Source organism: Ramlibacter monticola, assembly GCF_016722785.1.
Classification (GTDB): domain Bacteria; phylum Pseudomonadota; class Gammaproteobacteria; order Burkholderiales; family Burkholderiaceae_C; genus Ramlibacter; species Ramlibacter monticola.
This window is the reverse complement of record NZ_JAEQNE010000004.1, coordinates 167866-277954: the sequence shown is the minus strand read 5'-3', so window position 1 is coordinate 277954 and position 110089 is coordinate 167866. Positions and strand designations below refer to the sequence as shown.

The following is a 110089-nucleotide window of genomic DNA, read 5'->3' as shown; positions in this document are numbered from 1 at the left end:
CGCGACGCTGGCGCGCGTGCAGGGCGAAAGGCTGATCCAGCGGGTGAACCTGCACCTGGCGCTGGGGGGTGGTTTCGAGCCCTGAAAGGGCCCGGTCGCCGCCGGTAGCGCGGCGATCTTCATGCGTCCGCGACGCGCCGGGCCAGGTGGGCCAGAGCCTCTTCGACCTGGTCGACCAGCACCAGGCAGAGGTCGCCGGGCCCCAGGCGGGCGAGCGCCGCATCGATCGCGACGAACTCGCCGCGGATCTCCTCGACGTGCGTGGTGCGGCTCGCTCCCTTGAGCCCCTCGCGCAGCAGCGCCATCACCTCGCCGTCGGCGCGCCCGCGCTGGGCCGCATCCTGGTACAGCAGCACGTCGTCGAAGGCGGCGCCCAGGATGACGGTCTGGTCGCGGATGTCCTCGTCGCGCCGGTCGCCGGCGGCGCTGATCACCACCGAGCGGCGCTTCGCCGGCATCGCATCGACCGCCGCCACCAGCGCGCGCATCGCGTCGGGGTTGTGGCCGTAGTCGGCGATCACCGTCGCGCCCTTGTAGTCCATCACGTTGAAGCGGCCGGGCGCGTTGTGCGCGTCGTTGACGAACGATCCCAGCCCGTTGCGGATAGCCTCGAACGGCAGGCCCGCGCCCCACGCAGCGGCGACCGCCGCCATGACGTTCTCGACCTGGAAGGCAATCGCGCCGTTGCGGGTGATCGGAATGTCCGCCAGAGGGATGTGCGCGCGCTGGTTCCCTTCCGCCGCGACCACCGAGCCGCCGTCCAGCGTCGGGTCGACGTAGACCTTGCGCCCGCCCTGCGCGCGGTGCGCCGCCAGGACAGCGTGGTGGCGGTCCGCGGCGAAGAAGATCACCTTGCCGGGGCAGGTGTCGGCCATCGCGGCAACGATGGGGTCGGCCGCGTTCAGCACCGCATACCCTGTCTTCGGCGTCACGTTCTGCACGATCACGCGCTTGAGGACCGCCAGGTCCTCGACGGTGGTGATGTAGTTCAGCCCCAGGTGGTCGCCGGCGCCGACATTGGTGACCACCGCGACCTGGCAGTGGTCGAAAGCGAGGCCTTCGCGCAGGAGGCCGCCGCGCGCGGTCTCGAACACCGCCGCCTCGACGTCGGGATGCATCAGCACGCTGCGCGCGCTCTTCGGGCCGCTGCAGTCGCCCGAGTCGATCTGCCGGCCGTCGACGTAGACGCCGTCGGTGTTGGTCATGCCCACCTTCAGCCCGCTGCTGGCGAACAGGTGCGCGATCAGGCGCGCGGTGGTCGTCTTGCCGTTGGTGCCGGTGACCGTGACCACCGGGATGCGGCCGTCGTGGCCGGGTTCGAACAGGTGGTTGACGATGGCCTCGCCGACATTGCGCGGCTTGCCGTAGGACGGCGACAGGTGCATGCGCAGCCCCGGCGCGGCATTGACTTCGACGATGCCGCCGCCCTGCTCCTCCAGGGGCTTGAGGACGCCCTCGCACACCATGTCGACGCCGCACACGTGCAGCCCCACCATCTGCGCCGCGGCGATCGCGCGTTCGGCGACCTCCGGGTGCACGTCGTCGGTGACGTCGGTAGCGGTGCCGCCGGTCGACAGGTTCGCGTTGTGGCGCATCCGCACGCGCTGGCCTCGCGCCGGCACGCTGCCGGTCGTGAGGCCTTGCTCGGCGAGCAGCGCGATGGCGATGTCGTCGATGCGGATCTTGGTCAGCGAGGTGGCATGGCCGTCGCCGCGGCGCGGGTCGGCGTTGACCTTGGCGACCAGCTCGGCCACCGTCAGCTCGCCGTCGCCCACCACCAGCGGCGGTTCGCGCCGCGCGGCGGCGACCAATTGGTCGCCGACCACCAGCAGGCGGTAGTCGCAGCCGGGCAGGAACTTCTCGACCATCACGTCGCCGATCTCGGCCGCGGCCTTGTAGGCCAGCGTCATGGCATCGCGGGTGGAGAGGTTGACGGTGATGCCCTTGCCCTGGTTGCCGTCCCGCGGCTTGACCACCACCGGCAGGCCCACCTCGAGCGCGGCGGCCCAGGCGTCGGCCTCGTCGGCCACCGGGCGGCCGATGGGCACCGGGACGCCGGCGGCGTGCAGCAACTGCTTGGACAGTTCCTTGTCCTGCGCGATCGACTCCGACACCGCGCTGGTCTGGTCGACCTCGGCGGCCCAGATGCGGTGCTGGTGCTTGCCCCAGCCGAACTGCACCAGGCTGCCGTCGGTCAGGCGGCGCCACGGGATGCCCCGGGCCGCCGCGGCCTGCACGATGGAGCCCGTGCTGGGCCCCAGGCGCACGTCCTCGTCGGTCTCGCGCAGGCGGGCGATCGCGGCGTCGATGTCGAAGCCAGCCTCGGGATCCAGCGTGGCCGCGATCAGCTGCTGCGCGAGTTCGAAGGCCAGGCGGCCGACCGCCTCCTCGCTGTATTCGACGACGACCTGGTAGATGCGCGGCTCGATCGTGGCCTGGGTGCGGCTGAAGGTGACCGGGCAGCCGGCTTCTTCCTGCAGCGAGAGCGCCACGGCCTCGAGCACGTGGGCCAGCGACACCGGGCCGCCGGCGCGCAAGGCGCCGACGGCCGGAAAGAGCTTGCGCAGCCGGGCCTCGAAGCCGGGGCGGCCGGTGACCGCGGTTTCATCGTCCGAGCAGGACACGACGGCCTCGATGGCCGTGTGCCGGCTCCACAGGTTGGGCCCGCGCAGGGCGCGGATGCGGGAGATTTCCATGGCGGTCGAAAATTCAGGCGGGCTGCGCGGAAGCGGCGTTGTGGGCGTCGAAGGTCTCGATGCCGGCGATGATCAGGTCGGGCGGGACGTCCAGCGCCCAGGCGGTGGCGATCACGGCGAGCAGGGATTCGTCGGCCATGCCGCCGCGCGCCGCTGGCGACAGCGGGGCCAGCCGCGTCTCGGCGCTGCCGGAGGCCAGCACCGGGCGGCGGTCGTGCAGGAAGACGGCGCGGCCGCGCGCGCCGCCGCCGCGGTGCGCCAACAGCGCTGGCGTCTGCGGATCGGCCGCGTAGAGCATGACCTCGCCGTCGCAAAAGGCCCCCAACGCGGCGACGCGCTCGTCGGCCGCGTTCAGCACCGCCACGCCGTCGCCCAGCACCACGTCGACCTGGGTGCGGAGCACCTTGGGCATCTGGTCGGGCGACTGGATGTCGAGCTCGGCCAGCGTCTCGGAACCATCGCAGTCGGTCACCACGCCGACCGTGCAGCGGTCGTAGGCCAGGCCGTCCCGCAGCACCGTGCAGGCATCGTTCTCGAACACCGCGGCCTGCACGTTGCGGTTGACCAGCAAGCGGTGCGACACGTCCCAGCGGCGCGCGTCGCCGGACGCCAGGCGGCGGCGGTCGAGGTACAGGCCGTCGGCGCACGCCAGGCCCACGCGCTGGCCGCGCAACTGGGCGAGCCAGGCGACCATCCGCGCGATGCGGGTGCTGTCGCGCGTGCCGGCGATGCCGACGATGGGGATGCGGCCGGCGTGCGCGTGGCCGTTGTCCTCGGGGAACAGCGTGTCGATGATGGCGCGGCCCACCGGACGCGGCTTGCCGATCGCGGGCTTCAGGTGCGCCAGCAGCCCGGGGCCGGCGTTGACTTCGACGATGGCGCCGCCCTGTTCGTGCAGCGGGCGGCCGATGTCCTGGGCCACGAGGTCGACACCGGCGATGTCCAGGCCGACGATGCGTGCGGCCAGGGCGACCACGTGTTCGACCTCGGGATGGACCTGGTCGGTGCAGTCGATCGCGACGTTGCCATTGCGCTGGATCAGCACCTTGCGTCCGGCCTCGGGCACGGTCGCGGGCGCCAGGCCCTGCCGTGCCAGTTCGGCCAGGATGGCTCCGTCGTCCTCGATCCCCAGGCGGTTCAGGGGGTGGTCCTCGGTGGTGCCGCGGCGCGGGTCGGTGTTGATCTGCGCGTCGACCAGCTGGCTCACGGTCGAACGGCCGTCGCCGGTGACCCAGGCGGTCTCGCCGCGCGCCGCCGCCGCCACCTTGCCGCCGATGACCAGCAGCCGGTGCTCGTCGCCGGCGATGCAGCGCTCCACCAGCACCTCGCTGCCATGGCGGGCGGCGACCTCGAAGGCGGCTTCGACGTCGGCCTGGGTGCGCAGGTCCAGCATGACGCCGCGGCCGTGGTTGCCGTCGCTGGGCTTGAGGACCACGGGCAGGCCGATGTCCTGTGCGGCTTCCCAGGCCTCGGCCGGCGTCTTTACGGCGCGGCCGTCCGGCACCGGTACGCCGCAGCCGGCGATCAGGCGCTTGGTCAGGTCCTTGTCGCGTGCGATGCCCTGGGCGATGGCGCTGGTGCGGTCGGTCTCGGCGGTCCAGATCCGGCGCTGGCGCGCGCCGTACCCCAGCTGCACCAGGTTGCCGTCGTTCAGGCGGATGTGCGGGATGCGCCGGTCGGTCGCCGCCGCGACGATGGCCGCGGTGCTGGGGCCGAGGTACGAGTCGTCGACCTGCTCGCGCACCTCTGCGACCGCTGCAGCGACATCGAAGGGCTCGTCGTTGATCGCCGCCATCAGCAGCCGATGGCCCTGCCTAAGCGCACTGCGCGCAACCTGCTCGTCGCGGGCGCGGAACACCATGCGGTAGACGCCGCGCTGCGAGGTGCTGCGCGTCTGGCCGAAGCCCGTGGGCATGCCGGCCAGGTTCAGCAGCTCGATCACCACGTGCTCCAGCACGTGGCCGGCCCAGGTGCCCTCCTGCAGGCGCTGCAGGAAGCCGCCGCGCTCACCGACGCCGCAGTGATGCTCGATCAGCGCCGGCAGCAGCGTGGTCAGCCGGTCGTTGAAACCGGGCAGTCGGTGCGACGGCCAGTCTTCCAGCTCGCCGAGGTCCAGCCAGACCTCGAGCACCGGCCGGTAGGTCCAGAGGTTGGGACCGCGCAGGTAGTTGATGCGCAGCAGTTGGATGTCGTTCTTCTTGCTCATGATCGGGCGCGGTGGGTGGAAAGCGCGGGCGGGTGATCAGCCAGGGCTCCATTGTCCGCCTGATCAGGTCGGCCCGGCTTTCGGCGAAAATCCGCGGTTCAGCCAGGGCATGACGCCCAGGGCTTTCTCACGACGTCGAATGCAATCCACCTCCTCCGTCGCGGCCATGCCGGGCTTGCCGCCAGACTGGCGCAAGGCGCTCGCCACCAGGCTCGCCAGCCATGAGAACGTGCTGGCCACGCTCGAGGTTGACATGGACCCGGCCATGTGTTTCGGGGCGGGCGGCTTGGCCCTGACCGATCGCCGCTTGCTGAGCTGGGTCGACGGCAGCTGGTCGGATTGGCGCCTGGCCGATGGCCTGCTGCTGCGCCACGGCGACCACGCCGGCGTCGGCACGCTGGAACTGATGGACGGCGAGCGGCGGCTCGCCCTGTGGCGTTTCACGCTGGCCCAGCAGCGTGCAGTGCTGGCCTTCGTCGCCCGTTTCGAGCGCCTTCAGTCGGGCGAGCCCGCCCTGGTGGAGGAAGCCACCGACGAAGACGAAGCCGACGAGGACACCCGCCCCCCCTCGACCTGGGTGCTGCTGCGCCTGGGCCGCTTCGCGCGCCCCTACCGCACGCAGCTCGCCATCGGCTTCGGATTGACGCTCGCGTCCACCGCTGCGACGCTCGTGCCGCCCTATCTGACCATTCCGCTGATGGACCGGGTGCTGATCCCGTTCCAGAACGGGCAGCGCATCGATCCGGGCTACGTGCTGCTGCTGCTGTCGGGCCTGCTGGGTTCGGCGCTGCTGGCCTGGGGCCTGGGCTGGGCTCGCACCTGGCTGCTGGCCCTGGTGTCGGAGCGCATCGCGGCCGACCTGCGCACCACGGCCTTCGAGCACCTGCTGCAACTCTCGCTGGACTACTTCGGCGGCAAGCGCACCGGAGACCTGGTCTCGCGCATCGGCTCGGAAACCGACCGCATCTCGGTCTTCCTGTCGCTGCACGCGCTCGACTTCGCCACCGATGTCCTGATGTTCGCCATGACCGCGGTGATCCTGTTCTCGATCAACCCCTGGCTGGCGCTGGTGACGCTGCTGCCGCTGCCTTTCATCGCGTGGATGATCCACGCCGTGCGCGACCGGCTGCGCACCGGCTTCGAAAAGATCGACCGGGTCTGGGGCGACGTGACCAGCGTGCTGGCCGACACCATTCCCGGCATCCGCGTGGTCAAGGCCTTCGCGCAGGAGCAGCGCGAGGCGCAGCGCTTCCGCGAGGCCAACCAGGCCAACCTGCTCGTGAACGACAGGCTCAACAAGACCTGGAGCCTGTTCTCGCCCACGGTCTCGCTGCTGACCGACGTGGGCCTGCTGGTGGTCTGGGCCTTCGGCATCTGGCTGGTCAGCCGCGGCGAGATCACGGTGGGCGTGCTGACGGCATTCATCGCCTACATCGGGCGCTTCTACACGCGGCTGGATTCCATGAGCCGCATCGTGTCGGTCACGCAGAAGGCGGCCTCCGGCGCCAAGCGGATCTTCGACATCCTCGACCACGTCTCCAACGTGCCCGAGCCGGCGCACCCGGTGAAGATCGATTCCCTGGAAGGCTCCATCGCCATGCAGGGCCTGGGCTTCCGCTACGGCAACCGCAGCGTGATCCGCGACCTGGACCTGACGATCCACCCGGGCGAGATGATCGGCCTGGTGGGCCACAGCGGCTCGGGCAAGAGCACGCTGGTCAACCTGATCTGCCGCTTCTACGACGTGAGCGAGGGCGCGATCAAGGTCGACGGCATCGACATCCGGCGCTTCGGCGTGGCCGACTACCGGCGCCACATCGGCCTGGTGCTGCAGGAGCCGTTCCTGTTCTTCGGCACCATCGCCGAGAACATCGCCTACGGGCGGCCGGACGCGACGCGGGCCGAAATCGTGGCGGCGGCGCGCGCCGCGCACGCGCACGAGTTCATCCTGCGCCTGCCGCTGGGCTACGACTCCATGGTCGGCGAACGCGGCCAGGGCCTGTCCGGCGGCGAGCGCCAGCGCATCTCGATCGCCCGCGCGCTGCTGATCGACCCGCGCATCCTGATCCTCGACGAGGCCACTTCCAGCGTCGACACCGAGACCGAGACGGAGATCCAGAAGGCGCTGGACAACCTGGTGCAGGGACGGACCACCATCGCCGTCGCGCACCGGCTGTCGACACTGCGCAAGGCCGACCGGCTGGTCGTGATGGACCGGGGCCGGGTGGTCGAGGTCGGGCCGCACGACGAGCTGATGGCCAGGCAGGGATCCTATTGGCGGCTTTACGAGGCCCAGGCGCGCCGGGTCGAGGACGACGGCAGCGGCGGCGACGACCTCCAATTGCCGGCGCCGGCGCATGCGGCCCATCCCGCGGGGCAATGACGATGTTCCAGCTCGAACGCAATCCCTTCGGCCGCCTGGTGCTGACGCTGCCCGACGGCACGGTGCACGAGGGCGTGGTGCCGGTGCGGGCCTTCCCGCTGGCCGCCCCCGCGGAGGGCGTGTCGCTGGTCAGCACCGAGGGGCGCGAGCTCGCGTGGGTGCCCCACCTGGGCGCGCTGCAGCGCGAGGCCCACGCGCTGATCGAACAGGAACTGGCGGGCCGCGAGTTCGTGCCGACGGTGCAGCGCATCGAGTCGGTCTCCAGCTTCTCGACCCCCAGCACCTGGCACGTGACGACGGACCGCGGGCCGACCCGCTTCGTGCTCAAGGGGGAGGAGGACATCCGTCGCCTGGGCGAGGGTGCCCTGCTGATCGCCAGCGCCGAGGGGATCAACTTCCGCATCGCCGACCGGCTGGCGCTGGACCGCCATTCGCGCGGGCTGCTCGAACGCTTCCTGTGAGCGTGGGAACAAGATCCGTCTTCCAGCCCCGGGACGGGACGGCCGCCCCATCGCGCCCCGGCACCTATTCGATCACCACCCGCGGGAAGTAGTACGACACCACCCAGTGGGGCACGTCGACGATGGAGCTGATCCGAAGGTCGGCGCAGACGCTGCACAGCATGTACGCGTCGACCGGCTGGTAGCCGTAGCGCTTGCTGAGAAGATCGATCATCTCGGACACGGCCACGCGCGCCCCTTCCATCAGGTCCGGGCCGATGCCCGTCGTCACTTCGTAGCCCTTGCGGTCGAAATGGTTCGTCACCGGGCCGGGCACCACGTAGCGCGGCATGCGCAGCCGCGCGCCCTTCACCAGCTCGAACTTCAGCACGACGTCGATGGGGCTTTCGATCGCGGTGCCGCAGACCTCGCCGTCGCCTTGCGCCGCATGCGTGTCGCCCACCGAGAAAAGCGCGCCCGGCACCTCGATCGGCAGGTACAGCTCGGCGCCTTCGGCGATATCGCGCGCATCCATGTTGCCGCCCACGTTGCGCGGCGGAATGATGCTGTGCAGGCCCGGCGCCGCGGGCGCCACGCCGATCGTTCCGGTGAACGGCCGCAGCGGCACGCGGCCGCCGGGCCCGTACATCGCCGGCGCGAGCCCGGGGTCGTAGTTCCAGTGATGCAGGCGGGCCTGCGGGAACTGGCTGCTCAGCAATCCGAAGCCCGGAATGTTGCCGGTCCAGCCCCAGCCCGAAGGCCGCAGCGACAGCACGGTCACCTTCAGCGCGTCGCCCGGCTCGGCGCCGTCGATGTAGACCGGGCCGGTGACCGGGTTGACGCGCGCGAGGTCGAGCCGCTCGAGATCGGCGGCCGTCGACTCGTGCGTCAGCTGCCCGGAGGACGCATCGACCGTCTGGAACTCGATGGTCTCGCCGGGCGCGATGCGCAGGCAGGGCGCGAATGCGTTGTTCCAGCCGTGATGGATGTGGTCCTTGTGGATCGTGTGACCGGCCAGTGCAGCCATGGCTTGCTCCTTCAGACGGCGACGGTGAGCGCGCCGTCGATCACCAGGTTGGCGCCGGAGATGCGGCTGGCGGCGGGGCTGGCGAGGAACACCACGCCGTTGGCCACCTCCTGTGCGGTGCCGAACTTGTGCGTCGGGTTGGCCTCGACCGTCGACGCGAACAGGTCCGGCATGTTCTTCTCGATGTTCTGCCAGATGCCGCCTTCGAAGTAGGTGTTGCCCGGCGACACGCAGTTGACGCGGATGCCCTGGCCGACGAGCTTGCGGCTCAGGCCCTTGGCGTAGTGGATCAGCGCCGCCTTGGTCGCGCCATACGAGCCCGCGGCGAAGTCGACCTCGAAGCCCGAGACGCTGGAGATCAGGACGATGGCACCGCCGCCCGATTTTTCGAGGAAGGGAACCGCGGCCGCCACCGCGTTGACCGTGTGCATCATGTCGGTGGCGAAGGACTTCGCCCACGTGTCGGGCGAGTCGCCGACGGCCAGGGCGCTGACGTTGCAGACCAGCACGTCGACGCCGCCCAGCGCCTCGGCGCTGGCATCGATCCAACCCTTCAGGGCACCGGCATCGGTGACGTCGATCGCGCGACCGAAGGCCGGCACGCCCTTCTTCTTCAGCGCGGCCACCGCGGTTTCGACATCGCCGGGGTTGCGCGCGCAGAGCGAGACGCCGGCTCCTTCATCGGCGAAGGTCTCGGCGATCGCCCGGCCGATGCCCTTGCTGCCGCCCGTGACGAGTGCCCGCTTGCCTTTGAGTCCGAGGTCCATCGCGTGTCTCCTTTGCTGCTGGCTCAGATCCTGGGGTCCTCGGCGGCGCGATCCGGCGGCCGGATGCCCCAGCGCTGCATGCGCCGGTACACCGTCATTCGCGCCACGCCGAGCTGGTGCGCGACCGCGCTCACGCTCCAGCCTGCCGCGCGCAGGTACTGCAGCAGCAGTTGCGCCTCCGGCGGCATCGACGACGCGGCCGAGGCCGGCGCGGCCGCAGCCGCGTCGCCGCCGATCAGCGCATCGGGCAGTTCGGACAGTCCGATGACGCCGTCCTTCCCGGCCATCGCGCAGGCATAGGCCATGACGTTCTTCAGTTCGCGCAGGTTGCCCGGCCAGGCATAGGCACGCAGCCACGCCTCCGCCTCCGGGCTGAGCCTCGGCAGCGACGGATGCTCGCCGAGCATCTTGTGCGCGAGCCAGGGAAGGTCGCGGCGCTGGCGCAGCGGCGGCAAGGCGAGCTGCGCGCCGGCCAGGCGGTAGTACAGGTCGTCGCGAAAACGCCCTTCCCGCACGCGCGCGGCGAGGTCGGCGTGGGTGGCCGAGATCACCCGCACGTCCACCTTGTGCGCACGCGCGCCGCCGAGGGGCATGACCTCGCGCTCGGCCAGCACGCGCAGCAGCCTCGGCTGCAGCGCGAGCGGCATGTCGCCGATCTCGTCGAGGAACAGCGTGCCGCCGTCGGCCTCCTGGATCAGCCCGCGCTTGCCTTTGGTCGCGGCGCCGCTGAAGCTGCCGGGCAGGTAGCCGAACAGCTCGCTCTCGATCAGGGTCTCGGGGATGGCCGCGCAATTCACGGCGACGAAAGGCTTGCCGCGGCGCAGGCTGGCCTGGTGCATGGCCTTGGCGAAGTATTCCTTGCCGCTGCCGGTTTCGCCGGTGATCAGCACGCTCATCGTCGTGTCGACCAGGCGTGCCGCACGCTGGATCTGCCGGTCGAGCGCCGGGTCCCCGCCCGACAAGCGCGCCAGCGGAACGGGCACGCCCGCATCCGGCAGCGACGCCACCGTGGCGGCCGGCGCCGTGCTCCATCGCACGGGCGGCGGCACCGCATGCAGGAACAGCACGCGGCCGCTGCGCGCCAGCGTCACGGCACGCTGGTCACCCGAGAGCATGGCGCGCAGGTAGCGCCCCAGCTCCTCGAAGCGTGCATCGAACAACTGGTCGAACGGCAGGCCGAGCACCGGGCTGCCGGCCTCGGCTTCGAGCAGCAGTTGCGCGGCACGGTTGTGGCCGACGATGCGCCCGCCGGCGTCCAGCGCCAGCAGGTGGTCCGGGCTGATCTCGACGAACTCCGGCGAGGGATGCAGCTTCAGGACCCAGTGCTTGCGGAACCAGCGCAGGAAGTTGGCGTTCTCGACGCGCTGCGCGAACACCTTCACCAGCTGCAGCGCGAGCTGCTGGCTGCTCTTGGCCTGCGGCGACGTGAGGGCCGAGATGTCGAGCACCGCCTTCAGGCCGCCCAGCGGGTCGTACACCGGTGCCGCGGTGCAGGTGAGCGGGATGTGGGTGACGTCGAAATGGTCGCCCTGGTGCACGGTGAGCGCCTGCCCGGTCGCGATGGCGGTGCCGACGCCGCAGGTGCCGGCATGCTGCTCGTTCCAGTCGCTGCCGAGGTACAGGCCCGCATGGCGCAGCGACACATCCAGCTGCAGGTCGCCGATGAAGTCGACCGTCACGCCGCGCGCATCGGTGAGCAGCACGCAATAGCCGAGGCCGGCCACCTGCTGGTAGAGCGCTTCGAGGCCGTGGCGGGCGATGTGCAGCAGTTCCTCGAGGCGTTCCTGGTGCTCCCGCACCACGTGCGACGGCAGGATGATCGCCTCCTGCATGCGCGTCGGATCGAGGTGGTGCTCGTGCACGCAGCGCGTCCAGCTCTCGCGGATGACGGGATCCGGCGCAGGCGCGTCCGCCAGGGGCATGCCTTCCCCGGCCAGCCGCATGACGGCATGGATGTGTTCGCGCTGCAGCGTTTCCATGCGGAACCTCCGACGCGCTCAAGGGGCCGACAATGTACACCCCCTCAGCCGGGGTGCGAAGGGGCTTGTCCGAACCGGGCCGCGACGGCAAGCAGGGCGCGACGCGCCACCTGCGGGTCTCCCGCCTCGATGGCCACGCTGGTGAGCGCATCGGCGCGGTAGCGCGTGTCGCTGCCGAGCGCCGCCTCGAAGGCGTTGGCCTGCGCGGTCAGCCGCTCGGGGGCGGCATCGACCACGATCACCGCATGCGCCAGCACCACCGGCCGCCCCGCCAGGCGGCGCCAGGCCTGCGCGGTGCCGACCAGCTTGCGTGCATTGACGGCGAGGTTGTAGCGGCCGTCGCAGAACGAGCCCGTCACCGGCTGCGGCGTGGCCACGATGCCCAGCTGCGCGAAGGCCGCCGCCAGCTCAGCGCACAGCGCGAGATACACGCCGGAGGTATCGACGGGCGCCGAACTCGGCGCGGACCACACGAGGCTCAGGTTCCAGACCCCGGGACCCTGCGGCACCAGCCCCCCGCCGGAGGAGCGCACCTGGAGTTCACCGGCAGCCGCGTCGCGCGCCGCCGCCCAGCCCGGGAGCAGCGTGTAGCGACGCGGCACGACGAGCCCCACCGGGGCCTGCCACAGATGCGCCGCCGCACTCCCGGTCGCTGCGCAGCGCTCCATCCAGTCGGATTCGCACGCCACGCCGCCTGCGAGCGGCTGCTCGTGGATGGTCACGGACTCGAAGACTGGGAGGTTCACGACTTCGCGCCAAGGCCCGCGGCTCACGCCCCGATGTGCCGCTTCAGCAGCGCGTTCACCTCGCTCGCCTTCTCCATCATCGCCATGTGCCCTGCCCCTTCCAGCACCTGCACCGTCGCCCACGGCGGCGCATTGCCAGCATGCGCCGCCGGGATGACACGGTCCTGCGCCCCCCACACCACCAACAGCGGAAGGCCACGTTCGGCCAATCGCAGTGCCGGCAGGTCGGCCTGTCGGCCCGCTGCGAAGAGCGCGCCTTGCAAGGCATCGAGCAGCTCGCCCACGCCGTCCACCCGCTTGTACTTCAGCAGGTCGTCGACCATCTGGCGGCTGGCCATCGCAGGGGTGGCAAACAGCTGTTCGACCACCGGCTTGAGCTCGCGGCGCGAACTCGCGCGCGCAAAGCCCCGCGTGTAGTCGCCGTTGATCTCGGGCCCCAGGCCGGCCGGGTTGATCAAGGCGAGCGATGCCACCCGCTCCGGATGATCGAGCGCCAGTTGCGCGCCTATGGCGCCCCCCATCGAGTGGCCGACCAGGTGCACGCGATCGACGCCGATCTTCGCCAGGAACGCGGCGACGAAGGCGGAGAGATCCGCCAGCGAGGTGCCCGGCAACCTGGCATCCGACTGCCCGTGCCCCGGCAGGTCGAGCGCGATCACGGGAGCCGCGGCCGACAGCGCATCGAGGTTGAACAGCCAGTTGCCCAGGTCGCCGCCGTAGCCGTGCAGGAACAGCACCGGCACGCCGGTGTCCGGGCCGCGCCGCGCATAGCGCACGCGGATGCCATCCACCTCGGCCCAGTCGTAGGCGGGGCCCGCCTCCCCGGCTTCGTCACCGGCCGCCGGCACCTCGTAGGCCGCGATGTAGGCGTCGATTTCGGCATCGGGCACTTCGGCCTCGGCCAGCACGCCGAGCAGCGCCTTGACGGGCCGCCGCTCGCCGTTCTTCGCGACCTGCCGCCGCAGCAGGCCGGGGTCGGGCGCTTCCACCGCATTCGAGATCTTGTCGGTCTCGACATCGATGACGGGCGTGCCGACCTCGATGCGCGTGCCCTCCCCGACCAGCCAGCCGGCGACCGTCCCCTCCCGCATCTCGAGGCCCCACTTCGGCATCACGAGCGGCGTGATCTGCCCGGCCATCAGTGCCTTCCCCCCTGCATCGTGCGGTGCACCGCCGCCACGATCTGCGCCGCGCCCGGCAGGTACAGGTCTTCCAGCGCGGGCGAGAACGGCACCGGCGCATGCGGCGGCGTCACCATCTCGATCGGGCCCTTGAGCGCCGCGAACGCCTGCTGCGCCACCTGCGCCGAGACGTCCGCCGCGATGCTGCAGCGCGGGTTGGCCTCGTCGACGCACACCAGGCGCCCGGTCGCCTCGACGCTCTCCAGCACGGTGTCGATGTCGAGCGGACTCAGAGTGCGCAGGTCGATCACCTCCGCCTCGACGCGGTCCTTGGCCAGTGCGGCGGCGGCATCGAGCGCACGGTGCACCATCAGGCCGTAGGTCACGATGGTGACGTCCCTGCCTTCGCGCACGACGTTGGCCTCGCCGAACGGAATCGTGTAGCTGGCCTCCGGCACTTCGCCTTCGAAGCCATAGAGATTCTTGTGCTCGCAGAAGATCACCGGGTCGTTGTCGCGGATCGCCTGGATGAGCAGGCCCTTGGTGTCGTAGGGAGTGCTCGGGCACACCACCTTCAGCCCGGGGATGTGGGTGAACAGCGGCGTGAGCATCTGCGAGTGCTGCGCGGCAGCGCGGAAGCCCGCGCCGACCATCGTGCGGATCACCACCGGCGTCTGCGCCTTGCCGCCGAACATGTACCTGAACTTGGCGGCCTGGTTGTAGATCTGGTCGAAGCACACGCCCATGAAGTCGATGAACATCAGCTCGGCGACCGGGCGCATGCCGCAGGCGGCGGCGCCGATGGCCGCGCCCACATAAGCCGATTCCGACAACGGCGTGTCGAGCAGCCGGTCGCCATGCTTGGCGTAGAGCCCCTTGGTGACGCCGAGCACGCCGCCCCAGGCGTCACGCTCTCCGTTGCCGCCGGCGCCGCCGACGATGTCCTCGCCCATCAGGACGACGGTCGGGTCGCGGGTCATCTCCTGGTCCAGCGCCTCGTTGATCGCCTGCTTCATGCTGATCTTGCGTGCCATGTCGTTCTCCTCGAAGCTCAATACGCGACGTACACGTCGGTGGTGAGGTCGGCCGCGGTGGGCAAGGGTGCGGCCTTGGCTTCCACGACGGCGTTCTCGATGAGGCCCAGCACCTCGTGGTCGATCGCCGTCAGCTCCTCGCCCGTGATGACGCCGGAGGCCGTGACGGCCGCGGCGAACTTCTTCAGGCAGTCGTGGTCGGCGCGGATCTGCTCCACTTCGCCTGCACCGCGGTAGGTCTGCGCATCGCCCTCGAAGTGGCCGTAGAAGCGGACCATCTTGCATTCCAGCAGCGCGGGGCCGCCGCCCTTGCGGGCGCGGGCGATGATCTCGCCGGCTGCCTCGTGCACCGCGAAGAAGTCGGTGCCGTCCACGGTGACGCCCGGCAAGCCGAAGCCCGCGGCGCGATCGACGTAGCTGTCCACCGCCACGCCGTAATCGCGCGAGGTGCTCTCGGCATAGCCGTTGTTCTCGACGACGAAGAGGGCCGGCAGGTTCCACACCGCCGCCAGGTTCAGGCTTTCGAGGAAGGTCCCCTGGTTGCTGGCGCCGTCGCCCACGAAGCTGACCGCCACTTCGCCCTTGCCGCGGTACTTCGCGGCGAGCGCGGCGCCGCATACGAGGGGCGCGCCGGCACCGAGGATGCCGTTGGCGCCCATCATGCCCTTGTCGAGATCGGCGATGTGCATCGAGCCGCCCTTGCCTTCGCAGGCGCCGCCCTTGCGGCCGTAGATCTCCTTCATCATCGAGCGCACGTCCACGCCCTTGGCGATGCAGTGGCCGTGGCCGCGGTGGGTGCTCGCGATACGGTCGCCGTCCCCCAGGTGCATCATGATCCCCGTGCCTGCCGCCTCCTCGCCGGCATACAGGTGCACGAAGCCCGGGATGTCGCCGCGGCCGAAGTCCACGTGCAGCCGCTCCTCGAATTCCCGGATCGTGCGCATGGTCCGATAGGCCTGCAGGAGTTGCTCCTTCGGGAGCGGTAACGGATGGACTGCCATGGCGTGTCTCCTCGTCGTCAGGGGTTGGGAATGCGGGTCGTCAGCAGCCCGTCGCGCGCGGCTGCAGCCATGCAGCGCTTCACGTCGAGCGTGTGGAAGGCGTCTTCGCGCAACGTCATCGTCACGCGTTCGCCGGGATCGAAGGTGAGTTCGCGTTCGCCGTCGAGCGCGACGCTGCCGGCCTCGGCGCTCACGGCCTGCGGCTCATCGGCCACCATGCGCTGCCAGCTCGCCACGGCCACGGGGCGCACGAGACCCGGCGCGATCGGCGCGTTCAGGTGCAGCAGCGCATGGCGCGCGTCGGTTGCCAGTTGCACGGAGAGCCCCCCCGGGTCGCGGCGACCCACCGGCTGCAGCAGCCCGCCGATGGACGACAGCCCGATCGCCTCGGGCTCGGCGAATGCGAAGTAGGCGGCCGCCAGCGATTGCGGCTTCCACAGCGCGCGGGCGCCGACCGTCCTGTCCTGCGTGACCACCGCATCGACGATGGCGATGTCCCGCCGCGGCGCCCCCGCGCCATTCAGGATGCTCACCTCGATGAGCTTGTTCGGCAGCAACGCCTCGCCGGCGTCGAGCCGGCCCATCGCGTAGAGGCCGGCCGCCAGGCCCGTGATCGTGGGCTCGCGCATTTCGGGAAAGGCGTTGTTGGTGCCGGTCGACAAGCCGGCGATCGGCAGCGCGGAAAGGGTGGCATCGGCTCCGGCAACCAGCTCGCGCACCACGGCCCGATGCGTGCCGTCGCCGCCCAGCACGATGATGGCCGCCACGCCGGCGCGCTGCAGCAGGCGCGTCGCCGCGAAGGTGTCTTCCACCGTCGAAGTCGGCTCCATGTCGAGCAGCTCGAGCTCCGGCAACTCCGTGTCGCCGCGCTTCAGGTGGCGATCGAGCAAGGCCCGGATGCCGGAGCGATCGGGCATCAGCAGCACGCGTTGAACTCCGGCAGCGCGCGCGGCCTGCAGCACGCGGATGACGATGTTCACCCGCTCGCTGATCTGCAGGTTGCCGGCATGCGCGACGACGCGGCGGATGTCGCGCGCGGAAACGGGGTTCGCGATGATGCCGAGCGTGGGCGTTGACATGGGGTCGCATCGGCGCAAGAGCCATGCCAAACGGGACCCCTGCGGGCACGGCGCCGAAATCATTCGTAGTACGTGCGGGAGTCGACGAACGGTCCCGCATCCCACGGCGTCACGCTGAGACGCGGCTGTCACGGGGGATGTGACTGGCAGTCGTCGCGGACGGATCGACTCCGGGCTCTTGCACCCGCGCGCGAACTGCCGAGCTGGTACGTTTTGGGACCTCCTTTACCGTGACTTGCGTCAAGGAAAAGCCCAGCACCCCCTACTACTTTACACACCCCTGTTTACGAGTTTTCTTCTCGGCCGGCGCGAGGGCGGTCGATGGTTCGCAGGGCTTACCCCAGGCAGTTACCCCACTTCGAGGAGGTGATCATGTGTGAACGGCATGAGGGAATCTGGCGTCTTTCAACCACGGTCAGTCCGCCTAAGTTGCGACGCTGGAAACGCACTGCGCATGCGTTCGCACTGACCGGCCTGGCGGCGCTGGCAGCGGCGATGGCGCCCGATGCGCAGGCGGCCATCACCTGCCAGCGGCAGGTGACCGCGAACGTCGTCGCATTCGACAAGCCCTTGATGTACAACCGGCTCGGCGCCGGCAACGTCAACGGCATGATGTTCGCGCTCAAGCGCGACGTCATCAACACCAGCACCCAGTCGCCGCTGACGGTGACGGGCGCCGCAACCCCGGGCAAGCTGGACCTGCGTCCAGACAAGCGGCACCGGCCGCTGGTGCTGCGCGTGCGCGTGGGCGATTGCCTCACGGTGAACCTGCAGAACCTGCTGACTGCCGCGGCGAACCCGCTCAACGTGCCGCTGACCGAACCTTCGGGACAGAAGCACACGGTGTTCCTCGACGAGCAGGTCAGGGGCCGTTTCGTCGGCTTCCATGCATCGGGCATGGAGCTCGTCGACAGCATCGCTGACGACGGAAGCAACACCGGCGCCAACGTAAGCAGTCTTGTCGCGCCCGGTGCAAGCAAGAGCTACCGCTTGTATGCCAGCAAGGAAGGCGTCTTCAACGTCACCAGCGGCGGCGCAGTGGTCGGCTCCGACGGCAACCAGGGCAATTCCTCCAATGGCTTGTTCGGCCAGCTGATCGTCGAGCCCACCGACGCGAAGATCTACCGCGGCCAGGTGTTCGAGGAAGAAATGCGCCTGTCGGCGGACGTCAACGGCGACGGCATCCTGAGCGCCGCCGAACTGACGCCCGACGGGCAGCCCCGCATCCGCTACGAAGCGACCTACCCTGCAGGCAACCCGTGGACGGCGGAAGGCAAGGCCGGCCTGCCGATCCTGAACATGATGAAGTGCGCCACCGCCACGGCGTGCGAGATCGTGCATTCGGAAATCAACGCGGTGATCGCCGGCCCCAATGGCGGCGCCTTCCCGCCCAGCACCTACCCGCTGGAGTCGGTCGGCAAGCGCAATCCCACGGTGCCGAACCGGCTGGAGCCGTTCCGCGACTTCGCCTCGGTGTTCCATGACGAGACCGCCAACGGCCAGGCGTTCCCCGGGTTCTACAAGAACGACCCGGTGTTCCGCTACGTGCTCGAGGGCGTCAAGGACGCCTTCATGATCAACTACGGATCGGGCGGCATCGGCTCCGAGATCATCGCCAACCGCCTGGGGGTCGGCCCCACCAGCGACTGCGCGGACTGTGCGTACGAGGAGTTCTTCCTGACCTCGCACGCGCTGAACGACCCGGCGCTGACCGTCGACATTCCCGCCAACGTCGGCCTCGAAAGCCTGCTGCCCGGCCAGGTTCCGCCACCCGGCACCCAGGGGCCCAAGGCGAACTACGTGATCGGCGCGGAAGACGCGGCCAACGTGCATCACAGCTACATCAACGACTTCGTGAAGTTCCGCAATACCCACATCGGGAAGGAACAGCACGTCTTCCACCTGCACAACCACCAGTGGCTGTTCAACCCGAACGACGACAACGCGAACTACCTCGATGCGCAAGGCATCGGCCCGGGGGCCGGCTACACGTACGAGATCAACTTCGGCGGCTCGGGCAACCGCAACAAGTCCGCCGGTGACGCGATCTTCCACTGCCACTTCTACCCTCACTTCGCGCAGGGCATGTGGTACCACTGGCGCAACAACGACACGTTCAGCACCGGCACCAGGCTGGCCGCGTCGGGGACGGGCTACCACACGACGGTCTGGGCACTGGGCAACACGACGCCGGCCGCCGGCGCGCGCGCCTATCCCGATGGCGAGATCGTCGCCGGCACGCCGATCCCGGCCCTCGTGCCGCTGCCAGGCAAGGGACTCGCGCCCATGCCGGCGCAGGTCACGGTGGTGACCAATCCGCTGGCTTCCACCTTCAACGGCAAGCCGCTGGGCTCGCTGGCCAAGGTGGTCGACCGCAGCAAGAACCCGGGGTACCCGTTCTGGGTTGCCGGCATGGAGGACACGATCGGCCACCGGCCGCCCACTCCGCCGCTGGACATGCTCACCAAGGCCAAGGCGCAGGAGCTCAAGGCTTCGGGCAAGGCGCTCTGGTCGCAACTGCAGCCGGCCCAGGCCGACGGATTCGACGGTGGCCTGCCGCGCCATGCGATGAAGGGGTACGCCGCCGGCGCCGCCACCAACACCGTGACCGCGCGGCTCGACTTCTCGAAGGAATTCGTGAAGGCCGTGCCGGTGTACTTCCCCGAGGAAGGCACCGACCTCGAGCAGGTCGCGATGGCGTTCCACGCCGTGCGTGAACATGCCACCTACAAGCTGGACATGAACGGCGTTGCCACGCAGGCGACGTTCGTGACCAACGGCAGCGGTGGTCCGGTGGTGGGCGCGCCCTTCCACAACCCCTGCATCGACGACACGGGTGTCGTGCTGAAGCCCGGCGTGGTCGGCTCGTTCTTCTCCGGTGACAGCCTCACCGGGATGAACACGCACGGGTCGAGCATCTTCAACTCGGACTCGCCGCGGATCTACAAGGGCACCAACATGCAGTTCGACGCGGTGCTGAACAAGACCGGCTACCACTTCCCGCAGCAGCGCATCGTCGCGCTGTGGCAGGACGTGGCTCCGATCATCACCAAGACGAAGCCGCCCGAGCCGCTCGTCTTCCGCGCCAACACGTTCGATTGCACGGTCTACCACCACAGCAACCTGGTGCCCGGCGTGTACGAGATCGACGACTACCAGGTGCGCACGCCGACCGACATCATCGGCCAGCACATCCACCTGCCCAAGTGGGACCTGACCACCACCGACGGCGCGGCCAACGGCTGGAACTTCGAGGATGGCACGATGGCCGCCAGCGTGATCCGCGAGCGCATCCTTGCGATCCGCAGGTTCAACGCCTGTACCGGCGTCGAGTCCGGCGACCCGCGTGACGGCACCGGCGCCTGCCCGGTGGCGAAGGACCACCCGTACTGGGGCAAGGTTGCCGCGCAACTCGGCGGCCGCTTCCCCGAGGAATGGAGGGGCGCGCGCACGACGATGGAACGCTGGTTCACCGACCCGGTGGTCAACACCGAGGGCGTGGACCGCGGCCTGGGCATCGTGTTCACGCACGACCACTACGGTCCCTCGACGCACCAGCAGATCGGCCTGTATTCGACGCTGCTCGCCGAGCCCGCCGGCTCGCGCTGGGTGATGAACGAAACCGGCCAGCAACTGGGGTACGACCCCGTCAGCGGCGCCCCGGCGCGCACCGACACCAACACGGACGGCTCGCAGTTCAGCGACGGCGGCCCGACGAGTTGGCAGGCGGCGATCCTGACGCCCGCCACCGCCACCGGCGGCAGCACCGTCAAGAGCGAAGCGCTCACGCCCTACCGCGAGTTCTACTTCGAGTTCAGCGACTTCCAGCACGCCTATGAGGCCGGCGTGTACATGGGCGCGGGGCAGGACGGCCTGCCGCTCGTGGGCACCGGAGCGGGCCTGCCGCCGGTGGTCCTGAACGCGGGCAACGCGCAGTTCGACGGCAACACGGCGAATGCATTCCGGTTCGCCATCAACCCGCCGGCACGCCAGCAGATCACCCCGGTATTCCCGGACCTCGTGCTCGAAGTGCAGAACACGGCCAACAACGCGCTCAACAACTTCTGTCCGTCGCGACCCTGCCCGCAGGCGATCGACGTGCAGGACCCGGGCGTGCTGGTGGTGAACTACCGCATGGAGCCGGTCGCGCTGCGCGTGTTCGATCCGAACAAGATCGGGCCGGACGGCAAGCCGGGCATGCAGGCCGCCGGAAAGCCGGGCGACCTCGCCTTCGCGCTGCAGTCGCGCACCGACCGCGTGATTCCGCAACTGAACGTCATGCCGAACGGCAGCACCGTGATCAACGGCACGAAGTTCCCGCCGCACATCAACGCGGCCGGCTTCACCGGCGGCGACCCCTTCACGCCCATGATGCGCACCTATCAGGGTGACGTCGTGCGGGTGAAGATCCAGGCCGGCGGCCACGAGGAGGAGCACAACGCGACCATCCACGGCGTCAAGTGGCTGCAGAGTGGCTCGGGCCACGGCACGTCGCCGAACTCCGGCTGGCGCAATGCGCAGGCGGCGGGCATCTCCGAGCAGTTCACGCTGCGCAGCCCGATCCTGCCGGTGGACGCCGCGCGCGGCCCGCTGGCGGACTACGCCTACTCGATGGACTCGGGCAACGACGGCTGGTGGAGCGGCATGTGGGGCGTGATGCGCTCCTACGAGCAGCTGCGCGCGGACCTGTTCAAGCTGCCCGGCCCCAACACCGGACCGGTGGCCTTCGGCAACCAGCAGAACTTCAACGGGGTCTGCCCGAAGTCGGCGCCGGTACGCGCGTATGACATCACGGCGGTGCTGGCCAATGTGGCCCTGGACAACACGCTCGGCGTCACCGTGGCCCCCGCGGGCCCGGTCGGCACCATGCATGTCGGCGCACCCCTGAATCCGGCCGGCGGCACGCTGGTTTACAACCATCGCAACACCACGGTGGCAGGCAACTTCGTCACCGACAACGGCGTGGTGGTCAACCTGACGCACCAGGGCCCGCTGCATGATCCGACCGCGATCGTGTACGTGCGCACTGCCGATCTCGTCGCAGGCAAGCTCAAGCCGGGCGTGCCGCTCGAACCGGTGGTGATCCGTGCCGCGGCAGGCGACTGCTTGCAGGTCCAGCTGAACAACAACCTGCCCGCGCTGGTGCCCGACCTGGCCACCTACAGCACGCTGCAGGGCGTTGCCAAGCGCAACCGCCTCGGTGCCGAGGGTTCGACGAGGTTCGACCAGAACCTGATCCGTCCGTCGAGTTTTGTCGGTATCCACCCGCAACTGGTGGCCATCGACGTCACGCAGGACGACGGCCGCCTGGTAGGTGCCAACCCGGAACGCCGTCAGCTGGCGGTCCCCGGTGGCGGCACGTTCTACCGCTGGTACGTGGGTGACCTCAATGGCACGCCCCTGAACGGACAGGTGACCGTGACGGCGACGCCGATCGAGTTCGGCGGCTTCAACCTGCAGCCTGCGGATGTCATCAAGCAAGGCGCCAAGTCGCTGGTCGGCACCATGGTGGTCCACCCGACGGGCTCCACCTGGGTGGAAGACACGCTGGTGTTCAACCACCAGAACGGAGTCGGAACGCGGGCAACCCGCGGCCAGGCGACCGTCACGGCCGGTGCCAACACCTTCCGCGACTTCTCCTTGGTGCTGACCAAGGGCAACACGCACTACTACCGCGATGGCTCGCCCGTCGAGCACATGAACGGTGAAGGCGTGGGCATCCCCGAAGACAGCCAGGAGGCCAGCGGCATGCTGCTGAACTACGGCACCGAACCCCTGTGGTTCCGCTTCGGCATCCTGCCGCAGGCGCCGTTCGGCCACTGCGCGGTGGGACAGACCGGGTGCTACGGCGACATCGCCAATCCCGAACTGGCCTACAGCAATGCGCTGGCGGGTGTCGGTGGCGATCCGGTGACGCCGGTGTTCCAGGCCAACCGCAACCAGCAGACGCGGGTGCACATCACCAACCCGCACGGCACGACGCGGGGCTCCACCCTGGCCCTGCACGGGCACGTGTGGCAGCGTGATCCCTACATCTGCCCGGGCGAAGCGCGCAATACGCTGACAGGTTCCTGCCTGATGACGTCGGTCGGCTCCCGCGCACTCGGCGTGAATCCGCAAGGCTTCGCGACCGGCGGCCAGGAAAGCTGGACCCCGTCGAGCCACTTCGATGTCTTCCTGCCCAGCGCAGGCGGTGGCAACGGCGTGATCGGCGACTACCTGATGCGTGACCAGGCGGCGTTCGGCAATGCCAGCGGCGTGTGGGGAATCATGCGCGTGAAGTAGCAAGCAAGCAGCAGTAAGCAGCCCGCCGGCGGCGCAAGCCGCCGGCGGGATCTCGCCGGAAGTTGTGCCCGCAACGGGCAACAGGGGTTCTCGATGAAGCTGCAGCAAGGGGCCAAGGCCCTCCCGATCGGCGCAATGCTCGCGCTCGTTCTTCGTCTCGGGGCGGCAGCGGATGCGCCGGCGACGCCGGCGGATACGGACAGCGACCACCGCCTCGCGCGCAATGGCGTGGTGGTGCAGTTTTCGGCCCAGCCCGTGGAAAAACCGGGCGCGGGCGTGATGGAAGGCGACATCGCCGACGTGCGCTTCAAGATCAGCGACGAAGCGAGTGGCCAGCCGATGCGGGGCGTGGTCCCCGGCGCCTGGATGGACATGGCGTTCCATATCCAGGGACAGGCCGGCAGCGACCAGAAATCCTGCAAGGACAAGGTCGCGCTCTACCTCAAGGGCGCCGTCGGCATGCGGCCGATGCTGGACCTGAACAGCTATTTCGTCGTGTTGATGAACAACGACGCCAGCATTTCGGTGGTGGACCCGCTGGTGACCATGGCCGGCGTGACCAGCACCTTCGCCACCACCTTGTTGAAGCGGCCCGGCGCCGACTGGGCCCGGCACGACAACTCGCGCCGCCTGTTCGTGAGCATGCCCAAGGCGGGCGAGGTGGCGGTGATCGAAACCGACAACTTCAAGGTCACGGGCAACGTCGCGGCGGGCAAGGACCCGATGCGCGTCGTGCTGCAGCCGGACCAGCGCTACCTGTGGGTCGGCAACAACGCGGCGGAGGCGAAGGACAGCGGCGCGACGGCGATCGACACCGCCAGCCTCAAGCCGGCCGGATTCATTGCCACCGGTGCGGGCCATCACGAGTTCGCGTTCACCGCGGACAGCAGGTACGCCTTCGTCTCCAACCGCAACGACGGCACCGTGAGCGTGATCGACGTCGCCCGGCGCACCAAGGTCAAGGACATCAGGACGGGGACCATGCCGCTGGCCCTCGACTACTCCGCCCTCTCGCGCCGGCTCTACGTCGCCGACGGCAAGGAGGGCGTCGTCACCGTGATCGACACCGAGAAGCTCGCCGTGGCGAGCCGCGTTGCGGCCAAGCCGGGGCTCGGTCCGCTGAAGGTGACGCCGGACGGGCGCTTCGCGCTGGTCGTCAACACGGCGGAGAACCGGGTGCACGTGCTGGACACCGCCAGCGACACGCTGGTGCAGGAGGTCCCGATCAAGGCGCAGCCCTACCAGATCACCTTCAGCAAGACCTTCGCGTTCGTCCGCGCCCTCGGGTCGGAGCGCGTCAGCATGATCAACCTTTCCACCCTGGGCAAGGGCAAGACCGCCACCGTGCAGAGCTTTGCCGCCGGCGAAACGGCGCCCAACCTCGCCGGCAACCTGGTGATCGCCGACTCGGTGGCCGCCGCCGCCAACGAGGGCACGGTGTTCGTGGTGAACCCCGCCGACGGCACCACCTACTACTACATGGAGGGAATGAACTCGCCTTCCAGCAACTACCGGGTCTACGGTTCGAATCCCCGCGCGGTGACGGTGGTGGACCGCAGCCTCAAGGAAGTCGAACCCGGCGTCTACGCCGGCCGCGTGAGGATCCCCGTGTCCGGCAAGTACGACGTGGCCTTCATGCTGGACAGCCCGAAGCTGCTGCACTGCTTCGCGATGGACGCCAAGGCCAATCCGTCGATCGCCAGGACGACGGATCCCCTGCTGGTGGAATTCGACGAGCGCTCGCGCCACGTCACCGCGGGCGGCGCGCTGGCGCTGCGCTTCAAGCTGCTCGACCCGGCCACGCGGCAGGTGAAGGCCGGCATCAAGGATGCGCGCGTCATGTACTTCCTGGCACCGGGACGCGGCCGCAGCGAGGCGCCGGTGAAGGAAGTCGGCAAGGGCGTGTACGAGGTCCAGATGCAGCTGGAGCAGCCCGGTGCCTACTACGTGTACGTCGGCGTTCCTTCGATGGAACTGGCGTATGGAAAGCTGCCCTTCTTCACGCTGATGGCGGCGCCGCCGGCCACCGCGCGCAGCGCGGCGGGCGGCAAGGGTTGACGGCCATGAAGCACACCTTCCTGCGGGGCGCGCTCGCCATGGTCGCGGCGCTGGCGCTCACCACGGTGGCGACCGGAGTCTGCGCCCACGACGGTGCCCACCACGGTGCGCAGGAAGCCCGCGCGCCGAGCACGGTGCGCATCAAGCTGCCCGACAGCCTGGTCGTCGACCAGCACGGCAAGGCGGCACGCTTCAAGTCGGACATCGTGGGCGACCGGCTGGTGCTGGTCACCTTCGTGTACACGACCTGCACCACCGTGTGCCCTCCCCTGTCGGCGCTCTTCGCCGACCTGCAGCAGCGGCTCGGGGACAAGGTCGGCCGCGAGGTGGCGCTGGTCACGATCACGGTCGATCCCGTGCGCGACACGCCGCTGCGGCTCAAGGCGTACGCGGCGCAATACAACGCCGGGCCCGGCTGGAGCTTTCTGACCGGGCGCAAGCAGGCGATCGACGAGGTATTGACCGCGCTCGGTGTGTACACGCCGAATTTCGCGGACCATCCTTCCGTGGTGCTGGTGGGCGATCCCCGCAGCGGCGAATGGACAAGGTTCTTCGGTTTCCCGAGCTCGGACCAGCTGCTGGCCAGGGTCGGGCAGTTGCAGGCGGCGCGCGAGGGCGCGCCGCTGGCGAAGAACAATTAGGAAGGACGGGACCGATGCGAACGAACCTGCTGCTGGCCGCCGTGGCCACGGCGCTGCTGGCATTCCCGGCGCTGGCGCACACCGACCACGCGGGCAGCAATCCGGCCGCCGCCGACCCGGCGGTCCGCGCACCCGTCACCACCGGCACGCGCGACCCGCGCGCCTATTTCACCGATGCCGACCTGGTGGACCAGGACGGACGCAAGGTCCGCTTCTACTCGGATGCGCTCAAGGGCCGCACGGTGGTGCTGAACGTGACGTACACGAACTGCACCGAGGCCTGCCCCCTGATCACCAACCAGCTGCTGCAGGTGCGCGAGGAGCTGGGCGGCGCGTTCGGCAAGCAGGTGTCCTTCGTCACCCTCACCAGCGATCCGGCGCGCGACACCCCCAAGGCGCTCAAGGCCTTCGCGGTGAAGCAGAACGCCAACGTGGCCGGCTGGTCCTTCCTCACCGGCCGCAAGGAAGACGTCGACGTGATCCTCAAGCGCCTGGGCGTCTACTCGGAGAACGCCGAGGAGCACGCCACGGTGCTGTACATCATGGACGTCGACGCCAGGCGCATGCGCCGCATGTTGCCCAACCTGCCGCCCAAGGCCATCGCCGAAGCGGCGCGCCTCGTCGCCACCGGCGGCAAGGCGCCGGGCGCGGCCCCGCCGGCGGGGGCGCACTGATCCAGGAAGCGGCGGTGCCCGAAGCAGTCCTGTCCCGCCTGCGCCGCGTCGCTGCCGTCCTCGCGGTTTCGGTGGCGGCCTGGGCGCCCGCGCTCCAGGCCGGAACGCCGCTGACCCCCGAGCAACAGGCCGGACGCCACCTTTACCTGGAAGGCGAGAGCGCCTTCGGCGATGCGTTCACCGGGCGCATCGGCATGGGGCAGCAGCAGTTGCCGGGCGCCGCGGTGCGCTGCGGCAACTGCCACGGCGGCGACGGGCGCGGGCGGCCCGAAGGGGGCGTGCGCCCGGGCAACATCACGTGGTCGGACCTGACCAAGTCGTACGGGCACGAACATGAGGACGGCCGCCGCCATGCCGCGTTCGACGAAGCCTCGCTGAAGCGCGCGCTCGTCGACGGCGTGGACCCGGCCGGCCATCGGCTCGACGGATCCATGCCGCGCTACCAGATCAGCGCCCGCGACTGGAAGGCGCTGCTGGCCTACATGAAGGTGCTGGAGTTCCAGCAGGACCCGGGCGTCGGCAGCGACACCTTGCGCATCGGCACGCTGCTGCCCGCGACCGGACGCTTCGCGGGACTCGGGCAGGCGGTGAAGGGCATCCTGCAGGCGCACCTGGACGAGATCAATGCCGGCGGCGGCATCCATGGCCGCAAGCTGGAACTGGTCAGCGCCGGCTACGCGAGCGAGGACCGTGACGCCGCCGTGCGCGAGTTGCGCAAGCTGGTGGCGCAAGGCGACGTGTTCGCCCTGCTCTCTCCCTTCGCGGCCGGCATCGAGGACGAGCTGGGCCGCGTGGCGAACGAAGCCGGTGTGCCGGTGCTGGGTCCGCTCTCGCTGTTCGGCGACGACCCGCGCACCAGCAACCAGCAGGTGTTCCATCTGCTGTCCGGCGTCGGCGAGCTGGCCGAAGTGCTGGCGCTGTACGTCGGGCGCGAGCCGAAGATGAAGACGCTGCCCGCCGTGCTGCTGCACGCGCAGGGCGAGGCCGGGGCGGCGCTGGCGGAAACGGTCGAACAGCGGCTGAAAGGGCACGGCTGGGGCCGGCTCGAGCGGCTGGCCTTCCAGCCGGGCGCATCGGACGCCGCCGGACTCGCCAGGGAGCTGAAGGCGCGCGGCGCCGAAGCGGTGTTCCTGCTCGGCCCGGGCGCCGACGTCGCCGCGCTGGCGCGCCAGCTGGCGGACGCCGGACGCGCGCCCTACCTGTTGCTGCCGGGCCCGCTGGCGCCTCGCGCGGTGCTCGAACTGCCGCCGGCTTTCGAAGGCCGCGTCCTGCTCGCGTACCCCACCGTCCCCGCCGACCAGAAGCCCGACGCCTTGCGCCATTACGCCGCCCTGTTCAAGGGCGGCGCACTCGTGCCCGCCCACCAGACCAGCCAGGTGCCGGCGTACAGCAGTGCCGTGCTGCTGGTGGAGACGCTCAAGCAGGTGGGACGCGACCTCACGCGCGAGAAGCTGGTGGCGGCGCTCGAATCGGTCCATGGCTTCGAGCCCGGGCTGGTGCCCGCCGTGAGCTTCACCGCGGGGCGCCGCATCGGTGCGCTGGGTGGCTACGTCGTTGCAGTCGATCTCAAGGGCAGGAACTTCCGGCAGCTCGGTGGCTTCCTGGCCCTGCCTTGAACGGGAAGCAGCAGTCATGCGAAGAATCTTCATCGCTCTCCTGGTGCTGCCGCTGGCGCTGGCACTCACGCCCGCACGCGCGCAGGCCATCCTGGCCGCCCGCGTCAACGGCACGGGCATCTCGCAGGAGCAACTGGAGCGCAACTTCGACGAGGACCTGCGACAGCGCAAGCTCAATCTCCTGCAGATCCGCAATCCCGATCGCATGAAGCAGATGAAGCGGGCCGTGCTGGACCGCCTGATCGAGCAGGAACTGTTCTGGCAGCAGGCGCAGCTTGCCGGCACGCTGGCGAGCCCGCAGGAGGTCGAGCAGGCTGTCGATTCCACGCAGGGGCAGTTCAAGAGCCGGCAGGCGTTCGAGCAGCGCCTGCTGGTCGAGGGATACACGCCCGAGACCTACCGGGTGCTGGTGCGCAAGCAGGTGTCGGCCACCAAGTACGCCAACAGCGTGGGCGCCAAGGCAGCGACGGTCAGCGACGAGGAGGTGCACCAGTTCTACCTGCAGAACCCGGATCGGTTCCGGCGCCCGCAACAGGTCCGTGCCCACGAGATCCTGGTCGCGGTGGCACCGGCCGCCAGCGAGGCGGAACGCGCAGCGGCCCGCGGCCGCGCGGAGCAGGTGCTCCAGGCTGCACGCGCGGGCGAAGACTTCGAGCAGCTCGCGCGCCAGCATTCCCAGGCCCCCACGAAGCAGTGGGGCGGCGCGATGGATCCCTTCGCGCGCGGCCAGCTCGCCAAGCCGCTGGAGGACGCGGCCTTCGCATTGGCGGCAGGGCAGCTGTCCGGGGTCGTGAGCACGCCGGCGGGCTTCCACATCCTCAAGGTCGACGGCATCGACGCCGAGGTGCTCGTGGGCGAGGAGCAGGCGAGCGCGCGCATCCGCGCCTACCTGCAGGAGCGCAAGGCCAGTGAAGCCATCGCCAAGGAGGCCGAGCGGCTGCGTGGCGCCGGCAAGGTCGAGATCCTTCTGCCCCTGTGAGCGGCCCGTGCGCCAGGAAGGATTCAGGGTTGACCTTCGTCAACTGCGGCCCGGGGCCTTGGGTCTACGGTTGCTTGCGCGTCGTGCTCCCTGGAGTTCCTGGTGGCCCGCGTCGCGTGACGAGCGAAGGATGGATCGATGACGGACGTTCTGCCGGCCAACGCTGCCGCTGCTTCGGCCAGCCAGCCGAGCGGCCCACGCGCGCCCGCCATCGACCTGCAGGCGATACGGGAGGCGCGGCAGGTGGCCTCGCGCTCGGGGCTCGGCATCATGACGGAGCTCGAACGGCTCGCGGGCCTGGAGCGGACCGAATTCATCACCCGCCTGGGCCTTGCCCTCGACTACCCCGTGCTCCAGGGCGAGGTGTTCTTCGCCTCGGAAGCCCTGTTGGACCGCGTGCCGCTCACCGAGGCGCTGCAGCGCGGCGCCGTGGCCGTGCGCACGCCCTCCGGCGAGCAATGCGCGGTGTTCGCCGATCCCTTCGACCGCGACCACAAGGCCTGGCTCGACGAGCGCCTGCGCGGCCTCCCGGTGCACCTGACCCACGCGTCCGACCTCGCGGCCTATCTCGGGCGGCTCGAGGAGCAGACCCGCGCGATCGACAGCGTCGGCCGCAGCATGCCGGGCGCCGCGGCGACCGAGGATGCGGTCGAGAACCTGTCGCTCAGCAAGATCAGCGAGAGTTCCAGCGTGGTCGTGCGGCTGGTGAACTCCACGCTGTACGACGCCTACCGCATCCACGCGAGCGACGTGCACCTGGAAACGACGCCGGGCGGCATGGACATCCGCTACCGCATCGACGGCGTGCTCGATCTCGCCGGCGCGATCCAGGGCGCGGAACTGGCCGAGCAGGTGATCTCGCGCATCAAGGTGATGGCGGAACTGGACATCGCGGAACGCCGGGTGCCGCAGGACGGCCGCTTCAAGGTGGGCATAGGCGCGCGCCAGATCGACTTCCGCGTGTCCATCATGCCCAGCATGTTCGGCGAAGACGCGGTGCTGCGCATCCTGGACAAGCAGGAGCTGGCCGAACAGCTGCAGGGCGTGCGCATCAACAACCTCGGCTTCGACGAGCCGACGGTCCGCACGCTGCAGAGGCTCTCGGACGAACCGCACGGCATGCTGCTGGTGACCGGCCCGACGGGAAGCGGCAAGACCACCACGCTGTACGCGATGATCACCGAGGTCAACACGCGGCGCGAGAAGATCGTGACGATCGAGGACCCGGTGGAATACCAGCTGCCGGGCGTGCTGCAGATCCCGGTCAACGAGAAGAAGGGCCTGACCTTCAGCCGCGGCCTGCGCTCCATCCTGCGCCACGACCCGGACAAGATCATGGTCGGCGAAATCCGCGACGCGGAAACCGCGCAGATCGCCGTGCAATCGGCGCTCACCGGCCACCTGGTCTACACCACGATCCACGCCAACAACGTATTCGACGTCATCGGCCGCTTCATGCAGCTGGGGGTGGATCCGTACAACCTGGTCTCGGCGCTCAACGCCATCATCGCGCAGCGCCTGCTGCGCCTTTCGTGCCCGCATTGCGCGACCGAGATCACGCCGGATGCGGAACTGCTCGCAAAGTCGGGCCTGACGGGCGCCGACCTGCGCGACTGGCACCTGATCCGGTGCAAGGGCTGCGAGCATTGCCGCGGCACGGGGTACCGCGGCCGCACCGCGATCGCGGAGATGCTGATCCTGGACGACGAGATCCGCCAGCTGATCATCGAGCGCCAGCCGGTCAGCCGCCTCAAGGAAGTGGCATGCGCCAAGGGCACGCGCTTCCTGCGCGACTCCGCGCTGGATCTCGCACGGCAAGGGCGTACGACGCTGCAGGAGGTCAATCGTGTCACGTTTGTGGCCTGAGCGGACCTGCGCGGTGCTGTGCCCGGACCAGCTGCAGGTCGTGCGGACCGGCCCGCGCTGGCGCCGCGGCGCTCCCTTCACCCTGGCCGAAAGCTTCGCCGGCGATGAGGCCACGCCGCCGTGGCAGGCGGCCGTCGACGCCCTGGGGCGCTTCCTCGCCAGCGGGGAAGCGGGCTCGGGCGCGCTCGACGTCGTGCTGTCGAACCACTTCGTCCGCTACCTGCTGATGCCGTGGAACCCGCAGATCGCCAGCGCCGAGGAATTTCGCCATTGCGCGGCGGCGATGTTCGAGGACATCCACGGCGACGTGGCGGCGGAATGGGACGTCACGGTGTCGGCGGAACGCGCGGGCGCGTCGCGCGTGGCCGCGGCGGTCGATCGGTCGCTGCTGGCCGCCATTCGCGCGGCGATGGCCCCGTCGCGCCTGCGGCTGGCGTCGGTGCAGCCTTACCTGATGGCGGCCTACAACCGGGTGGCGCGGGCGCACACCGGCAAGGACTTCGTCTTCATGCTGCTCGAGGCGCGCCGCGCATGCATTCTCGCGGCGCAAGGCGGCAAGTGGTGCTACCTCAGCACGGCGGCCGCGCCCGAGCCTGCGCAGGCGCTTTCGTCTCTGCTCGCACGCGAGCTGCAACTGGCCGACCTGCAGGGGGAGGCGCTGCCGCCCGTCTATGTCCATGCCGCACACAGGCGCGGGCTGGACCTGCCGCCGGTGCATGGGGCGCAACCTCGTGTGCTCGAAGCCAGGCCCCTGGCGGGCCTGCCCCCGTCGAACGTCCTTGCCTGCGAGCTGGCCGCCAGCCTGGCCTGATTCCCATGCGTCCCCTCTTCCTCGACTTCGAACGCAAGGTGCACGGCACGAAGCTGGGATACGGGCTGCTCGTGGCGGGCGTGCTGGTGACGGCGGCCGTGGTCGGTGCGCAGGCGCTGGTGGCCGAGGAGATCGAGCGCCACACGGCGGCGGCGCCTGCAGCGGAGCCGAAACGCGACCCCTGGGTCCTTCCCGCCGGCATCTCCTCGGAGGCCGACGCCATCGCCGGCGCGCGCGCGGTGGTGGGCCATCTGGCCGGCGCCGGCGACCGGCTGTTCGTGAGCCTGGAAGCCATCGACGAACCGGACGTGGCGCTGCTCGCGCTGCGGCCGGACACGAGGAAGCGCACCTTGCGCATCGACGCGGAGGCGAGGAGCGCCGACGCGATGCTGGCCTACCTGCGCGTGCTGGAGCAGAGCCGCGCCTTCACGCAGGTGGTGCTGGTGGAGCACGAGATCCAGGACAGCGATCCCCTGCGCCCGATGCGTTTCAGCGTGACGGCTGCGTGGGGGCCCTGACGCATGGCCGCCCCCCGCTTCGCGCTTTCCGACACGCTGCAACGGCTAGGTCGCCCGGGTGCGCTCGGCATCGCCTTGCTGGTGGTCGGCGCGAGCCTCGCGGCGTCGACCTTGTGGCCCTCGTGGCAGGAGCTCACGCGCCAGCGGGCCAGGCTCGCCGCGGCGCAGGAACGCCAGCGCACGGCGGCCGCGCGGTCGCCGCTGGCGGACGACTCGCCGGCGGGCCAGTTGCAGGCGTTCTACGCGCTCTTCCCGGCCCACAACGACGCCTCCCAGTCGCTTTCGCACATGTTCGCGGCCGCCAAGGAAAGCGGGCTGCAGCTTTCGCGCGGGGAATATGTGATCGTGACGGATCGCCAGACCGGCCTGGTCGCCTACCGCATGACCCTGCCGGTGCGGGGCGCCTACCCGCAGGTGCGCGCGTTCGTGGCCGCCGCGCTCAAGGCCGTGCCGGCGCTGGCGCTGGATGAACTGGCGTTCGAGCGACCCAAGATTTCGGAGACTCAGGTGCAGGCGCGCGTGCGCCTCACGCTGTACCTGCGGCTGGCACCATGAAGAAGAGTGCCCGGTTGCTGTTCCTGCTGGGCTTCTCCGGCATCGGCCTCGCGGCCCTGGATCATTACGCCGCGAGCGATACGGGCGAGCGCCGCAAGGACGGTGCGAGCCGCGCCGTGGCGGCGACGCCGGCCCGCGCGGCGTCTGCCGTGCGCCCGGCGCTGTTGCGCGAACTGGAGGCGCTGAAGGTCGCGCGGGGGCAAGCTCCGGGGGCCGAACTGTTTCCCGCGAAGTCCTGGCAGCCGCCGCCGCCGCCGCCCGCACCGCCGCCTCCACCGCCGCCGCCGCCCGCGCCCGTCGCGCCGGTGGCCCCGCCCCTGCCCTTCGTGTTCATGGGCAGGATGTTCGATGCCGACCCGCCGACGGTCTTCCTGGTCAAGGGCGAACGCGCCTACCTGGTGGCGCAGGGCGAAGTGATCGACGACATCTACCGGCTGGAAAAAGTGGAACCCGGCCAGTTGACGCTGCGGTATCTGCCGCTCGATGCAGTGCAGACGCTGCCGGTAGGAGAAAAACCATGAATCGGAGTGCGGCCATGCGATGGCTTGCGCAGCGCTGCGGCCTCGTCGTCGGGGCCCTCGTCCTGGTCGCCTGTGCCGGCCCCATGTCGGACCGCGACGGCCTGGCGCTGATCGTCGACGGCCAGTACGAGCAGGGCCTGGAGAAGCTGGAGGAAGCCGCGAAGTCGGACCCCAACAACGTGCCCCTGCGGATGCGCCTGTTGACGACGCGCGAGCGCGTCGTGGTGCAGCTCCTGGCCACGGCCGAGAGCGCGCGACTGGCCGGCGACGTGCGCGAGGCCGACGCCCGCTACCGCAGGGTGCTCGCGATTTCGCCGGGCGACACGCGCGCCTCGGAGGGCTTGCGGCTGCTGGAAAAGCGCGACCTGCACGGCGAGATGGTGCGCCAGGCGCAGGCGGCGATGAAGAACGGCGACCTGGAACATGCGGAAAGCCAGGCGTTGAAGATCCTGATGCTGAGCCCGAAGCACCCTGGCGCCACGGAGGTGCTGGCGCAGGTGGAGCGCGTGCGGGCCCTGGACGGCATGGTCCCGCCGCAGCTCAAGTCGCGGCTCACCAAGCCAGTGAGCCTGGAGTTCCGCGACGCCAACATCAAGATGGTCTTCGACGTCCTGTCCCGCATCAGCGGCATCAACTTCCTGCTGGACAAGGACATCAAGAGCGACACCAAGGTCACGATCTACGTGCGCAACGTGGCGGTCGAAGACGCGATCGACCTCACGCTGGTCCAGAGCCAGCTCGAAAAGAAGGTGCTGTCGGACAACTCCGTCCTGATCTACCCGAACACGCCGCAGAAGGTGCGCGAGTACCAGGACCTGGTGGTGCGCGCCTTCTACCTGGTGAACAGCGAGGCCAAGCAGACCGCCGTCGTGCTCAAGAGCATCCTGAAGCTCAAGGACATGCACGTCGACGATCGCCTGAACATGATCCTGGTGCGCGACACCCCCGAAGCGATCCGGCTGGCCGAGAAGGTGATCCGGGTGCAGGACCTGGCCGAGCCCGAAGTGCTGCTGGAAATCGAGGTGCTCGAGATCAACCGCACGCGCGCGCTCGAACTGGGCGTGAGCTGGCCCGACACCTTCACCTGGCTCGTGCCGGACCCGCGCAACATCACGGTGGCCGACCTGCCGTTCAACCAGCACACCACGGCCTCGCGCGTAGGCGTCAACTCCACCGTTCTGGCGAAGCTGAAGGCGGACAGCAGCATCGCCAACACCATCTCGAATCCCCGCATCCGCATCAAGAACCGCGACCGGGCGCGCGTGCTGGTGGGTGACCGCGTGCCGATCATCACGGCGACCATCACGCCCGGCTCCACCAACCCCGTGACCACCGAGTCGATCTCCTACCTGGACGTCGGGCTGAAGCTGGAGGCCGAGCCGGTGGTGCTGCTCGACGACGACGTGCAGGTCAAGGTGGCCCTGGAAGTGAGCACGCTGGGCGAATCGGTGACGACGAATTCGGGCTCCGTGGCCTACCGGGTGGGTACGCGCACCATCAGCACCCTGCTGCGGCTGAAGGACGGCGAGACCCAGGTGCTGATGGGACTGATCCGCGACGAGGAGCGCAGGACGGCCAGTGGCGTGCCGGGCCTGATGGAGATGCCGGTGCTGGGTCGCCTGTTTTCCATCCCCCGCGACGAGCGCCAGAAGACCGAAATCGTCCTGTCGATCACGCCGCGCATCATCCGCAACCTGACGCGGCCCGATGCGCAGGAGATGGAGTTCTGGTCCGGCACCGACGCCAACATGAAGGCCCGGCGGCCGGTGCTGCAAAGCGGGATGGCGACGGGCGCGGTCGCCGTCACCACCGCGGCGGCGGGCACGGGCACGGGCACGGGCACGGGTGCGGCCACGGCCAACGCCGCCGCCCCGGCGCTGCCCGCGCCCCGGCAGGATGCCGCGCTGCCGCCGGTGGCCCGGGCGCCGGAGAGCGCCGCCGCGGTCAGCGCGCCTCCCGTGACGAACACGCCGCCAGCGGCGCTCCAGCCGCTGCAGGTGACCTGGCAGGCGCCGCCGAGCGCGCGCGTGGGCGAGCAGTTCGTCGTGGGCGTGCAGGCGAACGCGCCGTCGCCGCTCGCGGGCGCCGCGGTGTCGCTCCGGTTCGACCCGTCCGCGCTGGAAGTGGTGGGCGTCGAACAGGGCGACCTGCTCAAGCAGGGCAACGTGGAGAACCGCTTCAACCACACGACGGACGCACTCGGCGGACGGCTGGCCGTCAGCGTCGCGCGCCCGGGCGCGGACGGGGTGCAGGGGCAGGGACGGCTGTTCAACGTGACCTTCCGCGTCAAGCGGCCGGCGCCCCAGTCGCAGATCCTGTTGACCAGCATGTCGCCGCTGGCCCCCGACGGAAGCCCGGTCCCGTTCAGCGTGAGCGGGGCCCTGTCGATCGCCTTGCAGCCATGAAGCTGGCGGCGGCGCGCGGATTCACGCTGATCGAACTGATGGTGACGGTGGCCATCGTGGCGCTGCTCGCCAGCGTCGCGCTGCCGGTGGCGGAGCTGGCCGTGCGGCGGCACAAGGAACAGGCCCTGTACTCGGCGCTGCGCGAGATCCGCGCCGCGATCGACGCCTACAAGCTGGCCGTCGACCAGGGCCGCATCCGCAGGAGCGCGGAGCAGTCGGGCTATCCGGAGTCGCTCGACGCGCTGGTGACGGGCGTGGAGGATGCGCGCAGCGCGAAGCAGGAAAAGATCTATTTCCTGCGCCGGCTGCCGCGCGACCCGCTGTTCCCCGAGGCGGACGCCCGCGCCGCCGACACCTGGGGCAAGCGAAGCTACGCGAGCCCGCCGGACGCGCCGCGCGAAGGCGATGACGTCTTCGACGTGTATTCGCTGTCGCCGGGCACCGGCCTGAACGGCGTGGCCTACCGGGACTGGTGACCGATGGCCGCACCCAAGACCCACAGGCGCCGCGCCGGCTTCACGCTGATCGAGCTGCTGGTGGTGATGTGCATCATCGCGCTGCTGCTCGCGGTAGCGGTGCCGCGCTACTTCCACAGCGTGGCGCGGGCGCGGGAGGCGGTGCTGAAGGAAAACCTGACGCTGATCCGCGACGCGCTGGACAAGCACTACTCCGACACGGGGGCCTACCCGCCCAACATGGAGACGCTGGTCACGAAGAAGTACCTGCGCAAGCTGCCGGAGGACCCACTGACGGAGAGCGCCACCACCTGGGTCGTGATCCCCCCGGACAAGTCGGAAAAGGGCGGCGTGTTCGACGTCAGGAGCGGCGCGCCGGGCAATTCCCTGGCCGGCGAACCGTACGCCGCATGGTAGGCGCCGCGCGGCCCGCCCACCGCGCCCCACGGCAGCGCGGCTTCACCTACGTCGCGCTGGTGCTCGCCATCGCGCTGCATGGTGCCGTGATGGCGGCCGCGGGTTCGGTGTGGCACGTGGCGCAGAAGCGCGAGCGCGAGCGCGAGCTGCTGTTCATCGGCGACCAGTTCCGCAGCGCGATCCGCGCCTATGCCCAGAGCGGGCCCGGCACCAAGGGACAGTTGCCGCGGACGCTGGACGACCTGCTGCTGGACCCGCGCTTGCCAGGAACCAGGCGGCACCTGCGAAAGATCTTCGTCGACCCCATGACCTGGAAGGCGGAATGGGGCCTGGTGACGACGCCGGACGGCAGGGGGATTCTCGGCGTCTACAGCCTGTCGGAGGAGGCACCGCTCAAGACGGGCCGGTTCCTGCCGGCCGACCGCGCTTTCGAAGGCGCGGCCCGCTACTCGGAATGGAAGTTCGTGTACAAGCCGCAGTGAGCGGCGGTGCGGCGGCCGCGCGCTATTCGATGCTGCTGGCCAGTTCGAAGATCGGCAGGTACATCAGCATGACGATGATGCCGATGAGCACGCCGATCACCGTCATCAGGATCGGTTCGAACAGCTTGACGAACCAGTCCACCCAGCGCTCCATCTCCTCGTCGTAGAAGTCCGCCGCCTGCTCCAGCATCTCACCCAGTTTTCCGGAGCGCTCGCCCGCGCGCAGCAGCTTCAGGGAAACGACGGTCGTCAACCCGGCCTCCTCCAGCGCACGTGACAGGGGATGGCCTTCGCTGACGCGCGCCGACACTTGCGTCAGGCGTTCGCGCATGTCGCCGGTCAGCAGCCCCTGCACCATGTCCAGCGAAGCCAGGATCGGAATGCCGCCGCGCAGGGTCATGCCCAGGGAACGGTAGAAGCGGGCCAGCTGGTACAGGAACACGCGCTCGCGCACGGCCGGCATGCGCGCCACCACGCGGCCCATCCGGGCGCGCACGTCGGGATGCCGGACGGAAATAACCAGCAGCGCGATCGCCGCGCCTGCGCCGATGGCGAGCGGCACCTGGTGTGCGGCGAGAAACTTGCCCCACAACATCAGCACCTGCGACAGCCACGGCAGCTTGTGGCCGATGCCCTCGTAGACCACGCTGAACCGGGGCACGACGTAACCCAGCAGGAACAGCATGGCCGCCGTCCCCACCGTCAGCAGCAGCGCCGGATAGATTGCCGCGCTCGCGATCTTCTTCTTCACCTGGTCCACCTGCACGTGGTAGCCGATGTAGCGCGACAGGGTCTCTTCCAGCTCGCCCGTGCGCTCGCTGGAACGCACCAACGCGATGAACAGGCCGGGAAAGGCGGAGGGGACAAGGGCCAGTGCCTGGGAAAACGACTGACCTTCGTGCAGCGCGCAGGCGACGCCGTCCAGCACCTTCTTGTGCTGCGGCTGCTGCTCCTTGTCTGCCAGGGTTTCGATGGTGTCGATCAGGGGCAGGCCGGCGCGCAGCAAGGTCATCAGCTCCCGGGTGAAGAGGAGCAGCGGGAAAGCCTGCTCACGCGTGCGCGGTGCCGGGAACCAGTCCGACTGCGAGGTGATGGAAAGGACGCGCAGCCCCTGGACGCGGGCCATCAGCTCCGCCTCGGCCTGCGTCGGCGCCTCCAGCACCGCCTCGACAATGCCGCCCCCCTTGCGACGTGCCTTGAGCTGGAATCGCATGGCGGCTACCCGTTCACCGGCAGTTCGCGCAGCGTGCAGCCGGACGCCGGATGCCGGAGGCTAGGGGCATGTGACGTGGGCTGCATGGCAAGGCCATGCTAGACAGCGCATCGACGCAGGACTTGAGGCAAGTCAACGCCACGCAGGGCCATCGTTGATATCCAGAGAAGTTGGGATCACGCAGCGGAGACGGACCAGGCTGCCGCTGCTGGTGGGCCCATCGTTCGCTCAACCTTGAATGCCATGAGGACCGTCGCTTGCTCCAGAGGAGTCGCCCTGACCGTGCTGGTCAGTATCGGCGGCGGCCTGGGCTCGCTCTTTGTTCCATGCACGGCACGGGCCGACATGTTCATCTATACGGATTCGAGCGGGGCGCAGCATGTCACCAACATCCCGGGCGATGCCCGCTACCAGCTCGTACTGCCCGAGGGCGGCACACAGCCCCAGGCGCCGGCTCCGGTCCCTGCCCCGCAGCGCGAGGCGGGCCGTGAGCGCTATGCGCTGCCGGTGGCGCAGGCGGCAGCGGACACGGGACTTCCGGAAGGCTTGCTCCACGCGGTCATCAAGGCCGAGTCGAACTACGACGCCGACGCCGTGTCGCACAAAGGCGCAGTGGGGCTGATGCAGCTCATGCCGGAAACCGCCCGGCGCTTCGGTGTGCTCGATGCGCGCGATCCGGCCGCCAATGTTCTCGGTGGGGCGCGCTACCTCAAGACCCTGCTCGCGATGTTCGACGCCGACCTTGCGTTGGCACTGGCCGCCTACAACGCCGGCCCTGCCGCAGTGCTGCGTAGCGGACGCGCGGTGCCACCGTATGCCGAGACGCAGCGCTACGTTCCCCGCGTGCTGGACCTCTATGGACGCGAGGGCGGCCACTGAGCGCTGCATTCGCGCTGGAAGCGCGCGATGATGCGATCGGTCAGAGATTTCCCAAGGGGCTCTGCGACTTCGCTTCGGCGACCTGAGGCGATCGCGTGCCAGCATCGAGGTTCATGACCGGTGCCCTCAGACCCGACCACCGCGGCGCGTACAGCAGCAAGACTCCGCCCGCGGCGATGCCCGCCACCCACATGCAAACAAAGGAGAACAGCACTACGCCCAGCGGGTGGATCAGTTGCAGCTTGAGTCCGATCATCAGCATGGCCTGGGGTAATACCAGCTTGGTGAAATCCTCCATGCCACACAACAGCATGGTCCGGCGGCCCAGCGCGCGCAGCAACTGCACGCCTTCGATTGCGCGAGCAATTGCGATGTTGGCGACTACGACCACGATCACTGGCAGTACGCCGAGGCCGGTTGCCGCCAACGCCTGCACTCGCCCCATCGGGAAGCGTTGCAGCGCCGCGAACATGGGCGCCGTGCCGCAAAAATAGAGCCAGACGGCCGCCGCGACCGCGGCGATTCCCACTGCAGGGAACCATGCATGGTGCACCACCCGACGCAACAGCGGAAAGGCAGCGTGGCCGAGGGCGTACCAGAAAACGTAGTACAGAGCGCTGTCCGCATTCAAGGCCCAGGAAGGGGTGGCCAGCGGATTGGCTGTCAAGCCGTGCTGCGATATCAACAGGCAACCCGCCCCGAAAGCGAGTCCGGCGAGTGGATTGCGTGTGAACCGCAGTACCACAGCGTGAGCAATGGCGACGATGAACAGGCACGGGAGGAACCACAGCGAACCAGCAGGAGTCTGATTGCGGATGCCGACCGCAAAGGCCGTGAGAGCGGCCTGTGTCTTTTCCCAAGGCCAGTCATTGAAGAGGACCAGCGTGATCGTGTACAGGAGCGCGAAGAATACGTACGGCGCAAGCAGCCTGCGCGCAAGACGGACGGCGGTCGCCGCGATGCTCTCGTCTGCCCTTGCAAAAAATCCGGCCGCAATGAAAAACAGCGGAACGTGATACAGGAAGACAAACGGGTACAGCTTGCCCCCAACCTGTCCAAAGTGCCCGATGTAGATCGCCAGCATTCCAAGGAAGCGAAGGCTATCCACCCACGCGACTCTGCCGTCCCCGCCGCCTGAGGAGCTCTTCGGGCTTCGCGGCGTCCAGAACAGATGGCGAGGGCGGTCGTGCACAGCGGGAATTTTGCCCGAAGAACGCCCACGTCCTGCGTCGGCTTCAGGTCCGTGCGTAATCCTTGCGTGAGCGTCTACAACGCTCATAGGCGAGCGTGAATAGCCCGCAGCCGCACCTTGCCCTTCACCACGGTGAGGAACTGCTTCCCGGCGAGCTGGCCCATCTTGTTGGCGAAGCTGCAGGAGCCGTAGGCAAGCAGGCTCTCGGTCTCGCTGTAGCCGCCCGGATACAGCAGGATGTCACCCGCGGGGGAATGACTGGTGTGGTTCTCGAATCCCACACCGAGCTCGAAAGTCGCCCAGCGGGATCCACACGGCTTCGCCGCTTCAGCGAACGTGGATCAGCTTCTGCCGTAGGGCAACAGCTTCAGGAAGGCTTCGGTCGTGCGCGGGGGTGTCCGAACCGGTCTCGGCGACGCCCGGCACCTTCCCTCCTGATCGTGAACCTGCTGCCCGAGGAGCGGCCGCGCACACCGCGCTGCGAACGGCCGTTCGCAATCGGCCGATCGCAATCGCTCAGTAGCTGGACTTGGCGTGCTGGTCCCGGTACTCCTTCTTGTCAACCTTCTTGGCATAGTCCTTCTTCTCATCCTTCCTGGCGTACTCCTTCTTGTCATAGCCCTTCTTGTCAGGGTGCAGGTTCGCCTCGTGTCGCTCCTTCGCGGCGTCGAGGTTGGCCTGGTGGCGCTTGTCCGCCAGATCCAGGTTCCTTTCATGCCGGGCGGCCGCAGCCGCGAGATTCTGGTCATGCCGCTTGTCGGCATCCCGCAACGCCTGCTGATGCCGGCGCTCCGCATCGCTCAGTCCGTGATCGTGATCGCGATCGTGATGCCGGTCCGAGTCGTATTCGTTCTTGGCGTGACCAGGCGGCATGCAGCCGTTGTCCTTCTTCATCAATCCCGGCGGACAGCCATGAGGACGCGCCGCGTCGTACCCATGGTCGCGGTCGCCAGCTTGGGCGAGAGGAATGCACGCGAATGCGCCTGCGAGAGCAATTGCTAGAAACTTGGTCATTGGATACTCCTGCACTATGTGGTTTCGCCTCTTGTTCAACGAAACGTCGGCAGGCGCAGGCGTCGGACAAGGTCCGTTCCCGCACGCAGCCCCGAGGCACACGCTTCGTAGGGTAGTTCCTGCTGCTTGCGGGCGAGGCGTGAACCGTCGTGTCCAGCATCCCGCCGCGCGCGTGGCTTACGTCACCTCGAAAGCGACGGCGACAGCCACTTTGTTTCCAAGATTCGATCTCATGGAACCGGGCTCCATTGGGGTCTCCATGAGAGCCAGAGTAAGCCGGGGGAGACGAACGCATGCAGGGGCGAAGGCGCTCCGCTGCGTAGGTTGAAAGCAAGCAAGCGGAGAGCAGCGCGCCTACCCCATGCAACGCCAGCGCCTTGCCAAGCCGTGAATGCAAGAGGCAGTGCGGATCAGCCTCCGCCAGCACACGGAGGCGCTGCGATGACGCCTGAGGCAGCACTTTCGAAAACGCGACGGCTTTCTTGCGAACCGGGCTTCGGGTTTTGACGTAGTCCTCTGTCGCGACAGCGGCCCGGGGAGCGACGAGGGCAGGGATGGATTCAAAGCAGCTGCCATGCTTGTGGCGGTCCGACACGGGTCACCTACTGACAGGCGGGCGGCAGACGTGTCCGGAATGTCGTATGATGATCGTCATGCGAGTTGAAAAGCACTGCGCACGAACGGCTGCCAAGGAGGCCTCCCACGAACGCATCGTGTCCGTGGCCGCGCGGGCGATCCGCCGCAGCGGGTACGACGGGACCGGGGTCGCTGAAATCATGAAGCAGGCCGGCCTCACGCATGGTGCCTTTTACGCGCACTTCCCTTCACGCGAGGCCATGCTGGCGGAAGCGTCGAACCGGGCTTGCGCGGAGTCCGCCGCGGCGGTTGCAAGCGTGGTGGCCAAGGTACCGACGGAGCAGGCCCTGGGTTCCCTGCTTCGCGCCTATCTGTCACGGGAACACCTCGAGAATGTCGAATCGGGCTGCCCCCTGGCCGCGCTTGGCTCCGAGACCGCGCGCCAAGCACCGGAAGTCCGTCGAACGACCACGCAGCACGTCAAGTCGATGATCGACCTGGTCGCTCGCCAAGCGCCTGGCTGCGGGCAGCCCGGCGCCCGCGAACGCGCACTCCTCACCGTCTCCGCCATGGTCGGCACATTGCTCCTGGCTCGCGCAGTCGACGAGCCCGCACTGTCCCGGAGCCTGTGTGAGGCCACATTGAAATTCCTGGCGCCTGCCTGAATACATGGAGACGCGGCGCTATTCGCTCGCCCATTAATATGACGATCATCATACGACGCGACAACGCGCCAAGGAACGAGTCATGAAAGCCCAGGTGCTCCGTCGCTACGGCAAGAAGCGCGCACTCGAATTGGCGGACATGCCGACTCCGGATCTGCGCGATGACGAGGTCCTGGTCCGGGTCCATGCAGCGGGCGTAAACCAGCTCGACTCCAAGCTCCGGGATGGGGAGTTCAAGCTCATCCTGCCCTATCGCCTGCCGCTCATCCTGGGCCACGACGTCGCCGGCGAAGTCGTCAAGGTCGGCGCGCGCGTGCGGCAGTTCAAGCCAGGCGACGAGGTCTATGCGCGAGCGGATGATTTCCGGATCGGCACATTCGCTGAATTCGTGCCCGTCAGGGAAGCGAGCGTGGCGCTCAAGCCCAAGGGGCTGACGATGGAAGAGGCGGCTTCCGTCCCTCTGGTCGCCCTGACGGCGTGGCAGGCACTCGTCGCCAAGGCCAACTTGAAGAAGGGGCAGACAGTCTTCATCCAGGCGGGCTCGGGTGGCGTGGGCACTTTCGCCATCCAGTTGGCCAAACATCTGGGTGCAACCGTGGCCACCACGACGAGCGCGGCCAATGTCGCACTGGTGAAGAGCCTGGGTGCAGACGTGGTCATCGACTACAGGACGCAGGACTTCGAAGAGGTCTTGGCCAACTACGACGTGGTCCTGAACAGCCAGGACAGCACGACGCTCGAAAAGTCCCTGCGCGTGCTCAAGACGGGCGGGCAGCTCATTTCCATCTCCGGGCCGCCGGACCCGGATTTCGGCAAGCAGATCGGTGCACGTGCATTCGTGAGGCTGGTGATCCGATTGCTGAGTGCAGGCATCAGGCGAAGGGCGAAGAGCCGCGGAGTCGCTTACTCGTTCCTCTTCATGAAGGCGAATGGAAGCGAACTGCGCGAGATCACCCGGCTCTTCGAGGCCGGCGTGATCCGCTCCGTGATCGATCGGGTGTATCCGTTCGCGTCCACCAACGAGGCACTTGCGTACGTCGACGCAGGCCGCGCGAAGGGCAAGGTCGTCGTCAAGCTCCTGTGAGCTCGCATCCAGGTTGAATTCGTTCCTCTCCTGTCTGGAGTATCCATGAAGATCAAGAACACCGTCGCGCTCGTCACGGGCGCCAATCGCGGCATCGGGCTGGCATTCGCGCACGAACTGCTCGCCCGGGGTGCCCGCAAGGTCTACGTTGGGGCACGCGACGCGGCGAGCGTCACGCAGTCCGGCGTCCAGGCCTTGCGGCTCGACGTCAACAAGCCGGAGGACGTGGCAGCCGCGGCGGCGCAGGCGTCGGATGTCGCGCTCGTGGTCAACAACGCCGGCATCGCGCAGCCTGGAGGCTTTCTTGCGCCGGACAGCGAAGAAGTCGCACGACGCATCTTCGAGACCAACTTCTTCTCCATGTTGCGCGTGAGCAAGGCCTTCGCGCCCATCCTGAAGGCCAACGGCGGCGGCGCGTTGCTCAACGTGCTGTCGGTCGCCTCCTGGGTCAATGGCGGAGAACTGGCCGCTTATTCGGCAAGCAAGTCCGCGGCCTGGTCCCTCACCAATGCGCTGCGCCACGAACTGGCGGCGCAGAAGACGCAGGTCGTGGCTCTGCACATGGGGTATGTGGACACCGATCTCACGCGCGGGCTGGATGCGCCCAAAAGCAGCCCCGAGGAAATCGTCCGGCGTGCGCTCGACGGGCTGGAGGCTGGCCTTGATGAAGTTCTGGCCGATGAACTCTCGCTGCAGGTCAAGCGCGGGATGACGGCGACTCGGCCGAGTTACCTGCCGCAGCCGTCCTGAACCAGATCCCTGCCGCACGCGCAATCTCTCGCCCGGCCACCCTCATCCAAGGACCCTCATGCTTTTCGAACCTCTCGCGACGCCCTCCCTTCAACTGGCCAATCGCGCCGTCATGGCGCCGATGACGCGCAGTCGTGCCGTCGATGCCAACACGCCCAATGCCCTGATGGCCGACTACTACGGCCAGCGGGCCACGGCGGGCCTGATCATCACCGAGGGCACCTCGCCCTCGCCGAACGGCCTGGGCTACGCGCGCATCCCAGGGCTCTTCAACGATGCCCACGTGCGAGGCTGGAAGCTGGTCACCGACGCGGTGCACGCCAAAGGCGGCAAGATCTTCGTCCAGCTGATGCACACCGGCCGGGTGTCGCATGTCGCGAACCTCCCGCCTGGCGCCGAAGTGCTGGCGCCCACGGCCGATGCGTGCCCCGGCCAAATGTTCACCGACGCGCAGGGGATGCTGCCGCACAGCGTTCCGCGAGCAATGACCGGGTCCGACATCGCCCATGCCATCGGCGAGTTCACGAATTCGGCGCGGCTGGCGCTGCAAGCGGGATTCGACGGGGTCGAACTGCATGCTGCCAACGGCTACCTGATCGAGCAGTTCCTCAACGCCAATGTGAACCGGCGCACCGACGGGTACGGTGGCAGCGTCGAAGGCCGCAATCGCTTCGCGCTGGAAGTCGCCCGCGCGACGGCCGCTGCGATCGGTGGGGATCGTGTCGGGATCCGGCTTTCACCCTATGGCGTGTTCAATGGCACGGGGAGCTTTCCCGAGGTCGAGGCCCAGTACCTGGCGCTCACCCAGGAACTGTCCGGGCTCGGATTGCTGTACCTCCATCTGCTGGACCACTCCGCGCTCGGGGCGCCGCCCGTTCCCGCCGATTTGAAGAACCGGCTCCGCGCTGCATTTCACGGCCGGTTCATCCTGGCCGGGGGCTTCGATGCTGCCACTGCCGAAACAGCGCTCAAGGCAGGCCAGGCAGATCTCATCGCGTTCGCGCGCCCCTTCCTCGCCAACCCCGACCTCGTGCATCGGATGCGAATCGATGCAGCGCTCAATCCCGTCGACATGGCGACGTTCTACACGCCGGGCCCCAAGGGCTACATCGACTATCCGGCCCTTTCCGCCTGAAGGACGACGGTGGCGCTGCCTGGCGAAATCGGCGGGCGCGCTCCAAGGCGCGGACCTGCGCCCCTGAAATGGATCAAGGAGAGTCATGAAATGACTGCAGACGATTTCAACAGCGCAGGCGTTGGCAAGCTGCCGGGCTACCTCGGAATTCGCGTGCTCGCGGTCACCGGTCGCGAGTTGCGGGCAGAGCTGTCCGTTCGGTCGGAGCTGATGGCACCGAACGGGTATCTGCATGCAGGCAGCCTGGTCACGTTGGCTGATACCTGTTGCGGCTACGGCTGCCGCGCCAATCTTCCCGAAGGCGCGAGCGGCTTCACGACGATCGAGCTGAAATCCAATCATCTCGGCACCACGGTCGACGGCACGATCGATTGCCTGGCGACTGCCGTGCACCTCGGGAAGACGACGCAGGTCTGGGACGCCGTGGTCACGCATCGTGAATCGGGCAGGACGCTGGCGCTGTTCCGCTGTACCCAGATGGTCCTGTATTCCAAACAGCCAGATAAACGGGGGATGTAACAAGCCAGGCTGGCAGGCTTTGTCCGTCAGATCTTTATTCCTGCCCGACAGACCTTATAGCCACGCAACAGCTGATGGAAGAAGACATGGTCGTCCGAAGCTTTCCCTGTGAAGTTCGCGCCGCCAAAGTCCGTCGGAGGGCTCCAGATCCATCGCGTCGAACCGGACGGCGATGAGGCACAACATGGAAGTCGACGCGGACGTTCGATAGGCCCTAGCGTCCTCGTCCCAGCGGATTGGTAGACGCATAGGTTCCAGCACAGCGGGCCACGGTGAAGGGCGCATCCTGCCACTGCTGGCGCTGAAGCAGCCGCTGCTGCGGGGCTTGCCCTGCCAAGCGCCAGAGCTGGGCATCTGCAACAGCGCTCACGCGGGTACCCGGCGCGTGGAGATGCGCACTGTTTCCGGGCGGAACACAAAAGCCAGCGCCAGGATGGTGAGGCTGACGCCCGCCCATTGCCACGGCGTGACCACTTCGCCCAAGGCGATCACGCCGGCCGCCAGGCCGATGACCGGAACGCCCAGGCTCAGCGGCGCCACCCGGTTGGCGGGATGGCGCTTCAGCAGGCCCGTCCACATCGCATAGGAGACGATGGTCGCGAACCAGCCCAGGTACAGCACCGCGGCCCAGCTCTGCCAGCCTGCATTGCGCAGGGTGTCGGCGTGCAGTCCAGGGTCCATCAGCAGGCTGAGGATGCAGAACGGAGCTATGGGCACGATGGAGCTCCAAACCACGAAGGCCGTGGCGTCGTTGGCTTGGCCCTTGGGGATGCTTTGCGTCGCCTTGCGCACCACGATGTTGGAGATGGCCCACATGCCCGCGGCCGCCAGGTTGAGGAGCAGGCCGGCCGCCGTCACGCCGCCCGCGGTGTCGCGCAGGACGCCGGTGCCGAAGCAGAACAGCGACAGCGCCGCCAGCCCCAGCCCGATCTGCAGGTTTCGGCCGGGACGCTCGTGCAGGAACAGGAAGCTGAAGAGGACAGTGTAGAAGACCTGCGTCTGCATCAGCACCGAGGCGAGTGCGGCGGTCATGCCGACCTTCAGCGCCATGAACAGCAGGCCGAACTGGCCGACGCCCTGGGACAGCCCGTACAGCAGCAGCCATTTCCAGTGCACCGGGGGCCGGCGCACCAGGAACACCAGCGGAAAGGCGGCGACGACGTAGCGTGCCGCCCCGAGTTGGAACGGGGTCAGCGCCTGCAGGGCGTACTTCATCGCGACGAAATTCAGGCCCCAGATCAGGACGACGCCGAAGGCCGCCCCGTAGTCGATCCAGCCGAAAGAGTTGCGGGAGTTCATCGATTCTTCCTGTGCCTGTCGATCAGCCGCGGGCGCGCAGCCCGCCCATCAGCACGTACTTGGTTTCCATGTAGTCGTCCAGGCCGTAACGCGAGCCTTCGCGGCCGCAACCGGACTCCTTGATGCCGCCGAAGGGCGCCAGTTCGGTGGAGATGAGGCCTTCGTTGACGCCGACCATCCCCACTTCGAGCCGCTCCGCCACCGACCACACGCGGGCCAGGTCGCGGCTGTAGAAATAGGCTGCCAGGCCCACGCTCGTGGCGTTGGCCAGGCGGATCACCTCGTCCTCGGTCTCGAAGCGGTAGCAGGCCGCGACCGGGCCGAAGGTTTCCTCCTGCGCCATCTCCATGCCCGCTTGCGCCTCGGCGATCACGGTCGGCTGGTAGAAGGTGCCGCCCAGCGCGTGCGGCTCGCCGCCGCACAGGACGCGCGCCCCTTTTTCGCGGGCGTCGGCCACGTGCCGGCGCACCTTGGCCAGGGCCGCCTGGTTGATCAGCGGGCCCTGCTCGGCGCCGGGCTCGGTGCCGTGGGCGACCTTCAGCTTGCGCACGGCCTCGGCCAGTCGCGTGGTGAATGCCTGGTACACGCCCTGCTGCACGTAGAAGCGGTTGACGCACACGCAGGTCTGGCCCGTGTTGCGGAACTTCGATGCCATGGCGCCGGCCACGGCCGCATCGATGTCGGCGTCGTCGAAGACGATGAAGGGCGCGTTGCCCCCCAGCTCCAGCGAAACCTTCTTCAGCGTGTCGGCGGCCTGGCGCATCAGCAGCTTGCCGACGCGGGTGGAGCCGGTGAAGGAGACCTTGCGGACCACGTCGCTGCGCATCCAGGCCTCGCCGATCGCCGCGGCGTCGCCGGAGACGACGTTGATCACGCCATCCGGCAGGCCGGCCTGCATCCCCAGCACCGCCAGCGCATGCGCCGACAGCGGAGTTTCCTCGGAGGGCTTGAGCACCACGGTGCAGCCGGCGGCCAGCGCCGGCCCGAGCTTGCGGGTGACCATGGCCAGCGGGAAGTTCCAGGGCGTGATGGCTGCCACCACGCCCACCGGCTCCTTCAGCACCATGATGCGAGCGTCCGCCTTGTGCGAGGGAATCACGTCGCCGTAGGCGCGCTTGCCCTCTTCGGCGAACCATTCCAGGAAGCTCGCGGCGTAGGCGACTTCGCCGCGGGCTTCGGCCAGGGGCTTGCCCTGTTCGGCCGTCAGGATGGCGGCCAGCTGGTCCTGGTGGGCCATCATCAGGGCAGCCCACCGGCTCAGGATGCCGGCTCGGTGCTTTGCCGTGGCGGCGCGCCAGGCAGGCAGGGCGGCGGCGGCGACACGCACGGCGGTATCCGCCAGCTCCGCGTCGGCTCGGACCACCTGAGCCAGTTCCTCGCCGTTGGCGGGGTTGGTGACGGCGTAGCGTTCGCCGGATTCGACCCACGCGCCGGCGATCAGCGCGCCGGTGCGCAGCAGTTCGGAAGAGAGCATGTTCCCCTTCTTCAGGCCATCGCCTGGCCGCCGTTCAGGTCCAGCGAAGCGCCGGTGATGAAGGCGCTATCGTCGCTGGCCAGAAACGCCACCGTCGCGGCGACGTCGTCGACCTCGCAGTAGCGGCGCACGGGGATCGTGGCCAGGACCTGCTCGCGTTCCTCCGCGGTGCGCCGCTCGGACCACAGGCTGGAAGTGCGCTCGGTCATCACCACGCCCGGGCAGATGCTGTTGACGGTGATGCCCATGGGGCCGAACTCCTGCGCCATCTGGCGCGTCATGGAGGCCACCGCGCCCTTTGCCGCCGCGTAGTTGGCGCCGGCGATCAGGCTGCCGTAGCGGCCGGCCTTGGAGCCGAAGTTCACGATGCGCCCGTAGCGCTTGGCAATCATGCCGGGCAGCACCGCCTTGCTGGCCCAGACTGCGCCCATCAGGTTGAGGTCCATCACGCGCTGCCAGTCCGCGTCGCTTTCCTGCATGAACTGGAAAGGGGTGTGCAGCGAGCCGCCCGCGTTGTTGACGAGGATGTCGATGCCGCCGACCGTCACTGACACTTCTTCGATACGCTGCGCTACGTCCCCGGCGTCGGAGGAATCCATTACACAGGAGTGCAGCTGCACGCCGGCCGCCGCGGCGATGCCGACGGCTTCTTCCAAGGCACGCGCGTCCCGGTCGGTGATGCAGACCCTGGCGCCTTCGCCGGCCAGGCGCACGGCGGAGGCGAAGCCGATGCCGCGCGCCGCCCCGGTGAGCAGGGCCACCTTGCCGCCGAAGCGCCGGCAGCCGCGGCCCGTGTCGCCGCCGGCGACCTTCACCGGGCCGCCGTAGTTGATTTCCGCCATCGACTTACTCCGCCTTGATGTTGGCAAACTTGATCACGCGCCCCCAACGCTGCGATTCCTTCGCGATGCGCTCGCCGAAGCTGTCGATCGAGCCGCCGACGGGTTCGGCGCCGGCCTTGGCCAGACGCTCGCGGAATTCAGGCGAGGCCAGGGCCTTGTTCACTTCGGCGTTGATGCGCTCGAGGATGGGGCGCGGGGTGTTGGCGGGGGCCAGCAGGCCGAACCAGCCTTCGGAGTCGAAGCCCTTGATGCCGCTTTCGTCCAGGGTCGGCAGTTCGGGGGCGGCCTGCGAGCGCTTCAGCGTGGTGACGGCCAGGACGTGCACGGTGCCGGCCTTGATTTGGGGCAGTGCGGAGGGCAGCTGGTCGAACAGGATGTCGATCTGGCCGCCGATCAGGTCCTGCATGGCCGGGGCGCTGCCGCGGTAGGGGATGTGCAGGATGTTCGTGCCGGTCATGGACTTCATCAGTTCCGCCGACAGGTGCGGCGTGCTGCCGATGCTGGTGGAACCGTAGGACAGCTTGCCGACCTTGGCCTTGGCCAGGGCCACCAGTTCCGCGGCGTTCTTCACCGGCACCTTGGTGTTGACGAGCAGCACGTTCGGCACGGAGGCCACCACGACGATGGGCGCCAGGTCCTTCTGCGGATTGAAGGGCATGTTGGCGAACAACTGCGGGTTGATGGTCAGCGTCTGGGGCGCGCCCACGACCAGCGTGTAGCCATCGGGCGCCGAGCGCACGGTTTCAGCGACGCCGATGTTGCCGCTGGCGCCCGACTTGTTGTCGACGATGAAGGGCTGGCCCAGGGCGGCCTGCAGGCGCTCGGCCACCAGGCGGCCGACGATGTCGGTGGCACCGCCGGGCGGGAAGGGCACGATCACGCGCACCGGGCGGTTCGGGTAGTTGTTCTGGGCCGAGGCGACGCCACTGAAGGCCAGGGCAAAGGCCGCCAGGGCGGCCGGAATCCAACGGGGGAAATGCATGTCTCTGTTCTGGTGTGAAGTTGCTGAACGGGTTCAGTTCATCCAGGTGCCGCCATTGACGTCCATGGCGTGGCCCGTGATGTAGCGCGCTTCGGCGGAGCACAGGAAGTTCGCCGCGTCGGCGATCTCCTCGGGCAGCCCCAGGCGGCGTAGCGGAATGTGCGCGGCCAGTTCCGGCCAGCGCTCGCGCGGGATCATCGCGCCCTCGATCGAGCCGGGCAGCACGGCGTTGACCCGGATCCCGTCGGCGGCCAATTCGGTGGCCAGCGACTTGACCAGGGACAGCAGCCCCGCCTTGGAGGCGCAGTAGTGCGGCTTGACGCCCTGGCTGGTGGGCACCAGCGCGGCCACGCCGGTGCGCGCGGCGCGCGACGCGATCATGACCATGCTGCCCTGGGCGGCGCGCAGGGCCGGGATGGCCGCCTGCGCCACGATGAAGGCACCGGTGAGGTTGATGTCGATCACGCGCCGCCATTCGTCGAGCGTGATCTGCTCGACCGGCCTGGCGGGCGCGGTGATCGCCGCCGAATGCACCAGCGCCTTCACCGGCCCCAGGGCCTGCGCATGGGCCAGCAGCGCGCGGCAGTCTTCGGGCTGCGTGACATTGGTGGCCAGGAACTGCATGCCGGGCGGCAGCGGCTGTTCCGGGGCCTTGATGTCGGCGATCACCACGAGGTGGCTGACGGCCAGGCGCTGGGCGCAGGCCCAGCCGATGTTGCTGGCGCCGCCGGTGACGATGGCAACGGGCTGCATGGCTTTCCCCACGGTGGATCAGTAGTCGGAGGCCGGGACGTGGCTGGCAGCGGGGTCGACCGAAACGTCGATCACCGTCGGCCGGTCGGAGCGGCGGGCCGCGCCGATGGCGTCGGCCAGGGCATCGGCGCGGTCGACCCGCACGCCGTTGCAACCCATGCCCTGCGCCACCATGGCGAAGTCGATGTCGGAGAAGTCCACGGCGATGCGGCGCTGCTTCATGTTGTCGCGCACCATGCCCAGGCCGCGGTTGTTGCACACGATCACCGTGATGGGCAGCTTCTGCTGCACGCAGGTGGCCAGGGTACTGAGCGTCATCGCGGCGCCGCCGTCGCCGATCAGGCAGATGGAGTTGCGCTCGGGGTAGACCAGCTTGGTGGCCGCGGCCGCCGGCAGGGCCCAGCCCATGCCGCCGATGCCGCCGGGCACCACCAGCTGGCCGGGGGTGCGCAGGCGCAGCATGCTGGTGACCCAGATGCGGTTGTTGCCGGCGTCCAGCGACAGCATGTCGTTGGGCGTCAGGATGCGGTCCAGCACGCGCACGATGTCCGCGTTGTGCATCGTGCCGTCGGCAGCGACGGTGGGCGGCAGCACGCCGAAGGCGTGTTCGCGGTTGTTCTGGGCGATGGCGGTCAGGCGCTCGCCGGGCTCGCCCAGGTCCAGGGTCTTGAGGGCGCGCAGGGCTTGGGCCACGTCGCCTTCGATCGCCATGTCGACCGGGTAGACCCAGCCGGCGTTGCGCGGGTCGATGTCGATCTGCACGATGGTCTGGCGGGTCGGGTCGACGATGCTTTCGTCGCGGAAGCGCAGGTAGTCGGGGCCCAGGCTGGCGCCCAGGGCGATCACCAGGTCGGCCTTGGCCACCATCCGGTTGGCGCTCTTGCTGCCCCAGGTGCCCAGCATGCCGACGGCGATGGGCAGGGTCTCGTCGATGACGCCCTTGCCGTTGTAGCTGGTGGCTACGGCGATGCCGCCGCGGGCGGCGACCTCGGCCAGCAGGCCGCGGGACTCGGCGGTCTGCGCGCCCTGGCCGGCGATGATCACCGGGGTCTTGGCCTTGGCGACCAGCTCGGCGAGCTTGACCATGGCCGGCTGGCTGATCTGCTGCGGGGTGTGCTGCAGGTAGCCCTCGGTCGGGTACAGCTTCACGCGGGTCTGCTCGGGCATCTCGCGCTTGATGATCGGGGACTTCAGGATCAGGGCCGCCGGGCCCATGCGCGGCAGCTGGGCGTGCTTGTACGCCAGCTGCAGGCCGTAGACGGCCTCGTGCGGCTCGGTCGCGTAGGCCGTGTACTTGGTCATGGTGCCCAGGGACTGGCGGATGTTGGCGGCGCCGTAGTCGCCCGTCATGGTCTGGTAGACGCCGTACATGCCGAAGCCGTCATAGCACGAGGTGTCGGTGAGCACCACCATGGGCGAGCCGGCGAAGTAGGCCTCCATGATGCCGAAGGCGCCGGTGGTGCTGGCGAACGGGCCCTGGCCCATGTACACGCCGGGCTTGCCGGTCAGGCGGCCGTAGACCTGGGCCATGGTGGCGGCGATCTGCTCGCTGCGGGTCAGCACGACGTTCAGTTCTTCCCGCTTCTCGTAGAACTCGTCGAGCATCCAGGTGATGCCCAGGCCCGGCAGGGTGAAGGCGTGTTGGGCGCCGCAGTCGATGAGGGTCTGGACCAGTGCGTTCTTGGTGGTAGGCATGTCGGGTGCGTTCGTCGGATGAAGGAGTGGTTGCCTGCAATGCAAGCGCTTGCATTAACGATAGGCGATCACTGCCGTCTGAACCACAGGGTTTACCCTATACGCTTGAGAACACCGTTGATATTTAAGGAATCTGCAAGTCAGACGCTCGTCAATCATTGACCAAGATGGGGTATGCACGCGTTTGCATTGGAGTAGGATCGGCGCCTATGTCTTCCAGACCGACGGCCGAATTTCCGACCCCAACCAAGCCGAACGCCAGGGCCCGTGCGGCATCGCTCGAAGACGTCGCCGCACTGGCGGGGGTTTCGCCCGGAACTGTGTCGCGGGCGCTGTCACGGCCCGAGATGATCAGCGAGGCCACTCGCCAGCGGGTGCTCGAGGCGGCGGACCGAATCGGCTATGTACCGAACGGAGCGGCGAGGGCCATGGCGATGCGGCGCACCCTGACGGTGGGCGCCGTCATTCCCCGCTTCGGCACTTCGTCCTTTCCCACGATGGTCCAGGCGCTGGAAACCACGCTCGCGGAACGCGGCTACACCTTGCTGTTGGCGGCGCCGGACAACAAGGGTTCGCAGACCACGGACATGGTGCGAACGCTGCTGGCCCGGGGCGTGGACGCGCTGGCCCTGCTGGGTTCACGCCATCCGCAGGAGGTTTTCGCGCTGCTCAAGACGCAGGGGACGCCGTTCGTGCAACTGTGGACGCAGGACGACGCACTGGGCCCATGCGTGGGCTTCGACGAGTCGCAGGCGGCCGCCCTGGTGGTCGATCATCTGGCCGACTTCGGCCACCGCGAGATCGGCTTCATTGGCGGCTACACCAGGAACAACGAGCGCGCCGAGGCGCGCCTGGCGGGGCTGATGCGGGCGGTCGCCAAGCGCGGCCTGACCTTGCGCGAAGACGCCACCGTCGAAACGGAGTACGGACTGCAGCAGGGCTTCGACGCCATGGAGCGGATCCGGTTGGGCGGCAGTCCCGTCAGCGCTGTGGTTTGCGGCAACGACTACTTGGCCGCCGGCGCGCTGGCCGCGCTCGACCAGGCTGGCGTGCCCGTGCCCCAGCGCCTGTCCGTGGCCAGCTTCAACGACAACGAATTTGCGCCGTTCATGCATCCGCCGCTGACGACGGTGCATTTGCCGATCCAGGAGATGGGTGAGCAGGCAGGGCGGCACTTGCTGGCGGTCTTGCAGAACCAAGCTCCGGAGGCTGCGGCTCCGCTGCCGGTCCACCTGGTGATCCGGCGCAGCACCGGGCCGCGGGGGTAGTTCGGAAGGTAGGCTGCCCGAACCCCGGACTTCCTACCTTCGATTGGTACGGTGGAAGGGGCTCACGACCCGCACCAGGCCAGTAGCAGCAGAGTGCGTGAAAACGCGCCCCCTCACTCCACCGTCACGCTCTTCGCCAGGTTCCGCGGTTTGTCGACATCCGTCCCCCGCGCGCAGGCCGTGTGGTACGCCAGCAGCTGCAGCGGCACCACGTGCAGCAGCGGGCTCAGCGTCCCGTAGTGCTCCGGCATGCGGATCACGTTCACGCCTTCGCTGCTCTCGATCCTGCTGTCGGCATCGGCCAGCACGTAGAGCACGCCGCCGCGGGCGCGCACTTCCTGCATGTTGGATTTCAGCTTCTCCAGCAGCGCGTCGTTCGGCGCCACGGTCACCACGGGCATTTCGCTGGTCACCAGCGCCAGCGGGCCGTGCTTCAGCTCGCCGGCCGGATAGGCCTCGGCGTGGATGTAGCTGATCTCCTTCAGCTTCAGCGCGCCTTCCAGCGCGATCGGGTAGTGCATGCCCCGGCCCAGGAACAGCGCGTTTTCCTTGGTGGCGAACTGCTCGGCCCAGCCGATGACCTGCGGCTCCAGCGCCAGCACCGCCGACAGCGCCGCCGGCAGGTGGCGCATTGCCTTCAGGTGCTCGGCTTCCTGCGATTCGGTCAGCCGCCCGCGCAGCTGCGCCAGCGTGAGCGCCAGGAGAAACAGGCCGGCCAGCTGCGTGGTGAAGGCCTTGGTCGAGGCCACGCCGATCTCGACGCCGGCGCGCGTGATGTAGGCCAGCTTGCACTCGCGCACCATCGCCGAGGTCGACACGTTGCACACGGTCAGCGAGTGCTCCATGCCCAGCTCGCGCGCATGGCGCAGCGCCGCCAGCGTGTCGGCCGTCTCGCCGGACTGGCTGATGGTGACGACCAGCGTGCGCGGGTTCGGCACGCTCTCGCGGTAGCGGTACTCGCTCGCGATCTCCACCTGCGTGGGGATCCTGGCGATGCCTTCGAGCCAGTACTTGGCAGTGCAGCCGCTGTAGTAGCTGGTGCCGCAGGCGAGGATCAGCACGTTGTCGATCTGCTTGAAGACCGACAGCGCGCCGTCGCCGAACAGCTCCGGCATGATGTTCTGCACGCCCTCCAGCGTGTCCGCGATCGCGCGGGGCTGCTCGAAGATCTCCTTCTGCATGAAGTGGCGGTAGGGGCCCAGCTCCGCGGCGCCGCTATGGGCGTGCACCGTCTTCACCGGCCGCTGCACCGGCTTGTGGTTGCGGTCCACGATCCAGTAGCGCCCCAGCTGCAGGTCGACCACGTCGCCCTCTTCCAGGTACACGATCTGGTCCGTCACGCCGGAGAGCGCCATCGCGTCGCTGGCGAGGAAGTTCTCGTCCTTGCCCACGCCCAGCACCAGCGGTGAGCCGGCGCGCGATCCGACCACGCGGTGCGGTTCGTCCTTGCAGAACGCCGCGATGGCGTAAGCGCCGTGCAGTTGCTGCACCGCAGCCTTCACGGCCTCGAACAGGTCGCCTTCGTAGAGGCTGTCCAGCAGGTGCACGATCACCTCGGTGTCGGTCTGGCTGCTGAAGCGGTAGCCCTTGGCCTTCAGCGCCGCGCGCAGTTCGTCGTGGTTCTCGATGATGCCGTTGTGGACGATCGCCACGCGGCCGGGCCCCGAGGGAGCCGCCTCGCCCGGGCCGTGGCTGAAATGCGGGTGCGCGTTGTGGACCGCCGGTGCGCCGTGCGTCGCCCAGCGCGTGTGCGCGATGCCGGTGCCGCCTTCGATGCGCTCGGCGGCGACCTGGTCCGCCAGCTCGGCGACGCGCGCCGTGCTGCGCGCGCGTCGGAGGCCCTCGGCATAGACGGCGACGCCGCAGGAGTCATAACCGCGGTATTCCAGGCGCTGCAGGCCCTGGACGAGGATGGGAACGATGTTGCGGGTGGAGACCGCGCCGACGATGCCGCACATGAGATGCACCTATTGACTGGGGATGCAAAGACTGTAGGGGGGCGGGCGCGCAATATGCCATCTAAATTTCATGCGAAATGCAATACACTTTCATGCAAAGCAATAAACGCAATAATATTTCCCATTGGCCTCCCTTCTGCAACCAGCCGCCGTCGATGCCATCGACCTCGCGCTGCTCGAACAGCTCCAGGCGGACAGTTCCTTGAGCAACCAGGACCTGGCGGCGAGGGTGCACATCTCGCCGGCGACCTGCCTGCGGCGGGTGAAGCGCTTGCGCGAGGCCGGCCTGGTGGAGCGCGAGATGGCGGTGCTGAACCCGGAGCGGCTGGCAGCCGTCCTGGGCCACGGGCTGGAGGCGGTGGTGGAGGTCTCCCTGGACCGCCAGGGCAGCGCGGAGCAGGAGGCCTTCGAGCAGCGCGTGTTGGCCGACGACGCCGTGCAGCAGTGCTACCGCGTGTCGCCCGGGCCGGACTTCATCCTGATCGTCTACGCGCGCGACATGCCGGACTACCTGGCGCTCGCGCAGCGCCTGTTCACGAGCGACGCGAACGTGCGCAACGTGAAGGCGTTCTTTTCGGTGAAGAGGGGAAAGTTCCGGCCGCGGATCCCGGTGGTCAGGCGCGCCTGACGCTCATTTCGCCTTCTTCGGCCGCTGCCAGTTGGCGATGCTCGCCTGCCGCGCCCGCGCGACCGTCAGCGCGCCCGGCTCGGTGTTCTTGTTCACCACCGATCCCGCGCCCACCGTGCCACCCGCCGCGATGGTGACCGGCGCCACCAGCACGCAGTTGCTGCCCACGTGCACGTCCGCCTCGATGACGGTGCGATGCTTGTTCGCGCCGTCGTAGTTGGCGGTGATGCTGCCGGCGCCGTAGTTCACCCGCTCGCCCACCACCGAGTCGCCCAGGTAGGCCAGGTGGTTCGCCTTCGCGCCCCGCGCCAGCGTCGAATTCTTCACCTCGACGAAGTTGCCGATGTGCACTTCCGGCCCCAGCTTCGCGCCCGGGCGCAGCCGCGCGAACGGCCCGATCAGCGCACCCTCGCCCACTTCGACGCCCGTCCCCTCGCCGTCGATGTGCGTGTACGCCTGCAGCACGGCCCCCGCGGCGATCCGCGCATTCGCGATCACGCAGTTGGGCCCGATGCGCACGTCGTCGCCCAGCACCACGTGGCCCTCGAACACGCAGTTGACGTCGATCTCCACGTCCTGGCCGCATTCGAGCCGGCCCCGCAGGTCGAACCGCGCAGGGTCGGCCATCCGCACGCCCTGCTCCATCAGCGCCCGCGCCTGCCGCAACTGGAACGCGCGCTCCAGCTGCGCGAGCTGCAGCGGGCTGTTCACGCCGTCGACCTCCACCGGTTCCAGGGCCTGCGCGGCCACCACGGGGCAGCCGTCCGCGACGGCCAGCCGGACCACGTCGGTCAGGTAGTACTCGCCCTGGGCGTTGTCGTTGGTCAGGCGCGCCAGCCAGCGCTTCAGCCGCTCGGACGGCACCGCCATGAAGCCGGTGTAGACCTCGCGGATGGCGCGCTGGGCGTGGCTCGCGTCCTTGTGCTCCACGATGGCCTGCACCGAATCGCCGGAGCGGACGATGCGGCCATAGCCGGTCGGGTCGGCCATCTCGATGGTCAGCAGCGCCAGCCGCTCGCCGCCGCACTTGTCCACCAGCGCCTGCAGCGTCTCGGGGCGGATGAGCGGCACGTCGCCATTGAGGATGAGGGCGATGCCGTCGTCCGGCAGCACGGGCACCACCTGCTGCACCGCGTGCCCGGTGCCCAGTTGCGGCTCCTGGCGCACGAAGTCCGGCGCGCCGCGGCCCGCCGCCGCGGCGGAATCGCGCAGCCAGGCTTCCACGCCCTCGGCGCCGTGGCCGGTGATCACGATCGTGCGGCGCGCGTGGAGCGCCTGCGCCGTCTCGATCACGTGCGCGATCAGGGGCCGGCCCCCCAGCTTGTGCAGCACCTTCGGGGTCCGGCTTTTCATCCGCGTGCCCTTGCCGGCCGCCATGACCACCACATCGACTGCTCTCATTTCGCTACCCTTCGTGTTCATGCAGTGGCTCGTTTCCACCCGTCTGGCCGGAATTATCCTCGCGCTCGCCGCGGCGCTGGCGCTGGTCGCCTGCAGCGCGGTGAAGCTGGGATACGCGAACCTGCCGCACCTGGCCTGGTGGTGGCTCGACGGCTACGCCGACTTCAGCGACGAACAGGAACCCGCCGTGCGCGACGCGATCGCCTCGCTCTACACATGGCACCGGCAGGACGAGCTGCCGCGCGTCGCGGAGCTGCTGGGGCGCATGGAGCAGATGGCGCCCGGCGAGATCACGCCGCAGCAGGCGTGCTCGGTGCTGAAGGAAGTGCAGGACCGCCTGGGGGCCGTCGGGCGCCACGTGGAACCCACGGCGGTGGCGCTGGCGGCGAAGCTCACGCCGCGGCAGCTGCGCCACATCCAGCGCAAGTTCCGCAGCAACAACGAGAGCTTCCGCCGGGACTGGATCGAGGTGTCGCCCGAGGAACAGCGCGACAAGCGCTACAAGCAGATGCTCGACCGGATGCAGACCGTCTACGGCACCCTCGACGAACCGCAGCGCCGCATCCTGCGCCAGCGCCTCTCCGCCACCCTCTGGGATCCGCACCGGATGCTGGCGCAATGGCAGCGGCGGCAGCAGGACCTGCTGCAGATCCTCGCGCGCCTCGGCCAGCCGGGGCTGGCCCCGGCCGAGGCAGGCGCCCTGCTGCGCGGCTGGTTCGAGGCGCTGGAGCGGCCCGCCGACCCGGCCTACCGCGCCTACCAGGACGCGCTCCTGCAGGAAGGCTGCGCCACCTTCGCCGCGGTGCACCAGGGCACCACCGCCGCCCAGCGCGAACAGGCGGAGCACCGCCTGCGCGGCTGGCAGCGCGACCTGCGCGAGCTCTCCGCGCAGCAGCCGTGACGGGCGGCGCCCGCTCGCGGCTGGGGCTGGTCTGGCGCCTCGGCGCGGCCACCACGCTGATCGTCACCGCCTTCGCGATGACGGGCCCCGTCCTCGCGGTGCTGCTGCAGCAGGCCGGCCGCGGCACGGCCTTCATCGGCGCCTTCTCGATGCTGCCCTTCCTGATGGTCGGCCTGCTGACCTCGCTGATCCCGCGCGTGCTGGCGCGTTGGGGCACGGTCCGGACCTACCGCGCGGGCGCCCTGCTGCAGCTCGCGGGCATCGCCGGCTACACGCTGTCGGACGGCATCGCGGTGTGGACCCTGTCCTCGGTCGTCTGCGGCACAGGGGCGGCGGCCATGTGGAACACGACCGAGGCGCTGCTCGCCGAGGAAGCGCCGCCTGAGATGCGCGGCCGCGTCATGGGCCTGTACCAGACGGCCCTGGGCGCCGCGCTCGCGCTCGGGCCCTTCCTGCCGGGCCTGCTGCGGCTGCAGGCATCGGCGGTCCTGTGGCTTGCGGTGGCAATGGTGGCGGGCTGCCTGCTGCTGGCGGTGACCGCGCCGGCGCACGAACCCCATGCGGCCGCGCGGCCCCACACCGGCACCCTGCAGGCCTTGCGCGCCGTTCCGTGGCTGGCGCTGCTCGCCTTCTGCGGCGGGGTGTTTGAGGCGGGGCTGGGCGCGGTCGGCGCCGCGCATGCCTCGGCATCCGGCATGAGCCTGCGCAGTGCCACCACCGTGGCGGGCGCGATCGGCGTCGGCAGCTTCCTGTTCCAGTACCCTGCCGGCTGGGCCGCCGACCGCTATGCCTTGCGGCGCGTCTTCACCGGCGCGGCCCTCGCCCTGCTGGCGGCGAGCATCGCGATGGGCTTCGCGGCCCGCGCGCCGTGGCTCCTGTGGGTGTGCGGGCTGGTCTGGGGCGGCGTGGGCGGCGCGCTCTACACGCTCGCCATGGTGCAGGTGGCGCACGCGTTCGCGGGCCGCGCGACGGCGGGCGGCGCCGCCGCCATGATCACGGGCTACACGTGGGGAGGAACGCTGGGGCCGGTGGCCAGCGGCTCGGCCCTGGAGGGCGGCGGCGCGCCGGGCCTCGCCGTCCTGCTGGCGCTGTTCGCCCTGGCGGCGCTCACCGCCGCCCGGCGCGCAGCCGCCGCGCGCTGATTAGCGCTCGCCCTTCGAGTGGGACTTGCCTTCCCGCTCGGCCTGTTCCAGTTCGCGCGCTTCCGATTCGGAACGCGGCTTGGCCGCCTCGGCGTCGGCCTGCACGTCGCCCTTGTCGAGGTATTCCTTGATGTTCTTCTGGTAGTCGCGGGTCGCGCTGTAGCTGCCCTCGCCCTCGACCTGGCCGCCCTGGGCCTGGCCGGACTGGGCCTTCCCGTGGGACTGGAAGTCGGTGTCGCCGGCGCGCTGCTGCTGCGGGTCGCTTTCGCGTTGCGGCTGCTGCTGCAGGGTGCGCGGGGCGGACGGGTCTTTCGTCATGGATGCTGCTCCTCGATGGACGCGGCTGGGTGCCGCCGGCTGTCCAGCTTAGGAACGCACCGCAAGGGGGAGTGTCGGTGCCCGCGGCCGGGGCGTGTAGTCGGGGGACTACACGGGCTCACTCCTGCAGCGCAGCCCACATCTCCTTGTCGCGCTCCGCCGTCCAGATGCGGGGATTCTTCACTCCGCGCGCCTCGTCATAGGCCCGGCTGACGTCGAAGGGCAGGCAGTGTTCGTAGATGAACACGTTGCCGAACACCGGGTCCATCGCCTTGCGCGTGTGCGCCATCGCGGCCTTCAGGTCCATGTTGGACGCGGCCGCTTCCTTCCCGCAACGGAACAGGGTCTCCACCCAGCGCTTCGTGTAGTCGAGCGCCTGGTTGACCGCCGCCGCCCCCTGCATCGCCTCGCCGCGCCCGGGCACCAGCGCCTGCGCGCCGAGCGCGCGCAGCGCCTCCAGCGTGGCCGGCCACTCCTCCAGGTGCGCGTCGCCGGTGTAGACCCCGGCGTTGTATTCGACCAGGTCGCCGGAGAACAGCACCTTCTCTTCTTCCACCCAGGCGATGGTGTCGCCGCGCGTATGGCCCCAGCCCGGCGACCAGACCTGCACCTTCACGCCGCCCAGGTCCACCGTCAGCCTGCCGGGCTTCTCGCCGCGCGTGGGGTCGCCGCCGCCGATCACCAGGGTCGGCCAGGTCAGGCCGGGCACCGTCTCGGCGTTGCGGAACAGGCGGGGGAAGCGCTCCATCTCGGACTGCATGTCCTCCTTGCCGCGCTCCCCGATCAGCTCGTACGTCCCCTGGCTGGCGACGATCTCGCTCGCGCCCTCGGCGAAATAGGCGCTCGCGCCCAGCACGCGCACCGCGTGGTAGTGCGTCAGCAGGACGTACTTGATCGGCTTGTCGCTCACGGTGCGGATGCGGGCGATCAGGTCGCGCGCCATGGCCGGCGTGGCGGTGGCGTCGCTGACCATCACGAAGCGCTCGCCGACGATCACGCCGGAATTCGGGTCTCCTTCGGCCGTGTAGGCCCAGCAGTGCGGCGACAGCTGCTCGAAGGTGATCTTCCGGTCGGCCAGGTCGGCCTGGCTCGCGAATGCCTTGGTCATGTCGACGACTTCCTGTGGGGTGGTGCTTCACGCACGGGTGTAGGCGAGGGCACGGGACTCCAGCCAGCGCAGCGCCGCCTCGACGATGCGGTCGACGTGCTGCAGGCCGTCGGCCGCCAGCACGTCCGGCTCGCGCGCCGGGTCCTCCAGGGCGTCGAAATCCGCGCCGACCAGGCTGGGCGGATAGAACTGGTCGGTGCGCGCGGCGGCGCGCTCCATCGCCTGGTGCGGCGTCAGCGCGAGGTAGAGGAAGCGCAAGCGCGGCACCACGGCGCGCAGGGCCTCGCGGTCGGCGCGGCGCAGGGCCGGACAGCTCAGGATGGCGCCGAGCGGCTGCGCGCCGAGCTCCTGGACGCAGCGCTGGAGCCACTCGGCGTGGTCGGTTGCGTCGAGCGGCTGGTCGCGCTCGATCTTCTCCACGCTGCCCTGCGGATGGAAGTTGTCGGCGTCGAGGAAGGGCAGCGCGAGCGACTCGGACAGTTGCTCGCCCACCACCGACTTGCCGCAGCCGGCAACCCCCATCACGACGAGGTGCAGGGGCGGTGCGGCGGCGGGCGACAGCGCGTCGGGCATGGCGGCGATGATAGACATCGCCGCCCGGTTGCGGTGAACTTCAGACGTGCGCGCGCCGCCCGGTCACCGGCTGCGGCTTGCAGCGGCCCAGGGCCTGGCATCCAACCTGCACCATTCCCGTGCCGAGGGCGCCGAGCGCGCGCAGCAGCAGCATCGTGGCGAGGCGCAAGTCGGCCAGCGGCTGCCGCACGGCCGACAAGTTGAGGCGCCGCCTCGGCGCCGTCGCCGCCTGCAAAAGCGGGTCCCAGGCGAAGTAGGAGGCGCCCGCGGGCAGCCAGGACTCGATCACCACGCGTTCGCCGGCGCGCACGAACATCGAGCGGCCGGCCTCCAGCATGTGGTCGCCCGCCTCGGACGGCGTGCCGCCGTGCGGGCCATCCTTCGTGGCCCAGAGGCGGCCGTGGGCGACCCGAAGGATGCCGTCGCTGCTCGGCCGCAAGGTGACGGCGCGACCGCGCACCAGTTTCCAGGTGCCCGGCAGCGGGGTCGCGGGGGAGGCGGACAGCGTGGTCTCGTTGCGGTCGGTCATGGTCGGCTCCGGTTCAGGCCGCCTGCGGGCGGCGATCGAATTTCGGAATTGAATGATCTTGCACGCACGCTTGGCGGTCCAATGAAATCCCGCTACGCTTTTGATTCGCTTCCAGCATCAATCCCCGTCCGCGCCATGCAGCATTCGCAGACCCACCTGCGCTCCCGCCCGATCTCCGCCGGCCACCTCCGCGCCTTCGAGGCCGTGGCTCGCCACCTGAATTTCCGCGCCGCCGCCGAGGAGATGGCGCTCACCCAGTCGGCCGTCAGCCGCCAGATCCAGGCGCTGGAAGAGGAGGTGGGCGTAAGCCTGTTCCTGCGCCACACCCGGGCGGTCGAGCTCACCAGTGCCGGCGCGCAGCTGCTGATGGCGGTGTCGCAGTCGCTGCCGCGCATCGACGGCGCCGTGCGGCAGATCCGGCAGAGCGCGGGCCGCCGCTCGGTGTCGATGACCACCTTCGCCTCCTTCGCCTCGATGTGGCTGATCCCGCGGCTGGAGCAGTTCCAGAGGGAGCACCCCGGCATCGACATCCGCATCGACGCCAGCGACACCAAGGTGGACCTGGAGCTGGCCGACGTCGACCTGGCCCTGCGCTACGGCCCCAAGACGTCCATGCCGCCGGAGGCGATCCGCCTGTTCGGTGAGCAGCTCACGCCGGTGGTGAGCCCCTGGCTGCTGAAAAGCGGCCCCGCCCTGCAGAAGCCGGCCGACGTGGCGCAGTTCGCCCTGATCGAGGCCGGCGATGCGCACCACACCCACCTGGAGTGGCTGACGTGGCGGCGCTGGTTCGACGAGCACGGCCTGCAGAAGCTGCAGCCCCAGCGCTGGCTCTACTTCAACTACGCGTACCAGATGGTGCAGGCAGCCCTCACGGGCCAGGGCGTGGTGCTGGCGCGCCTGCCGCTGGTGGCGGAAAGCCTGGCCAACGGCGACCTGGTGGAGCCGCTGCCGAAAATGCGCATGGATTCGCCCATGGCCTATTGGCTGATCGTGGGCCCGCGCAGCGCCAACCGCCCGGAAATCAAGGCCTTCTGCGCCTGGCTGATGGCCCAGAGCAAGACCACCCGCCAGACCATCGGCGAGGTGCCGGATCCGGACACGATCGACCAGCTGGACTGAGCGAAGGGGGGTGCTGTAGCAGCAGATTTAACGCAAAAGCCGCAAAGGGGAAACAGCCAAAGCCGCCAAAGGATTCAAGGAATTCCTTTGCGGCTTTCGCGTTCCTTTCGCGGCTTTTGCGTTGAATCTGCTTGCTGCAGCACCGCCCCTCAATCGTCGTCGCCCAGCGAAATCGGCCACACCACCCCCAGCTCGTTGAGGATGGCATCCAGCGCCACGTCGTGCGGCTCCGGCTCCAGGTCGGGCAGGAAGCCGGCGGCGAAGCCCAGGCCCACGGTGAAGGGGCGGGGTTGCAGCTGGGCGAGCGTCCGGTCGTAGAAGCCGCCCCCGTAGCCCAGCCGGTAGCCGCCCACCCCGTAGCCCACGCAGGGGACGAATAGCAATGTCGGCGTGATGACTTCCGTGTCCTTGGGTTTCGGAATGCCGAACGCGTCTTCTTCCATCGGGCAGCCCGGGAACCAGGCGTGGAACTTCAGGGTCCGATGCTCTTTGTCCATCACGGGAAGCCCGATCCGGCGCATCTGCGGTTCCTCCAGCAGCTCGCCGTCCTCCTTCCACCGGTGCAGGGCCGGCAGGGGGTCGAACTCGCCCTTGATCGGCCAGTAGGCGCCGATGACGGTGTCCGGCCGGCCAACCAGCCAGATGCGCATCACCCGCTGAAGAAGTTCCGCGCGGTGTAGGCGATCCGGCATGTTGAGGCGTTGCTCGATCAGTTGTCCGCGCAGCGCCCTTTTTTCCTCTGACCTGTCCATAATTTTCCCGATGAACTTGAGAACGATTCTGGCATCACTCGCCATCGTCCTCGTCGGCGGCGCCCAGGCGCAGTCGCCCAACCAGGTGCGTGACGAGGTCCTGCTGGACATGCAGCAGGCCTTCCGCCAGGGAAACAAGGCCAAGCTGGCCCAGCTGCTGCCCCAGGCCCAGGGCCACGCCCTGGAGCCCTGGGCCGTGTACTGGGAGCTGCGCAACCGCCTCGAAACCGCCTCCCCGGCCGAAATCCAGCAGGCGCTCGCCCGGATCGCCGGCACCTACCAGGAAGACCGGCTGCGCAACGACTGGCTCCAGCTGCTGGGCCAGCGCCGCCAGTGGGACCTGTTCGCCCAGGAATTCCCCAAGTACCGCATGCGCGACGACCGCGAGGTCCGATGCTACGCCCTCCTCACCGAGGCCCTGCGCGACGGCGCCAACACCTCCCCGGCCGTGGCCGAGGAGGTGCGCAAGCTCTGGCTGGGCCAGCGCGAGGCGGACGACGGCTGCACCACCGCCGCCGCCCACCTGGTCGAGACGGGCCACGGCGGCCACAAGATCACCAAGGCCGACGCCTGGCGCAAGGCGCGCCAGGCGATGGAAACGGGCCGCACCCGCGCGGCCACGTCGGCGGTGGAGATCGCCTCCACTCCCGAGGCCCTCAAGCTGATGGCCGAGCTGAACGCCGCCCCGTCCAAGTTCCTCCTGAGCAAGGTGACCGCCGTCTCCCGCGCCCGGCGCGAGCTGGTCGGCCTGGCGCTGATCAAGCTCGCCACCAGCGACGTCGACCACGCCGCCGGCATGCTCGAGAACAAGTGGGCCCCGCAGATGAGCCCGGAGGAGCGCGACTGGCTCTGGGGCGTGATCGGCCACCAGGCGGCCCTGCGCCTGGATCCCAATGCCGATGCGTACTTCCTGCGCGTGGGGCGGGACAGGAACCTCTCCGACGAACTGCTGCAGTGGAAGGTCCGCGCGGCCCTCCGCGCGCCCAAGGGCATCAACTGGAAGAGCGCATTGGAGGCGATCGACGCCATGTCCGAGCAGGCCCAGGCGGAGGTCACCTGGACGTACTGGCGTGCCCGCGGCCTGCTCGCCACGGGGCGCGGGGAACACCAGCGTGCGGAGGCGCAGAAGCTGCTGCAGGGCATCGCCTCGCCCAAGGGCTTCTACGAGCAGCTCGCGTTGGAGGAACTGGGCCAGAAGGTCACCATCCCGGCGCGGCCGGCGCCCCTGACCGAGGAGGAAACCAAGGCGGCCCGCCAGGACCCCGGCCTCAACCGGGCGCTGTACGCGATCGCCATCGGCCTGCGCTCCGAAGGCACGCGCGAATGGAACTACACGACCAACATGCACAAGGCCGGCGGCCTGGGCGACCGCGAACTGCTGGCCGCCGCGCAGTACGCCTGCGAACGCGAGGTATGGGACCGCTGCATCAACACCAGCGAGCGCACCAAGGGCGAGTTCGACTCCGAGCAGCGCTACCCCATGCCCTTCCGCGACGCGGTGGTGAAGCGCAGCGGCGAGATCGGCCTCGATCCCGCGTACGTATACGGGCTGATGCGCCAGGAGAGCCGCTTCGTCATGAACGCGCGCTCCGGCGTCGGCGCCTCGGGCCTGATGCAGGTGATGCCGGCCACCGCCCGCTGGACGGCCAAGAAGCTCGGCATGCGCGACTTCAACACCGACCAGCTGCACGACCGCGACACCAACATCGCGATCGGCACGGGCTACCTGAAGCTGGTGCTGGACGACTTCGGCGGCTCCATGCCGCTGGCGGCCGCGGCGTACAACGCCGGCCCGAGCCGCCCGCGCAACTGGCGCAACGGCACGCCGGTGGAAGGCGCGGCCTGGGCCGAGACGGTGCCCTTCCAGGAAACCCGCGACTACGTGAAGAAGGTGGTTTCCAATGCGACCTTCTATGCGGCCCTGCTCACGGGCCAGCCGCAATCGCTGAAGGCGCGGCTGGGCACCATCGGCCCGCGCGAGGCCTCCCAGCCCGAGCCGAACCGCGACCTGCCCTGAAATGACCGGGGCGGGGGCGACGATCCTGCAGACGCTCGGCGAGGAATTCTCCGATCTCGACGACGTGGCCCAGGTGACGCGCCTGGTCGCGCGCCTGCTGCTCGGCAGCCTGCTCGGGCTGCACCGGCCGCAGCAGGGGAAGGACGGCGGGTAGCCCTCAGCCGGCCAGCGGCGGCCGGCGCAGGTGCCAGTCGGTCGCCTGCTGCAGCGCCCACCCGATCCGCAGCGCGAGCGCCTCCTCGTTGGCGCGGCACACGATCTGCAGCGAGGTCGGCAGCCCGCGCCCGTCGCCGCCGTTCGGCAGCGCCAGTGCCGTGAGGTCCAGGTAGTTGCCGAAGCGCGTGTAGTGCGCCGGCGCCTTGGCCTGGTCCACCTCCTCCAGCGGCAGCGCGGTGGTCATGGTGGTCGGCGTGAGCAGCGCGTCGACGCCCTCCATGGCCGCGGCGAACTGCTGCTTCATCGTGTCGCGCATGCGCAGCGCCTCGATGTACTCGCGGGCGCTCACGTTGCGGCCGGCGGCAATGCGGGGCCGCACGTGCGGGTCGAGCGGCGCGGCCTCGTCGTCGACCAGCTCGTGGTACAGCGTGTAGCTCTCGGCGGCCATGATGCGCAGGTTGTGCGCGGCGACGTCGGCGAACAGGAAAGGCAGTGGCACCGTCACGATCTCGGCGCCCAGTTGCTCCAGTTCGGCGAGCGAGCCGTCGTAGGCGGCCAGCACCTCCGCCGACGCGTATTGGCGCTCCACCTCCGGCATGCGCGCCAGCCGCAGGCCGCGCACGCCGCGCTTCAGCGTGGGCAGCGGGTCGGTGTAGGGCAGGCCGCGCGTCAGCGGATCCAGCGGGTCCGGGCCCTGCATGGCGGCGTACAGCAGCGCCGCGTCTTCGACCGAGCGCGCCATGGGCCCGGGGGTGTCGAGCGTGGGGCTCAGCGGCAGCACGCCGTAGGTGCTCACGCGGCCGATGGTGGTCTTCAGGCCGGTGATGCCGCACCAGGAGGCTGGCAGGCGCACGGAGCCGCCCGTGTCTGTGCCGACGGCCCAGGGCGCCAGCCCCGCCGCCACCGCGACGCCCGAGCCGCTGCTGGAGCCGCCCGGCGTGCGGGCACGCTCCGCGTCCCAGGGGTTCCAGGGCGTTCCGCGGCGACTGTTGGTGCCCCAGCCGCCCATCGCGAATTCCACCGTGTGGGTCTTGCCCAGCACGATCATGCCCTGCGCCAGCAGCTTGCGCGCCAGCGTGGCGGTGCGCGTCGCCTTGCGCGCGAGCCAGGCCTCGCAGCCGCCGGTGACGACCCTGCCTTCCAGCTCGACCAGGTCCTTCAGGGCGACGGGGATTCCGTGCAGCGGTCCCACCGCGTGGCCGGCCCGGATCGCCGCATCGGCGGCCTCGGCCGCCAGCCGCGCGTCCTGCGCGAAGACCTCGGTGTAGGCGTGCAGTTTCGGTTCCTGCGCCTCGATGCGTTCGAGGAAGGCCTCGACGAGGTCCACCGGCGACAGCCTGCGCTGCTGCAGGCCGCGGGCCAGCTGGTGCACCGGAGCGAAGGTCAGGTCTTGTTGCGTCATCGCGTTCCCTTGGATGGAGTCGGCCGACCGGCATCCTCTCATGCTTCGTTTTCCCGACTGAGGAATTCAGCTGTGGCCCAGGACGGCGCGGGCCTCGTAAGGCGCCTCGAGCTCGCGCGCCTCTTCGACGGTGAGCCGGACGTCCAGGGCGGCCACCGCCTGCTCCACCTGCAACGCCTTGCTCGCGCCAGCGATGGGCGAGGTCACGCCCTTGTGCAGCAGCCAGGCATACGCCAGCGTGGCGGGGCTCACGCCCTTGCGTTCGGCCAGCGTGCGCAGCCGGTCCCGCACCTGCAGGTCGGAGGGACGGCCGTAGAACTTGCGGGTGGTCTCGTCGGCCTCGGCGCGGGCGGAAGCCGCACCGTCCGTGCTCGCGAGGAAACCGCGCGCCAGCGGGCTCCACGGCAGCAGCGCCACGCCGGAGTCCTGGCACAGGGGGATCATCTCCCGCTCTTCCTCCCGGTACACGAGGTTGTAGTGGTTCTGCATGCTGGCGAAGCGGGTCCAGCCGCGCTCCTTCGCGAGCTGCTGCAGCCTGGCGAACTGCCAGGCCCACATGCTGCTCGCGCCCAGGTAGCGCACCTTGCCCGCCTTCACCACGTCGTGCAGCGCCTCCAGCGTTTCCTCCAGCGGGGTGTGCGGGTCGAAGCGGTGGACCTGGTACAGGTCGATGTAGTCGACGCCCAGGCGCTTCAGCGAGGCGTCGACCGCATGGAAGATGCGCTTGCGGCCCAGTCCGTCGGCGTTGGGCCGGCGGCGGAAGGACGCATGGTCCACCCCCTCGAAGGCCAGGTCGACCGGGTTGAACACCTTGGTCGCGACGACCGCCTCCTCGCGCCGCGCGCCGGGGAACATCTCGGCCAGCAGGCGTCCGGTGACGACCTCGGATTCGCCGCCGGAGTAGGTGTCGGCGGTGTCGAAGAAATTGATCCCGAGCTCCACCGCGCGCCGGAACACCGGCCGCGCGCCCGCTTCGTCGAGGATCCAGGGGCGCCACCGGGGCGAGCCGAAAGTGAGCGTGCCCAGGCAGAGGCGCGACACCTCCAGCCCGGAGGCGCCGAGTCGAACGTATTGCATGGAGGAAAGGCCCGGGCCGCGCGCGGCGCCTGGCGGAAGTCGTTTACTGCGGCTCGACGCCGGCGGCCTTGAGGATGCGTCCGTATTCGGCGGAGTCCTTGCGGATCGCTTCGGCCATGTCCTGCGGCGTGCCGCCGGCCGGGTCCAGCGCGATGTCGGCGAACTGCTTGCCCATGTCGCCCTGCAGGGCCTTGTTCAGTTCGGCGTTGACGCGGTCGACGATCGCCTTCGGCGTGCCCGCCGGGGCGACCATGCCGATCCAGGTGACCGAATCGAAGCCGGGGATGCCGGCTTCGGCCACGGTGGGCACGTTGGGCAGCAGGGGCGAGCGCCGGGTGCTGGTGATCGCCACCGCGCGCAGTTGCTGCTTGCTGTCGCGGGCGTAGGGCAGCGCGGTCGGCGAGGTCTCGAACATGGCCTGGATCTGGCCGCCCAGCAGGTCGTTGAGGGCCGGCGCGCCGCCCTTGTACGGCACGTGCAGCACGTTGACGCCGGTCATCGTCGAGAACTGGCGCGCCGCGATGTCCTGGCCGGTGCCCACGCCCGCGTTGCCCACGGTGACCTTGCCCGGCTGGGCCTTGGCCAGGGCGATCAGTTCCGGCACCGTCTTGGCCGGCACCGAGGGATGCACCAGCAGGATGTGCGGCTGGATCACCAGCCGGATCACCGGCGCGAAGTCCTTCTGCGTGTCGAAGCCGGTGCGCTTGTAGAGGAACTGGTTGGCCGCCAGCACGCCGGAGCTGGTGATGAAGAAGGTGTTGCCGTCGGCCGGCGAACGGGCGGCGGCTTCGGCGCCGATGTTGCCCGAGGCGCCCGCACGGTTGTCCACCACCACCGGCTGGCCCAGGGTTTCGCTCAGGCGCTTGCCCACCGCGCGCGCCACCATGTCCACGCTGCCGCCCGCGGGGAAGGGGACGATCAGCTTGATGGGCCCGGTGGGCCAGGTCTGGGCGGAGACGCTGCCGGCGGCCAGGAGGGCCAGGGCAAGAAGGCTGCGGCGCATGCGGTCGAAGTTCATGGGAGGCTCTCCAGTGCGTTTCGGGGAAAGAGGAGCGAAGCTCTCAGGGCTTCTGGCGGTGCTTTTCGATGGTGTCGAGGATCACCTGGGTGGAACCCATGATGTCGGGATACTTCTCGCCGGCGTCGATGCGGGCCAGCGTGCGCTTCTCGTCCTTCATCATCTGCAGGGCACGGGTGGCGCTGGCGCGGATGTCTTCCGCGGGCAGCACCAGGATGCCGTTCTCGTCGGCCAGGATTGCGTCGCCGGGGGTCACGGCCACGCCGCCGCAGGTCACGGGCACGCAGAACTCGCCGCCCAGGCCCAGCGTCTTCACCGTGACGGCGGAGGTGCCGCGCGACCACACGGGCACGCCATAGGCGCGCAGCTCGCCGAGGTCGGTGACCAGGCCGTCGACGACGATGCCGGCGACCCCGGCGGCCCGCGCCGCATAGGCGACGGCGCCGCCGATGGTGGCGATGGCTTCGTCGCCGCAGCGGTCGATCACCAGGATGTCGCCCGGCCGGGCCTGGCCCACCGCGTAATGGACCATGGCGCCGTCCATGCCCGGCGCGCGCACGGTCACCGCGGTGCCGGCGACGCGCCGATCCTGGAAGTGCGCCCGGATCGCCGGGGTCATGAAGCCGGTGTAGCGGAAGTGGCCGATCACGGCCGGTTCGGCCTGGACCAGCAGGTCCAGGAGTTCGCGGTCGACTTGCTTCGGAAGGGGATTCAGGACGTACATGGAGCGGCAACCCAAAGAGGACTGGAGGCCAATGTAGCCAGCGATGTCTCCCAAGAAAAACGAGATATTTGGAAGCGACTTGATAAGATTTCCGGATCTTGCGGATTACCCTGAGACAGATCGAAGCCTTCTACTGGACCGCCAAGCTGGGCAGCATCCACGCAGCGGCCGGGCACCTGAACTTCAGCCAGCCGGCGGTGTCTTCGCGGATCAAGGAGCTGGAGAGCGTCCTGAACGTGGCGCTGTTCACCCGCCGCAACCAGCGGGTGCAGCTGACCGCCGAGGGCCGCAACGCGGTGCCGCATGCCGAACGCCTGCTGAACGCGTCGCAGGAATTCGAACGGCTGGGCCGCGCCGGGCCGGCGCTGGAGGGCGTGCTGCGCCTCGGCTCGGACGAATCGACGGCCATGGTGGCGCTGTCGGAAATCCTGAGCCGGCTGAAGCGCCGCCACCCGAAGCTGGTGGTGGAGCTGAGCATCGACATCGGCGCGGTGCTGAAGGAAAAGCTGCGCAAGCGCGAGATCGACATGGCCTTGCACACCAACGCGGGCGCCGCCTCGCACGTCATCGACGAGCTCCTCGGCTGGGTCGACTTCCAGTGGGTCGCTTCGCGCGAGCTCGACATCCCGGCAGGGGACTTCACCCCCGAGCTGGCGACCCAGCTGCCGATCGTCACCAACGCGCCGCCCTCGACGCTCAATGCGCTGGTGCAGAAATGGCTGCGCAGCGGCGGCTTCGAGTTGGAAGGCATGAACTCCTCGAACTCGCTGCAGCTGATGTTGCGGCTGGTGCGCGCCGGCCACGCGATCGCCGTGCTGCCGATGCCGGTGGTGCGCGAGCCCGTGGCCACGGGCGAGCTGCGACTGCTGCCGGCGCGCCCGGCGATCCCGCAGGTCGCCTACTACGCCTCCTACGTGCAGAACGAGGCCGGCGGCACGCCCATCGTCGTGGACATCGCCAAGGAGGTGCTGCAGGCCGAGCGCTTCTTCGTCCGGGTGCCGGAGCCGGTGCCGGTGCCGCGCCCCGTGTGAGCGGCATCAATGGCCCCTGCTTCTTGCATCAATGCCGGCCGCGGTGCGGCTAGCATTGCGCCCATCCCTGCAAGGAGGCCTCGATGCTGACGCTCTACATCGGCAACAAGAACTATTCGTCCTGGTCGATGCGCCCGTGGGTGCTGATGAAGCAGGCCGGGCTGCCGTTCGAGGAACGCAAGCTGCGCTTCGACGACATGGAAGCCGCCTCGCCGTTCAAGCAGGCGGTGCTCAAGATCAACCCCGCGGGCCGCGTGCCGGTACTCGACGACGACGGCTTCGTGGTCTGGGATTCGCTCGCCATCGCGGAGTACCTGGCGGAGAAATTCCCCGACCGCGCGCTGTGGCCGCGCGACCCGCAGGCGCGGGCCCGGGCGCGCAGCGTGTGCGCCGAGATGCATTCGGGCTTCACCGCCCTGCGCAGCCACTGCGGCATGAACATCGAGGCCTCGCTGGCCGAGGTCGGCCAGCGGGTCTGGAAGGAGCAGGCGGAGGTGAGAACCGACGTCGAACGCATCGTGCAGATGTGGACCGGGCTGCTGGCGCAATCCGGCGGGCCCCTGCTGTTCGGCGAGTTCAGCGTCGCCGATGCCTTCTACGCGCCGGTGTGCATGCGTTTGCGCACCTACGCGCTGCCGGTGCCGGCGCAGGTCCAGGCGTACGTGGAGCGCGTGTGCGCCCTGCCCGCGGTCAAGGCCTGGATCGAGGACGCGCTGTCGGAACACGACTTCGTGCCCTTCGACGAGCCGTACCGCAAGCACCGCTAGCTCCCTCTCCCGCTAAACTGCCCCCATGCGAACCTTCCGCGTGGGCGGCGCGGTGCGCGACGCCCTGCTCGGGCTTGCGGTGAACGATACCGACTGGGTGGTCGTCGGCGCCACGCCCGAGGACATGATCCAGGCCGGCTACCTGCCCGTGGGCAAGGACTTCCCGGTGTTCCTGCATCCCCGGACCCGGGAGGAGCACGCGCTGGCGCGCACCGAACGCAAGACCGGCCGCGGCTACCACGGCTTCGCGTTCCACGCCTCGCCCGACGTGACCCTGGAACAGGACCTGGCGCGCCGCGACCTCACCATCAACGCCATCGCCCAGGCCCCCGACGGCTCGCTGATCGACCCCTTCGGCGGGCAGCGCGACCTCAAGGCGCGCGTGCTGCGCCACGTGACCGACGCCTTCCGCGAGGACCCGGTGCGGATCCTGCGCGTGGCGCGCTTCGCCGCGCGCTTCCACGATTTCAGCCTCGCGCCCGAGACGCTGGAGCTGATGCGCGCGATGGTCGCCGAGGGCGAGGCCGACCACCTGGTGCCGGAGCGCGTCTGGCAGGAGCTGGCCCGCGGCCTGCAGGAAGGCCGGCCCTCGCGCATGTTCGAGATCCTGCGCGCCTGCGGGGCGCTCGCGCGCATCCTGCCGGAGGTCGACCGCCTCTGGGGCGTGCCGCAGCGCGCCGACTACCACCCCGAGGTCGACACCGGCGTGCACAACATGATGGTGCTGGACATGGCCGCGCGGCTGCAGGCGCCGCTGCCGGTGCGTTTCGCCTGCCTCACGCACGACCTGGGCAAGGGCACGACCCCGGAGGAGATCCTGCCCAGGCACATCGGCCACGAGCAGCGCAGCGCGGACCTGCTGAAGGCGCTGTGCAAGCGCTTGCGCGTGCCCAACGAGTCCCGTGAGCTCGCCGACGTGGTCGCGCGCGAGCACGGCAACATCCACCGCAGCGCCGGGTGCGGGCCCGCGGCGCTGGTCCGCCTGCTGGAACGCTGCGATGCCTTCCGCAAGCCGCAGCGTTTCGGGCAGGTGCTGCTCGCCTGCGAGTGCGATGCGCGCGGGCGGCTGGGGATGGAGGAGCAGCCCTATCCGCAGCGGGACCGGCTGCTGGCCGCGCTGGAGGCGGCGCGCGCGGTGGACACGGCCGCCCTGGCGGCGCAGGCGCGCGACAAGGGCTTGCAGGGCGAGCAGATCGGCGAGCGCATCCAGCAGGCGCGCGCGCAGGCCGTCGCCGCCTCGCTTCAGACCAGCAGCGCGAGCGCCGCGTAGTCGCCGACGCGCCCGGCGAGGCCGGCAGGCACCAGTTCGCAGCCGTTGGTGAGCGCGGGCAGCTTGCCCGCCAGTTGCGCCTGCAGGCGCGGCAGGAGGTACGCCTGGTGGTTCAGGAACACGCTGCCGCCCAGGCTGATGCGCTGCAGGTCCAGGATCACCGTGATGTTGTAGAGGGCGCGGCCCATGATCCGGCAGGTTTCGTCCACCGTCGCGACCGCCGCCGGATCGCCGGCGTGGACCCGCTGCATCAGCGTGGCCGCATCGGCGCCGAAGCGGCGCGCCACTGCGTTGCCGGCCACCAGTGCCTCGAGGTCGCCGATGTTGCCGCAGCCGCACAGCGCATCGTCGTTGTCGCTGACGAACATGTGGCCGCCGTGGCCGGCGTTGCCGTTCTTGCCGCGCAGCACGCGCCCGTCCACGCACAGGCCCATGCCCACGCCGGTGCTCCAGGTGACGTAGGCGCAGTTCTCGTAGCCCTGCAGGGCGCCCCAGCGGCGCTCCGCTTCCAGCGCGGCCACGGCGTCGTTCTCCACGCGCACGCCCTCGGTGAAGCGGTGGCGCAGCGGCGCCTCCAGCGTGGCCGTCAGCCAGTCGTTGGGCAGCCCTCGCGCCGGGCCTGCAATGCCGCCGCAGATGTTGGGGCTCGCGAGTTCGACCAGGCCGGCGTTCAGCACGAAGGGCCCGGCCGAGGACACGCCGACCCGCTGCACGTGCGAGGCATTCACGCCCACGTCGGCGCAGGCCTGGTCCACCATGCGCATCACCTGCTGCGCGACGACATCGTTGCGGCCGGTCTTCGCCGTCGGCTCGGCGCGCTTGCCGACCAGGTCGAGGCCGGCGCCGTCGTTGAGGCTGACCGCGATCTTGGTGCCGCCGATGTCGACGCAGGCTTTCATGGCTTCAGAGGTACTTGGCGATCACCGCCGCCACCATGCTGAGCAGGATGGTGGAGGTGAGCGGGATGAACACCTCGCGGCCGAACAGCTTGAAGCGCAAGTCGCCCGGCAGCTTGCCGAAGCCCAGTTTCAGCAGCCCCGGCGAGAACCAGCTGATCAGCAGCAGCGCGAGGAAGACGACGAGGATCCAGCGAATCATGTTTGTGGAGGCTGGGCGACAGAGAAACGGGCCTGCGTTGGGCCTGCAAGGGGCTGGATGCTAGGCGCGGGAACGGGTCAAGCCTGGCCGGCTTGACCCGTTCCTGCAACGACGCAGCTGGCCCCTTGCAGGCCCAACCCTTCGGGCCGGGGCCTGGGAGCCCGGCATGCGTTGTTGCACGCTCCTAGTGTACGCAAAGTACACGGCGATCGCGTGCGCCTAGCCTGCCGGGCTCCCAGGCCCCGGCGCAGGCCCGTTTCTCTGTCGCCCAGCCTCCTAGTTTGCCCGCAATCTCAGAGCGTGTGGGTGCGGTCGCCCTGGCGGAAGCCCAGTGCATCCCAGAACGGCCCGCGGTGCAGCGCGATCACCTTGAACAGCTCGCCCATCTCGTGCTCGGCCACCAGGCGCTGGGCGGCGATGCGTTCGGCCTGCGTCGCGTCCTGCAGCAGGTCGGCGATGCCGGCGTTCAGGAGGAAGCGGCCCTGCGTCGCATAACCCAGCGTGGGCAGGCCGGCCTCCTGCGCGGCCAGCGCGATGCCGGTGAAGTCGACGTGGGCGGTGATGTCCTTCTCGCCCGGGGTCTCCAGCGGATCCGGGTCGGCCATGTGCCCGCGGTGGCACATCAGCGTCCCCATGTGGCGCTGCGGGTGGTAGTACTCGGCCTCGGGAAAGCCGTAGTCGATGAAGAAGGCCGCGCCCGCGACCAGCCGCTCCGCCAGCGTGCGGATGAAAGCCTGGGCCTGCGGGTGGATCTCGGTCAGGTAATCCTGCGGGCCTGCGGGCTCCACCGGCGGACGCAGCTCCGTCGCGCGATCGTCCCAGGCGAGGCGGTCCTCCGCGAGGACCACGCCGCGCTCGTGCCACACGCCCCCCTTGCGCGAGAGCAGCTTCACCGGCATCGCGTCGAGGACCTCGTTGCCGACCACCACGCCCTCGATGGTGGCGGGCAGTTCGCTCGCCCACTGCACGCGGCCGGCCCAGGGCTGCAGCGCCTCCTGCTGCCGCTCGCGCAGGCTGGCGGAGAGTTCCACGATGGTGTAGCGGCGCACGCGTTCGCCCAGGGCCTGCAGCAGCTCGCGCGCCAGCGCGCCCGAACCCGCGCCGAACTCCCAGATCTCCTGGGTCCCCGTCCGCTCCATCGCCTCGGCCAGCTGCGCGGCCAGCGCGCGCCCGAAGAAGGGGCTCATCTCGGGCGCGGTCACGAAGTCGCTGCCGGACCCCGGCAGGGAGCCGAACTTGCGCGAGGTGTTGGCGTAGTAGCCCAGTCCAGGCGCGTAGAGCGCCAGCGCCATGTAGCGGTCGAAGGGCAGCCAGCCACCGGCGCGGGCCACCTGCTCCGCCACCAGCTTGCGCAGCGCGGTCGTTACACTCGATCCATGTTGGTTCACCGCCCCATTGTCCCGCAATGAGCGCCGGCGCCGCCCGCACCGTGCTCGTCACCGGCGCCGGCCGCCGCCTCGGCCGCGCGATCGCCCTGGACCTCGCCGCCGCCGGCTGGCAGGTGGCGATCCACTACCGCGACTCGGAACACGCCGCGCAGCAGACGGTGGAAGAGTGCCGGCGCCATGCGCCCGCCGAAGCCTTCCAGGCGGAGCTCTCCGACGAGACCCACCCGCGCGAACTGTTCGACCAGGTCCTGGAGCGCTTCGGCCGGGTGGATGCGGTCGTCAACAACGCGTCGCAGTTCCAGCACGACAACGCCGAGACCTTCGGCCACGCCAGCATGCTGAATCACCTGGCGATCAACACGGTGGCACCCATCCTGCTGGCGCAGTGCCTGTCGGCGCACGTGGGCGTCCGCGGCGGCACGGGGGTGGTGGTGAACCTGCTGGACCAGAAGCTGTGGAACCTCAATCCCGACTTCTTCAGCTATACCCTGTCCAAGGCGGCACTGCAGGCCGCCACGACGATGCTCGCGCAGGCGCTCGCGCCGAAGCTGCGCGTGGTGGGCGTGGCGCCCGGCCTCACGCTCACCAGCCACATGCTGTCGCAGGCGAGGTTCGAGGAGCTGCACAAGCTCTCCCCGATCGGCCGCTCCTCCACGCCGGACGACGTGGCGCACGCGGTGCGCTTCGCGCTGGACAACGGCTCGATCACCGGCGCCACCCTGCTGGTCGACGGCGGCCAGCACCTGATGAAATTCGACCGCGATTTTTCGCTGATGCCATGAGCAAGGCCGGCACCCAGATTCTGACGCTCGAAGGACTGCGCTTCGACGCCAACCTCGGCATCCTCGAGCACGAGAAGTCGGCGCCCCAGCCCATCCTGGTGGACGCCGAACTGAACCTCGGCACGCAGCCCCTGCTGCCGTCCGACGACGACATCACCCACGTGCTGGACTACCGCAAGGTCCGCCGCATCATCATCGAGGAGTGCACCGCGGTGCACGTGAACCTGCTGGAGACGCTGATCGGCAAGCTGGCGCACCGCCTGATGCAGCTGCCCGGCGTGCTGGGCGTACGCGTGCGCATCGTGAAGCTGGAGATCTTCGACGACTGCGAAGTGGCGATCCGGGTCGAGACCGGCCACTGGTGATCGCTGCCGCCCGGCGGGCGACGGCGATCAGCCGGCGGCGATGCGTGGGCCCCTCACGCCGGGGCGACGGTGCCCTTGGCGGCCCTCTTCCTGCGCGGCCGCTGCGGGACGGCGACATCACTGCACTTGCACGTGACGGTGCCGTCGATGGCACCCGCTCCCTGGTTCGCAGGCACGAAGCGCATCTCGGTGCTCCGGATGTCCCAGGTGAAGCTGCGGCGGGCGGGGGCGGTCCTGGCGCGTACGGTGCTCATGGGCTTCCTTTCAGGTGAAGGGGTGGACGAAGGAGGAGTCGGACCGGCGCCCGAGCCGGGGCACGGCGGCGCGGAACGCGGCGAGCCCGGCCGGCTGCAGCCCGTGCTGGAACCAGATCGGGATCAGGCCGGCGACGAAGGCGCGGACCACCCGCAGCGGCGTGCGGCCCTGGTCCAGCGCGGCCCCGGGCGGGGTGAGCTCGAAGGCCAGCAGGCTGCGGCCCTCCGCGTGCAGGCGCGACTGCAGCGCCGCCCAGTCAGGGCAGCAGCCCTTGGCGGCGGCGCCAAAGGACAGCGTGGCCGGCCCGGCGGCATAGAAGTCCGCGCGGCGGAAGAAGCGTGGCGTCTGCCAGAAGCGGCACTGCGCGTCGATGGACTGCACCTCGCGGGCGCTGGCGATCGGCGCAGCGGGCACGGCGCAGGCCTGCGCGACGCGGCCCTCGGCTTCGTCCAATGCCTTGTGCAGCGCAGCCTTCGGGTCGAAGTCCGCCGCGGCCGTGATCGCGGTGAAGGCGGGTTCGTCCCGCTGCACGAACACCGAAATCACCGGAACCCAGTCGCCGCCGACCCGCGCCAGCGCGACCCGGTAGCCGGCCGCCCGCAGCGACGCGACCCGGAGGCGCGCGCCGGAAGGCAGGCTCCCCTCGGCCAAAAGCGGCGCGCTGGTTCCCGCGAGCCAGGCGCGCAGGTAGGCATCCCGCTCCACCAGTTCGAGCGTGGCGCGGCATAGCGCGCCATCGGCATCGGTCCAGGCGGCGACGCCAGAGGTGCTGCTGTTGGTCACGGCATGCCGGCGCGCCGCAACCGGCAGGGATTGCAGCCGGTGCAGGCACTCGGCCGGCAGGTGCACCGTGCGTCCGCTCGCGGCCTCGGTGCCGGCGCGCCACAGGTAGCTGCGCCGGTTCGAAAACGGCGCCAGCGGGAAGGCCGGACGGGCGTGCTGCCGCTGCGAATAGGCGACGAAGGCGCGCGGGTCCAACGCCCCGTCGAGGTCTGCCTGCCGCCCCGACACGCAAGGCCCCGGCGTGGCCCAGCCCAGGCGCTCCCACGCTTCGGCCTCGGCCTTGCGCAGCGCCAGCTTCGGATCGGAGGACCGGCCGGCGCCGAGCACCGGTGAGTCCGCCACCGAGCCGGTCGCCAGGAAGGCGAAACCGGCCTGCCGCCCCGGCGGGGCGGGTGCGGGGAAGGCCGGGGCCGGCGAGACCTCGAACAGGAGATCGCGTTTCTGCGCGGCCACTTCCGCCTCGCCGGGACGCGCGCCGACGACCAGCGAAGGCATGACCAGCCAAGGCGGCGCGGCCCCCGCCCCGGGCGCCGCGCGCAGCGTGCCGGCGAGCGAAGCCAGGGCCGCCCCCGTCGCCGTGTCGCCGCGGACGATCGCCGCCGCGCCGAGCGCCGCGGCCATCAACTGGGCGTTCTGCAGCGACTGGCCGGCTTCCACGTGCGCGAAGACGGTGGCCCGGTTGCCGTACTTGCGGGCCGGCACGCCGATGTCGTAGACGGGCAGGAGTAGCGCGGACGCGAACCGCAGCACGCGCGGATCGAGCAGGATGCGCCACGCATCCTGCCAGGCGGCGTGCACGGGCTCCAGGGCGGCCCCGCCTTCCACATGGAAGCGCGCTTCGTACACGCCCGCCGGGGTGGCCTGCGTCCCGGCTTCCCCCGGCAACTCGCGCAGCAGGTAGGCGAACCAGCGCGCGCTGTGCAGGTTGCCGCCCGAAGCGACGGTGCGGTGCCAGCCCACCGCCGCCTCGGCCGCGGGACGCGTCACGCCATGCGCGGCCCAGGCCAGCGCGCGCAGTGCGCTCGCGGCGAGCGGCGCGTCGGCGAACGTGCGATGGCTCTCCCGCGCGCGCAGCAAGTCGCCGAGCCGGCTGGCGGCCGGCGTGGTCGCGGTCTCGCCGCCGGCCCCGGGCAGCAGGCGGCCTCGTGCCCTGCCGGCGAGGCGGGGCAACTCCCGCGCGGTGGCGGCCTGGGGGTAGACAGAGGGGACCTGTCCGATCTCGGACCAGCGCGCGAGGGCCTCGCCCGCTTCGACGATCGCGCCCTGCGCGGACAGCCCGGACAGGAACTGCCGCACCGAATGCGACGCCCAGTGCTGCCCTAGCCGCGCCATCACCTGTTCCCAGCGCCGGCGGCCGTCGCACAAGTCCAGGACCTCGCCCAGCAGCGCGCCGGGTGCGGTGACGGTCAGCGTCTTGCGCGGCAGGCGACAGACGAGCGTGTCCTCGCGCACGCTCCAGTGCCCGAAGGCGAAGGGATACGCGACCCGACCCGCGGGTGCGGGGCCCTGCGGCGCGTCTGCGGGCGTGATCGCCTGCGCCCGACTCCTCATGTTTGTCCCTCGGGTGTCGTGATGGCGACGATGCTAGGGGGCGCGACCGCGCCGGCATTCCTGCAATGAGAGGAGGTGGCAGCCGCAGGCCGAGGCCTTGCGACGTTTCACACAGGCACGCCAGTGAAGCCGCTCCGGATCCGGACCCTTAAGAAAACCCTAAGCGCCCCGGCGAATCATCCGCACCACCCAAGCAGTTGCCAACGACGATGAACCGCTTCCTCTCCTTCCTCTCCGTCATGCTGCTGGTGGGCGGCGCCACATGCGCGCAGGCCGCCAGTCCAGCCGACCTGGCCGCGGGTTACGCGGCACAGGCCGGCACCCCGCCCGCCGCCGCGCGCGGCGAGCAGTTCTTCACTTCGCGCCACGGCCGCGACTGGAGCTGCGCCTCCTGCCACGGCACGCCGCCGACGCAAGGCGGCAAGCATGCCGCGACCGGCAAGGCGATCGGCGCGCTGGCGCCCGCCTTCAACCCGGATCGCTTCACCGACGCCGCCAAGACGGAGAAATGGTTCCGCCGCAACTGCAACGACGTGGTGGGCCGCGAGTGCACCGCCGGCGAGAAGGCCGACGTGCTCGCCTGGCTGCTCACACTGAAGAAGTGAGGTTGCCCGTGCGTTCCCCGGTGACCCTCGCCCTCGCCCTGCTCGCGGCACCGCTGGCCCACGCCGGCGACCGCCCCGCCGTGCCACTGCTGCCGCACTACGCGCAGGAGTGCGCGTCCTGCCACATCGCCTACCCGCCGGGCGCCCTGCCGGCCGCATCCTGGCTGCACCTGATGCAGAACCTGCCGCGGCACTTCGGCACCGACGCCTCGGTCGACCCGGCGACGCTGAAGCAGCTCTCGGCCTGGCTGGAGGCCAACGCCGGAACCTGGAAGCGCGTGTCCGAGGCGCCGCCGCAGGACCGCATCACCCAGGCGGCGTGGTTCCAGCGCAAGCATCACGAAGTGCCCTCCGCGAGCTGGAAGCTGGCCGCGGTCAGGAGTCCGTCCAACTGCGCCGCCTGCCATCCGCGGGCCGAACAAGGAGATTTCGATGAACACGGTGTCCGCCTCCCCCGCTGAGCCTGGCGCGCGCACCCTGGTCTGGGACGCCCCCGTGCGGGTGTTCCACTGGCTGCTGGCCGCGTGCTTCGCCGTCGCCTGGCTCACGTCCGAAAGCGAGCGCTGGCAGCTGGTGCACGTCACCGCGGGCTACACGATGGCGGGGCTGGTCGCCTTCCGCGTCCTGTGGGGCCTGGTCGGCACGCGCCACGCGCGCTTCACCGACTTCGTGCGCGGCCCCTGGGCGGCCGTGGACTACCTCGTCTCGCTGGCCGAGCGCCAGCCGCAGCACCATGCGGGCCACAACCCGGCCGGCGGGCTCGCCATCGTGGCGCTGCTCGCGCTGGCTGCGCTCACCACCGGCGCCGGCTGGGCCAGCTACCACGAGCTGGGCGGCCACTGGCTGCAGGAAGCGCACGAGGTCCTCGCCAGCATCATGCTGACCGTGGTGGTGGTGCACGTGGCCGCGGTGATCCTGGGCAGCGTGCTGCACAAGGAGAACCTCGTGGCCTCGATGATCCACGGCAGGAGGCAGGTGCCCGCGCGCGAGGGCATCCGCCGGCCGTGGCGCGTCCTCGCGGCCCTGCTGCTGACGGGCGTGCTCGCGTTCTGGTGGCTGCAGTGGCAGTCGGCGCCGGTCTCCGAGCAGCCCGTCCCCCTCACGCGGCACGAGCGGCACCGGCACTGAGCGCATGCGCATCCTGCTGGCCGAGGACGATCCGCTGCTGGGCGAGGGCCTGCAATCGGGGCTGCGCCAGCTCGGGTTCCAGGTCGACTGGGTGCGCAGCGGCGACGCCGCGGAGCGCGAGCTGCGCGCCGGGGTGCATGCGGCGGCGGTGCTGGACCTGGGCCTGCCGCGCCGCGACGGCCTCGACGTGCTCGCCTCCGTGCGCGCCCACGGGATCGCGCTCCCGGTACTGGTGCTCACGGCGCGCGACGCGATCCCCGATCGCATCCGCGGGCTGGACGCCGGCGCCGACGACTACGTGCTCAAGCCGATCGACCTGCACGAGCTCGCCGCGCGGCTGCGGGCGCTGGTGCGGCGCGCACACGGCCAGCCGCGGGAAGTGCTGCGGGCGCAGGACGTGGAGCTCGACCCGGCCGCGCGCACCGTGCGCCAGGGCGGCCGGGTGCTGCGGCTGCAGACGCGCGAGTTCGACCTGCTGCACGCGCTGATGCTCAGCGCCGGCCGCGTGCTCACCCGCGAACAGCTGGAACAGCACCTTTACAGCTGGGGCCGCGAGGTGGAGAGCAACGCGGTGGAGGTGCACATCCACCACCTGCGCCGCAAGCTGGGAAGCACCCTGATCCGGACCGTGCGCGGCGTGGGCTACATCCTGCTGCGCGAGGCGCCGCCATGCTGAAGGGCCCGTCGCTGCGCGCCCGCCTCCTGCGCCTGGTGCTGGGGACTTCGCTGGCGGTGTGGCTCGTCGCGGCGCTCATCACCTGGAACGACGCGCGCCACGAGCTCGACGAACTGCTCGATGGCCACCTCGCGCAGGCCGCCGCCCTGCTGGTGGCGCAGCAGGTGCGCGAGTTCGGCGGCCGCGACGAGAAGATCGATGCCCCCACCCTGCATCGCTACGGCCCCCGCGTGACCTTCCAGGTCTTCCACGAGGGGCGGCTGGCGCTGCGCTCCGCCAATGCCCCCGACGAGCCCATGGTGGGCGACGGCACCGCCGCCTACGGCATCCACACCGTCTCCATCGCGAATCGCCACTGGCGCGTCTTCGCCACCCGCGGCGCGGAGCACGACGTGCAGGTGTTCGTGGGCGAGCAGACCGCCTCGCGCAACGCCATCCTGCGGGCGGTGCTGCGCAGCACCCTCTGGCCAGTGCTGGTGGCCCTGCCGCTGCTGGCGGTGGCGGGCTGGTGGGCGGTGTCCCGCGGCGTGCGGCCCCTGCGCGCCCTCGGTGAAACGCTGGCGCGCCGGCCGGCGGACGACCTGCGCCCCGTCCCGTCCGCCCAAGCACCCGCCGAGATGCGTCCGCTGCTCGAAGCGCTCAACGGCCTGTTCGGGCGCATCGTGCAGTTGCTGGAACGCGAGCGCCGCTTCACCGGCGACGCGGCGCACGAGCTGCGCACGCCCATCGCCGCGATCCGCGCGCAGGCGCAGGTGGCGCTGGGCGCGGCGGCCGAACCGCAACGGCGCCAGGCGCTGGAACACACGCTGGCTGGCTGCGACCGCGCCGCGCGCGTGGTGGAGCAGTTGCTGATGCTCTCGCGGCTGGAGGCGGAGGTGCCGCAGCCGTCCGACCTGGTGAACCTCGCGGCCGTCGTCCAGTCCGTCATGGCCGACCTGGCCGTAGCGGCGATCGCGAAGGAGCAGGCGGTCGGCCTCACCGCCGGCCCCCGGACGGCCGTCGCCGGCGACGAGACGCTGCTGGCCGCCCTGTGCCGCAACCTCGTCGACAACGCGATCCGCTACAGCCCGCCGGGCGCGCGCGTGGAGGTCCGGGTCGAGGAGGCCGGCGGCCGCGTGCTGCTGGTCGTGGAGGACAGCGGCCCCGGCCTGGCGCCGGAGGACCTCGCCCGGCTCGGCGAGCGCTTCTTCCGGGTCGCGGGCGCGGGGGCTGCCGGCAGCGGCCTCGGCTGGTCGATCGTCCAGCGGATCGCGGCCGTGCACGGCGCCCAGCTGCGGGTGCAGGACTCGCCGCGGCTGGGCGGTTTGCGGGTGGAAACCGCCTTTCCGGGCGCCCGGGAGCCTGGGCGGCAGGGAAATGGGCCTGCGCCGGGGCCTGGGAGCCTGCCAGCCTAGGCGTGGGCGACGCCGTGTGGTCGATCCACACGAGGAGCCCACAACAACGGCTGGCGGGCTCGCAGGCCCATTTCCCTGCCGCCCAGGCTCCGAGGATGCCGCAATGCGAAAATGGCGGGACCATGAGCGCCGTCTGGATCGAGCAAGACCCCACCCCCGCCTCCGCCGCCCCCGGCGCGAGGATCGAACGCGAGAACCACAAGCTGGAGAAGCGCCTGTGCCGCCTGGTCGGCCAGGCCATCGGCGACTACCGGATGATCGAGCCGGGCGACAAGGTGATGGTCTGCCTGTCGGGCGGCAAGGACAGCTATGCCCTGCTGGACATCCTGATGAAGCTGCAGCGCCGCGCGCCCGTCAGCTTCGAGCTCGTCGCCGTCAACTTGGACCAGAAGCAGCCCGGCTTTCCCGCGCACGTGCTGCCCGACTACCTGCGAAACCTCGGCGTCCCCTTCCGCATCGAAGAGCAGGACACCTACTCCATCGTCAAGGACAAGATCCCCGAGGGCAAGACGATGTGCAGCCTGTGCAGCCGGCTGCGCCGCGGCATCCTCTATCGCGTGGCGAGCGAGCTGGGCGCGACCAAGATCGCGCTGGGCCACCACCGCGACGACATCCTGCAGACGCTGTTCCTCAACATGTTCTTCGGCGGCAAGCTCAAGGGCATGCCGCCGAAGCTGCAAAGCGATGACGGCCGCCACGTGGTGATCCGCCCGCTGGCCTACGTGAACGAGAAGGACCTCGTGCGCTGGGCCCAGGTGCGCGAATTCCCCATCATTCCCTGCACCCTGTGCGGCAGCCAGGAGAACCTGCAGCGCAAGCAGGTGGGCGAGATGCTGCGCGAGTGGGACAAGCGCTTCCCCGGTCGCCTCGACAACATGCTGCACGCCTTGCAGAACGTGGTGCCGTCCCACCTGGCGGACGGAAGCCTCTACGATTTCGCCAGCCTGGCCGCCACCGGCGTACCCAGCGAAGACGGCGACAAGGCCTTCGACCCGGAGGAATTCCCGGTCGCGGGCGCGCTCCCCGCGCTGCAGGCGATCAAGGTGTAGGGCGCGTGGCGGCGCGCCCTCTGGAGCTTCCATGACCGGGTTCGTGCCTTTCCTGCGCTTCTGGGTCCTGGCCGGCGCGATGGCGCTGCTGTCAGGCTGCGCCTCCACCTACCTGCTGGACAACCAGGTCCAGTCCTTCTCCCAGCTCGCCGCCCTGCCTGCGCAGCCCACTTACCGGTTCGAGCGTTCGCTGTCCCAGCAGCAGGACCCCAACCAGCTGGCCCTGGAGGCGCTCGCCGACCCGGCCCTGCACAAGGCGGGGCTGCGCCGCGACGATGGCGCGCCCCGCTACAGCGTCCAGGTCGGGGCCCGGACCGAGCGCACCCTGTCGCCGTACGCCGACCCCTGGGGCTGGGGCTGGGGCGGCGGCTGGGGCGTGGGCTACGGCGCCCGCCATTTCGGCGTCGGCCTGGGCGGTCCCTGGCCCTCCACCGAGACCTACTGGGTCCACCGCGAGGTCAGCGTGATCGTGCGCGAGCTCGCCTCCAACCGCGTGGTGTACGAGACCCACGCCAGCAACGACGGCCCCTGGCTGGACCACCAGGCGGTGCTGCCGGCGATGTTCGAGGCGGCCATGCAGGGCTTCCCCACCCCGCCGCCGGGCCCGCGCCGCGTGGACATCCAGATGGGGCAGGGCAGCAGCTGATCGGGGCCGGTCCGACGGGTCGGCGAAGGGTTATCCACGGACCGGGTATGGGGGGTCCATACAATGCGGCCGTATGGAAGCCACCCGCATCATTGCCGTTCGGCATGGCGAGACGGCCTGGAACGTCGACGCGCGCATCCAGGGACAACTCGACATCGCGCTGAACGACACCGGGCGCTGGCAGGCCCGCCGCGTGGGCCAGGCCCTCTGCGGCGAGGACCTCACGGCCATCTACTCCAGCGACCTTGGGCGGGCGCACGAAACGGCGCAGGCCATCGGCGAGGCCGCGCGCATCCCGGTCATCGCCCATGCCGGCCTGCGCGAGCGGCACTTCGGCATGTTCGAGGGCAAGACCTTCGAGGAGATCCAGCGGAACTGGCCCGAGCACGCGCTGAACTGGCGCAAGCGCATCCCCGAGTGGGCGCCGCCCGAAGGCGGCGAGTCGCTGCTGCAGCTGCGCGAACGGGTCGGCCACACCGTCAACGATCTCGCCTCGCGCCATTCCGGCGAGCAGATCGCCATCGTGGCCCACGGGGGCGTGCTCGACACGCTCTACCGCATCGCCACCGGCCAGGCCGTGAACTCGCCGCGCACCTGGCAGCTCCCCAACGGCGCCATCAACCGGCTGCTGTGGACCCCGCAGGGCTTCACGCTCGTGGGCTGGTCGGACACCCAGCACCTGGAACATGCCGCATTCGACGAAAGCACCTCTTTCTGAAAACCTGATCCGGCTGGTCGGCCAGCCGGTCGCCGCGATCGACACGCCCGCGCTGGTCGTCGACCTCGACGCCATGCAGCGCAACCTCGGGCGCATGGCGGAATTCGCGCGCAAGCACGACATCCGCTGGCGCCCGCACGCGAAGATGCACAAGAGCTCGGCGCTCGCGCGGCTGCAGATGCAGGCAGGCGCGGTCGGCATCTGCGTGCAGAAGACGGCCGAGGCCGAGGCGATGGTGGCGGCCGGCATCCACCACGTGTACATCAGCAACGAGGTGGTCGCACCGGCCAAGCTCGCACGCGTGGCCGAACTGGCGCACCGGCTCGCCGTCGAGAACGGCAGGCTCGCCATCGCGGTCGACAGCCTCGAAGGCGTGGGGCGCCTCGCCAACGCCATGAACGACCGGCGCCACGGCGGCCCGCCGGCGGTGATCGACGTGTTCGTGGAGATCGACGTCGGCCAGGGCCGCTGCGGCGTGCCCCCGGGGCGGCCCGCGCTCGAACTCGCGCTGGAGATTCGCAGGCACCCCGCGCTGCGCTTCGCCGGCCTGCAGGCCTACCACGGCAAGGCGCAGCACCTGCCCACGCCGCAGGCGCGGCGCGAGGCGATCGCGCGGGTGGTCCAGGACGTGCAGCTGGCGCGCGGCCTGATCGAACGCGAGGGCATCCCCGTCGACCTGGTCACGGGGGCCGGCACCGGCAGCATGGTGTGCGAGGCCGCCAGCGGCGTGTACGGCGAGCTGCAGGCCGGCTCCTTCCTGTTCATGGACGCCGACTACGCGGCCAACGAGCGCGACCCGGCGCAGCCGCAGTTCGAGCACGCGCTGTTCGTCAAGTCGCAGGTCATGAGCGCGGGTCCGCACCACGCGGTCTGCGACGCGGGCCACAAGAGCCACGCGATCGATTCGGGCCTGCCCCGGGTGCTCGCGCTGGAGCCCACCGGCGAACTCGAGTACCTCAATGGCGGCGACGAGCACGGCATCCTGAAGCCCGCGGGGGCCAACCAGCGGGTGCCGCGCCTGGACGAAACGATCTGGCTGATCCCGGGGCACTGCGACCCCACGGTGAACCTGCACAACCACCTGATCGGCGTCGTGGGCGGGCTGGAGCGCGGCCGCGTCGACAAGATCATCCGGGTAGACGCCAGAGCGGCCCTGACCTGAAGCGTCGCAGAATGGCTGGATGGCACTGTCCCCCAGCCAGGTGATCGTCCTCGCGACACCGGTGTTCCTCCTGCTGATCGCCGCGGAGTACGCCTGGGGGCGCTGGCGTGGGCGCGATACCTATCGCCTGAACGACGCGATCAACAGCATCTCGCTGGGCATGCTGAGCCAGCTCACCGCGGTCCTCACGCCCCTGTTGCAGGTGGGCATCTACACGGCGGTCTTCGCGCACGCGGCCCTGGTGCGCGAAGACGCGTTCTGGACCTCGCCGGCCGGCTGGCTGCTCGCGCTCGTCTTCTACGACTTCTGCTACTACTGGCTGCACCGCGCCGGCCACGAAATGGCGGTGTTCTGGGCGGCCCACGTGGTGCACCACCAGAGCCAGGACTACAACCTCTCGACCGCGCTGCGCCAGACCAGCTCCGGGGCGCTGCTCGGCTGGATCTTCTACCTGCCGATGGCGGTGGCCGGCGTGCCGCCGCTGGTGTTCGCAGTGGTGGCCCTGGTCGACCTGCTGTACCAGTTCTGGGTGCACACCGAGCACGTGGGCAAGCTCGGATGGTTCGACCGCTGGTTCTGCTCGCCGTCCAACCACCGCGTGCACCACGCGGTGAACGACGCCTACCTCGATCGCAACTACGGCGGCATCCTGATCGTGTGGGACCGCCTGTTCGGCAGCTTCCGCGAAGAGGACGAGCGCTGCGTCTACGGCACCCGCGCGCCCCTGGAAAGCTGGGATCCGCTGTGGTCCAACCTGGAGGTGTACTGGGCGCTGGCGCGCGATAGCTGGCACGCGGGCGCCTGGGGCGACAAGCTGCGGGTGTGGTTCAAGCCGCCCGGGTGGCGGCCGGCCGACGTCGCCGAGCGCTTCCCCAAGCCGCCGTTCGCGCTCGACCGCGTGACGCGCTACCACCCGGCCATGACGCGTTCCCTCGCGTGGTTCGCGGGCGTGCAGTTCGCGACGATCCTCGCGGGGGTGGCGCTGTTCCTCTGGTACGCCGACGGCCTTCCGCTGGTGCGTGGGGCGACGTGGCTGGCCGTGCTGACCGCGGCCTTGTGGGCGGTCGGTGCCGCCATGCAGGGCCGGCTGGACGCGATCGAGGTGCTGCTGATCGAAGCGGCCGCGCTGGCGACGGCCACGGCCGCCGAAGGCTGGATCGAGTGGCACCGCGCGTTCAAGCCGCTGGCGATGCTGCTCGCGATCGCCTGGGTCGCCGCGCGGCGGGACTCCGGCCGCAACGGCCTGGTGCTGGTGGCGGCGCTCGCGCTGTGCCTGGCGGGCGACGTGTTCCTGATGTTCGAGGGCTTCTTCATCCCCGGCCTGGCGAGCTTCCTCGCCGCGCACCTCTGCTACCTGGCGCTGTTCCGCCAGGGAGTGCGCTGGTTCCCGAGCGGCCGCGCGCTGGCCGGCACGCTGGCCGTCGCGGCGCTGATGCTCGCGGTGCTGCTGCCCCGCCTCGGCCCCGTGCTGCAGATCGCGGTCACGGCCTATGCGATCGTGATCGCGCTGATGGCGGCGCAGGCGATCGGGCGGGCGACCTTGCTGCGCGATCGCGCCTCCCTGGGCGTCGCGGCCGGCGCGGCGGTGTTCATGCTCAGCGACGCGATCCTCGCGATCCACCGGTTCGCGCTGCCGGTGCCGCTGGCCCCGCTGTGGATCCTCTCGACGTACTACGTGGCGCAGGTCCTGATCGTCCACAACGCGCGGACGGCGAGCGCCCCTTCCCCGCTGCTCAGGACTCGAACAAGCCGCCTTCCGGGCGCGGCGGCGTGACGCCCAGGTGGCGGTAGGCCGCCATCGTGGCGACGCGGCCGCGCGGCGTGCGCTGCAGGTAGCCTTGCTGGATCAGGTAGGGCTCGATCACGTCCTCGATGGTGTCGCGCTCCTCGCCGATGGAGGCGGCGACGTTGTCCAGGCCCACGGGGCCGCCGTCGAAGCGGTGGATCACGGCCTCCAGCAGCTTGCGGTCCATGACGTCGAAGCCTTGCGGGTCGACGTCCAGCATCGCCAGCGCCTTCTGCGCGATGTCGCGCGAGATGTGGCCGGTGCCCTTGACGTCGGCGTAGTCGCGCACGCGGCGCAGCAGGCGGTTGGCGATGCGGGGCGTGCCGCGCGAGCGGCATGCGATCTCCGCCGCGCCCTCGGCGTCGATCGGCGCGCTGAGCAGCCGCGCGCTGCGGTGCACGATCAGCGTCAGCTCCTCCGCCGTGTAGAACTCCAGCCGCGCCACGATGCCGAAGCGGTCGCGCAGGGGGTTGGTCAGCATGCCGGCGCGCGTGGTCGCGCCCACCAGCGTGAAGGGCTGCAGGTCCAGCTTGATCGAGCGGGCCGCGGGGCCTTCGCCGATCATGATGTCGATCTGGTAGTCCTCCAGCGCGGGGTAGAGGATTTCCTCCACCACCGGCGAGAGGCGGTGGATCTCGTCGATGAACAGGACGTCGTTGCGCTCCAGGTTGGTCAGCAGCGCGGCCAGGTCCTTGGGCTTCTCCAGCACTGGGCCGGAGGTCTGGCGCAGGTTCACGCCCAGCTCGTGGGCGATGATGTGCGACAGCGTCGTCTTGCCGAGGCCAGGGGGGCCGAACAGCAGCACGTGGTCCAGCGCCTCGCCGCGCTTGCGGGCCGCGCCGATGAAGATCTCCAGCTGCTCGCGCGTCTTGGCCTGGCCGACGTATTCCTTCAGGCCTTTCGGCCGAAGGGCCCGCTCCAGCGCCTCTTCGGCCGGCGACACCGGCGCGGCGGAAACGACCCGCTTGGACGGCGGCGGCGCGAAGTCGTCGGTCTGGATGGTCACGAGTCCTCCCCCAGGCTGGTCCGCTGCGCGGCCTGCGCCTCCGCCCTCCGCAAGCGGAGGGGGCGAGCGCCTTCGGGCGGCCGTGCGGCGCTCATCGGGCCAGTGCCTTCAGCGCCTGCTTGATGCCATCGCTCACGCTCACGTCCTTCGGCAGCGACTTCAGGGCGGCCTGCGCCTCCTTGTCGCTGTAGCCCAGGGCCACCAGCGCCTGCAGGATGTCACCCTGGTGGTCGTCGACCGGCCCCGTGCCGACGTGGCCCAGGTCGGCGCCGATCTTGCCTTTGAGCTCCAGCAGCAGCCGCTCCGCGGTCTTCTTGCCGATGCCGGGGATCTTCACCAGCCGGCTCGCGTCCTGCTGCGTGACGGCCTGGCCGATGTCGCCCACGCTCATGCCGCTCAGCACCGCCAGCGCGGTGCGCGGGCCCACGCCCGAAATCCGGATGAGCTGGCGGAAGGCTTCGCGCTCGCCGGCGGAGCCGAAGCCGAACAGGATCTGCGCGTCCTCGCGCACGACGAAGTGCGTCAGCAGCGACACCTTCTCGCCGACGCCGGGCAGGTTGTAGAAGGTGCTCATGGGAACGTCGACCTCGTAGCCGACGCCATGGCAGTCCACCAGCACCTGCGGCGGGTTCTTCTCGCTCAGCGTCCCCGTCAATTTGCCTATCATTGCGATCCCTCTCCCGGGATTATCACGTTGATTCTCCGACACGCCTTCAGCCCCTTGAACAACTCCCGGCTCTCGCACCTCTGCGGCGCCATGGACGAACACCTCCGCACCATCGAGGAGGCGCTGCAGGTCCGCATCGGGCACCGCGCCGAGCACTTCCGGGTCGAAGGGCCCCGGGCCAAGGCGCAGCGCGCCATGGACGTCCTGCAGGCGATGTACGAGATGTCCTCCCGCAGCATCGCGAAGGAGAAGGTGCAGCTGATGCTGGCCGGCGACGGCGCGATGATGGAGGAGGACGAGGACGGCGCCCTGGTCCTGCACACGCGCCGCGCGGACCTCAAGGCCCGCACGCCCAACCAGAGCGTGTACCTGGACAACATCACCAACCACGACATCACCTTCGGCATCGGGCCGGCCGGCACCGGCAAGACCTACCTCGCCGTGGCCTGCGCGGTCGACGCGCTGGAGCGCAACGCGGTGCAGCGCATCGTGCTCACCCGCCCCGCCGTGGAGGCGGGCGAGAAGCTCGGCTTCCTGCCCGGCGACCTGACGCAGAAGGTGGACCCGTACCTGCGCCCGCTGTACGACGCGCTGTACGACCTCATGGGCTTCGACCGCGTCGTCAAGGCGTTCGAGCGCAACGCGCTGGAGATCGCCCCGCTGGCCTTCATGCGCGGGCGCACCCTGAACAACGCCTTTGTGATCCTCGACGAGGCGCAGAACACGACGCCCGAGCAGATGAAGATGTTCCTCACGCGCATCGGCTTCGGCAGCAAGGCGGTGGTGAACGGCGACATCAGCCAGGTCGACCTCCCCAAGGGCATGCTGTCGGGGCTGGTCGATGCGGAACGGGTGCTCAAGCGCGTGAAGGGCATCGCGCACACCCGCTTCACCAGCGCCGACGTGGTGCGGCACCCGCTGGTGGCGCGCATCGTGGACGCCTACGACGCCTCGCGCAAGTCGGCCCCATGAGCCTCGAACTGTCGCTGCAGTTCGGCGCCTTCCCGAAGGCCGCCGAGCACCGCCGCATCGTGACCCCCGCCCGGGCGCGACGCTGGATCGCCATGGCGCTGGCCGCGCCGGCGGAGCTCGCGGTGCGCATCGTCGGCGCCGACGAAGGACAGGCGCTGAACCGCCAGTACCGCGGCAAGGACTACGCCACCAACGTGCTCACCTTCGACTACCTGCGCGAGCCGGTCGTCTCGGCCGACCTGGTGCTGTGCGGCCCGGTGGTGGAACGCGAGGCGAAGGAACAGGGCAAGAGCCTGGAGGCGCACTACGCGCACCTGCTGGTGCACGGGGCGCTGCACGCGCAGGGCTACGACCACGAGCTGGGCGAGCGCGAGGCGCTGGAGATGGAGGCGCTGGAGGTGCTGCTGATGGGGGCGTTGGGCTACCCGAATCCCTATTGAAGGAAGCCGCTCAGCGCACCGTCACCGGAATCGTCACCGGCCCGTCGTTCACCAGGTGCACCTGCATGTCCGCCGCGAACTCGCCGGTCTGCACCACGGGATGCGCCGCGCGCGCCCGCGCCACGAAGTAGTCGTACAGCCGCCGCCCCTCCTCCGGCGCCGCGGCGTTGGTGAAACTCGGCCGGTTGCCGCCGCTCGTGTCGGCCGCCAGCGTGAACTGGCTCACCACCAGCAGTCCGCCCGCCACGTCCTGCACGCTGCGGTTCATCTTGCCGGCCTCGTCGCTGAAGATGCGCAGCTTCAGCAGCTTCGCCAGCAGCTTGCCGGCCTGCGCCTCCGTGTCGCCGCGTTCGGCGCAGACCAGCGCCAGCAGTCCCTGGCCGATCGCGCCGACGGTCCGGCCCTCCACCACCACCTTCGCTTCGCGCACGCGCTGCACCACGGCCAGCATCAGATCAGGTCCTCCTCGTCGCCGGAATGCGTTTCCACGTCCATCGGCAGCAGCTGGATCGTGCAGCGCAGCCCCGGCACCGCGCTCATCAGCGCCTGTTCCACCGAGGAGCGCACCGCGGCGGCGCGGCCCAGCGTCCAGTCCGCGGGCATGTGCATGTGGAGGTCCACGAAGCGGCGGCTGCCGGAGCGGCGCGAGGACACGTGGTCGAAGCGGATCGTGCGGTGCTTGAACTGCGCCAGCGTCTGCTCGATCTCCGCGATCACTTCGGGCTCCAGGGCCTCGTCCATGAGCCCCTGCGAGGAGCGCCAGACCAGCCGCACCCCTTCGCGCAGGATGTTCAGGGCCACGCCGATGGCCACCACCGGGTCGAGCCAGAGCCAGCCCGTGGCCGCGGCCAGGCCCACGCCGACGATCACGCCGGCGGAGGTCCAGACGTCGGTGATCAGGTGCCGCGCGTCGCCCTCCAGCGCCATCGAGCGGTGCCGTCGCGAGGACTGCAGCATGGCCCAGGCGAGGGCGCCATTGAGCGCGGAACTGAGCACCGACAGGGCCAGGCCGATCCCGAGCTGTTCCAGCGGCTGCGGCTCCAGCAGCCGCGCGACCGCGGCCCACAGGATGCCCGCGGCGGCCACCATGATGGCCAGGCCCTCGAAGCCGGCGGAAAAGTATTCGGCCTTGTGGTGGCCGTAGGGATGGTCCCGGTCGGCGGGCCGCTGCGCGATCTTCACCATCAGCAGGGCGAAGGCGGCGCTCGCCAGGTTGACCAGGGACTCCATGGCGTCGGACAGCAGGCCGACCGAATCGGTGAGCCACCAGGCCAGCGTCTTGAGCACGATGGTCACGACGGCGACCGCGATGGACCAGCGCAGGAGCACCTGCGGCGGCAGGCGTTGCGCGGCAATTGCAACGGACATGGACCGCATTGTGCCGAAGCGGCCATGCAAGAATGCCGCGCATGCGACTGCCCGGCCGCCATCGCGCCGCTCTCGGACTGTGGCTCCTGCTCACGGCAGTGGGCGCCGCGCTGCTCGTGCGCCTGGCCCTGGCCCGGCTGCAGGACGCGTTCGAGACCGACGCACGCATCGCGCACCGGCTGCTGAGCCAGCGCGTCGTCCAGCACGATGCCATCCTCGCCACCGTGGCGCTGCTGCAGCCGCCCGGGGGCGCAGAGCCCGTGGAGCAGCGCCTGCCCGCGCTCTATCCGCAGATCCTCTCGATGCAGCGGCGCGAGCGCGACGCGGACTGGAACGATCCGGTGCTCGCCGCCGCGGAGTCCCGCTCGCGCGTCGAGGGTCGGCCGGCCCTGGCGGACGTGGACTTCGCGCGCGGCCAGTACCGCGTGGTGCTGGCGGCCGCGCCGGCCAGCTTCGCCACCCGCTTCGACCTGCGGAAGGTGGTGCCCTGGAACGAATGGCCCATGCACCCGCCGACCAGCCCGGTGCGACTCACGCTGGAATACGACGGCCAGCAGTTCCTGCTGCAGCCCGGCGACGGGCGGGCCGGGCTCTGGACCCTGTCGTTCCACAAGCACCTCGCGGCCGACAGCCAGCCCTTCGACCTGGTCGCGCGCCGCGCGGTGGGCTGGTCGGACCTGCCCTGGCGCTGGATCGCGGTGTGGGCCCTCGCCATGGCGGCGGCGGTGGCCGCGTGGCACTGGCTGCGCGCCCAGCGCGCCGAACGCCGCCGGGCCGAGGAACTGCTGCGCCTGGGCCAGGTCGCGCGGCTCAACACGCTGGGCGAGCTGGCCGCCGGCATGGCGCACGAGTTGAACCAGCCGCTGGCCGCGGTGCTGGCCAGCGCGCAGGCCGCGCGCCGCCTGCTGCAGGAGGAGCCGCCCGAGCTGGACACCGCGCGCGGCGCGATGCGCCAGGCCGAGGAACAGGCCCGTCGCGCGGCCGACGTGCTGGCGCGCCTGCGCCGCGGCGTCGAGCGTCCGGCCGGGGCCGCGGCGCTGCAGCCGGTGGTGCTGTCGCAGGCGGTCCGCAATGCGCTGTACCTGCTGGAACCGGAGTTCGCGCGCCGCCAGGTGGCGCCGCGGCTGGAGGCCGGCACGCAGGAGATCGCGGTGCGCGCCGAGCCGGTGGCGCTGGAGCAGATCATCCACAACCTCCTGACCAATGCGCTGCAGGCGCTGGAGCAGGTGCCGCCGGGGGAGCGCAGCCTGTCGGTGCGGGTCGAGCAGCAGTCTGGCGAGGGCGCGCTGACCGTGAGCGACAGCGGGCCGGGCATCGCGCCCGAAGTGCTGCCGCGCATCTTCGAGCCCTTCTTCACCACGCGCGAGCACGGACTGGGCCTGGGCCTGAGCCTGTGCGAGAGCCTCGCCGCCGGCATGGGCGGCCGCCTCGGCGTGCAGGCGCGCAGCCCGCGCGGCGCCGCCTTCACCCTGCGCCTGCCGCTCGCCACCCCATGAACGCAACGCCGTCCCCGCTCTCCCCGCTGGTCCACCTGGTCGACGATGACGAGGCCGTGCGCGCCAGCCTGGCGCTGCTGATCTCCACCGTGGGCCTGCGCGTGCAGGGCTGGAGCGACCCGCAGGTCTTCCTGCGCGAGTTCCCGCGGCAGGACATCGGGGCCATCGTGCTGGACGTGCGCATGCCGGGCATGAGCGGCCTCGCCGTGCTGGAGGCCCTCGCAGCGCAGGGCGCGGACCAGCCCGTGATCATGCTCACCGGCCACGGCACGGTCGACATGTGCCGCCGTGCCTTCAAGGGCGGCGCGGCGGAGTTCCTGGAAAAGCCGGTGGACGACGAGGCGCTGCTGGAGGCGCTGCAGAACGCCGTGCGCCAGCACGTGCGCTCGCGCGAGCGGCTCTCCGCCGACCGCGTGGCGCGCGAGCGTTACGCGCAGTTGTCCGAGCGCGAACGCGAGGTGGCGGGGCTGATCGTGGAGGGCCTCACCAACAAGGAGATCGGCCGCGCACTGGCGCTGTCGCCGCGGACGGTGGAGACGCACCGGGCCAACCTGTTCGCCAAGCTGCAGGCCGAGTCGCTGGCCCAGCTGGTGCGGCAATACGCCGCGCTGATCGCCGAGGACGGCGGGACTCCGTAGATCTACGGAGGCGCGCGCGTAGCCGCACGAATGCCGCGGAAAGGAGCCGCTCCCTACAGTTCTCCCACGGTCCGACCCGGGCCGCCCCACCCGAAGGAGAATCCCATGCGCACCGTCGTTTCCGCCCTCGCCGCTTCGCTCGTCCTGGCCTCGGCCGGGGCTTCCGCCCAGGCCGTCCGCACCGAACGCAACATCTCCCTGCCCCTGGCGAACCAGATCGCGCTGGAGGCGGTGAACGCCTGCGCCGCCAACGGCTACGCGGTCGCGGCCACCGTGGTGGACCGCGCCGGCACGGTGCGCGCGGTGCTGCGCGCCGACAATGCCGGCCCGCACACGCTGGGCTCCAGCGAGCGCAAGGCCTGGACCTCGGCCTCGGCGAAGAACGCGACCCAGGCCATGATGCAGGGCGCGCAGTCCAACCCCGCCGGCGCCAACCTGGTCTACCTGCCCGGCTTCCTGCTGCTCGGGGGCGGCGTGCCGATCAAGGTCGGCAACGACACCATCGGCGCGGTCGGCGTGGGCGGGGCGCCCGGCGGCCACCTCGACGAGCAGTGCGCCATCGCGGCGATCGACAAGGTCAAGGGACAACTGCAATGAAGGCCTGGCATCTCCTGGCCGCCGTGGCCTTGGCGGCCGCGGCGGGCGTGCAGGCCCAGGTGGGCCCGACGCCGGCCGAGGCGGCCCGCTACCAGGGCCTGCATGCGGCAGCGCATGCGGGCGACGCCGCACGTGTCGCCTCCCTGGCGGCGGCGCGGGCCGACCTGAACGCGCGCGATGCGCACGGCCGCACGCCGCTGCACGTGGCCACCTTCGCGCGGCAGCGGGGCGCGGTCCAGGCGCTGGCGAAGGCGGGCGGGGACCTGAACCTGCTGGAGAACGACCGCTACGACACCGTCACCATCGCCTCGGTGGCCAACGACGAGGAGACGCTCAAGCTGCTCCTGTCGCTGGGCGCCAGCGCGAAGCAGGTGACCAGCCGCTACGACGGCACGGCCCTGATCGCCGCCGCGCACCTGGGGCATGCGGGGGTGGTGCGCCAGCTCATTGCCGCCGGCGCCCCGCTGGACCACGTGAACAACCTGCACTGGACGGCCGTGATCGAGTCCATCGTGCTGGGCGACGGCGGCCCGCGCCACCAGGACACGCTGCGCGCGCTGGTCCAGGCCGGCGCCAGCCTGCAACTCACCGACCGCGAGGGGCGCACGCCGCTGCAGCTGGCGAAGGCGCGGGGGTATGGGGAGATGGTGAAGATGCTGGAGGCGGCCGGAGCCCGCTGACGACTCGGTGCGGCCGGCCCGGATGGACCGTCAGGGCGGGCTTCCCGACCGGCGGCTGCGGGTCGGATGTCCCGCAGCCGCCGCCTGGTCCGCGCCACCCTCCGGCCCTTCCCGCGAACAGGTTGCTACCGCCCCGCGGGGCAAGGGGGCGTATCCTGCGCGCCGACAAAGGAGGCAGGCAATGAAGATTGCATCGATTGCTGCATGCGCGCTGGCGACGCTGGCGTGGGCGCCCCTCGCCCAGGCGGCGGACGCGGGCGAAGACCTCATCAAGACGAGCGGCTGCGTGGCCTGCCATGCCATCGACAAGAAGCTGGTCGGGCCGGCCTACAAGGACGTGGCCGCCAAGTACAAGGGCGACAAGGCGGCGGAAGCCCGGCTGATCGAGAAGGTCAAGAAGGGCGGCACCGGCGTCTGGGGCCAGATGCCCATGCCGCCCAACACGCAGGTCAAGGACGAAGACATCGTGACGATGGTGCGCTGGATCCTCAAGCTCTGAGGGCGCGCGCCACCGTCCGGCGTCAGCTCAGGGTCACGCGCGCGAACTTGCGCTTGCCGACCTGCACGACATAGGTGCCGGCCGCCAGCTTCAGGCCCTTGTCGCTCACCGGCGACTGGTCGATGCGCACCCCGCCGCCGTCGATCAGGCGGTTCGCCTCGGAAGTCGAAGGCGCGAGGGCCGCCTGTTTCAGCAGCTGCGCGATCCCGAGCGGCGCGCCGGAGAGCGCCAGCTCGGGGATCTCGTCCGGCACCCCGCCCTTGCTGCGGTTGACGAAGTCCTGTTCCGCCGCATCGGCCGCCACGGCGCTGTGGAAGCGCGCGGTGATCTCCTTGGCCAGCATCACCTTGGCGTTGCGCGGATTGCGCCCGCCCTCCACTTCCTTCTTCAGCGCGGCGATCTCCGCCTCGCTGCGGAAGGACAGCAGGGTGTACCAGCGCCACATGAGCGGGTCCGAGATCGACATCACCTTGGCGAACATGGTGTTCGCGTCCTCGGTGATGCCGATGTAGTTGCCCTTGCTCTTGGACATCTTCTCGACGCCGTCCAGGCCTTCCAGCAGCGGCATGGTCAGGATGCACTGGGGCTCCTGGCCGTATTCGGCCTGCAGGTGCCGGCCCATGAGCAGGTTGAACTTCTGGTCGGTGCCGCCGAGCTCCAGGTCGCTTTTCAGCGCCACCGAGTCGTAGCCCTGCATCAGGGGGTACAGGAACTCGTGGATCGAGATCGGCGTGCCGGCCTTGAAGCGCTCGTGGAAGTCGTTGCGCTCCATCATCCGCGCCACCGTGTACTTCGCCGCCAGCTGGATCATGCCGCGGGCCCCCAGCGGGTCGCTCCACTCGCTGTTGTAGCGAAGCTCGGTCCTGGCCGGATCCAGGATCTTGTAGGCCTGCGCGCGGTAGGTCTCCGCATTGACGCGGATCTGTTCCGCGGTCAGCGGCGGCCGGGTGCTGTTGCGCCCGGACGGGTCGCCGATCATCGACGTGAAGTCGCCGATCAGGAAGATCACCGTGTGGCCCAGATCTTGCAACTGACGCAGCTTGTTGAGAACGACGGTATGGCCGATATGGATATCCGGAGCGGTGGGATCGAGGCCCAGCTTGATGCGCAGGGGGACCCCGGTCGCCTCGGAACGCGCCAGTTTTCGCACCCAGTCGTCCTGCGGGATCAGTTCCTCCGCCCCCCGCAAAGTGACCGCCAGGGCTGCCCGGACCTTTTCCGAAACCGGGAAAATTTCTGTAACAACTTCTTGATTCATAAGGGGTTTTGCAGAGGCAGCCGCCGCAGAGCTGGCTATACTTCGGCTCGTTTTGTGCCTGCCGATTCTAGTGGCGGCAGCTTTATTCGACTTCCGGCCATCGGCGCGCACCGCACGATGCTGCAGGAAACCACCCGGGACTCGCGTAGGACTTTGTCCTACATACCCGGACAAGAACGGGGACGTAAACGTTGAACAAGAATGTCTTGACCGCCGGGGAGCGGCTCGTCGCACGTGCAGGCCACGTGCTGCAGCACCACCCGCGACAGGTCACGGCGATCGTAGCCGCCCTCCTCCTCACCATGGGCGGGGGCGCCTATGCCGTGGCCTCGCTCGGCCCGGACCCCGCCGCCCTGCCGGTGCGTGAGATCCTCGAGACCGTGCAGCCCCTTTCGCTGGAGCAGCAGGCCGAGGCGCTCGATGCCCACCACTTCAGCCTGTTCACGGCCGAAGCGGTCCGCTCCTCCGACACCGCGGAAGCCCTGCTGGCCCGCCTGGGCGTCAACGATGCCGCCGCGGCCGCCTTCCTGCGCCAGGACGCCGTGGCGCGCCCGCAGGTGCTGGGCGCTCCCGGCCGGCAGGTCAGCGCCGAGGCCACCGATGGCCGCAACCTGCTGCGCCTGACGGTGCGCTGGCCCGGCGACGAAGGGACTTTCAAGCGCCTGGTGGTGGAACGCCAGCCTTCCGGCGGCTTTGCCAGCCGCGTCGAGACGGCGCCGCTGGTCGCCTCCCTGCGCGTGGGCAGCGGCAGCATCCGCAGCACGCTGTTCCAGGCCGTGGACGAGGCCGGCATCCCGGACGCCGTCACCAGCCAGCTGGTGGACATCTTCTCCGCCGACGTCGATTTCCATCGCCTGCACCCCGGCGACCGCTTCGCGGTGGTCTACGAGACGCTCGAAGCGGACGGCGAGCCGATGCGCACCGGCCGCGTGGTGTCGGCGCAGTTCGTCAACGGCGGCCGCAACCTGGACGCCATGTGGTTCCAGCAGGCCGGCCAGCGGGGCGGCTATTTCGACCTCCAGGGCCGCAGCCTGGAGCGCGCCTTCCTGGTCTCGCCGATGGAGGTCACCCGCATCACCAGCGGCTTCGCTATGCGCCTCCATCCGATCCACCACACCTGGCGCGCGCACACGGGGGTCGACTTCGGTGCCCCCACCGGCGCGCCGGTCCGCACCATCGGATCTGGCCTGGTGCAGTTCACCGGCGTCCAGAACGGCTACGGCAACGTGGTCGAGATCGACCACGGCAAGGGCAACACGACCCTGTATGCGCACCTGAGCCGCATCGACGTCAGGCGCGGCCAGGCCGTGGAACGCGGCCAGCGCATCGGCGCCGTGGGTTCGACCGGCTGGGCGACCGGCCCGCACCTGCACTTCGAGTTCAAGGAAAAGGGCGTCCAGCGCGATCCGCTGGAGGTGGCCCGCCGCTACGTGGTGCCCACCGAGCTGACGGCCCAGGCCCGCCCGAACTTCGAGCGCCTGGCCGAGGTCATGCGCACGCAGCTGGCCGTGGCCGCCTCGGCCAACATGGTCGCGTCGGCGCGCTGACGCCCCCCGGCGCGGCGGACGATCTTCCGCCGCCGCGCGGTTTCATGACGGATGACAAAGGCTTCCGGGCCCGTCGTCCGTCATTTGTCGTTCGTCATGCCCTAGGATGCGGCCCATGGCGGATCTCTTCATCGGCCTGATGTCCGGCACCTCGATGGACGGGGTGGACGGCGTCATCGCCGACTTCTCTTCGGGCGGCCTCCGGGTCCTGCAACATGCGAGCGCGGGTTTCGACGAGACCCTGCGCCTGGAGCTCATGGCGCTCAACGCCTCCGGCCCCGATGAACTCCATCGGGCGTGGCTGGCGGGCAACGCGCTGATGCGGGTCTACGCGGAGGTGGCGGCGAAGCTGCTGCTGCGGGCGGGCCTGGAACCGGAAGACATCGATGCGATCGGCGCGCACGGCCAGACGGTGCGCCACCGCCCCGCGATGTTCGACGGCACCGGCTACACCATCCAGCTCGCCCAACCGGCCCTGCTGGCCGAACTGACGCGGATCCGGGTGGTGGCGGACTTCCGCAGCCGCGACGTGGCCGCGGGCGGCCAGGGCGCGCCCCTGGCGCCGGTGTTCCACCAGGCGGTGTTCGCCCATGCCGGCGAAACCGCGGGCGTCCTGAACATCGGGGGCATCTCCAACATCACCCTGCTGCGCGCCGACGGCAGCATGCAGGGCTTCGACTGCGGCCCCGGCAACGCGCTCATGGATGCCTGGTGCCTCCAGCACACCGGACAGCCCTACGACCACGACGGCCGCTGGGCCGCCGGCGGCCGCGTGGTGGAACCCCTGCTGGCTTCGCTGCTGGCCGAGCCGTATTTCTCGCAGTCACCGCCCAAGAGCACCGGCCGCGACCTGTTCAACCGGCCCTGGCTGGCCGGCCACCTGCAGAAAGCCCCGGACGCGGCCCCGCAGGACGTGCAGTCCACGCTGACGGAGCTCACCGCCCGCTCCTGCGCGCAGGACGTGCAGCGCCACGCGCCCGGCCTCACGCGCCTGATCGTCTGCGGCGGCGGCGCGCTCAATGGCCACCTGATGCGGCGGCTGGCCGCCCTGCTGCCGCAGGCCCGGGTGATCTCCAGCGCGGACGCCGGCCTGCCGCCCCTGCAGGTGGAAGCCGCCGCCTTCGCCTGGCTGGCAAGGAAGTGCGTCCGCGGCGAAAAGCTGCACCTGGAAAGCACCACGGGCGCCCGCGGCGCCCGTGTGCTGGGGGGCATCTACCCCGCTTAGTGGTCGGACGGCGAGAAGCTGGAGCCGCAACCGCAGGTGGTGGCGGCGTTCGGGTTCTTGATCACGAACTGGGCGCCCTGCAGGTCTTCCTTGTAGTCGATCTCGGCGCCCACCAGGTACTGGTAGCTCATGGCGTCGATGAGGAGCGAGACGCCGTTCTTCATCATGACGGTGTCGTCGTCGTTGGCGATCTCGTCGAAGGTGAAGCCGTACTGGAAGCCCGAGCAGCCGCCGCCCTGCACGAAGACGCGCAGCTTCAGGTCCGGGTTGCCTTCCTCCGCGATCAGCTCGGCGACCTTGTTCGCAGCACTGTCCGTGAAGATCAGCGGGGCGGGCATTTCGGTGACTTGTTCGGCGACTGCGCTCATTGGACTCTCTGGTGAGGGTATTGACCTGATGTTAAGCCGGCCGCAGCTCGGCCGTCCATCAGGCGCTCTTTGCCGCCAGCTTCAGTAAGGGCTTTTCCTCCTCGGAAACCCCCGTCATCAGCGGCCGCAACTGTCCGCAGATGGTGGCGCCCTGGTGCATCTCAAGCGCCACGTAGGAAACATCGCCTTCGATCCTGGCCTTGGGCTGCAATTCCAGCAGCTCGCGGGCATGGACCGGGCCGCGCACGGTGCCGTTGACGATCACATGGTCGGCCTGGATGGAACCCTGGACCACCGCGGCTTCCGAGATCACCAGCAGGCTGCCGTTCTCTTCCGGGCTGGCCTGGATGTCGCCGAAGACCTCGCCGTCGATGCGCAGGCCTTCCTTGAACTTCATGTTGCCCTCGATGCGGGTGCCCTGGGCGATCAGGCTCTTGATGGGCGGCTGGGTTTTTTTACCGAACATGGGAATGCTCCTCAACGAACGTACGACCTACAAAGACACATTCTGCACGGCCCGGCTGGTCGCTCCCTCCAGCACCCGGGCCGAGACATTCTTCACGACGGCCTGGGGCGGCAGGTCCACCATGCCCTCCAGCCGCCGGTATTGGCGGAATTGCAGGGCCTGCGGGCCGCCCGGCAGGGGCATCAGCCAGGGCTGGCCGTCGAGGGTGCCGGAGACGCTCAGCTCCAGCCTGCCGCGGAATTCGGGAGCATTCTTGACCGGCTGAATCACCAGCACCTGCCACTTGAGCTGCCTGCCGGAGAGCACCTCGGCCTGCAGGCCGCGGATCGCGACCGCCTCGGTGCCGCTGGCCGGCATCAGCTTCTCGAAGAAGCCCAGGTCCTCCCGCAGGGTGCGGTTCTGCGCCTCCAGCGAGCGGACCTGCGCCGCCAGCCGCTCCTGCGCCGATCGTTCGACGGTGATCGCGCTGCCGGACGTGTTGAGGACGGACTGCAGGCGGTCGCGATCGCGGCGCAGGCCGACCACTTCCTCCCGCAGCCGCGAGAGTTCTTCCTTGGACGCAACGTCGACGCCGGCGATGTCCTTGCCCAGTTCGAAGGCCCACAGGCCGATGGCCGCGCAGAACCCGAGCACGACCGCGGCCCCGGCACAACGCAGGGGCCAGGGCATGGCGCTGCGCACCTTCATGCTGGGTGCGCTGATCGTGAGCCTGCGACGGAGCAGCTTGAAACGCATATGGATGAGGATGCTGCCCAAAGCCGGCAGGAGCGACAAGTCTCCACATGTGCGGCTTTGTGTCGGACGACAGCTTGTCCTAGGCTTCCTGACGCAATCGGTGCGCGCTGTCTCGGCGCCACAACGAAGGTGCGGAAAAAGAAAAAGCCCGGCGGACCGGGCTTCTTCGTGCCGTTGCAGCAAAAAGCTTAGCGCTTGCTGAACTGCTTGCGGCGGCGGGCGGAGTGCAGGCCGACCTTCTTCCGTTCCACTTCGCGGGCGTCGCGGGTGACGAAGCCGGCTTGCGACAGCTGGGGCTTCAGGGCCGCGTCGTAGTCGATCAGGGCACGGGTGATGCCGTGGCGCACGGCGCCGGCCTGGCCGGATTCGCCGCCACCGTGGACGTTGACCTGGATGTCGAAGGCTTCGACATTGCCGGTCAGCACCAGCGGCTGCTTGGCGATCATGATCGAGGTCTGGCGGCCGAAGAATTCGGCGATGTCCTTGCCATTGACCGTGATCTTGCCGGAGCCCTTCTTCAGGAAGACACGCGCGACGCTGCTCTTGCGGCGGCCGGTGCCGTTGTTCCATTCACCGATCATGCTCAGATCTCCAGGGGCTTCGGTTGCTGCGCGCTGTGCGGGTGCTCGGCGCCGCCGTAGACCTTCAGCTTCTTGATCATGGCGTAGCCCAGGGGGCCCTTGGGCAGCATGCCCTTCACGGCCTTCTCCAGGGCGCGGCCGGGGTGCTTGGCCTGCATTTCCTTGAAGGTCTGGGCCTTGATGCCGCCCGGGTAGCCGGTGTGCCGGTAGTAGACCTTGTCGGTCTCCTTGGTGCCGGTGACACGCAGCTTGGAGGCGTTGATGACGACGATGAAGTCGCCGGTGTCGACGTGAGGCGTGTAAATGGCCTTGTGCTTGCCGCGCAGACGGAGGGCAGCTTCGCTGGCTACCCGTCCGAGCACCTTGTCGGTGGCGTCAATCACAAACCACTCGTGCTTCACGTCAGCGGGCTTGGCGCTGACAGTGGTGGTCATAAAGACTTTCGAGCTTGGTTTGGGCGAGTCCTTTTCCACGGTCGGTGTCCCTCTGGCGGGGACCTCTTAGGTGGCATGCAGGTCGGGGCGCCCCTGGCGCATCGAGGCACCGCAGGTGCCCCTCTCTGTTCTCCGTCGCGGGACTCAGAATCGCTACGGAACCCGGCATTATACGAAAATCCGGAGCCCTGTGCCTTGGCGGCGGTCTGCCGCAACCGGCTACCATCCACCCCCCATGTTCAGCTACCGCCACGGCTTCCATGCCGGCAACCACGCCGACGTCCTCAAGCACATGGTGCTGATCGCAGTCCTCAGGCACCTCACGGCCAAGCCCACGGCGATCTCGGTGGTCGACACCCACGCCGGCGCCGGCCTCTACCGCCTCGACAGCGACTTCGCCGACACCTCCGGCGAGGCGCAGGACGGGATCCTGAAACTGGTGGCCAGCCCGCTCGCGGCCGAGGCGCCCCCGCTGCTGGCCGATTACCTGCAGCTGCTCGCCAGCTTCAATCCTTCCGGCAAGACCCGGGTCTATCCCGGCTCGCCCTTCGTGACGCAGGCCCTGCTGAGGCAGGAGGCGAAGGACAAGCTCTGGCTGTTCGAGCTGCACCCCACCGACAGCAAGGCACTGGCCACGCACGTCGAACAGCTGCACGCAGGGCGGCAGATCGGCCTCAAGCGCGAGGACGGCTTCGAGGGGCTGCGCGCCCTGTTGCCGCCGCCGTCGCGGCGCGGCCTGGTCCTGATCGACCCCAGCTACGAGCTGAAACACGACTACGCGCGCGTGGCCGCGACCCTGCAGGAGAGCCTGCGCAAGTTCGCCACCGGCACCTACATGATCTGGTATCCGGTGATCCCGCGGCCCGAGGCGCACGAACTGCCCCGCCGGCTGAAGACGCTGGCCAACCAGGCCGGCAAGCCCTGGCTGCACGCCATCCTCAGCATCGGCCAGTCTCCGGAGCGCGCGAAGACGCACACGCCGGGCGAGGCCACGCCGCGTCCGGGGCTGACCGCCAGCGGCGTGTTCCTCGTCAACCCGCCGCACACGCTGAAGGCAAGCCTGCAGGAGACCTTGCCGCCGGTGCTGGAAGTGCTGGGACGCGGGAAGGGGCAGGCCCAGCTCGTCGAGTCGGGCGGCTAGCGGCGCCGCCCCAGGACCATCGTCCAGTAGGTCCCCCACTGGCTTCCGTGCCGGCCCACGCAGGCGACGGCGACGTCGAGGAAGCGCGGGTCCATCATGTTCTCGCAATGGCTGGGGCTTTCGATCCAGCCCTGCACGGCGCTGGTCACGGTGGGATCGCCGCCGGCCAGGTTCTCGCCCACGAGGCTGAACTTGTACGGCGTGCCCGACACCCGTTCGCGGATCGTGCGGCCGTCCGGGCTCCGGTGGTCGAAGTAGTTGCGCACCGCCATGTCCTGCGAGTGGCGGGTCGCGACGGTCTGCAAGGTCTCGTTCCAGTGCAGGGGCGGCGCCGGCGGCATGCTGCGCCAGCCGCAACGCTGGCCGACCGCGCGTGCGGCGTTGATGCGCCGCAGCGCTTCCTGCGCCTGCACGCCGCATTGGGTGACGTAGGCGGCGTCGGCGACCGAGGCGCAGGTGAGCGCCAGCAGGCCGATCACGGCCCAGGGACGAAACATGGAAGGGGACTGCATCGGCTCAGCTTCCCACTGCTGAGCTAACACCGCATGTCCAAATGCAACCGGCTATTTCCGCCCCAGCACCATCGTCCAATACGTGCCCCATTGCGTGCCGGGCTGTGCCACGCACGCAACAGCCACGTCGCTGAAGGCGGGGTTCATGATGTTCTCGCAGTGGCCCGGGCTCTCCAGCCAGTTCTGCACGGCGTCCGGCATGCTGCGGGCGCCGGCCGCGATGTTCTCGCCGACGCTCTTCCAGGGGTAGCGCACGGCGGACGCGCGGGCGGCGACGTCCACGCCTTCGGGGCTGCGGTGCTCGAAGTAGTTGCGCTTGGCCATGTCCAGCGAGTGGCCCTGCGCCGCCGAATACAGCGCGGCGTCCCACTGCAGCGGAGTCGCCGGCCCCATCGCGCGGCCGCCGCAACGGTGGCCCGCCGCGCGCGCGGCGTTGATCTGCCGCAGCAATTCCTCGACGGACACCTGCGGCCCGCAGACCTGGAGCGCCGGCCCGGCGCCCAGGGCGGACGGGGCCAGGAGGGCCGCCCCACCGGCGGCAACGAGGGAAAAGACGATCGACTTCATCGCCGTCGAGCTTAAGCGTGGCTCGACAGTCAGGCTTCCGGCGGGTGTCACAAAGCCGCGCATTGATACATTGCAGGCCCAGCCGTTCACGAATGCGCAACCCACAATTGCGCGGATGCAACAGCTGCAGGAACCATTGCCGGAGCTCGGCGAACTGCTGGGTGGCCGCTGGCAGCTCCAGGCCCTCGGGGCCAGTGCCTTCTGCGACACGTGGGAAGCCCGGCAGGGCCGCGAACTCCTCTTCCTCAAGAGCGCCGCCGAAACGGCCGCGGGCATGCTCCGCGCCGAGGCGGACGGGCTGCGCGCGCTCGCCGCCACGGAGACGATCCGCGTGCCGGCGGTGCGTGCCGTGCTCGATCGTCCGGGCGGCGGCGTGATCCTCGCGCTCGAGTGGCTGCAGCTCGGCCGGCCCGACGCGGAGTTCGGCTTCCGCTTCGGCGAAGCGCTGGCCGCGCTGCACGCGCATGCCGCGCCGCTGGAGCCGGCGGGCTTCGGCTGGCGCAGCGACAACTACGTCGGAGCCACGCCGCAGCGCAACACGCCCACGCAGGCGCCCACCGCCTCGGGCTGGATCGCCTTCTTCGCCGACGCGCGCCTGGCCGCCATGCGGGAACGCCTGCGCAACGCGCCCGGCGACCTGCGCTCCGCGATCGATGCGGTGATCGAGACCTTGCCCGGCCTGTTCGCCGACGGCCGCGCGCCGCGGCCCTCCCTGATCCACGGGGACCTGTGGCAGGGCAACTGGGGCATGTTGTCCGACGGCACGCCGGTGGTGTTCGACCCCGCCGTGTCGTGTTCCGACGCGCAGGCGGAGCTCGCGATGATGGAGCTGTTCGGCAGCCCGCCGCGCGGCTTTCGCGAAGCCTACGAACACTCGGGCGGGATCTGGCCCGACCTCAAGCGCACGCAGCTCTACCAGCTCTACCACCTCCTGAACCACGCCGTGCTGTTCGGGGGCAGCTACCTGCAGCAGGCGCTGCGCAGCGCGCGCGCGCTCGTGGCCTAAGCCTTCAGCGCAGGGCGCTGATCTGGCGCAGCACGGCGAGCGTCGCCGCCGACTGGTTCATCGTGTAGAAGTGCAGGCCCGGGACGCCGCCGCGGATCAGGCGTTCGCACAGGTCGGCCACCACGTCGAGGCCGAAGGCGCGGATCGAGGCGGTGTCGTCGCCGAAGCCCTGCAGCCGCAGCCGGATCCAGCGCGGCACCTCGGCGCCGCAGGCGTCCGAGAAGCGCAGCAGCTGGCTCGAATTGGTGATCGGCATGATGCCCGGCACCACCGGTGCCTGCACGCCCAGCTTGCGCGCCTCCTCGACGAAGCGGAAGTAGGCGTCGCTGTTGTAGAAGTACTGGGTGATCGCGGCATCGGCGCCGGCCCTGACCTTGGTGGCGAAGGCCTGCAGGTCGCCCTGCGGCGACTTCGCCTGCGGGTGCGTCTCGGGGTAGCACGCCACCTCGATGCGGAATTCGCGGCCGGTCTCGGCGCGGATGAACTCCACCAGCTCGCTGGCATAGAGGAACTCGCCGCCGATGCCGTAGCCGCTGGGAAGATCGCCGCGCAGGGCCACCAGGCGCCGCACGCCCATGGCCTTGAGCTGCGCGAGCTGGTCGCGCACCTTGGCGCGCGTGGCGCCGATGCACGAGAAGTGGCTGGCCGCCTCCACGCCTTCGGCGAGGATCTCGCCCACGGTGGTGAAGGTGCCGGCATGGGTGGAACCGCCCGCGCCGTAGGTCACGGAGCAGAACTCCGGCTGCAGCGCATAGAGCTCCTTGCGGGCGGCGCGCAGCTTGTCGGCGCCCTCCGGCGTCTTGGGCGGGAAGAATTCGAGGGAGATCGGAAGCATCAGAGGCTCCTCGCCTTGGCGTGCAGGAAGAATTCGCGGTTGCCGTCGCCGCCCGCGATGGGGCTGTCGTACCAGCCGGCGACGTCGAGGTCCAGCGCCGCGCAGCATTCGCGCAGGCGCTGCTCGACCACCGCATACAGGGAAGGATCGCGCACCAGGCCGCCCTTGCCGATCTGCTGCGGCTGCAGCTCGAACTGCGGCTTGGCCAGCATCAGCAGGTGGCCGCCCGGCTTGGCGAGCGGCGCCAGCGCCGGCAGCACCAGCGTCAGCGAGATGAAGGAAAGGTCGCCGGCGATCAGGTCGTAGTGGGCGCCGATCTGCTCGTCGCGCAGGTCGCGTGCGTTGAGCTTCTCGATGGCGACCACGCGCGGGTCCTGGCGCAGCTTGGCATGGAGCTGGCCGTGGCCGACGTCCACGCCGGTCACGGCGGCGGCGCCGTGCTGCAGCAGGCAGTCGGTGAAGCCCCCGGTGGACTGGCCGACGTCGAGGCAGGTCCAGCCGGTGACGTCGAGGCCGCTGGCCTTCAGCCCGCCTTCGAGCTTCAGGCCGCCGCGCGAGACGTAGCGCGACTCCGAGGCATCGAGCAGCTCGATCTGGGCCTGTTCCGGGATCTCCTCGCCGTTCTTGCCCACGTCCACCCAGCGGGCGCCGTCGAACCAGCGCACGCCGGCGGCGATGAGGCGCTGCGCCTGCGAGCGGGTGGCGGCGAGGCCGCGATCGACGAGGAGTTGGTCGGCACGCATGGGTCGGGCGTCATCCCCGGAGGCCGGGGATGACGTGGCTCTCAATAGCGATAGGTGTCGGGCTTGTACGGACCGCTCTTGTTCACGCCGATGTACGCCGCCTGGGCATCCGTCAGCTCCGTCAGCTGCGCGCCCAGCTTCGACAGCTGCAGGCGCGCGACCTTCTCGTCCAGGTGCTTGGGCAGCACGTACACCTGGCCCACCTCGTACTTCTCGGGCTTGGTGAACAGCTCGATCTGCGCCAGCGTCTGGTTGGCGAAGGAGGAGGACATCACGTAGCTCGGGTGGCCCGTGGCGCAGCCCAGGTTCACCAGGCGGCCCTTGGCCAGCAGGATGATGCGCTTGCCGCCCTCGAAGATCACGTGGTCGACCTGCGGCTTGATCTCCTCCCACTGGCACTTCTTCTCGAGCGACGCGACGTCGATCTCGTTGTCGAAGTGGCCGATGTTGCAGACGATCGCCTGGTCCTTCATCTTCGCCATGTGGGCGTAGGTGATGACGTCGCGGTTGCCGGTGCAGGTCACGAAGATGTCGGCCTTGTCGGCGGCGTAGTCCATCGTCACCACGCGGTAGCCTTCCATGGCGGCCTGCAGCGCGTTGATCGGGTCGATCTCGGTCACCCACACCTGGGCCGACAGGGCGCGCAGGGCCTGGGCCGAGCCCTTGCCCACGTCGCCGTAGCCGGCCACCAGGGCGACCTTGCCGGCCACCATCACGTCGGTGGCGCGCTTGATGCCGTCCACCAGCGACTCGCGGCAGCCGTACAGGTTGTCGAACTTGCTCTTGGTGACCGAGTCGTTGACGTTGATGGCGCGGAACTTCAGCTTGCCGTTGGCGGCCATGTCCTGCAGGCGGTGCACGCCGGTGGTGGTCTCCTCGGTCACGCCGAGGATGCTGGCCGACTTGCGGCTGTACCAGGTGGGGTCTTC

107 protein-coding genes and 1 pseudogene (2 of these 108 running past the window's edge) are annotated in these 110089 nt (G+C 69.8%); 57 read left to right on the top strand and 51 right to left on the bottom strand.

The features are described from left to right. Positions 1-85, top strand: the 3' portion of a protein-coding gene (locus tag JJ685_RS17940) for an efflux transporter outer membrane subunit (RefSeq protein ID WP_201675684.1). Its footprint begins 1304 nt before the window's first position; the window shows 85 of its 1389 coding nt (coding positions 1305-1389); its start codon lies off the left edge, out of view; it ends in the stop codon at positions 83-85. A 34-nt stretch (positions 86-119) separates the two neighbouring features. Here the strand turns inward: JJ685_RS17940 and cphA are convergent, their stop codons facing one another. Together cphA and JJ685_RS17930 are read right to left on the bottom strand one after the other, a co-directional pair. Further along, a complete protein-coding gene (gene cphA / locus JJ685_RS17935; RefSeq protein ID WP_201675683.1) occupies positions 120-2696 on the bottom strand; it encodes a cyanophycin synthetase in 2577 nt (858 codons plus the stop codon). 13 nt (positions 2697-2709) lie between these two features. Further along, on the bottom strand, positions 2710-4902 hold the full coding sequence (locus tag JJ685_RS17930; RefSeq protein ID WP_201675682.1) for a cyanophycin synthetase: 2193 nt from the start codon (positions 4900-4902) through the stop codon (positions 2710-2712). A gap of 139 nt (positions 4903-5041) precedes the next feature. Here JJ685_RS17930 and JJ685_RS17925 point away from each other — a divergent pair, with 139 nt between their 5' ends. Next, positions 5042-7285 carry a cyanophycin metabolism-associated ABC transporter gene (locus JJ685_RS17925; RefSeq protein ID WP_201675681.1) on the top strand — a complete coding sequence of 748 codons (2244 nt, stop codon included), beginning with the start codon at positions 5042-5044 and terminating at the stop codon, positions 7283-7285. Between the two features lie 2 nt (positions 7286-7287). Then, positions 7288-7746: a cyanophycin metabolism-associated DUF1854 family protein gene (locus JJ685_RS17920; RefSeq protein WP_236599096.1), complete on the top strand. Its 459-nt coding sequence runs from the start codon at positions 7288-7290 to the stop codon at positions 7744-7746. A 64-nt stretch (positions 7747-7810) separates the two neighbouring features. On the opposite strand, the gene JJ685_RS17915 is transcribed toward JJ685_RS17920, so the two are convergent. The 8 genes from JJ685_RS17915 to JJ685_RS17880 are packed head-to-tail and all read right to left on the bottom strand — an operon-like array spanning position 7811 to position 16479. Beyond that, entirely contained in the window at positions 7811-8752 is a 942-nt protein-coding gene (locus JJ685_RS17915; protein ID WP_201675679.1) for an acetamidase/formamidase family protein, read from the bottom strand. A gap of 11 nt (positions 8753-8763) precedes the next feature. Further along, a complete protein-coding gene (locus tag JJ685_RS17910; RefSeq protein ID WP_201675678.1) occupies positions 8764-9519 on the bottom strand; it encodes an SDR family NAD(P)-dependent oxidoreductase in 756 nt (251 codons plus the stop codon). 23 nt (positions 9520-9542) lie between these two features. Then, positions 9543-11498: a sigma-54-dependent Fis family transcriptional regulator gene (locus tag JJ685_RS17905; RefSeq protein WP_201675677.1), complete on the bottom strand. Its 1956-nt coding sequence runs from the start codon at positions 11496-11498 to the stop codon at positions 9543-9545. Positions 11499-11542: 44 nt separating this feature from the next. Beyond that, positions 11543-12244: a lipoyl protein ligase domain-containing protein gene (locus JJ685_RS17900; RefSeq protein WP_201675676.1), complete on the bottom strand. Its 702-nt coding sequence runs from the start codon at positions 12242-12244 to the stop codon at positions 11543-11545. A 23-nt stretch (positions 12245-12267) separates the two neighbouring features. Then, complete coding sequence (locus JJ685_RS17895; protein WP_201675675.1) at positions 12268-13383, bottom strand: acetoin dehydrogenase dihydrolipoyllysine-residue acetyltransferase subunit; 1116 nt, start codon at positions 13381-13383, stop codon at positions 12268-12270. Further along, positions 13383-14399 carry an alpha-ketoacid dehydrogenase subunit beta gene (locus JJ685_RS17890; protein ID WP_201675674.1) on the bottom strand — a complete coding sequence of 339 codons (1017 nt, stop codon included), beginning with the start codon at positions 14397-14399 and terminating at the stop codon, positions 13383-13385. The genes JJ685_RS17895 and JJ685_RS17890 overlap by 1 nt, the downstream gene beginning before the upstream one ends. A gap of 17 nt (positions 14400-14416) precedes the next feature. Next, positions 14417-15400, bottom strand: a complete 984-nt coding sequence (locus JJ685_RS17885) for a thiamine pyrophosphate-dependent dehydrogenase E1 component subunit alpha (protein WP_201675673.1) — start codon at positions 15398-15400, stop codon at positions 14417-14419. Positions 15401-15417: 17 nt separating this feature from the next. After that, positions 15418-16479, bottom strand: a complete 1062-nt coding sequence (locus JJ685_RS17880) for an ATP-NAD kinase family protein (RefSeq protein WP_201675672.1) — start codon at positions 16477-16479, stop codon at positions 15418-15420. A gap of 429 nt (positions 16480-16908) precedes the next feature. Here JJ685_RS17880 and JJ685_RS17875 point away from each other — a divergent pair, with 429 nt between their 5' ends. From JJ685_RS17875 to JJ685_RS17805, 15 genes are all read left to right on the top strand, one after another. Then, positions 16909-22764: a cupredoxin domain-containing protein gene (locus JJ685_RS17875; RefSeq protein ID WP_236599095.1), complete on the top strand. Its 5856-nt coding sequence runs from the start codon at positions 16909-16911 to the stop codon at positions 22762-22764. Between the two features lie 93 nt (positions 22765-22857). Continuing rightward, entirely contained in the window at positions 22858-24822 is a 1965-nt protein-coding gene (locus JJ685_RS17870; RefSeq protein ID WP_236599094.1) for a YncE family protein, read from the top strand. A 5-nt stretch (positions 24823-24827) separates the two neighbouring features. Next, the gene (locus tag JJ685_RS17865) at positions 24828-25463 is read left to right on the top strand and encodes an SCO family protein (RefSeq protein WP_201675671.1); all 636 of its coding nucleotides are present in this window, start codon (positions 24828-24830) and stop codon (positions 25461-25463) included. A gap of 14 nt (positions 25464-25477) precedes the next feature. Beyond that, positions 25478-26137 carry an SCO family protein gene (locus JJ685_RS17860; RefSeq protein ID WP_201675670.1) on the top strand — a complete coding sequence of 220 codons (660 nt, stop codon included), beginning with the start codon at positions 25478-25480 and terminating at the stop codon, positions 26135-26137. A 14-nt stretch (positions 26138-26151) separates the two neighbouring features. Continuing rightward, positions 26152-27753 carry an ABC transporter substrate-binding protein gene (locus JJ685_RS17855; protein WP_201675669.1) on the top strand — a complete coding sequence of 534 codons (1602 nt, stop codon included), beginning with the start codon at positions 26152-26154 and terminating at the stop codon, positions 27751-27753. Positions 27754-27769: 16 nt separating this feature from the next. Next, positions 27770-28732 carry a peptidylprolyl isomerase gene (locus tag JJ685_RS17850; protein ID WP_201675668.1) on the top strand — a complete coding sequence of 321 codons (963 nt, stop codon included), beginning with the start codon at positions 27770-27772 and terminating at the stop codon, positions 28730-28732. 138 nt (positions 28733-28870) lie between these two features. After that, entirely contained in the window at positions 28871-30598 is a 1728-nt protein-coding gene (locus JJ685_RS17845; RefSeq protein ID WP_201675667.1) for a GspE/PulE family protein, read from the top strand. Further along, positions 30579-31409, top strand: coding sequence for a hypothetical protein (locus tag JJ685_RS17840; RefSeq protein WP_201675666.1), 831 nt, complete (start codon positions 30579-30581; stop codon positions 31407-31409). Before JJ685_RS17845 ends, JJ685_RS17840 begins: the two co-directional genes overlap by 20 nt. A gap of 5 nt (positions 31410-31414) precedes the next feature. Continuing rightward, a complete protein-coding gene (locus JJ685_RS17835) occupies positions 31415-31927 on the top strand; it encodes a PilN domain-containing protein (RefSeq protein ID WP_201675665.1) in 513 nt (170 codons plus the stop codon). 3 nt (positions 31928-31930) lie between these two features. Then, entirely contained in the window at positions 31931-32482 is a 552-nt protein-coding gene (locus JJ685_RS17830) for a hypothetical protein (RefSeq protein ID WP_201675664.1), read from the top strand. Further along, a complete protein-coding gene (locus tag JJ685_RS17825; protein WP_201675663.1) occupies positions 32479-33003 on the top strand; it encodes a hypothetical protein in 525 nt (174 codons plus the stop codon). The genes JJ685_RS17830 and JJ685_RS17825 overlap by 4 nt, the downstream gene beginning before the upstream one ends. Further along, positions 33000-35408: a cohesin domain-containing protein gene (locus JJ685_RS17820; protein ID WP_201675662.1), complete on the top strand. Its 2409-nt coding sequence runs from the start codon at positions 33000-33002 to the stop codon at positions 35406-35408. Before JJ685_RS17825 ends, JJ685_RS17820 begins: the two co-directional genes overlap by 4 nt. Next, positions 35405-35884, top strand: coding sequence for a type II secretion system protein (locus JJ685_RS17815; protein WP_201675661.1), 480 nt, complete (start codon positions 35405-35407; stop codon positions 35882-35884). Before JJ685_RS17820 ends, JJ685_RS17815 begins: the two co-directional genes overlap by 4 nt. A gap of 3 nt (positions 35885-35887) precedes the next feature. Then, positions 35888-36280, top strand: coding sequence for a type II secretion system protein (locus tag JJ685_RS17810; RefSeq protein WP_201675660.1), 393 nt, complete (start codon positions 35888-35890; stop codon positions 36278-36280). Continuing rightward, positions 36274-36762: a type II secretion system protein gene (locus JJ685_RS17805; RefSeq protein WP_201675659.1), complete on the top strand. Its 489-nt coding sequence runs from the start codon at positions 36274-36276 to the stop codon at positions 36760-36762. The genes JJ685_RS17810 and JJ685_RS17805 overlap by 7 nt, the downstream gene beginning before the upstream one ends. Positions 36763-36784: 22 nt before the next feature. On the opposite strand, the gene JJ685_RS17800 is transcribed toward JJ685_RS17805, so the two are convergent. Then, on the bottom strand, positions 36785-37975 hold the full coding sequence (locus JJ685_RS17800) for a type II secretion system F family protein (protein ID WP_201675658.1): 1191 nt from the start codon (positions 37973-37975) through the stop codon (positions 36785-36787). 282 nt (positions 37976-38257) lie between these two features. Between JJ685_RS17800 and JJ685_RS17795 the strand changes: the two genes are divergently transcribed. Next, a complete protein-coding gene (locus JJ685_RS17795; RefSeq protein WP_330901798.1) occupies positions 38258-38854 on the top strand; it encodes a lytic transglycosylase domain-containing protein in 597 nt (198 codons plus the stop codon). Between the two features lie 40 nt (positions 38855-38894). On the opposite strand, the gene JJ685_RS17790 is transcribed toward JJ685_RS17795, so the two are convergent. From JJ685_RS17790 to JJ685_RS17780, 3 genes and pseudogenes are all read right to left on the bottom strand, one after another. Next, positions 38895-40133: an acyltransferase family protein gene (locus JJ685_RS17790; RefSeq protein ID WP_269117416.1), complete on the bottom strand. Its 1239-nt coding sequence runs from the start codon at positions 40131-40133 to the stop codon at positions 38895-38897. Next, positions 40130-40438 (bottom strand): annotated as a pseudogene (locus JJ685_RS30440) (DUF3830 family protein); the annotation flags it as partial. The pseudogene JJ685_RS30440 and the gene JJ685_RS17790, both read right to left, overlap by 4 nt. A 124-nt stretch (positions 40439-40562) precedes the next feature. Continuing rightward, on the bottom strand, positions 40563-41060 hold the full coding sequence (locus JJ685_RS17780; protein WP_201675656.1) for a hypothetical protein: 498 nt from the start codon (positions 41058-41060) through the stop codon (positions 40563-40565). 641 nt (positions 41061-41701) lie between these two features. On the opposite strand from JJ685_RS17780, the gene JJ685_RS17775 reads away from it, so the two are divergent. The 5 genes from JJ685_RS17775 (at position 41702) to JJ685_RS17755 (ending at position 45789) form a co-directional block, all read left to right on the top strand. Further along, the gene (locus tag JJ685_RS17775) at positions 41702-42301 is read left to right on the top strand and encodes a TetR/AcrR family transcriptional regulator (protein ID WP_201675655.1); all 600 of its coding nucleotides are present in this window, start codon (positions 41702-41704) and stop codon (positions 42299-42301) included. Between the two features lie 82 nt (positions 42302-42383). Next, a complete protein-coding gene (locus JJ685_RS17770; RefSeq protein WP_201675654.1) occupies positions 42384-43385 on the top strand; it encodes an NADP-dependent oxidoreductase in 1002 nt (333 codons plus the stop codon). A gap of 45 nt (positions 43386-43430) precedes the next feature. Then, positions 43431-44135, top strand: a complete 705-nt coding sequence (locus JJ685_RS17765) for an SDR family oxidoreductase (RefSeq protein WP_201675653.1) — start codon at positions 43431-43433, stop codon at positions 44133-44135. Between the two features lie 58 nt (positions 44136-44193). Beyond that, the gene (locus JJ685_RS17760; protein ID WP_201675652.1) at positions 44194-45270 is read left to right on the top strand and encodes an alkene reductase; all 1077 of its coding nucleotides are present in this window, start codon (positions 44194-44196) and stop codon (positions 45268-45270) included. A gap of 90 nt (positions 45271-45360) precedes the next feature. Beyond that, positions 45361-45789, top strand: a complete 429-nt coding sequence (locus JJ685_RS17755) for a PaaI family thioesterase (RefSeq protein WP_201675651.1) — start codon at positions 45361-45363, stop codon at positions 45787-45789. A gap of 366 nt (positions 45790-46155) precedes the next feature. Here JJ685_RS17755 and JJ685_RS17750 read toward each other — a convergent pair whose 3' ends face one another. Genes JJ685_RS17750 through JJ685_RS17725 form a run of 6 tightly spaced genes read right to left on the bottom strand, consistent with a single transcriptional unit; the run spans position 46156 to position 52834 of the window. Next, positions 46156-47088, bottom strand: coding sequence for an EamA family transporter (locus tag JJ685_RS17750; protein ID WP_201675650.1), 933 nt, complete (start codon positions 47086-47088; stop codon positions 46156-46158). A gap of 22 nt (positions 47089-47110) precedes the next feature. Beyond that, positions 47111-48562 carry an NAD-dependent succinate-semialdehyde dehydrogenase gene (locus JJ685_RS17745; RefSeq protein ID WP_201675649.1) on the bottom strand — a complete coding sequence of 484 codons (1452 nt, stop codon included), beginning with the start codon at positions 48560-48562 and terminating at the stop codon, positions 47111-47113. Between the two features lie 11 nt (positions 48563-48573). Next, a complete protein-coding gene (locus JJ685_RS17740) occupies positions 48574-49404 on the bottom strand; it encodes an SDR family NAD(P)-dependent oxidoreductase (protein ID WP_201675648.1) in 831 nt (276 codons plus the stop codon). A gap of 4 nt (positions 49405-49408) precedes the next feature. Continuing rightward, positions 49409-50386, bottom strand: coding sequence for a Bug family tripartite tricarboxylate transporter substrate binding protein (locus JJ685_RS17735; protein WP_201675647.1), 978 nt, complete (start codon positions 50384-50386; stop codon positions 49409-49411). A gap of 33 nt (positions 50387-50419) precedes the next feature. After that, positions 50420-51139, bottom strand: coding sequence for an SDR family NAD(P)-dependent oxidoreductase (locus JJ685_RS17730; RefSeq protein ID WP_201675646.1), 720 nt, complete (start codon positions 51137-51139; stop codon positions 50420-50422). Positions 51140-51157: 18 nt separating this feature from the next. Beyond that, complete coding sequence (locus tag JJ685_RS17725; RefSeq protein ID WP_201675645.1) at positions 51158-52834, bottom strand: thiamine pyrophosphate-binding protein; 1677 nt, start codon at positions 52832-52834, stop codon at positions 51158-51160. Positions 52835-53043: 209 nt separating this feature from the next. Between JJ685_RS17725 and JJ685_RS17720 the strand changes: the two genes are divergently transcribed. Then, on the top strand, positions 53044-54102 hold the full coding sequence (locus JJ685_RS17720; RefSeq protein WP_201675644.1) for a LacI family DNA-binding transcriptional regulator: 1059 nt from the start codon (positions 53044-53046) through the stop codon (positions 54100-54102). A 113-nt stretch (positions 54103-54215) separates the two neighbouring features. Here JJ685_RS17720 and glmS read toward each other — a convergent pair whose 3' ends face one another. Then, positions 54216-56060 carry a glutamine--fructose-6-phosphate transaminase (isomerizing) gene (gene glmS, locus JJ685_RS17715; protein ID WP_201675643.1) on the bottom strand — a complete coding sequence of 615 codons (1845 nt, stop codon included), beginning with the start codon at positions 56058-56060 and terminating at the stop codon, positions 54216-54218. Between the two features lie 124 nt (positions 56061-56184). Between glmS and JJ685_RS17710 the strand changes: the two genes are divergently transcribed. Continuing rightward, on the top strand, positions 56185-56688 hold the full coding sequence (locus JJ685_RS17710; protein ID WP_408015477.1) for an Lrp/AsnC family transcriptional regulator: 504 nt from the start codon (positions 56185-56187) through the stop codon (positions 56686-56688). 3 nt (positions 56689-56691) lie between these two features. Here JJ685_RS17710 and glmU read toward each other — a convergent pair whose 3' ends face one another. Further along, complete coding sequence (gene glmU / locus JJ685_RS17705) at positions 56692-58089, bottom strand: bifunctional UDP-N-acetylglucosamine diphosphorylase/glucosamine-1-phosphate N-acetyltransferase GlmU (RefSeq protein ID WP_201675642.1); 1398 nt, start codon at positions 58087-58089, stop codon at positions 56692-56694. On the opposite strand from glmU, the gene JJ685_RS17700 reads away from it, so the two are divergent. Both JJ685_RS17700 and JJ685_RS17695 read left to right on the top strand, forming a co-directional pair. Further along, the gene (locus JJ685_RS17700; protein ID WP_236599093.1) at positions 58064-58990 is read left to right on the top strand and encodes a DUF6279 family lipoprotein; all 927 of its coding nucleotides are present in this window, start codon (positions 58064-58066) and stop codon (positions 58988-58990) included. The genes glmU and JJ685_RS17700 overlap by 26 nt on opposite strands. Beyond that, positions 58987-60132 carry an MFS transporter gene (locus JJ685_RS17695; RefSeq protein ID WP_201675641.1) on the top strand — a complete coding sequence of 382 codons (1146 nt, stop codon included), beginning with the start codon at positions 58987-58989 and terminating at the stop codon, positions 60130-60132. Before JJ685_RS17700 ends, JJ685_RS17695 begins: the two co-directional genes overlap by 4 nt. On the opposite strand, the gene JJ685_RS17690 is transcribed toward JJ685_RS17695, so the two are convergent. The 4 genes from JJ685_RS17690 to JJ685_RS17675 all read right to left on the bottom strand — a co-directional run bounded on the left by JJ685_RS17690 (position 60133) and on the right by JJ685_RS17675 (position 62660). Next, on the bottom strand, positions 60133-60450 hold the full coding sequence (locus JJ685_RS17690) for a hypothetical protein (protein ID WP_201675640.1): 318 nt from the start codon (positions 60448-60450) through the stop codon (positions 60133-60135). 118 nt (positions 60451-60568) lie between these two features. Beyond that, positions 60569-61558: an MBL fold metallo-hydrolase gene (locus tag JJ685_RS17685; protein ID WP_201675639.1), complete on the bottom strand. Its 990-nt coding sequence runs from the start codon at positions 61556-61558 to the stop codon at positions 60569-60571. Positions 61559-61585: 27 nt separating this feature from the next. Further along, complete coding sequence (locus JJ685_RS17680) at positions 61586-62149, bottom strand: gluconokinase (RefSeq protein WP_201675638.1); 564 nt, start codon at positions 62147-62149, stop codon at positions 61586-61588. Positions 62150-62171: 22 nt separating this feature from the next. Then, positions 62172-62660: a DUF2917 domain-containing protein gene (locus JJ685_RS17675; RefSeq protein ID WP_201675637.1), complete on the bottom strand. Its 489-nt coding sequence runs from the start codon at positions 62658-62660 to the stop codon at positions 62172-62174. A 135-nt stretch (positions 62661-62795) separates the two neighbouring features. On the opposite strand from JJ685_RS17675, the gene JJ685_RS17670 reads away from it, so the two are divergent. Then, complete coding sequence (locus tag JJ685_RS17670; RefSeq protein WP_201675636.1) at positions 62796-63779, top strand: LysR substrate-binding domain-containing protein; 984 nt, start codon at positions 62796-62798, stop codon at positions 63777-63779. Positions 63780-63928: 149 nt separating this feature from the next. On the opposite strand, the gene JJ685_RS17665 is transcribed toward JJ685_RS17670, so the two are convergent. Beyond that, entirely contained in the window at positions 63929-64531 is a 603-nt protein-coding gene (locus tag JJ685_RS17665) for a 5-formyltetrahydrofolate cyclo-ligase (RefSeq protein WP_201675831.1), read from the bottom strand. A gap of 10 nt (positions 64532-64541) precedes the next feature. Here JJ685_RS17665 and JJ685_RS17660 point away from each other — a divergent pair, with 10 nt between their 5' ends. Together JJ685_RS17660 and JJ685_RS17655 are read left to right on the top strand one after the other, a co-directional pair. Next, complete coding sequence (locus tag JJ685_RS17660; RefSeq protein ID WP_201675635.1) at positions 64542-66548, top strand: lytic transglycosylase domain-containing protein; 2007 nt, start codon at positions 64542-64544, stop codon at positions 66546-66548. A 1-nt stretch (position 66549) separates the two neighbouring features. Further along, positions 66550-66702 carry a hypothetical protein gene (locus tag JJ685_RS17655; RefSeq protein ID WP_201675634.1) on the top strand — a complete coding sequence of 51 codons (153 nt, stop codon included), beginning with the start codon at positions 66550-66552 and terminating at the stop codon, positions 66700-66702. A 3-nt stretch (positions 66703-66705) separates the two neighbouring features. Here the strand turns inward: JJ685_RS17655 and JJ685_RS17650 are convergent, their stop codons facing one another. The 4 genes from JJ685_RS17650 to JJ685_RS17635 all read right to left on the bottom strand — a co-directional run bounded on the left by JJ685_RS17650 (position 66706) and on the right by JJ685_RS17635 (position 70925). Then, positions 66706-68106 (bottom strand): amidase, encoded by a 1401-nt coding sequence (locus tag JJ685_RS17650; RefSeq protein WP_236599092.1) that lies wholly within the window; start codon positions 68104-68106, stop codon positions 66706-66708. 66 nt (positions 68107-68172) lie between these two features. Further along, positions 68173-69183 (bottom strand): aldo/keto reductase, encoded by a 1011-nt coding sequence (locus JJ685_RS17645; protein ID WP_201675632.1) that lies wholly within the window; start codon positions 69181-69183, stop codon positions 68173-68175. 43 nt (positions 69184-69226) lie between these two features. Then, positions 69227-70201 carry a Bug family tripartite tricarboxylate transporter substrate binding protein gene (locus JJ685_RS17640; RefSeq protein ID WP_236599091.1) on the bottom strand — a complete coding sequence of 325 codons (975 nt, stop codon included), beginning with the start codon at positions 70199-70201 and terminating at the stop codon, positions 69227-69229. 43 nt (positions 70202-70244) lie between these two features. Further along, the gene (locus JJ685_RS17635; protein ID WP_201675631.1) at positions 70245-70925 is read right to left on the bottom strand and encodes an RraA family protein; all 681 of its coding nucleotides are present in this window, start codon (positions 70923-70925) and stop codon (positions 70245-70247) included. A 98-nt stretch (positions 70926-71023) separates the two neighbouring features. On the opposite strand from JJ685_RS17635, the gene JJ685_RS17630 reads away from it, so the two are divergent. The 3 genes from JJ685_RS17630 (at position 71024) to JJ685_RS17620 (ending at position 73993) form a co-directional block, all read left to right on the top strand. After that, positions 71024-71956: a LysR family transcriptional regulator gene (locus tag JJ685_RS17630; protein ID WP_201675630.1), complete on the top strand. Its 933-nt coding sequence runs from the start codon at positions 71024-71026 to the stop codon at positions 71954-71956. Between the two features lie 83 nt (positions 71957-72039). Beyond that, positions 72040-72723, top strand: coding sequence for a glutathione S-transferase family protein (locus JJ685_RS17625; RefSeq protein WP_201675629.1), 684 nt, complete (start codon positions 72040-72042; stop codon positions 72721-72723). A 25-nt stretch (positions 72724-72748) separates the two neighbouring features. Next, on the top strand, positions 72749-73993 hold the full coding sequence (locus JJ685_RS17620; protein ID WP_201675628.1) for a multifunctional CCA addition/repair protein: 1245 nt from the start codon (positions 72749-72751) through the stop codon (positions 73991-73993). On the opposite strand, the gene JJ685_RS17615 is transcribed toward JJ685_RS17620, so the two are convergent. The 3 genes from JJ685_RS17615 to JJ685_RS17605 all read right to left on the bottom strand — a co-directional run bounded on the left by JJ685_RS17615 (position 73966) and on the right by JJ685_RS17605 (position 76497). Next, the gene (locus JJ685_RS17615; protein ID WP_201675627.1) at positions 73966-74892 is read right to left on the bottom strand and encodes an ROK family protein; all 927 of its coding nucleotides are present in this window, start codon (positions 74890-74892) and stop codon (positions 73966-73968) included. The two genes, JJ685_RS17620 and JJ685_RS17615, sit on opposite strands and share 28 nt — an antisense overlap. A 4-nt stretch (positions 74893-74896) precedes the next feature. Continuing rightward, the gene (locus tag JJ685_RS17610; protein WP_201675626.1) at positions 74897-75091 is read right to left on the bottom strand and encodes a DUF2905 domain-containing protein; all 195 of its coding nucleotides are present in this window, start codon (positions 75089-75091) and stop codon (positions 74897-74899) included. A 293-nt stretch (positions 75092-75384) separates the two neighbouring features. Next, the gene (locus JJ685_RS17605) at positions 75385-76497 is read right to left on the bottom strand and encodes a class I SAM-dependent methyltransferase (RefSeq protein ID WP_408015476.1); all 1113 of its coding nucleotides are present in this window, start codon (positions 76495-76497) and stop codon (positions 75385-75387) included. Here JJ685_RS17605 and JJ685_RS17600 point away from each other — a divergent pair. Next, positions 76497-77261: an SDR family oxidoreductase gene (locus JJ685_RS17600; RefSeq protein ID WP_201675625.1), complete on the top strand. Its 765-nt coding sequence runs from the start codon at positions 76497-76499 to the stop codon at positions 77259-77261. The genes JJ685_RS17605 and JJ685_RS17600 overlap by 1 nt on opposite strands. Further along, a complete protein-coding gene (locus JJ685_RS17595) occupies positions 77258-77626 on the top strand; it encodes a dihydroneopterin aldolase (RefSeq protein ID WP_201675624.1) in 369 nt (122 codons plus the stop codon). Before JJ685_RS17600 ends, JJ685_RS17595 begins: the two co-directional genes overlap by 4 nt. Before the next feature lie 53 nt (positions 77627-77679). Here the strand turns inward: JJ685_RS17595 and JJ685_RS17590 are convergent, their stop codons facing one another. Together JJ685_RS17590 and JJ685_RS17585 are read right to left on the bottom strand one after the other, a co-directional pair. Beyond that, entirely contained in the window at positions 77680-77880 is a 201-nt protein-coding gene (locus JJ685_RS17590; protein ID WP_201675623.1) for a hypothetical protein, read from the bottom strand. Between the two features lie 10 nt (positions 77881-77890). Beyond that, entirely contained in the window at positions 77891-80215 is a 2325-nt protein-coding gene (locus JJ685_RS17585; RefSeq protein ID WP_201675622.1) for a YcaO-like family protein, read from the bottom strand. A 239-nt stretch (positions 80216-80454) separates the two neighbouring features. On the opposite strand from JJ685_RS17585, the gene JJ685_RS17580 reads away from it, so the two are divergent. The 10 genes from JJ685_RS17580 (at position 80455) to JJ685_RS17535 (ending at position 89367) form a co-directional block, all read left to right on the top strand. Then, entirely contained in the window at positions 80455-80820 is a 366-nt protein-coding gene (locus JJ685_RS17580; protein ID WP_408015481.1) for a DUF1924 domain-containing protein, read from the top strand. A gap of 8 nt (positions 80821-80828) precedes the next feature. Beyond that, complete coding sequence (locus tag JJ685_RS17575; RefSeq protein WP_330901802.1) at positions 80829-81281, top strand: diheme cytochrome c; 453 nt, start codon at positions 80829-80831, stop codon at positions 81279-81281. Beyond that, a complete protein-coding gene (locus tag JJ685_RS17570) occupies positions 81253-81948 on the top strand; it encodes a cytochrome b/b6 domain-containing protein (RefSeq protein WP_201675619.1) in 696 nt (231 codons plus the stop codon). The genes JJ685_RS17575 and JJ685_RS17570 overlap by 29 nt, the downstream gene beginning before the upstream one ends. 4 nt (positions 81949-81952) lie before the next feature. Next, positions 81953-82624, top strand: a complete 672-nt coding sequence (locus JJ685_RS17565) for a response regulator (protein WP_201675618.1) — start codon at positions 81953-81955, stop codon at positions 82622-82624. After that, entirely contained in the window at positions 82618-84018 is a 1401-nt protein-coding gene (locus JJ685_RS17560; RefSeq protein WP_201675617.1) for an ATP-binding protein, read from the top strand. Before JJ685_RS17565 ends, JJ685_RS17560 begins: the two co-directional genes overlap by 7 nt. A gap of 122 nt (positions 84019-84140) precedes the next feature. Beyond that, on the top strand, positions 84141-85067 hold the full coding sequence (gene ttcA, locus JJ685_RS17555) for a tRNA 2-thiocytidine(32) synthetase TtcA (RefSeq protein ID WP_201675616.1): 927 nt from the start codon (positions 84141-84143) through the stop codon (positions 85065-85067). A gap of 31 nt (positions 85068-85098) precedes the next feature. Beyond that, on the top strand, positions 85099-85713 hold the full coding sequence (locus JJ685_RS17550; protein ID WP_236599090.1) for a DUF4136 domain-containing protein: 615 nt from the start codon (positions 85099-85101) through the stop codon (positions 85711-85713). Between the two features lie 73 nt (positions 85714-85786). Beyond that, the gene (locus JJ685_RS17545) at positions 85787-86431 is read left to right on the top strand and encodes a histidine phosphatase family protein (protein ID WP_201675615.1); all 645 of its coding nucleotides are present in this window, start codon (positions 85787-85789) and stop codon (positions 86429-86431) included. Then, on the top strand, positions 86400-87593 hold the full coding sequence (locus tag JJ685_RS17540) for a DSD1 family PLP-dependent enzyme (RefSeq protein ID WP_201675614.1): 1194 nt from the start codon (positions 86400-86402) through the stop codon (positions 87591-87593). Before JJ685_RS17545 ends, JJ685_RS17540 begins: the two co-directional genes overlap by 32 nt. 19 nt (positions 87594-87612) lie before the next feature. Continuing rightward, positions 87613-89367, top strand: coding sequence for a lysoplasmalogenase family protein (locus tag JJ685_RS17535; protein ID WP_201675613.1), 1755 nt, complete (start codon positions 87613-87615; stop codon positions 89365-89367). Here the strand turns inward: JJ685_RS17535 and ruvB are convergent. Together ruvB and ruvA are read right to left on the bottom strand one after the other, a co-directional pair. Further along, positions 89327-90385 carry a Holliday junction branch migration DNA helicase RuvB gene (gene ruvB / locus JJ685_RS17530; RefSeq protein WP_201675612.1) on the bottom strand — a complete coding sequence of 353 codons (1059 nt, stop codon included), beginning with the start codon at positions 90383-90385 and terminating at the stop codon, positions 89327-89329. The genes JJ685_RS17535 and ruvB overlap by 41 nt on opposite strands. 91 nt (positions 90386-90476) lie before the next feature. Continuing rightward, positions 90477-91052 (bottom strand): Holliday junction branch migration protein RuvA, encoded by a 576-nt coding sequence (ruvA, locus tag JJ685_RS17525; protein ID WP_201675611.1) that lies wholly within the window; start codon positions 91050-91052, stop codon positions 90477-90479. A 27-nt stretch (positions 91053-91079) separates the two neighbouring features. On the opposite strand from ruvA, the gene JJ685_RS17520 reads away from it, so the two are divergent. Together JJ685_RS17520 and ybeY are read left to right on the top strand one after the other, a co-directional pair. Further along, complete coding sequence (locus JJ685_RS17520) at positions 91080-92024, top strand: PhoH family protein (RefSeq protein WP_201675610.1); 945 nt, start codon at positions 91080-91082, stop codon at positions 92022-92024. Beyond that, a complete protein-coding gene (gene ybeY, locus JJ685_RS17515; RefSeq protein ID WP_201675609.1) occupies positions 92021-92464 on the top strand; it encodes an rRNA maturation RNase YbeY in 444 nt (147 codons plus the stop codon). Before JJ685_RS17520 ends, ybeY begins: the two co-directional genes overlap by 4 nt. Positions 92465-92474: 10 nt before the next feature. On the opposite strand, the gene dtd is transcribed toward ybeY, so the two are convergent. After that, on the bottom strand, positions 92475-92915 hold the full coding sequence (gene dtd, locus JJ685_RS17510; protein ID WP_201675608.1) for a D-aminoacyl-tRNA deacylase: 441 nt from the start codon (positions 92913-92915) through the stop codon (positions 92475-92477). Further along, positions 92915-93832: a cation diffusion facilitator family transporter gene (locus JJ685_RS17505; protein WP_201675607.1), complete on the bottom strand. Its 918-nt coding sequence runs from the start codon at positions 93830-93832 to the stop codon at positions 92915-92917. Before JJ685_RS17505 ends, dtd begins: the two co-directional genes overlap by 1 nt. 41 nt (positions 93833-93873) lie before the next feature. Between JJ685_RS17505 and JJ685_RS17500 the strand changes: the two genes are divergently transcribed. The 5 genes from JJ685_RS17500 to JJ685_RS17480 all read left to right on the top strand — a co-directional run bounded on the left by JJ685_RS17500 (position 93874) and on the right by JJ685_RS17480 (position 97742). Next, entirely contained in the window at positions 93874-95328 is a 1455-nt protein-coding gene (locus tag JJ685_RS17500) for a sensor histidine kinase (protein WP_201675606.1), read from the top strand. After that, on the top strand, positions 95325-95966 hold the full coding sequence (locus JJ685_RS17495; protein ID WP_201675605.1) for a response regulator transcription factor: 642 nt from the start codon (positions 95325-95327) through the stop codon (positions 95964-95966). The genes JJ685_RS17500 and JJ685_RS17495 overlap by 4 nt, the downstream gene beginning before the upstream one ends. A 105-nt stretch (positions 95967-96071) precedes the next feature. After that, complete coding sequence (locus JJ685_RS17490) at positions 96072-96563, top strand: GlcG/HbpS family heme-binding protein (protein WP_201675604.1); 492 nt, start codon at positions 96072-96074, stop codon at positions 96561-96563. Next, positions 96560-97243 carry an ankyrin repeat domain-containing protein gene (locus JJ685_RS17485; protein ID WP_201675603.1) on the top strand — a complete coding sequence of 228 codons (684 nt, stop codon included), beginning with the start codon at positions 96560-96562 and terminating at the stop codon, positions 97241-97243. The genes JJ685_RS17490 and JJ685_RS17485 overlap by 4 nt, the downstream gene beginning before the upstream one ends. Before the next feature lie 181 nt (positions 97244-97424). Next, positions 97425-97742: a c-type cytochrome gene (locus JJ685_RS17480; RefSeq protein ID WP_201675602.1), complete on the top strand. Its 318-nt coding sequence runs from the start codon at positions 97425-97427 to the stop codon at positions 97740-97742. 22 nt (positions 97743-97764) lie between these two features. Here the strand turns inward: JJ685_RS17480 and tyrS are convergent, their stop codons facing one another. After that, positions 97765-99000, bottom strand: coding sequence for a tyrosine--tRNA ligase (tyrS, locus tag JJ685_RS17475; protein WP_201675601.1), 1236 nt, complete (start codon positions 98998-99000; stop codon positions 97765-97767). 206 nt (positions 99001-99206) lie between these two features. On the opposite strand from tyrS, the gene JJ685_RS17470 reads away from it, so the two are divergent. After that, positions 99207-100547, top strand: a complete 1341-nt coding sequence (locus JJ685_RS17470) for a M23 family metallopeptidase (protein WP_236599089.1) — start codon at positions 99207-99209, stop codon at positions 100545-100547. 115 nt (positions 100548-100662) lie between these two features. Beyond that, positions 100663-101772, top strand: coding sequence for an anhydro-N-acetylmuramic acid kinase (locus tag JJ685_RS17465; protein WP_201675600.1), 1110 nt, complete (start codon positions 100663-100665; stop codon positions 101770-101772). Here the strand turns inward: JJ685_RS17465 and erpA are convergent. From erpA to rplM, 5 genes are all read right to left on the bottom strand, one after another. Beyond that, positions 101769-102140: an iron-sulfur cluster insertion protein ErpA gene (gene erpA, locus JJ685_RS17460; RefSeq protein ID WP_201675599.1), complete on the bottom strand. Its 372-nt coding sequence runs from the start codon at positions 102138-102140 to the stop codon at positions 101769-101771. The genes JJ685_RS17465 and erpA overlap by 4 nt on opposite strands. Positions 102141-102198: 58 nt before the next feature. Beyond that, positions 102199-102606, bottom strand: a complete 408-nt coding sequence (locus tag JJ685_RS17455) for a bactofilin family protein (RefSeq protein WP_201675598.1) — start codon at positions 102604-102606, stop codon at positions 102199-102201. Positions 102607-102633: 27 nt separating this feature from the next. Further along, positions 102634-103341, bottom strand: a complete 708-nt coding sequence (locus JJ685_RS17450) for a DUF6776 family protein (RefSeq protein WP_201675597.1) — start codon at positions 103339-103341, stop codon at positions 102634-102636. Between the two features lie 188 nt (positions 103342-103529). Continuing rightward, positions 103530-103922: a 30S ribosomal protein S9 gene (gene rpsI, locus JJ685_RS17445; RefSeq protein ID WP_201675596.1), complete on the bottom strand. Its 393-nt coding sequence runs from the start codon at positions 103920-103922 to the stop codon at positions 103530-103532. A 2-nt stretch (positions 103923-103924) separates the two neighbouring features. Beyond that, complete coding sequence (rplM, locus tag JJ685_RS17440; protein WP_201675595.1) at positions 103925-104356, bottom strand: 50S ribosomal protein L13; 432 nt, start codon at positions 104354-104356, stop codon at positions 103925-103927. 235 nt (positions 104357-104591) lie between these two features. On the opposite strand from rplM, the gene JJ685_RS17435 reads away from it, so the two are divergent. After that, positions 104592-105497, top strand: coding sequence for a 23S rRNA (adenine(2030)-N(6))-methyltransferase RlmJ (locus JJ685_RS17435; protein ID WP_201675594.1), 906 nt, complete (start codon positions 104592-104594; stop codon positions 105495-105497). On the opposite strand, the gene JJ685_RS17430 is transcribed toward JJ685_RS17435, so the two are convergent. Further along, positions 105494-105994 (bottom strand): CAP domain-containing protein, encoded by a 501-nt coding sequence (locus JJ685_RS17430; protein ID WP_201675593.1) that lies wholly within the window; start codon positions 105992-105994, stop codon positions 105494-105496. The genes JJ685_RS17435 and JJ685_RS17430 overlap by 4 nt on opposite strands. 66 nt (positions 105995-106060) lie before the next feature. Next, entirely contained in the window at positions 106061-106576 is a 516-nt protein-coding gene (locus JJ685_RS17425; protein ID WP_201675592.1) for a CAP domain-containing protein, read from the bottom strand. 115 nt (positions 106577-106691) lie between these two features. Between JJ685_RS17425 and JJ685_RS17420 the strand changes: the two genes are divergently transcribed. Then, positions 106692-107582, top strand: a complete 891-nt coding sequence (locus JJ685_RS17420; RefSeq protein WP_201675591.1) for a fructosamine kinase family protein — start codon at positions 106692-106694, stop codon at positions 107580-107582. 4 nt (positions 107583-107586) lie between these two features. Here the strand turns inward: JJ685_RS17420 and metF are convergent, their stop codons facing one another. The 3 genes in view from metF to ahcY are tightly spaced (at most 41 nt apart) and all read right to left on the bottom strand, a layout consistent with a single transcriptional unit that may run on beyond the window. Next, complete coding sequence (gene metF / locus JJ685_RS17415; protein ID WP_201675590.1) at positions 107587-108417, bottom strand: methylenetetrahydrofolate reductase [NAD(P)H]; 831 nt, start codon at positions 108415-108417, stop codon at positions 107587-107589. Then, complete coding sequence (locus JJ685_RS17410; RefSeq protein WP_201675589.1) at positions 108417-109160, bottom strand: TlyA family RNA methyltransferase; 744 nt, start codon at positions 109158-109160, stop codon at positions 108417-108419. Before JJ685_RS17410 ends, metF begins: the two co-directional genes overlap by 1 nt. Positions 109161-109201: 41 nt before the next feature. Then, positions 109202-110089: the 3' portion of an adenosylhomocysteinase gene (ahcY, locus tag JJ685_RS17405; protein ID WP_201675588.1), read on the bottom strand. Its footprint extends 549 nt past the window's final position; the window shows 888 of its 1437 coding nt (coding positions 550-1437); the start codon falls outside the window, past its right edge; it ends in the stop codon at positions 109202-109204.

Excerpts from the sequence above, each read along its gene's own strand:
- JJ685_RS17480 (WP_201675602.1), top strand. The coding sequence starts at position 97,425 with ATGAAGATTGCATCGATTGCTGCATGCGCGCTGGCGACGCTGGCGTGG.
- JJ685_RS17580 (WP_408015481.1), top strand. The coding sequence starts at position 80,455 with ATGCTGCTGGTGGGCGGCGCCACATGCGCGCAGGCCGCCAGTCCAGCC.
- JJ685_RS17740 (WP_201675648.1), bottom strand. The coding sequence starts at position 49,404 with ATGGCGGAAATCAACTACGGCGGCCCGGTGAAGGTCGCCGGCGGCGAC.
- JJ685_RS17895 (WP_201675675.1), bottom strand. The coding sequence starts at position 13,383 with ATGGCCGGGCAGATCACGCCGCTCGTGATGCCGAAGTGGGGCCTCGAG.
- JJ685_RS17860 (WP_201675670.1), top strand. The coding sequence starts at position 25,478 with ATGCGAACGAACCTGCTGCTGGCCGCCGTGGCCACGGCGCTGCTGGCA.
- JJ685_RS17790 (WP_269117416.1), bottom strand. The coding sequence starts at position 40,133 with ATGAGCGTTGTAGACGCTCACGCAAGGATTACGCACGGACCTGAAGCC.
- JJ685_RS17500 (WP_201675606.1), top strand. The coding sequence starts at position 93,874 with ATGCGACTGCCCGGCCGCCATCGCGCCGCTCTCGGACTGTGGCTCCTG.
- JJ685_RS17610 (WP_201675626.1), bottom strand. The coding sequence starts at position 75,091 with ATGATTCGCTGGATCCTCGTCGTCTTCCTCGCGCTGCTGCTGATCAGC.
- JJ685_RS17455 (WP_201675598.1), bottom strand. The coding sequence starts at position 102,606 with ATGTTCGGTAAAAAAACCCAGCCGCCCATCAAGAGCCTGATCGCCCAG.
- JJ685_RS17540 (WP_201675614.1), top strand. The coding sequence starts at position 86,400 with ATGCCGCATTCGACGAAAGCACCTCTTTCTGAAAACCTGATCCGGCTG.
- JJ685_RS17920 (WP_236599096.1), top strand. The coding sequence starts at position 7,288 with ATGTTCCAGCTCGAACGCAATCCCTTCGGCCGCCTGGTGCTGACGCTG.
- JJ685_RS17590 (WP_201675623.1), bottom strand. The coding sequence starts at position 77,880 with ATGAGCACCGTACGCGCCAGGACCGCCCCCGCCCGCCGCAGCTTCACC.
- JJ685_RS17570 (WP_201675619.1), top strand. The coding sequence starts at position 81,253 with ATGAACACGGTGTCCGCCTCCCCCGCTGAGCCTGGCGCGCGCACCCTG.
- JJ685_RS17910 (WP_201675678.1), bottom strand. The coding sequence starts at position 9,519 with ATGGACCTCGGACTCAAAGGCAAGCGGGCACTCGTCACGGGCGGCAGC.
- JJ685_RS17655 (WP_201675634.1), top strand. The coding sequence starts at position 66,550 with ATGACCGGGGCGGGGGCGACGATCCTGCAGACGCTCGGCGAGGAATTC.
- JJ685_RS17890 (WP_201675674.1), bottom strand. The coding sequence starts at position 14,399 with ATGGCACGCAAGATCAGCATGAAGCAGGCGATCAACGAGGCGCTGGAC.
- JJ685_RS17745 (WP_201675649.1), bottom strand. The coding sequence starts at position 48,562 with ATGCTCTCTTCCGAACTGCTGCGCACCGGCGCGCTGATCGCCGGCGCG.
- JJ685_RS17820 (WP_201675662.1), top strand. The coding sequence starts at position 33,000 with ATGAATCGGAGTGCGGCCATGCGATGGCTTGCGCAGCGCTGCGGCCTC.
- metF (WP_201675590.1), bottom strand. The coding sequence starts at position 108,417 with ATGCTTCCGATCTCCCTCGAATTCTTCCCGCCCAAGACGCCGGAGGGC.
- JJ685_RS17550 (WP_236599090.1), top strand. The coding sequence starts at position 85,099 with ATGACCGGGTTCGTGCCTTTCCTGCGCTTCTGGGTCCTGGCCGGCGCG.
- JJ685_RS17850 (WP_201675668.1), top strand. The coding sequence starts at position 27,770 with ATGCGAAGAATCTTCATCGCTCTCCTGGTGCTGCCGCTGGCGCTGGCA.
- JJ685_RS17665 (WP_201675831.1), bottom strand. The coding sequence starts at position 64,531 with ATGGACAGGTCAGAGGAAAAAAGGGCGCTGCGCGGACAACTGATCGAG.
- JJ685_RS17775 (WP_201675655.1), top strand. The coding sequence starts at position 41,702 with ATGATGATCGTCATGCGAGTTGAAAAGCACTGCGCACGAACGGCTGCC.
- JJ685_RS17585 (WP_201675622.1), bottom strand. The coding sequence starts at position 80,215 with ATGAGGAGTCGGGCGCAGGCGATCACGCCCGCAGACGCGCCGCAGGGC.
- JJ685_RS17635 (WP_201675631.1), bottom strand. The coding sequence starts at position 70,925 with ATGTACGTCCTGAATCCCCTTCCGAAGCAAGTCGACCGCGAACTCCTG.
- erpA (WP_201675599.1), bottom strand. The coding sequence starts at position 102,140 with ATGAGCGCAGTCGCCGAACAAGTCACCGAAATGCCCGCCCCGCTGATC.
- JJ685_RS17425 (WP_201675592.1), bottom strand. The coding sequence starts at position 106,576 with ATGAAGTCGATCGTCTTTTCCCTCGTTGCCGCCGGTGGGGCGGCCCTC.
- JJ685_RS17830 (WP_201675664.1), top strand. The coding sequence starts at position 31,931 with ATGGCCGCCCCCCGCTTCGCGCTTTCCGACACGCTGCAACGGCTAGGT.
- JJ685_RS17430 (WP_201675593.1), bottom strand. The coding sequence starts at position 105,994 with ATGTTTCGTCCCTGGGCCGTGATCGGCCTGCTGGCGCTCACCTGCGCC.
- JJ685_RS17765 (WP_201675653.1), top strand. The coding sequence starts at position 43,431 with ATGAAGATCAAGAACACCGTCGCGCTCGTCACGGGCGCCAATCGCGGC.
- JJ685_RS17770 (WP_201675654.1), top strand. The coding sequence starts at position 42,384 with ATGAAAGCCCAGGTGCTCCGTCGCTACGGCAAGAAGCGCGCACTCGAA.
- JJ685_RS17730 (WP_201675646.1), bottom strand. The coding sequence starts at position 51,139 with ATGCAGCCCGTTGCCATCGTCACCGGCGGCGCCAGCAACATCGGCTGG.
- JJ685_RS17645 (WP_201675632.1), bottom strand. The coding sequence starts at position 69,183 with ATGCAATACGTTCGACTCGGCGCCTCCGGGCTGGAGGTGTCGCGCCTC.
- JJ685_RS17720 (WP_201675644.1), top strand. The coding sequence starts at position 53,044 with ATGTCTTCCAGACCGACGGCCGAATTTCCGACCCCAACCAAGCCGAAC.
- JJ685_RS17435 (WP_201675594.1), top strand. The coding sequence starts at position 104,592 with ATGTTCAGCTACCGCCACGGCTTCCATGCCGGCAACCACGCCGACGTC.
- JJ685_RS17485 (WP_201675603.1), top strand. The coding sequence starts at position 96,560 with ATGAAGGCCTGGCATCTCCTGGCCGCCGTGGCCTTGGCGGCCGCGGCG.
- glmS (WP_201675643.1), bottom strand. The coding sequence starts at position 56,060 with ATGTGCGGCATCGTCGGCGCGGTCTCCACCCGCAACATCGTTCCCATC.
- JJ685_RS17620 (WP_201675628.1), top strand. The coding sequence starts at position 72,749 with ATGCGAACCTTCCGCGTGGGCGGCGCGGTGCGCGACGCCCTGCTCGGG.
- JJ685_RS17490 (WP_201675604.1), top strand. The coding sequence starts at position 96,072 with ATGCGCACCGTCGTTTCCGCCCTCGCCGCTTCGCTCGTCCTGGCCTCG.
- JJ685_RS17905 (WP_201675677.1), bottom strand. The coding sequence starts at position 11,498 with ATGGAAACGCTGCAGCGCGAACACATCCATGCCGTCATGCGGCTGGCC.
- JJ685_RS17565 (WP_201675618.1), top strand. The coding sequence starts at position 81,953 with ATGCGCATCCTGCTGGCCGAGGACGATCCGCTGCTGGGCGAGGGCCTG.
- JJ685_RS17420 (WP_201675591.1), top strand. The coding sequence starts at position 106,692 with ATGCAACAGCTGCAGGAACCATTGCCGGAGCTCGGCGAACTGCTGGGT.
- JJ685_RS17880 (WP_201675672.1), bottom strand. The coding sequence starts at position 16,479 with ATGTCAACGCCCACGCTCGGCATCATCGCGAACCCCGTTTCCGCGCGC.
- JJ685_RS17885 (WP_201675673.1), bottom strand. The coding sequence starts at position 15,400 with ATGGCAGTCCATCCGTTACCGCTCCCGAAGGAGCAACTCCTGCAGGCC.
- JJ685_RS17690 (WP_201675640.1), bottom strand. The coding sequence starts at position 60,450 with ATGACGAAAGACCCGTCCGCCCCGCGCACCCTGCAGCAGCAGCCGCAA.
- JJ685_RS17680 (WP_201675638.1), bottom strand. The coding sequence starts at position 62,149 with ATGTCTATCATCGCCGCCATGCCCGACGCGCTGTCGCCCGCCGCCGCA.
- JJ685_RS17760 (WP_201675652.1), top strand. The coding sequence starts at position 44,194 with ATGCTTTTCGAACCTCTCGCGACGCCCTCCCTTCAACTGGCCAATCGC.
- JJ685_RS17660 (WP_201675635.1), top strand. The coding sequence starts at position 64,542 with ATGAACTTGAGAACGATTCTGGCATCACTCGCCATCGTCCTCGTCGGC.
- JJ685_RS17625 (WP_201675629.1), top strand. The coding sequence starts at position 72,040 with ATGCTGACGCTCTACATCGGCAACAAGAACTATTCGTCCTGGTCGATG.
- JJ685_RS17805 (WP_201675659.1), top strand. The coding sequence starts at position 36,274 with ATGGTAGGCGCCGCGCGGCCCGCCCACCGCGCCCCACGGCAGCGCGGC.
- JJ685_RS17450 (WP_201675597.1), bottom strand. The coding sequence starts at position 103,341 with ATGCGTTTCAAGCTGCTCCGTCGCAGGCTCACGATCAGCGCACCCAGC.
- ttcA (WP_201675616.1), top strand. The coding sequence starts at position 84,141 with ATGAGCGCCGTCTGGATCGAGCAAGACCCCACCCCCGCCTCCGCCGCC.
- ybeY (WP_201675609.1), top strand. The coding sequence starts at position 92,021 with ATGAGCCTCGAACTGTCGCTGCAGTTCGGCGCCTTCCCGAAGGCCGCC.
- JJ685_RS17545 (WP_201675615.1), top strand. The coding sequence starts at position 85,787 with ATGGAAGCCACCCGCATCATTGCCGTTCGGCATGGCGAGACGGCCTGG.
- JJ685_RS17640 (WP_236599091.1), bottom strand. The coding sequence starts at position 70,201 with ATGAACTTCGACCGCATGCGCCGCAGCCTTCTTGCCCTGGCCCTCCTG.
- JJ685_RS17700 (WP_236599093.1), top strand. The coding sequence starts at position 58,064 with ATGACCACCACATCGACTGCTCTCATTTCGCTACCCTTCGTGTTCATG.
- JJ685_RS17865 (WP_201675671.1), top strand. The coding sequence starts at position 24,828 with ATGAAGCACACCTTCCTGCGGGGCGCGCTCGCCATGGTCGCGGCGCTG.
- JJ685_RS17845 (WP_201675667.1), top strand. The coding sequence starts at position 28,871 with ATGACGGACGTTCTGCCGGCCAACGCTGCCGCTGCTTCGGCCAGCCAG.
- JJ685_RS17615 (WP_201675627.1), bottom strand. The coding sequence starts at position 74,892 with ATGAAAGCCTGCGTCGACATCGGCGGCACCAAGATCGCGGTCAGCCTC.
- dtd (WP_201675608.1), bottom strand. The coding sequence starts at position 92,915 with ATGCTGGCCGTGGTGCAGCGCGTGCGCGAAGCGAAGGTGGTGGTGGAG.
- JJ685_RS17495 (WP_201675605.1), top strand. The coding sequence starts at position 95,325 with ATGAACGCAACGCCGTCCCCGCTCTCCCCGCTGGTCCACCTGGTCGAC.
- JJ685_RS17925 (WP_201675681.1), top strand. The coding sequence starts at position 5,042 with ATGCAATCCACCTCCTCCGTCGCGGCCATGCCGGGCTTGCCGCCAGAC.
- JJ685_RS17780 (WP_201675656.1), bottom strand. The coding sequence starts at position 41,060 with ATGACCAAGTTTCTAGCAATTGCTCTCGCAGGCGCATTCGCGTGCATT.
- JJ685_RS17560 (WP_201675617.1), top strand. The coding sequence starts at position 82,618 with ATGCTGAAGGGCCCGTCGCTGCGCGCCCGCCTCCTGCGCCTGGTGCTG.
- JJ685_RS17670 (WP_201675636.1), top strand. The coding sequence starts at position 62,796 with ATGCAGCATTCGCAGACCCACCTGCGCTCCCGCCCGATCTCCGCCGGC.
- JJ685_RS17650 (WP_236599092.1), bottom strand. The coding sequence starts at position 68,106 with ATGACGCAACAAGACCTGACCTTCGCTCCGGTGCACCAGCTGGCCCGC.
- JJ685_RS17465 (WP_201675600.1), top strand. The coding sequence starts at position 100,663 with ATGGCGGATCTCTTCATCGGCCTGATGTCCGGCACCTCGATGGACGGG.
- cphA (WP_201675683.1), bottom strand. The coding sequence starts at position 2,696 with ATGGAAATCTCCCGCATCCGCGCCCTGCGCGGGCCCAACCTGTGGAGC.
- JJ685_RS17410 (WP_201675589.1), bottom strand. The coding sequence starts at position 109,160 with ATGCGTGCCGACCAACTCCTCGTCGATCGCGGCCTCGCCGCCACCCGC.
- JJ685_RS17915 (WP_201675679.1), bottom strand. The coding sequence starts at position 8,752 with ATGGCTGCACTGGCCGGTCACACGATCCACAAGGACCACATCCATCAC.
- glmU (WP_201675642.1), bottom strand. The coding sequence starts at position 58,089 with ATGAGAGCAGTCGATGTGGTGGTCATGGCGGCCGGCAAGGGCACGCGG.
- JJ685_RS17825 (WP_201675663.1), top strand. The coding sequence starts at position 32,479 with ATGAAGAAGAGTGCCCGGTTGCTGTTCCTGCTGGGCTTCTCCGGCATC.
- JJ685_RS17815 (WP_201675661.1), top strand. The coding sequence starts at position 35,405 with ATGAAGCTGGCGGCGGCGCGCGGATTCACGCTGATCGAACTGATGGTG.
- JJ685_RS17675 (WP_201675637.1), bottom strand. The coding sequence starts at position 62,660 with ATGACCGACCGCAACGAGACCACGCTGTCCGCCTCCCCCGCGACCCCG.
- JJ685_RS17870 (WP_236599094.1), top strand. The coding sequence starts at position 22,858 with ATGAAGCTGCAGCAAGGGGCCAAGGCCCTCCCGATCGGCGCAATGCTC.
- JJ685_RS17725 (WP_201675645.1), bottom strand. The coding sequence starts at position 52,834 with ATGCCTACCACCAAGAACGCACTGGTCCAGACCCTCATCGACTGCGGC.
- JJ685_RS17535 (WP_201675613.1), top strand. The coding sequence starts at position 87,613 with ATGGCACTGTCCCCCAGCCAGGTGATCGTCCTCGCGACACCGGTGTTC.
- JJ685_RS17930 (WP_201675682.1), bottom strand. The coding sequence starts at position 4,902 with ATGAGCAAGAAGAACGACATCCAACTGCTGCGCATCAACTACCTGCGC.
- JJ685_RS17800 (WP_201675658.1), bottom strand. The coding sequence starts at position 37,975 with ATGCGATTCCAGCTCAAGGCACGTCGCAAGGGGGGCGGCATTGTCGAG.
- JJ685_RS17755 (WP_201675651.1), top strand. The coding sequence starts at position 45,361 with ATGACTGCAGACGATTTCAACAGCGCAGGCGTTGGCAAGCTGCCGGGC.
- JJ685_RS17810 (WP_201675660.1), top strand. The coding sequence starts at position 35,888 with ATGGCCGCACCCAAGACCCACAGGCGCCGCGCCGGCTTCACGCTGATC.
- rplM (WP_201675595.1), bottom strand. The coding sequence starts at position 104,356 with ATGACCACCACTGTCAGCGCCAAGCCCGCTGACGTGAAGCACGAGTGG.
- JJ685_RS17600 (WP_201675625.1), top strand. The coding sequence starts at position 76,497 with ATGAGCGCCGGCGCCGCCCGCACCGTGCTCGTCACCGGCGCCGGCCGC.
- JJ685_RS17505 (WP_201675607.1), bottom strand. The coding sequence starts at position 93,832 with ATGTCCGTTGCAATTGCCGCGCAACGCCTGCCGCCGCAGGTGCTCCTG.
- JJ685_RS17835 (WP_201675665.1), top strand. The coding sequence starts at position 31,415 with ATGCGTCCCCTCTTCCTCGACTTCGAACGCAAGGTGCACGGCACGAAG.
- tyrS (WP_201675601.1), bottom strand. The coding sequence starts at position 99,000 with ATGAATCAAGAAGTTGTTACAGAAATTTTCCCGGTTTCGGAAAAGGTC.
- JJ685_RS17750 (WP_201675650.1), bottom strand. The coding sequence starts at position 47,088 with ATGAACTCCCGCAACTCTTTCGGCTGGATCGACTACGGGGCGGCCTTC.
- JJ685_RS17735 (WP_201675647.1), bottom strand. The coding sequence starts at position 50,386 with ATGCATTTCCCCCGTTGGATTCCGGCCGCCCTGGCGGCCTTTGCCCTG.
- rpsI (WP_201675596.1), bottom strand. The coding sequence starts at position 103,922 with ATGATCGGTGAATGGAACAACGGCACCGGCCGCCGCAAGAGCAGCGTC.
- JJ685_RS17595 (WP_201675624.1), top strand. The coding sequence starts at position 77,258 with ATGAGCAAGGCCGGCACCCAGATTCTGACGCTCGAAGGACTGCGCTTC.
- JJ685_RS17685 (WP_201675639.1), bottom strand. The coding sequence starts at position 61,558 with ATGACCAAGGCATTCGCGAGCCAGGCCGACCTGGCCGACCGGAAGATC.
- ruvA (WP_201675611.1), bottom strand. The coding sequence starts at position 91,052 with ATGATAGGCAAATTGACGGGGACGCTGAGCGAGAAGAACCCGCCGCAG.